Raw genomic sequence first — 115,343 nt, 5'->3', positions numbered from 1 at the left:
GCAAATAAATGGAGACCTAAAAGAATTAAAAGATCAAAAATTATGCTACCTGTAAATGAAAATGATAGCCCGTCTTGGGAACTTATGGAACAACATTCTGTTTTCAGGATTGCTCAAGTTAGAGATAAATGGAAATCCCTTGACTTAAATCCTATTATTGACAATCGTGATTTAGGAGACTTGGATTGGAAGGAATTTTATCTTAATCAAGTCTTTGATACTATTAAACGAGGGAAAAGGTTAACAAAAGCAAGACAGAAAACAGGATTAATACCATACGTTTCCTCCAGTATGTTAAATAACGGAGTCGATAATTTCATTTCAAATAAAAATGGAGTTCGGAAGTTTAAAAATGCTTTAACTCTCGCAAATAGCGGTAGCGTTGGGAGTTCCTTTTTCCAACCCACTATATTCATTGCATCTGATCATGTTACAGTTCTTAAAAACACACAATTTAATAAGTATCATTATCTCTTTTTATCAGTATGCATTGAAAAGCAATCTGGCAAGTATTCGTTTAATCGTGAGATTAACGATGCCCGAATTAAACGTGAAAAAATCATGCTTCCGGTAAATAGTAAAAATGATCCAGATTATGAGTTTATGGAGCAATATATGAAGCGAGTCGAAAACAAGATAATTGAAATAACAGCAGGAAAAGAAGCAGAACTGTAATGGTTCGCTTCTTTTTTGCGAATGGCAGCACCTACATCTATAGGGTGAAAGTTCAGAATGTGCCGTAGAGCTGGGAAGCATTAGCTGACAAATAGCGCGTTTGACTATAGGGTAGCCTACTGGCTAGGAGTGTTAGGAGGGATGGATTATAGGGGGAGTGTAAGATGACGTTCACCTTGTTACAAGAGAAATAATAGTAAGAGATAGAAAAGGTGATAAATCAAGAATAGTTTATATAACAAGAAAGTTAAGATTGATTTACAATCCTGGTTTAAAGAAAGAAGAGATAGGTAGTAAATTTATTTCCAACTAATCAAAAAAGACGTCTTGATGAATCGTTGTAAATACAGCATTTCAGAAATATTCAAAGGTAGGTAAAAAGATTTCAACTCACGTTTTGCGTCATTTGTTTAGTACGAATGCTATTAATAAGGCGATGAGTATACATGAAGTAGCAAATCAGGTTGAGCATTCCAACCAAGACTGAAATGTTAGATAAATTGGACCAACTATAGCAAATTGACGACAGTTATGTCTAAAATTAATGATGAAAAGGAAGGTAAATCAAACCGATGACTTTGGGAGGGTGGAATATGAGGAAGGAACTGGAAGTTAATGATTATATAAAATTTTTGAGAAGAGCTATAGGTAAAGTCAAAAACGAATATTACGGGAATAAAGAGTCGATTCAATCGATGATTAATGGGGCTGAACTGTATCCTACAAAAGAGCAACTAGAGGAAACAATAATCCCACATCTCAGTAAACACCATGAGCGGGTCTTCTGCTACGAGCTTTACCATCAGTTACGAAAAGTCTTAGAAAAAGGGCTGGGAGATTTAGATAAGAAAGTGATTTTGCAAGCCGAGCTTCAAAAGAAACAAATAAGTGATGAAGTAGAGGATTTAATGGGTATTTCTAAATTAGAAGGAAGGTATATTCCTGACTTTCTCATTCACGAACCAAACACTGTTTTTCATCAAAACTTAATTATAGAAGTCAAAGCGAATCCTAATTTAAATGAAAAGAGCATGTAAGATGACATTAAGAAAATAGATCAATTCGTTAGCAGATATGAATATAAAAAAGGGGTCTTCTTAGCTATAAACATTTCTAAAGAAAAATATAAAAAGCTTTTATCTAAGAATAGACTGCTTATACGATTAGAAAATGAAATAGATAATCAAGAAAAAATCTTGGTTATGTTCAAAGAATCTTATGAAGCTGAATTATTACATAGAAACTTAGGGAAAATAATACAAAACAAAGGAGTAGATTAATAAAATAAAATCGTTGGAATAGTTTTTTAATTAATTGGCACAATTCCGGAAAAGAAACGATAGAAAATAATCATTTAAAAAAATGTATAATACTTCACAAGGAATGGACCTGTTTTGATCAAACTTTATACTAAATCTACAAAAATGCAGACATATTTAAAAGACCTTGATCAATTAATATACAAATTTAATAATTGATTTGCTCTCTATAATTATTAAACTTATACAATAAATTGTTTTAATATCCTCTATAAGTATATCGGTGCCGATATTCTATGTAATAATGCTAGCAAATGGTCACTAAAAATATGGTAGGTTACTATTTACACTTTAGCTATCAATAAAGAAGCTAAGTATTTATAATCCGTATTATAAATACTTAAATCATTTAATGACCACTAACCATCCTTATATTTTTTTATAGTTATGAACTTAAATTATTGATCTTAAAAGAATATCCAAAATTGGAGATATCCATTAAATTGTTATTACGATTTTTATATTATTTTAACATAGAATTGGATATAATTAACTGATTTCTAAAATGAATTAATTTTTTTCTGCAATTTCCTGTCTTACTTGATTCCATCGGTAATGGTAACGATCTTATATTTTTGTAGCATAAAGGTAGCAATATTCGAAAGGTATAATAAATCCATTGCTCAGGTTATTCTGCGATGGTTGACACAAAGAGGGGGCATTGCGTTTCTGAAGTTGTTCATAAGGAAAGAATGATTGAAAACTTCGATATCTTTGGTTTTGAATTAGAAGAGGATATTGAAAGAATCGCTAAGATAATATAAGATTGTTTATTTTGGGAAAGCCGTATTATGGTTCGATATTCCTCCCTCCTTGAAAAACTCGATAAAGTTCTGAGCAGCCCTAGATAAGCTATGATTTTTTAGCCATATCAAACCAATTGGGGTAGAAAACTTGGTATCGGAGATTCTGTGGGCATGTATAGGATATTCTTTATGCTGTTTAAGTACTGTTTCTGGAACAATAGATGCGCTAAAGTTGGCCGAAACTAAATCTAATAAAAGCGTAATATCGGAACACTCACCGATGATGTGAGGATGTAATTGAAACCGGGAAAAAGCTTCTAAAATTAAATAATGAACACCTAATCCCTCTGTACTTGGTAATAGGAGTGGGTAGTTTTGAATTTCATCAAGTGAAACATCATGGTTGATTGATTTCTGCTTTTTGGATGTAATAAAATAAAACGGTTCTGTATAGAGATGAAGGACTGAAAAATCATCTAATTCAAGTGGTAATCGTATAAATGCCAATTCTACGGCTCTATCTCTCACGAGTCGGCAGAGAATCGATGATTCATTTTGTTGAATTTTATAGGTAACTTTAGGGTATTTTTCTTGAAATTGTTGGATGATTTTAGAAAGGTTAGTGACAGAAAAGGTGTTAACACCGATCATCAGTGTTCCGCTTACGCCAGCCCCTACTTCTTTTACCTCTACTTTGGTTTCTTCCATTAATTGCGTCATCTGCAAGGCATATTTATATAACGTTTTTCCCGCCTCAGTTACTTCAAAGTATTTCCCACTTCTTTCTACTAACTTGGAGCCAAGTTCCTCTTCCATTGATTTCAGCTGTTGACTTAATGGCGGTTGGGAAATATGAAGACGTTTGGCAGCGGCAGAAATTTTCCTTTCTTCAACAATTGCTATAAAGTATCGTAGCTGTTTTATATCCATCGAAAAAACCCTCCTTTCTAAGTATATGAAAAACCTAAGTGAAATTTACTTTTTTAATATTTTCCATATATAAACCCTCATGATAACATATTTATAAAGATGAGAAAAGAAGCTATGAAGGTGTGGCGATTGTTTTTAATTTCTGCTGTTTGTTTTTTCGCTTACCGCATGTCAAACAACTCCTGAATCTTGGGAAAGAAGGAAGGAAACACAATGAATCAACAATTAATCGACTCAGCAGAACGTGGTGACACTAAAAAAGTTCTGAATTCCCTTAAAAATGGAGCAGATATCAATCAACGAATGGATACGGGAAGACAGCTGTAATGGCAGCGACCCATACTCATAAGACAGACACTGTGGATCGCAAATACTTTGAACTTGAAACATTCTATGATGAATACTGTAAGCCGATTAAAGGCCGCCGATTGCCTATGGTTCAACAACCAGATGAATAAAGTATTAAGGTGTACCAACGCTGGAATGAATTAAATGATTGACATAATAATACGTTGAAAAATCATAGTTTTAGGAGGAAATGGACATGGCAGATAAAACTTATTGGTTAACCAATGTTAGATTAGAAACGGGTTACCAATATGAAAATGGGTCAGTAGCCGGAACAAAAACAGAACAATTTCATGTGCGGATTGAAGATAGAACGATAAAGGAAATTGTCCCCGCCGATAAACTTTTAATAACGGATTTACCTAAGCAGGATGCAAATAATTATTTAATGCTCCCATCATTTAGGGATATGCACATTCATCTTGATAAAACATACTATAGTGGCCCTTGGAAAGCGCCAACGATTCCATCCAAAGGTATTATCACACGGTTGAAAGAAGAGGAAAAATTACTCCCACGCCAGCTGACTGTTGCCGAAGAAAGAGCAAAAAATTTACTTGATTTGTTGTTGCGTGCGGGTTCAACGCACATTCGTACACATTGCAATGTTGATCCTGTTATCGGATTAAAAAATCTGGAGGCAACTTTACAAGCGGTGGAAGCATATAAAGGAAAGGCTTCTGTCGAAATTGTCGCTTTTCCTCAGCATGGATTATTACGAAGTCAGTCTGTTTCACTTGTTAGGGAGGCACTGCAAAACGGCGCTTCCTTAGTGGGGGGGGTTGATCCTGCAACCATTGACGGGAATATTGAAAAATCATTACAAACGGTAATGGAATTAGCTGTAGAAGCTAATGCAAATATTGATCTTCATATACATGATCCAGGACATCTTGGAATTTTTACGTTTAAACGATTAGCAGCTTTGACTGAGGAAGCAGGGTGGCAAGGAAGAGTGACCATTAGCCATGCATTAGCACTCGCTGACATCTCACTTGAGGAAGCAAATGAGGTTGCAGAGATGCTTGTTCATCAAGGTATTTCCATTACTTCATCGGTTCCCATTGGAAAGACGATCCCGATTCCTCTCTTACAGAAAAAAGGGGTTGAGGTATCCCTTGGTGATGATAGCATCACGGATCACTGGTCACCATTTGGAAAAGGCGACAGTTTGGAAAAAGTGGGGATATTAGCGGAACGTTTTAGGCTAAGTGATGAATTTTCACTTGGACAAACCTTACGTTATATTACAGGTGGTGTCACAACTTTAAATGCGGCTGGTCAATGGATTTGGCCACATGTAGGAGACGATGCAGATTTCGTTTTTGTTGATGCGAGCTGTTCGTCGGAAGCTGTAGCAAGGAGTGCAAGTAGAATGGCTGTTTTCTTTAAGGGAAATTTAGTTGTTGGAACATTGTAAATTAAACATAGAAAGGACTGATCATATGAGTACTGCCTTTTGGTTAACAAATACGACATTAGAAACCGGGTATCAAAATAATAATGGTGTTGTAATAGGTACAAATACTGAACGTTTTCATCTATTGATTGATGGCGGGAAGATTTCGAAAATCATACCTGCCTCTGAACCAATCACAGATGATCTGCCAAAAAAAGATGTAAAGGGGTTGCTGATGCTTCCGTCCATCATTGAAAAACATTGTCATTTGGATAAGACATTACTTGATGATCGCTGGCGTGCAGTAACGCCTGTTAATAGTATCTTTGAACGCTTTGAAATTGAGAAGAAAATCCTCCCTTCTTTGGAAACAACGACACAGGAACGTGCGGAAAAGTTACTTAATAATTATTTGACATACGGTGTGACACATGTACGAACTCATGTAGACATTTATCCGGAGGTTGGGTTAAAGAATTTGGAAGAGGTTAAAAAAGCTTTGCAAACATTTGAAGGTAAATTATCTTATGAAATTGTTGCATTTCCTCAACACGGTTTATTACGCTCGAATGCTAAGAATTTAGTCAGTGAAGCCCTCCGTCAAGGGGCAAACTATGTGGGAGGTGTTGATCCGGCTACTGTAGATGGCGACATCGAAGCCTCTTTGCAACAGATGGTGGAACTTGCTGTTGAAGGAAATGCGGGAATCGACTTACATTTACATGATTCAGATCATCTGGGAGTTTTCACGATGAAAAGATTGGCTCAGTTAACAAAAGAAGCCGGTCTGCAAGGTAAGGTGGCGATTAGCCACGCATTTGGACTCGGGGATATCTTACTTTCTCAAGCAGATGAAATCGCTGAATTATTGGCTGATGCAGGAATTACCATTATTACCAGTGTGCCGATTAATCGACAGTTTCCACCAGTTGGGCTATTACGCGAAAAAGGCACATCGGTTGCCGTTGGATGTGATAATATCTTTGATGTTTGGTCACCATTTGGAAATGGAGATGTTTTAGAACGTGCTAGTCGTTTAGCAGAAGTTTCTGGATGGGTAGATGAACGATCATTAGCGCAAACGCTATCTTTTATTACCGATGGCAAAACACCGCTTAATCATCAAGGTGAACAAGCTTGGCCAAATATTGGAGACGATGCAAGCATTATACTAGTTGACGCCACTTGTTCTGCGGAAGCAATCGCGAGGAGATCGAGACGAGTACTTACGATGTACAAAGGAGAAATTGTTTCAGGTTCGATTGAAAATAGTAGGCAAGGTCTTTAGAAGATATAGGAAATGATAAATGATTAAAATATGGAGCAAGAAAATAAATTAATATTTGCCCATTCGATTAAAGAAAGGGGCTTACAACTACAACGTACAATATTAAGGTAAAATGGGATCAGAATTTTTGAACATACTGCATATATTTCTTCACGCACTAATACAACCTAAAACCGTTGTTTGTTGGAGGTAAAACTATATACAACTAAGATACAAGCGGCGGGTTTGAAAATAACAAAATTCAAAACCGCCGTTTTCCTTTTTTAAGGACACGGCGGTATAAAGGAGGATACCGCTGTGTTTATTTATTTCCCCTCTAGCTAGATGTCACTCTTCATGTCAAGAAAAATTTTGAAGTGTTATGGGTTTATTATGGCTGTAATTTATCAGTACACAATAGTTAATCAAATATATCAAATTTCATGCCCAACTGGCTTATGTTTAGTTGGGATTTTTTCTACCTTGCAAAACTTCTTTACAAAAATCACTTCTATCTTTGGCATTTTATAAAAAATCTTGTTGAGGATTATGAAAGGGGAAATCATCGCCCACTTTTGCATTTGCCAAGGGAGAGGAAATGCATGATAGAACCAAGTCATACCGAGTGGCAGGTGCGTTGTGCATTTAATGCTTTTTGCAAGAGAGTGTTGAAAAAGGAAGTCATTAATAATTACAACTAGTATCACTGTCCTACTATACTACTTTTTTAACATGACTAATGTGAAATTGGTCAACTTTTCGATATTCCACGCAGTACAGTTCCGTAAGACGCACATGCTCTTTTGAACGGTTAAAGTGATTTTAGGAGGAACATGCAGATGAATGGGAGGATTAATTCTAATACTGAAACCAACGAGCAAGGTTTAGTGTCTCGTCTACTTGTTTGAAAAAAGGGGGCCTTTGTGTGGTTTAAATTCTAAATCCTCCACCTTTTGTATAGAAAAAGTAAACTTACTGCCAAAATTCGACAATTTCCTTCATTTTTTTCAAAAGACATCCGATATATAGGGTAGCAAAAAATAAAGGAGTTTGACTATGAACAGCAGTTTACAGGCAGTCGTTAATATTGCCCCTATAATTAAAGAGACCCTAGGTCCTACCGCCGCAATGGGAATCATAGATACAGAGAAATTTGTTTACTTTGAACCATCTACTGTAATTAAACTTGATGTAGCAGTTGGAACGCCCGCAATTCCTGATATTGAAGAATACGCTCGTGCTATAAAGGGAGAAAAAGTAAGTAGTGCTACGATGGATCCAGCAATTTTTGGGGTTCCTGTTGTGACGGATATCCTGCCAATCAAAGAGGATAATGGAGAGATCGTTGGATTACTATCCATGAGTCGGACATTAGAGCATCAAGTACATCTCGATAAAGAAATAGAGAAAATTAGTCAGGTAATCGACAGTCTTCAAGGAAAAGTCCAAAACGTTGCAGCACAAGCAGAAGAATTATCAGCTACAAGTAGTGATATTAGTGAACAGGCGACCAAAGCTAATGATAATTCAAAACATATAGGTGAAGTGGTTCAGCTGATTGAGCAAATTTCCAATCAGACAAACCTGCTTGGTTTAAATGCCGCGATTGAAGCGGCGCGGTCAGGAGAAGCAGGAAAAGGATTCGGAGTGGTAGCTGATGAAATTCGTAAGCTATCTGATAATACAAAAGGAGCTGTCAAAACGATTGGCAAATCTTTAAGTGAGATTCGTACTAGTATTGAGAATCTTACCTTAAGCATTAACGAGGTATCTGCATCATCAGAAGAACAGTCTAAAATTATGGTGGAGTTCATGGATGATATTCAAAATCTTGATAATAAGAGTAAAAAGATCGTGAGCTCAATGAAGAAGATTACAAAACAAAATTAAGGAGAGAAACACATGCATCCAACACTTAAAGCGATGGTAACTATTGCTCCTTTATTAAAGGAAATACTTGGAGAAAATACGATTATTGCAGTAACAGATAAAGAAAATTACGTTTATTTTTCTCCTTCTAAAAGCTATGACATAGGGGTTAAGGTCGGAGATTTTGCCATGAAAGAAGAAAATCAGGCGCTTATAAAGGCAATAGCAGGAGAAAAAACAAATGAACATATTCCAAAAGAATATGTTGGTGTCGCTATACAAAGCTCATCCTCTCCACTAACAGATGAACATGGTGAAATTGTCGGAGCATTAATGATTAGCACGACGCTTCAAGAAGAGGAAGAAGTAGGAAATGAGCTACTGGAGTTGCGCGGGATCATTAACAGTCTGCAAGGGAAAGTAGAACATGTAGCTGGACAGGCTGAAAAGTTGTCCGCAACAAGCACCGATATTAACGATCAAGCCTCTATTGCTACAGCTAATTCGGAGGAAATCAGTAAAGTTGTTCAATTAATTGAAGGTATTTCAGCGGAGACCAATCTGTTAGGTTTAAATGCATCTATTGAAGCTGCTCGCTCCGGAGAAGCAGGTCTTGGTTTCGGTGTAGTAGCAGATGAGATACGCAAGCTTTCAGATGGTACGAAAGAGGCAGTCGGTACAATAGGGAAATCTTTATCAGAAATCCAAGCCAGTATTAGTAACCTAAAACACAGTATTGAAGAGATATCCATTTCTACGGATGAGCAGTCCACTGTGATGACAGAGTTCACCGAAGATATTAGCAGACTTGATAAGCAAAGTGAAGAAATAACACAGTATGTGAAAGAAGTTATGCAATAGATGTTTTTCCAGGTTATCTAGAAATAAATAACTTAGTGAGAAAAAGTATAAGATTCCAGTTATCAAAAATGATAACTGGAATCTTTTTTAGTTTTTATGCCAGCAGTTTCCCTGAAATTTTAAGTTGCTCGACTGATATAGAGGTTTAATTGTTATTTGAATGTGCGCTATTAGAAAATTTGAATTGTAAAAAGATTAATACATTAAGTTCTTGACAGAGTAGATAAGTAAGTGATACTATTCAAAACGTAATCATTACGATTAAAAAGAGAATGGGAGAGGAAAAATGAAAAAATTACTTACTAGTTTATCAATCTTATTGTTTATTAGTATCTATTTAACAGCATGTCAAGGTACGGAAGATGAGGTAGTGGATGCAACTCAGGAAGAAGAACAAGAAGTACATACAGATGAGAAACATGATCATGAGGAAGATGAAGAAGAAAATTTGGAAGCGCCAGTAGGTATCGAAATCGAAGGAGTTGCTGACCACTACCATACGGGAGATACGATGGAGCTAACTGCAGTATTGGAAGAAGCTTCGGACTTGGATCACTGGCACTGGTATAGTAGAGAAAGCGAAGATGAGGAATGGGAAGTTATTTCAGGGCAAGAGACGGAAAAATTTACAGGTGAAGCAACAATAGATGGTTTAGAAATTAAAGCTGTTTTATTCAACGATGACCACGAACCTAGTGTTCAATCAGCGCCAATTGAAGTTGTCATTGATGATCATCATGGGCATGATGAAGAAAGTCAACAAATATATAAAGGTTACTTTGAAGATAGTCAAGTAGAAGATCGTGAATTGTCTGATTGGGAAGGAGATTGGCAATCAGTTTACCCATATCTTTTATCTGGAGATTTAGATGAAGTGTTTGCGCATAAAGCAGAAGATGGGGATATGACCCAAGAAGAATATAAAGAGTACTACACCATTGGATATGAAACCGATGTGGAGCGAATCATTATCGAGGATGGCCACGTTACATTTTTTGAAAATGGGGATGAATATTCCGGGGAGTACAAATCGGATGGTTACGAAATTCTCACCTATGAAGCAGGTAATAGAGGTGTTCGATTTATATTTGAATTAGTTGAGGGGTCAAATGAAATGCCACAGTACATTCAATTTAGTGACCATGATATATTCCCAGTCGATTCACACCATTTTCATTTATATTGGGGAGATGATCGTGAAGCACTTCTAGAGGAAGTTACAAATTGGCCAACGTATTATCCTTCTGACTTAGATAAGGATGGGATTGTTCGTGAAATGCTAGCACATTAATTATTTGATTGGTGTGATATTGTTCAGAAAGCCTCTAATTGAAGGTTTAGCAAACAACTGAAATTAAAGAAGAAGGTATTTTTTTTAACTTATAAATCGTAATGATTACGCATAAAGCGATATTAGGAGAATGAAATAATGAAGAGAAATTGGCTAGTCACCGTTTTATTGAGTTTAATATTGAGTGTCACTCTTTTGGGGTGTAATCAAACTGAAGATGTAAGCACTACGAATGGTGAGTTATCTGTTGTAACATCGTTTTATCCAATGTATGAATTTACTCAACAAGTAGCAGGGGACCGGGCAGAGGTATCACTAATGGTCTCTGGTGGAGAAGATGCCCACCATTATGAACCAAGTGCACAAGACGTAGCAGGTGTTAATAAAGCAGATGTTTTTGTATATAGCAGCGAAGAAATGGAACATTGGGTGGAAAGTTTATTAAACACAGTAGAAAATGATAACCTTGTGATCGCTCGTACAGCTGATGGTGTGGATTTAGTTGATACGGAAAGTTCAGGTCATGCTCACGCGGGTGAGCAAAATCAAGAAGCTAATGGAAATATAACCATTCAAGGTGTTGCGGACCATTATCATACTGGTGACATGATCAAATTAACAGCTGAACTTGATGAGGACGTAGAATATGATCACTGGCACTGGTATAGAAAGGAAAGTGCTGATGCGGAATGGGAGACTGTTCCGAACCAGGGGGGAGCTGAATTCGAATATGAGGCTTCGGGAGAAAGTTTTGAGCTGCGAGCAGTTCTTTTTGATGACTCTCATAATGAATATGCAGCATCAGAATCAATGGAAATTGTTATTGATGATCATAATGGTCATCATCACGGAGAGGACGAAGATGAACACGATCATAGCCATGGCCATGGAGAAGAAGACGCACATGATCACGATCAAGCTGATAGTGAAGAGTCCAGTCATGATAATGAACATGAAAGTGATAGATCAATAGACATTGTTGGACTAGCGGATCACTATCATACAGGAGATGTTGTGACACTTGAAGCAGAGCTTCCTGAAGATGTCGAATTTGATCATTGGCATTGGTATATACGTGAAAAAGAAGGACAGGAATGGGAAGCATTATCTGATCAAGGAACGAGTCATTTTGAGTATAAAACAACTGGGGAAAGCTTTGAAGTCCGAGCCACCCTTTTTGATGACGATCATAATACGTATGCAGAATCGGAGCCAGTGTCCATTGTTATTGATGATCATGAGTCCCATGATCCACATATTTGGTTAGACCCAGTATTGGCACAAGAGCAGGTTAATATTATTCGTGATGTATTAATTGAAGCAGATCCAGATGGAAAAGAAATTTATGAAGAAAATGCAGAAGCCTTTAATGAAGAGCTTAAAACGTTAGATATGGAATATCAGGATGTTCTTAAAGATGCAGAACATCGTGCCTTTGTAGTGCAACACCAAGCATTTGGATACCTTGCACAACGATATAATTTAGAGCAAATCGCGATTGGTGGATTATCGACAGAAGTAGAACCAAGTCCGTCGCGAATTGGTGAGATTGCAGACCTGGTAGAGGAACATAATGTCCCAGTAATTTATTATCAACAGGGAGCGAATTCAGCAATCGCAGAAACTGTCGCTACTGAAACAGGAACAAAGACTGCAGCTTTATATGACTTAGAAGTATTGTCTCAGGAATTACAAGATGAAGACTTAGGGTATGTGGAGGCAATGCGTCAGAACTTAAAAGCTTTACAGTTAAGTATTAAATAACGAAAAATTAATCTCATTGTAAGAGAAAGAAAATATGTAAAGAAGGGTCGCTTAATAGTGCATTATATTGAAGTGAAAAATCTTGCCTTTCAGTATGAAGAAGAACGAATTTTAGAGAATATTTCATTTGAAGTGGGTGCGTCAGATTTTGTGATGTTAACGGGAGAGAATGGCGCAGCAAAAACAACTCTACTGCGCAATATTCTAGGCTTACTTAAACCAACCAAAGGAAGTGTCCAGCTTTCCCCAATAAATCGTCTTGGGGAAAGACTAGTGATCGGATATGTCTCCCAGCAAGTTGCATCCTTTAACGCTGGATTCCCGAGCACAGTACTGGAACTCGTGCAATCCGGCCGTTATCAAAGAGGTAAATGGTTTAAAAAACTAGATAAAGATGACAGGGAGCATGTTCGACGCTCCCTTGAATCAGTAGGAATGTGGGAGATGCGTCATAAAAAAATAGGGGAGTTATCTGGTGGACAAAAGCAAAGGATTTCCCTTGCACGTGTGTTTGCAACAGACCCTGATTTATTCGTATTGGATGAACCTACAACAGGGATGGATACAAATTCCCGTGAAGAATTTTATAAATTATTAAAGCACAATAGTAGTGAGCATGGGAAGGGAATTTTAATGGTTACCCACGACCATGAAGAGATTCGACATTATGCTGACAAACATATTGAGCTAGTGAGGAAGGAGGACTCACCTTGGAGATGTTTTTCCATGGATTCATGCAAAGAGCTTTCCAAGCCTCTTTCCTAATATCATTAATTGCACCTATATTAGGGTTGTTTTTAATTTTACGTAGACAGTCTTTGATGGCAGATACCTTATCACATGTCTCCTTAGCAGGTGTGGCACTAGGCTTGTTAATTGGTGTCAATCCGACGTTTACCAATATTTTAGTGGTGTCGGTGATTGCCATAGTGTTAGAATATTTGCGTGTAGTGTATCGTACGTATTCGGAAATTTCTATAGCCATCCTAATGTCGGCCGGGATGGCCCTGGCATTAGTTCTAATGGGACTAAATGACGGCGGGGCAACGTTAAGTATGAATCAATTTTTATTTGGCTCCATTGTCACCATTAGTGAACAGCAAGTATGGATGTTATTAATCCTAACGATTATTATTGGTCTCTTATATTTAATTTTTCGAAAACCATTGTATATCTTAACATTTGATGAAGAAACAGCCTTTACAGCCGGTTTACCAATTAAAACGATGTCTGTTTTGTTTAATATATTAACAGGGATCACGATTGCGGTGACTATGCCTATCGTGGGAGCTTTACTGGTTTCAGCAATTATTGTTCTACCTGCAGCTATCTCGATGCGCTTAAGTAATCGTTTTAACGGTGTGATTTTAATTGGGATAGTGCTTGCTTTAATAGGAATGTTTAGTGGTCTAGTCGTTTCTTATAAAATAGGTACACCTCCAGGAGCTTCTATTACATTAATCTTACTTATCGTTTTTGTTATTACAATATTTATGAAGAAAATTCTCCACTACATAAAAAGAGAGAAGTTATTTAAAAGTACCGATATGAGCGTTGATTAATTAGCTTTCTGAAAGTAGGTCCTCCCATTTGAGTGGAAGATGAAAAAGAGGTCATCACATTAGTTGAGCTGACACTGTAAAGGTAGAGTGGCACGTAAAATAAGAGTGCGAAAGCGAACAATAGACTTTTAATTAAAGTTATTGTTCGCTTTTGGTTGACTTAGAGCAAATGACCTAGTATGATAAAAATTGAATTTAATAGACATGCGTATAATTTCGGGAATATGGCCCAAAGTTTCTACAGATCGCCGTAAATGATCTGACTACGCAGGAAAGCATTCGTTATCTTTTGCGAGGTGACTCGTATTTTTATACGTCTTTTCTGCTAGTAGAAACGCGCTTGATCATGGATCATGTGCGTTTTTCTATTTGTAAATATGAATAAGGGAAAGAGGAGGAAAAGGCGTGAAAAAGTATTTTCGCTTTGAAGAATTAGGAACAAATTACAGAACAGAATTTATGGCTGGGTTAACAACTTTCTTGGCTATGGCTTATATCTTATTTGTAAATCCATCGACCTTATCTTTAGAAGGGGTAGAGCAGTTACCAGATGGGGTAACAAGAATGGATCAAGGCGCTATTTTTGCAGCGACCGCTATTGCAGCTGCGGTAGGTACATTGTTTATGGGTCTGATAGCGAGATATCCGATCGCTTTAGCACCAGGGATGGGTCTCAACGCATTCTTTGCCTATACGGTAGTATTAGGGTACGGAATCCCATGGGAAACAGCTCTTTCAGGAGTGCTAGCTTCAGGAATTATATTTATTATATTAACTTTGACTGGAATAAGAGAAAAAATTATTAACGCTATCCCTGCTAATTTAAAATTGGCTGTCGGAGCAGGAATCGGTTTGTTCATTGCATTTGTTGGGTTCCAAAATGCCAACATCATTGTCGGGGATGATGCTACCTTGTTAGCCCTAGGTGATCTGACTTCTCCAACTGTAATGCTTGCTGTTTTTGGTATTATTATATCTGTTATTTTATTAGCACTAGGATTCAAAGGCGGTATTTTTTATGGGATGGTTATTACCGCAATTGCGGGAATGGTTGTCGGTTTAATTTCCCCACCTCAGGGATTAGGTGGCATCGTTGGGGAAGTACCAAGTCTTGCACCTACCTTTGGACAGGCTTTTGCCCACTTTGGTGACATTTTTACGATCGAAATGCTTGTCGTCATTTTAACATTTCTATTTGTTGATTTCTTTGATACAGCAGGAACGCTCGTTGCTGTAGCCACACAGGCTGGTTTGATGAAAGATAATAAACTTCCTCGTGCGGGCAAAGCATTGTTTGCGGATTCTGCAGCTACTGTAGTCGGAGCATCATTAGGTACTTCAACGACTACTTCCTATGTAGAATCTACTGCTGGAGTAGGTGCTGGTGGTCGCTCTGGATTTACCGCTATCGTAGCCGCTGGATTTTTCCTATTGGCATTGTTCTTTTCTCCTCTATTAAGTGTTGTAACGTCAGAGGTAACCGCACCTGCTTTAATTATTGTTGGTGTATTGATGGCAGCTGCATTAAAAGATATTGAGTGGGATCAATTTGAAATTGCTGTACCAGCATTCTTAACGGTTGTGACAATGCCATTAACGTACAGTATCGCAACAGGGATTGCAATTGGATTTATCTTCTATCCAATCACGATGCTGTTAAAAGGACGGTATAAAGAAATACACCCAATAATGTATTTCCTATTTATTATCTTTGTCCTGTACTTTATTTTCTTAAGCTAGTAATTGGAAAAAAAGTCCACATTCACTTAATTGAGTGATTGTGGACTTTTTTTGTACGATAGGAATATAGAATTTTAACCAGGAAACAAAGGAGACGTAGTTAAAATCTTGAAGTTTCACGTGTAAGAAAAACCCACATTCGCTAAAAGACTAGCGAACGCGGGTTTTCCAAAATTCCTTTATTGATCCCGTTGATGCACATATGCTTCTTTACCGAAAGGAAGTAGGTGGTAAAGTGTAATGAGTATTGTTCCGGTTGTTGCAAGGATACCCATTCCATAGTATAAAGTTTCGCCACCAAGGGAATCGATAATAGATCCTCCGACAAGAGAACCGATTATTCCTGAGACCCCAAAGAAAGTGGCAAAGAACACTAGGTGTCCAGTTGATTGTAGAAGTTTTGGAATCAATCTGGAAACATAGTTGAATGCTGCCAAGTAGAAAACACCAAAAGTTAAACCATGCATAAATTGTAGCCCGATAATATGGAGCGGGTTATCAACGGAAGCGTAAATAAACCATCTTATACTATAAATAGCGCCGGCAATAATGATAAAGAAGAGTGGATGGTATTTACGGAACCAGATCCCAGCAGTTGCAAAGACAAGTGCTTCAGTTAGAACTCCTGTAAACCACGCAAAACCGACTAGACCTTCACTACCTCCAAGCTGAGAAATATACAGGCCAATATAACTGTCATTTGCCCGGTGTGTAATTGTTAGGAACATGATAAGTAACAAGAAAATAAGGAATGACTTGTTTTTAAAGATTGCTCTAACATCTCTTAACTGAACCGGTTCGGAATCAACTTTTACATCCGTCAACCCAAAGGACACGATTAATGCAAGCACTCCAAAGCATAAAAACGGAATGATCATATATTCTATTCCTACTCTTGTAAGTACTTCGCCAATAATCAGAGAAGAGGTAGCAAAACCAACCGACCCCCACCAGCGAATGGCGCCAAAAGAAACGCCAAAATGCTCTGCACGTCGTTGGGCAAGGCTGTCTCCTAAAGCTCCAATTGGGGTAACAAAGAAATAGAATATAGCCCCCATAAGAATAATGGCGAGTAATGTGTTCATCTGGAAAAAGATAACACTAGTTACAATCAGCCCCACGATACAAATCTGAATAATTCGTTTGACTGTCTTGTATTTATCACTCATGTACCCCCAGAAAGGCTGAGCAAAGATGGATGCAAGTGGGCCTACTGCGAGAACCCAACCAATTTCTGTGCCATTTAGACCTTTATATTTTAAATATAAGGGCAGATAACTAAGAATAATAGTATTTGTGGCATGAAAGCTAAACAAAAGCATTTTTAATGGTGTAAGAGAATTACGATTAAACAACAAATCCGCTCCTAATCTAAGAAAAAATATACAAAGGCTATTATACTATTATTGAATGAAGAGCGATAGAGTCTTTAGGGAATAAGCTTGTCCCATGTTTGAACTCTGCACATAACTGTTACTAGATATTGCTAAGCTCGATTAATCCCAAGTTTTTTCAATGAACTCATCTCTACCGGATTTTGCACGGTCTTCCTTATATTCTTCCTCGTTCTTTTTATAAAAATCCTGGTGATATTCCTCTGCAGGGTAGAATGTTGAGGCAGGAAGGATCTCTGTAACGATAGGTTTTTTAAAACGACCACTCTGGGCAAGTTCTTCCTTGGATAGCGCTGCTTCTTTTTGCTGCTCTTCGTCACTATAAAAAATGGCTGCGCGGTAGGAATCTCCACGATCCTGGAACTGTCCACCATCATCGGTAGGATCAATCTGGCGCCAATATAACTCTAGTATTTCGCTGTAGGAAATCACATCAGGGTTGTAAGAGATTTCAACCGCTTCATAGTGACCAGTTTCGCCAGCTTTAACTTGTTCATAAGTTGGATTCTCCACATGACCACCCGTATAGCCTGAAATGACTTGCTGCACGCCATCCCACTGGTCGAAGGGCTTCACCATACACCAGAAACATCCACCTGCAAAAATAGCTTTCTTGTATTGAGACATTTTACATTCCTCCGGTTCGTCTATGTTATACTCGAATAAATTATTATTTCCTCGTAGAATAAAGATACTATACCATAGATGAAGCAGGTGACATAATGGAGGAACCTTATGTACATAAAATTTTTATTGGTGATAAGTACAGGTATGCGCCACATCCTGAGATAAAGACGTTTGTTCGGAAAACAGGGATTGACGGGAATAAAGTAACAGATAATCCAGACAAGGCTATTTTTTGCTACCCAATTCAGCATTACACCTATTGGAATGATTTATTAGATCCGCCATTCTCCGACTTTGGAGAACTGGGAGAAGACATGGTTGTACTGGAAATGGGGGAGCAATCTGTCTGCATTGGTGATACTTACGCCGTGGGCGACACGGTACTTCAAGTTTCCCAGCCTAAGTCGGACACGCGATTCCTTGATAAAGAAATGGCATTAAAGATGCTAAAGACTGGCAAAACAGGCTGGTATTTCCGAGTTTTAAAAGAAGGAAATATGCAAGCTGGTTCCGATTTAGTATTGCTTGAACGTCCTTTTCCGAACTGGACGATTGCTGCGTGTAATGAAGTGATGCATTTATACAAAGATGATCTTCGCTTAACAAATGACCTAGTCCAATGTGAACTACTAGCTGATAGTTGGAAAAAGGTCTTATTGAAGCGTTTGGGTGGAAGAGCAATTTTATAGAAGCGTCCTATCATACATTTGCTAGTTTTTTAGGTATGCTATTTTGGAAAGCCTCCTGGAATAAAGTTAAGGCAAGTTGATAAACCGCAAATACCAAGGAATCCACATTCTGAGGCGGTAGCAGTTAATATTCTCGCAGGTTCAGCATCTGATGACTGGGAATTGCATTCGTGGCGTTGGGTTAAAAATAGTGCGATAAATCTATGTACATTGAGGCATTCTTCAGAATTTCCACCCTATCTTCAGGCGGGCTAGACGGAGTACCTCATAATTGTGCTATTGAGCGCTTGCTTCAATGTGAATTTTTATCAAAAAAGGAAGTGTACATTTTTGTACATTTCCCTTTTTGAATTATTAATAGGAAGTATATTTCAGTTCTTAAGAAAGATTGATTATTACAAATTTCTAAGTATTACCTTTATGTTTTAATGGATAACGCCGACACTTCTTATTCATCCTCCAATAACCTGACATTTACTCTTCGCTTATTGCTTGTTTCTGAAATAAGTCTATGCAACCGGATATAAACAAGTCCATTACGGTAGGTCGCGGTAATTTTATCTGAACGTACTGGAAAAGGGAGTGAAATTTGCCGTTCGAAGGCACCTTGCAGAATTTCTTCCTTGATAACTTGACCGCCACCAAACTCAAGATCAATAACGCCTCTTAGCTCTAGCGTAGCCATGTCAGCATAAATATCAATCTTTTCCAAATCATGTAAACCAGGAATGTTCACAACACAGAAAAGTTCATGTTCTGTTTGATAAAGGTTAATTTGTGGAATGTTAGGTTTAATGATACCTTCAAATTCGTTCCAGAAGTTATCGCCAAAAAATTGATCCATATTCTTCTTCCAGTCTCCCATTTGTTTAAACGGATCCATTATTTCACCTCACCATACACCTTTTTCAGCATCATATGCCCATTAATTAGAAGGGGTGCAGATAAAAAAATGGTACTGAATCAACCTGGTTATTTCATATCATTTAGAATTCATGTATTCTAGGAGGGAGATATTGAAATAGATATACTTACGTTGTAAGAACTTAGATTTAGGAGGTTTTTATTTTGCTAAACAATGCACTTATGATGGTTGCTATTATTTTAGTAATCAATATTGTGTATGTCTCGTTATCCACGATCAGGATGATACTTACGCTTAAAGGAAGAAGATATATTGCTGCTTTTGTAAGCATGTTTGAAATTGTTATATATGTACTTGGTCTTGGGCTTGTACTTGATAACTTAGATGCAATCCAGAATCTAGTTGCCTATGCGATTGGTTTTGGAATCGGAGTTGTTGTTGGGTCGAAAATTGAGGAAAAGCTTGCCCTTGGATACATTACCGTGAACGTTATTTCTTCAAATCCGGATATTGAATTCACAAGGAAGTTGCGAGACAAAGGCTACGGGGTTACGAGCTGGTTTGCCTATGGTATGGATGGTGACCGTCTATCCATGCAAATCCTAACACCAAGAAAGTACGAGTTGAGCTTATACGAAACCATTAAAGAAATTGATCCAAAAGCATTTATCATAGCTTATGAACCAAAACAAATTCACGGCGGTTTCTGGGTGAAGCAGGTACGTAAAAGTCGTCTTGCAAACCCTAAAAAAGCAGCCGAAGCAGCGAAAAATGACGGGCCTATCGTACCACCAGTCCAGGCCAAACCAACCGCACCAAGAAATACACCAAACAACGAGTGAGCCTAATGTGGGCTCACTTTTTTAATCTTCAGCATTATGAGTGATAGGAGAGCCAAGCTGATTGATAAAAGAGCCAAACTAGTCTATAGAAACTCCACACACATAATACGAATCCCCAATACCTATACCTCTAAGTTCAACAGTCATGATGAACAAATGCCCATCTTCATGAATAGGCTGATTGCATGCATGGAAAAGTTGAAGGAGGATGAATATGACCTATTATCCGAACCAAGGTATTAATCCGGAGGAACTACCTACCCAATTTCCACCCCAGCATCAACCACAGCAGCCAGGAATCGAATCATTAATGACACCGCGACCGATTATTGAAAACCCGAATTACAGAGGATCTGGCAAATTAAAGGATAAAGTAGCGATCATTACAGGTGGGGATAGTGGAATTGGTGCTGCAACTGCTATCGCTTTTGCCAAGGAAGGAGCAGATATTGTCATTGCCTACTATTATAATTATGAAGATGGTGACGCATATCGTACAAAACAGCGGATCGAGGAGCTAGGCAGGAGCTGTATACTTATCGTCGGAGATTTGCGAGAAGAAGAACACTGCAAGCATGTCGTGGAGGAAACAATGCGTTGTTTTGGCAAAATTAACGTTCTTGTGAACAACCATGGCGTTCAGTTTCCTCAACCAGGATTGGAAGATATAACACAGGAACAAATTCAAGCAACATTTGAAACAAACATTTATGCCTTTTTCTATTTAACAAAAGCGGCTCTCCCTTATCTTAAGAGTGGCAGCACGATAATCAATACCACCTCCATCACTGCTTATGAAGGGCAAGTGCAACTAATCGACTACTCTGCAACAAAAGGGGCAATTGTTTCTTTTACTCGTTCGCTTTCCCAGAATATCGTAGATAAAAGTATTCGCGTTAATGCTGTTGCGCCTGGCCCAATTTGGACTCCGTTAATCCCAGCGAGCTTTTCTGCTGAATATATCGCAACTAAATTTGGAAAAGATGTACCAATGAAACGCGCTGGGCAGCCATTTGAACTCGCTCCTGCATATGTATATTTAGCTTCCGAAGATTCCTCCTATGTAACAGGTCAGGTTATTCACGTAAATGGAGGGTCACCAGTAAGTTCTTAATAACCAAGTAAAAACCGAACATTAATTAAAGTTAACATGTTAACGTTCGAAAACTATATTGACACATCGTGTAGGACTTTGTTATGCTAAATGCAACAAGTAAATACGGAACCTCATATATTTCTGAAGATATGGTTTGGAAGTCTCTACCCGGCGCCGTAAATGCTGGACTATGAGGGGAGATGAATCGTTACAAACGTAATGATCTGTTTTCATGTGTCAAAGGGGTAAGTCTATTCATCTTCTCTCAACTAGAGGGATACGAATGGACTTTTTTTATTTCATAATTAACTCAGAAAGAGGGTTTTAATATGGCAAGCGTTGGTGTAATTATGGGAAGTATTTCAGATTGGGAAACATTGAAGCATACTTGCGAAGTACTGGAAGAGCTACAAATTCCATACGAAAAGGATGTAATTTCTGCTCATCGTTCGCCAGATGATATGTTCCACTATGCGAAAAATGCTCGAAAAAAAGGACTCAAGGTCATCATCGCTGGAGCGGGCGGTGCTGCCCATCTACCGGGGATGGTTGCATCGCAGACGACACTCCCTGTAATTGGGGTGCCTGTTGAATCAAAAGCCTTGAACGGACTGGATTCCTTGCTCTCTATCGTACAAATGCCTGGCGGTGTCCCAACTGCGACTGTAGCTATCGGAAAAGCCGGCGCTACAAATGCTGGTATTCTGGCAGCACAAATAATCGGAACAGTTGATGACTATGTTGCTGCAAAACTCGAAACCTATCGGGAAAAGTTGCATGATAAGGTAGGAGAAATGAGGGATGAACTTGCAAAATATTAAGCAGATACTACCACCCCAGACCATTGGAATAATCGGTGGCGGTCAGTTGGGCAGAATGATGGCTATTGCTGCACGCTATATGGGATACCAAATTATCGTACTCGATCCTAAGCCAAACTGCCCGACAGCACAGGTTGCTGATGAACAGATCATAGCAGCCTATGATGATATGGATGCAGTGAAACAACTATCCGAAAAGTCTGATGTGATTACATATGAATTTGAAAATGTAGATTTAGAAGCGGCTGTTTATTTACAAGAGCAAGGAAAGCTTCCACAAGGCTCTCTGGCATTGGAAGTAACCCAAAACCGCGAAAAAGAAAAACAAATGATGAAAGAGGCAGGCTTGACCGTCCCTCCTTTCTCTATCGTGACAGATGGCACTTCCTGTAAAGCAGCTTTGGAAAATATCTCCCTTCCTGCCGTGATAAAAACATGCAGTGGTGGCTATGATGGAAAAGGACAGCTAAAAATTAACACAGCCGATGATATTGACCTAGCCATGGAGTTTGCCACAAAAAATGGGCATTGTATTATCGAACAATGGATAACATTTGATAAGGAAATTTCTGTTGTGTTTACTAGATCACAGTCTGGAGAAATGACGACATTCCCGATTGCTGAAAACGAACATCGTGACCATATTTTATATAAAACGACAGTCCCAGCAAGGGTTAATGAGACAGTCGAAAATAAGGCGTACGAAGCGGTAACCGCATTAGCAGAAAAAATGGAGATTGTTGGTACCTTTGCAGTCGAGATGTTTGTTAAGGAAAATGCCATTTATCTAAATGAGATGGCACCACGCCCGCATAACTCAGGGCATTATACAATTGAAGCATGCACGGTATCACAGTTCGGTCAGCATATTCGGGCAATATGTGGACTGCCACTTGCTCCAGTTAGCTTGCACCAACCGGCAGTAATGGTTAATATTCTTGGTGAGGAACTGGATCAGATCCAGCAGGCTATGGCACAAATCGGTGCTGGATTTGTTCATTTATATGGAAAAGATGAAGCAAAAACGAAGCGAAAAATGGGGCATGTCACCTTTATCGCAAAAACTATCACAGAAGTTGAAGAAATCGTACAACAATTTGAGGAGGCAAAACGATGATTGAACGTTACACCAGAGAAGAGATGGGTTCCATTTGGACAGAAGAAAATAAATTTAAGGCATGGCTTGAAGTAGAGATACTAGCATGTGAAGCATGGAGTGAACTAGGTATTATTCCATCTGAGGATGTACAAAAACTACGCCAAAATGCATCCTTTGATATTGAGCGTATATATGAAATTGAACAGGAAACAAGACATGACGTGGTTGCCTTTACGAGAGCAGTATCTGAGACACTTGGCGAGGAACGGAAATGGGTACATTATGGTCTAACCTCTACAGATGTAGTAGATACGGCACTCTCCTATTTAATTAAACAAGCGAATGATATTCTTCGCAAAGACTTAACAGCATTTGTAGAGATTTTGAAAAATAAAGCCTTAGAGCACAAGCATACGGTTATGATGGGGCGCACACATGGTGTACATGCAGAGCCGACAACATTTGGATTGAAGCTAGCACTATGGTATGAGGAGATGAAACGTAACTTAGAACGCTTCGAAGCGGCTGCCAAAGGAGTCGAGTTTGGAAAGCTATCTGGTGCGGTTGGGACATACGCTAACATTGATCCTTTTGTGGAAACATATGTATGTGAAAAACTTGGTCTTTCTCCAGCACCTGTTTCGACACAAACATTACAAAGGGACCGTCATGCAGCATACGTATCAGCACTAGCGCTCGTGGCAACATCCATTGAAAAATTCGCTACAGAAATACGCGGGTTACAAAAAACGGAAACTCGTGAAGTAGAGGAATTTTTTGCCAAAGGTCAAAAAGGTTCATCTGCTATGCCTCATAAACGAAATCCTATTGGATCAGAGAATATGACAGGGATGGCACGCGTTATCCGTGGCTATATGATGACAGCTTATGAAAATGTATCACTATGGCATGAACGTGATATCTCGCATTCCTCAGCAGAACGTGTAATTTTGCCAGATGCCACGATTGCACTTGATTATATGCTGAATCGTTTTTCCAGGATCGTAAAGAACTTAACCGTCTTCCCGGAGAACATGAAGCGGAATATAGATCGTACGTATGGTGTTATTTTCTCACAGCGTGTGTTGTTAACCCTGATCGATAAAGGTATGGCCAGAGAGGCTGCATATGACATTGTGCAACCAAAGGCGATGCAAGCATGGGAGACTGCGACACCTTTCAGACAGCTAGTTGAGCAAGATGAACAGATTACAAGTAAATTAAGCACAGAGGAATTAGACGATTGCTTTGATTATACCTATCACTTGAAAAATGTAGATCATATCTTTACCAAAATTGGCTTAACAAGAGGTGAATAGAATGAAGAGTTCCTTGCTGTATGAAGGGAAGGCAAAAAAGATTTATCAAGCCGAAGGAAAGAATGGGCAGCTTGTGCTGTCCTATAAAAATGACGCCACCGCATTTAACGGAGAAAAGAAAGCATCTTTTACTGGGAAGGGCAGATTAAATAATGAAATTTCTGCCCGGATCTTTCCTTTTCTACATGATCAGGGAATTGAAACACATTTTATTGAACGCTTAAATGAGACGGAACAGCTCGTGCAGCAAACAGAGATCATTCCACTAGAGGTAGTGGTGCGAAATCTTGCAACAGGTAGTATTACAAAAAGACTAGATATTAAGGAAAAAACTATTTTTGACCCACCGCTTCTGGAATTATTCTATAAAGACGATGACCTTGGTGATCCACTTATTAATGATGAACATGCTCTGATTCTAAGTGACATCACCCCATCTGAATTACAAGAAATTAAAGTTAAAGCACTCGAAATCAATCAACAGCTAACAAAACTTTTTACTGCAATGGATATCACCCTAGTAGATTTCAAGCTAGAGTTTGGTCGGCTTGCAAGTGGATGCATCATCCTTGCTGACGAGATTTCCCCGGACACATGCAGACTTTGGGATACTACAACAGAGGAGAAACTAGATAAAGATGTTTTTCGTCAAGGTACAGGAGATTTACTGGAAGTCTACGAAGAGATTTTAAAACGACTGGAGGCAAACCAATGAAAAACGTTATCGTGAATGTAACTTTAAAATCAGGTGTGTTAGATCCTCAAGGAAAAGCGATTCAAGAATCGCTAAACTCCCTAGGATACAAGGAAGTTCAGCAAGCGAGGGTAGGAAAATCTATTAATCTACAAGTGGAAGAAGGATCCAACCTAGAAGAACGTGTCAGAGAGATGTGTGACAAGTTATTGGCAAACCCAGTTATCGAAGAATACAGCTTCGTTGTGGAGGAGGCTGTTCGCTCGTGAAATTCGCGGTAGTTGTTTTTCCTGGTTCCAATTGTGATCGTGATATGTACCATGCAGTAAAGGAAGTATTAAAAGAAGACGCTGATTTAGTCTGGTATCAATCTGCTAATCTCGAAGACTACGATGCCATTCTTCTGCCTGGAGGATTCTCTTATGGAGATTATCTGCGTTCTGGTGCTGTAGCTGCCACTTCTGAGATTATGCAGCAAATTAAAGCGCAGGCAGCAAAAGGAAAGCCAGTACTCGGTGTGTGCAATGGATTCCAAATATTGTTGGAAGCAGGTCTTTTACCAGGTGCCATGCAGCGTAATAAAAATCTTTCCTTCATGTGCCATCAAGAGCCACTGGTTGTAGAAAATAACGAGACTTTATTTACTTCAATCTATGATCAAGGGGAAGTAGTCAACTTTCCAATTGCCCATGGTGAAGGAAATTATTTCTGTGATGAACAAACGCTAGAAACATTAAAGGCAAACAAACAAATCGTCTTTACATATAAAAACAATCCAAACGGTTCTGTAGCAGATATTGCTGGGATTAGGAATGAAGAAGGCAATGTTCTTGGCATGATGCCACATCCTGAGCGTGCTGTCGAAGCTTTATTGGGCAGTGCCGATGGCGTGAAGTTATTTCAATCCATAGTGAAAAATTGGAGGGAATCCTATGTTGCAAACGCATGATATACATCCAGAGCAAATCGAACGCGACAAGCTTTATCAAGAAATGGGTTTAAGTGACAAGGAATACGACCTCGTGAAAGATATCTTAAAACGTCGTCCTAATTTTACCGAAACAGGGATATTCTCTGTCATGTGGTCTGAGCATTGTAGTTATAAAACCTCCAAGCCATTGTTAAAGAAGTTTCCTGTTAAAGGGCCGCATGTGATACAAGGTCCTGGAGAAGGTGCTGGGATTATTGATATTGGTGACAATCAAGCTGTTGTTTTTAAAATTGAGAGCCATAATCACCCATCTGCAGTAGAGCCATACCAAGGAGCGGCAACAGGCGTCGGGGGTATCATTCGTGATGTGTTTTCTATGGGAGCGCGTCCTATTGCGCTTATGAACTCTTTACGTTTTGGAAACTTAACAACAGATCGTGTGAAATACTTGTTTACAGAGGTAGTTAATGGAATCGCCGGTTACGGAAACTGTGTAGGGGTTCCGACAGTTGGCGGAGAAGTCCAATTTGACGAAAGCTATGAAGGAAATCCATTAGTTAATGCGATGTGTGTAGGATTAATCAATCATGATGAGATCCAAAAAGGGATTGCAGCTGGGATTGGCAATACGGTGCTTTATGCTGGTGCACCTACAGGCCGTGATGGAATTCATGGTGCGACATTTGCTTCTGATGATCTTGGTGAGGATGCTGCCAAGGATCGACCAGCAGTACAGGTTGGCGATCCGTTTATGGAAAAACTGTTAATTGAGGCTTGTCTTGAAGTCATCCACTCTGATGCCCTTGTTGGCATGCAGGATATGGGAGCAGCAGGTCTAACTTCTTCTGCTAGTGAAATGGCAAGCAAGGCAGGAACAGGAATGGAAATGAATTTAGACAATGTGCCACAGCGTGAGCAGAACATGAATGCTTATGAGATGATGCTCTCTGAATCACAGGAAAGAATGCTAATGGTTGTCAAAAAAGGTCGGGAACAAGAGATTATTGATGTGTTTGAAAAATACGGTCTCCAGGCTGTTGCGGTAGGAGAGGTTGTTGAAGAGAAAGTTTTCCGCATTAAACAGCACGGTGAAGTAATGGCAGACATTCCAGTCGATGCTTTAGCTGACGAGGCGCCTGTTTATCATATGCCATCAGAGGTGGCGGATTATTATAAAGAATTTCAGAATAGTGGCACACCTGAAGTGGTAGTAGAAGACCATGCCGAAATGCTGAAAAAGCTGCTGCAACAACCGACCATTGCGAGTAAAGAATGGGTTTATGACCAATATGATTCCATGGTGCAGACGAATACGGTTGTTACACCTGGCTCAGATTCTGCAGTCGTTCGTATCAAAGGGACGAATAAGGCTCTGGCTATCACGACAGACTGTAACTCACGCTACATTTATCTGGATCCAGAAGTTGGCGGAAAAATTGCCGTAGCAGAAGCGGCACGTAATATTGTTTGCTCTGGTGCAAGGCCGCTTGGCTTAACAGATGGATTGAATTTTGGGAATCCAACGAATCCGCAAACCTTCTGGCAAATGGAGAAAAGTGTAGATGGCATGAGCGAAGCATGTACGGCTCTTAGTACACCTGTCATTAGTGGCAATGTCTCTTTATACAACCAATCACAAGGAAAGTCGATTTTCCCAACTCCTATTGTTGGTATGGTTGGATTGCATGAGTCGTTAGAACATATTACACCAAGCCATTTTCAAGCAGCTGGTGATGCGATTTATGTTATCGGTGAAACGGCTCCTGAATTTGGTGGCAGTGAATTACAAAATGTCGTGCACGATAAATATGAAGGTAAAGCGCCAGAGATTGACCTAGACGTTGAAGCAAAAAGGCAGCAACAAATCCTTCAAGCAATAAAAGCTGGTTTAGTAGAATCAGCACATGATGTGGCTGAAGGTGGACTTTCAGTTGCCTTGGCTGAGAGTGTATTTAATGGAGCGGGACTTGGATTGGACGCAACATTTTCTGGCGATGTAACGGCAATCCTTTTCAGTGAAACCCAATCACGTTTTATTATTTCGGTAAAAAAAGAGAATAGAGCACAATTCGAAAAAATAGTGGAAGATGCAAAACAAGTTGGCGTTGTGACAGCGGATGCGACTTTCCGTATCGAGATTAATGATGCGCAAGTTATTGAGGAAAAAGTAGAAGAGCTACACCAACTTTGGAAGGGAGCTATTCCATGCTTGCTGAAATCAAAGGCATAAACGAGGAATGTGGCGTATTCGGCATTTGGGGTCATGAAAAAGCAGCGGAGCTCACCTATTATGGATTGCATTCCATGCAGCATCGCGGTCAGGAAGGTGCAGGGATTGTATCTAGTGATGGAGTCGAGCTAAAGCCATATAAAGGGATGGGATTAGTCAATGACGTGTTCAAGCATGCTGATTTCTCAGAACTATCAGGAAAAGTAGCAGTTGGCCATGTACGCTATTCTACACAAGGCGGAAAAGTAATTGAAAACGTACAACCATTATTATTCCGCGCTCAAGCCGGTAGCATGGCACTTGCTCATAACGGAAACATTATGAACGCCCATAAACTTCGCGGAGAACTTGAGGAACAGGGAAGTATCTTTCAAACCTCTTCTGACACGGAAGTACTCGCACATTTAATTAAACGGAGTGGTAACGAAATTTCTGAGGAAACGATTGCCAATGCACTAAATAAAGTGGTCGGAGCTTATGCCTACCTTATTTTAAAGGAAGATAAAATGTTTGTAGCGTTAGATCCGAGTGGAATTCGCCCTCTATCAATTGGGAGATTGGGTGAGGCCTATGTAGTGGCATCTGAGACCTGTGCTTTTGATCAAATTGGTGCGACATTTGAGCGAGAAGTGTTACCAGGTGAACTTATTACCATCAGTGATAAAGGGATATCTTCCACAAGGTTTGCAATGCGAGAGCAACGAAAAATGTGTGCAATGGAGTATGTCTATCTTTCCAGACCAGATAGTGATGTGAATTTAGTAAATGTTCATGCTTCACGAAAAAGAATGGGCATAGAGCTAGCAAAAGAAGCACCATCGGATGCAGACATGGTCATTGGCGTACCGGACTCCAGTATCTCAGCAGCTATCGGCTATGCAGAGCAAAGTGGTCTGCCATATGAAATGGGAATTATTAAAAACCGCTATGTTGGCCGTACGTTTATCCAACCCTCCCAAGAACTACGAGAATTAGGTGTGAAAATGAAGCTTTCTCCTGTTCGTGGCATTGTGGAAGGCAAACGCATCGTGATGATCGATGATTCTATTGTAAGGGGCACGACAAGCAGGCGAATTGTGCAAATGCTCAAGAAAGCTGGTGCAAAAGAGGTACATGTACGCATTGCTTCACCTGCTATTCAGCATCCATGCTATTACGGAATTGATATGTCAACAAGGAAAGAATTGATCGCAGCCAATTACACAGTAGAGGGAATTTGTGAGCAGATTGGTGCTGACAGTGTGGCATATTTGTCTGAGGCAGGGCTCGAAAAGGCAATTGTGAAGGATAAAACCTTGAATCAAGGCATATGTACAGCCTGCATGACGGGGAAATATCCAGTAAAGGAAGACGGCCAAAAGGAAATTGCTTTTACTAGCTGTTAAATAGAATAAAGGAGTTGCCAAACCATGTCAGAAGTATATAAAAATGCCGGGGTAGATGTGGAAAAAGGATATGAGGCAGTAGAGAGAATGAAAAAGCATATTGCAAAAACAACCCGTCCAGAAGTACTGGGTGGTATCGGCTCATTCGCTGGTCTTTTTGAGCTGACATCGTTCCAGTATAAAGAGCCTGTCATGGTTTCTGGAACGGATGGAGTTGGCACAAAGCTTAAACTTGCTTTTGACCTTGAAAAACATAACTCTGTTGGAATAGACCTTGTTGCGATGTGTGTAAACGATATTGTCGCACAAGGCGCGCAACCACTTTTCTTTTTAGATTACATTGCCTGTGGTAAAAATGATCCAGAAATGATTGAGCAGATTGTGGCGGGGATTTCCCAAGGCTGTGTGGATGCGGGTGCTGCATTAATCGGTGGCGAAACGGCGGAAATGCCTGGCATGTATGAACCATCCGAATACGATCTTGCAGGGTTTGTCGTAGGGATTGCGGAAAAGGAAAAGCTGGTTACAGGTGAAGAGATTTCGGAAGGGGATGTCGTAATCGGACTTCCATCAAGTGGCATTCACTCAAATGGGTACTCGCTCGTTCGCCAAATCGTAGCTAATCTGGATTTAAATGAACACTATGGTTTGCAGAAACCACTTGGTGAAGTATTGTTAACACCGACAAAGATTTACGCCAAAGCTGTTACAAAAGTACTCGGAAAGTTTACTGTCAAAGGGATTTCCCATATAACAGGTGGCGGGTTTTATGAAAATCTACCACGCATGTTGCCAAACGGACTTGGTGTCCAGATTGACTCTCATAGCTGGGAAGTGCCCGAAATTTTCTCTTTTTTACAGGACCAAGGAAATATTCCAGAAGAAGAAATGTACGGTGTTTTCAATATGGGAATAGGAATGGCACTTGTTGTAAAACGTGAAGATGCGGAGCGGGTTATGGCAGAACTTCTTCAAAATGGCGAGGAAGCTTCGATAATCGGAACCGTCGTGCCAAATGAAGGAGTGCACTTTAGCTCATGAAGAAAACCAAAGCCGCTGTGTTCGCATCAGGAACCGGGAGCAACTTTCAGGCGATAATGGAAGCCGATAACCTACCAGTCGAAGTAGTCTTGCTCGTTTGTGATAAAGCTGGAGCAAAGGTAATGGAAAAGGCAGCACAATATGGGGTGCCAGTCCTCCTTTTTGACCCGAAGGCGTATGCTTCTAAATCTGCTTATGAGCAAAAATTAATCGAGGAGCTAGAGAAGGCTGGTGTCGAGTGGATTTTCCTAGCTGGCTATATGCGCATTGTGGGTCCAGATCTTCTTGGAGCCTTTGAAGGGAGAATAGTCAACATCCACCCATCATTGCTCCCAGCATTTCCAGGCAAAGATGCGATTGGGCAAGCTTATCAGGCAGGAGTCGACACAACAGGGGTAACAGTCCATTATATCGATGAAGGCATTGATACGGGCCCAATTATCGCCCAGGAATCCGTTGGAATTCACCCTGAAGATACCGAAGATATGCTCAAGGAACGCATCCAACAAGTAGAACATAATCTCTATCCTAACGTCATCCGCCAGCTTTTAAACCAAACTACATAACATAAAGAATTTGAAATGAGGGGAAAAAATGAAGAAGCAAGCTTTAATCAGTGTTTCCGATAAAACAAACATCACGACATTTGCTCAAGGGCTCATTGACCTTGATTACGACATTCTATCAACTGGGGGAACGTTAAAGGCACTAAAGGAAGCAGGCATTCCAGCCAAAGCTGTGGACGAAGTAACGGGATTTCCAGAAATTTTGGGTGGGCGTGTGAAAACATTACATCCCTTTATTCATGGAGGACTTCTAGCAAAACGCTCTGATGCGGATCATATGAAGCAGTTAGAAGAAAACAATATTGCACCAATCGATATGGTTGTTGTCAACCTTTATCCTTTCAAACAAACCTTGCAAAGAGAAGGCGTATCAGGTGACGAAATTATTGAGAACATTGATATTGGTGGTCCGACAATGCTTCGGGCAGCCGCGAAGAATTTTGCAGACGTTGCAGTGGTTGTAAATCCTTCTGACTATGAAAGTGTAATTGCTGGGCTACGTGCAGATTCCTTTGGGAAGACAGAACGTAAAAAACTGGCAGCTAAAGTTTTCCAGCACACAGCAAATTATGATGCCATGATCGCGGGTTATTTTACTGAAGAAACGGAAGAAGCCTTTCCAGAAACATACACCGTTACATACGAGAAGGTACAATCCCTTCGTTATGGAGAAAACCCGCACCAGCAGGCAGCATTTTACCAAAATCCACTTCACAAAGGGTGGAGCCTTGCTGCGGCAAAACAGTTACACGGCAAGGAACTTTCCTTTAACAATATTCAGGATGCTAATGCAGCACTTGAAATCCTGTCTGAATACAAAGAGCCAACTGCTGTTGCAGTAAAACATATGAATCCATGTGGGATTGGCGTTTCAAATAACCTGGCGTCGGCATTCGCAAGAGCATATGAAGCAGACCCGATTTCTATTTTTGGTGGGATTGTTGCAGTAAATAGTCAAGTGGATGTGGAAACTGCCAAGCAACTAAGTGAAATTTTCCTCGAGATTGTAATCGCACCAGGCTTTACGGACGAAGCAATGGAGATATTGACACAGAAGAAAAACATTCGATTGCTAGACCTTCCGATGCAAGGGGAGGATAACAGCTACCATAAGTTAACAACCGTTAAAGGTGGATTACTTATACAAGACAATGATGCTGGAGAGGTAGTGAAAGAGGAATTAACTTTCCCTACAAAACGTCAGCCGAATGAAAAAGAGCTTACAGATTTATTGTTTGCATGGAAAGCTGTAAAGCATGTGAAATCCAACGCGATCGTTTTAGCAAAAGACAACCAAACTGTTGGGGTCGGTGCAGGGCAAATGAACCGAATTGGGTCAGCGCAAATTGCAATAGAACAAGCTGGTGAAAAAACGAAAGGTGCTGTACTAGCATCTGACGCATTTTTCCCAATGCCAGACACGGTGGAAGCAGCCGCGGCAGCAGGCGTAACGGCAATTATTCAACCAGGTGGTTCAAAGCGTGACCAAGACTCAATTGATGTATGTGATAAGCATGGGATTGCGATGGTTTATACAGGAATGCGCCATTTCAAACATTAAGGAAGGGATGCGAAGGGATGAATATTCTCGTAATCGGCCGCGGTGGACGCGAGCACAGCATTGTAATGAAGCTTGCGGAAAGTGAGCGTGTTTCTAAAATCTTTGCCGCACCCGGCAATGCTGGAATGGAGCAGGCAGAATGTATCGGAATTGATGAAATGGACATCGAGGCGCTTGTTGCGTTCGCTAAAGAAGAGCAGATCGATCTAACGATAGTCGGACCGGAGAATCCACTGAATGAAGGGATTGCCGACCGTTTTATCGAGGCTGGCCTGCAGGTGTTTGCACCACAAAAAGTGGCAGCACTACTTGAGGGTAGTAAAAGCTATGCCAAAGAGTTTATGAAAAAATATGCTGTTCCAACAGCGGCTTATGCTACATTCACTTCAGCTGACGATGCGAAGCAGTATATTGAAGAACAAGGTGCCCCTATCGTGATTAAAGCAGACGGATTGGCAGCAGGGAAAGGTGTCATAGTTGCTGAAACGGAGGAACAAGCACTAAGGGCAGTGGACGAGATACTGGTGGATAAAGCCTTTGCTAATGCCGGAGCCAAGATCGTGATTGAAGAGTTTTTATCCGGAAAAGAATTTTCTTTAATGGCATTCGTTCACGAGCATAATGTTTATCCAATGGTACCTGCTCGTGACCATAAGCGCGCGTTTGATAATGACGAAGGACCAAACACAGGCGGTATGGGTGCATTTTCTCCAGTTCCTGATGTTACCGAAGATCATCTTGATTTTGCAATGAAAGAAATTCTGCAAAAAACAGCTGACGGCATGATGGAGGAAGGCCGACCTTTCACAGGCATTCTTTACGCTGGGCTGATGATGACAGAAGATGGTCCCAAGGTCATCGAATTTAATACACGCTTCGGTGACCCGGAAACACAGGTTGTTTTACCACTGCTAAAAAATGACCTAGACCAAGTGATCCTTGATGTAATAGATGGCAAGGATCCTGAACTGGATTGGGATGACAGTGCATGTGTTGGGGTAGTTCTGGCTTCACAAGGATATCCAGGTTCCTATGCCAAGGGAGTAGAGATTCCGGCATTAAGCGAAGCGGAGTCGTATACCGTACACGCCGGTACGAAACTGGTGGATGGCAACCTCGTATCGGACGGCGGTCGAGTGCTGCTTGTTGGGGCGAAGGAAGCTACATTCGAATCGGCTCGCGAGAAGGTGTATCAAACTCTATCCTCTGTGGAGAATGGCAATGACTATTTTTATAGAACGGATATAGGGAAATAGGAAAAAGCTTGAGGGCAATTATGCTTCCTCAAGCTTTTTTGGGTGCTTCTCATTTACATGGTTAATTTGTAGAAAAAATAACGTCCCCTAAATGTTTAGGTTCCTTATTCGTAACTCTCATTTCTGTTGCTAGTCCTGCTTCAATCGAAAGGAATGATTCTTCAAGTTCTAGTACAACAGCAGATAGAATTATCCTATTTCTATAAATAGATCCGTATCCAGTTACTTTTTTTATTAAATTATGCTCAATGGAAAAACTAGAACTACTTATAATATGTTTTTGATATGTATGTCGTTGATGTGGATTATCTATTAGTTCATATTCAAGTGGTGCGGGTGTTTCTTGATCCTCAAGTAGCAAATAGTTGTCACCTGCGTCGTCCTCAGTCCAGCCTATTTTCCAGTATTTTATGTCGGTGTTTTTCCGAATGGATAATATTGGTTCAGTTGCGTGAAGAATAATATCTTTATTATAAAGGTTTGTGTGTAGCAAGTTCGCAAAAATTCCTTCTAGTAAGTAACCTTTAGCGGACATAAATGTCTCCCATGCTTTTTCCAACTACACTCCCCCTTTTTTTTAAACTATCCAGTTTCAGTCAAATACATGGCCTTATTATCACTAACTTTTTAAACTAAGGTGCATTTTGTTTCATTATATCTTGCCAATGTGGAGGAAGCTCGTATGTTTCTAGGTGCTCAAATTTAATTAATTTAACATCATCAGGAACAATAGGGGCTATTTCAAATGTGAGCCTATCTTTTCCAACTGCTATGTGGGGTCCGACAACTGGTGTGAGCTCTAATGTAAGTAGGAAATGAAAGCTACGAAATCCCTCAACTCTTTCTACATTTACAATATCAACTTGGTACGGATAAACAGATGGCAATTCAATTAAATAGTTAGAGTAATAATTGTTTACTGCTTTTTCTATTTCTTCACCTAACAAAAGTATTAAAATATCTTGGATCTTAAGCTCCTTTGAATCTTTTGGAGGATCTAAATGATTTGGTTGGGCAGAAACAGGTGAATTATAAGAAAAGACAACTGTAAAAACGATTAGTAAAGGAATTACATGTTTCTTCATAATTTCTCCTCCACAATTAAGGTTATTGCATAGTTTTCTCTTGTGGAGGTTTATAATAAGAAGCAAATTATGACAATACTTATATAACTATCCTGTCTCAAAAGTTCGTTAAGTCTATAAGGATGTATTAATAAAGCGTTCCATTAGCTCAGTTTCTTCTTTTAATAATCGTGAAAGAAACAAGAGTTGAGGGAACGGTTGTAATATTAATTTTGTATCTATCTCTGGAGTTAAAATTGATATTCCATGTAGCTTTTGATACTCGTGTAAAGATAGTCTTTTTTGGCAGATAAGTTGTACGTTCTCTGGAGAAAGTAATAATAATCCTTTTGATTCAGAAGATGGAGTTGGCATTGATGATGTTTTAGAAAGGTACATTACTGTGTAAGCCGATTTTTCATTGCCTTTAATTAGAATAGGGGCAATAGGTTCGTTTACCGTAACTTTATTTGGTTCTTCGTTCCACTCGCTAAGGTAAAATGTCGTATTTGAATGAAAGGGAGTCATTTCAATTTGCGATTCTTCATAAACCTCACGTTTTGCTGTCTCCAACGCAGTTTCATTATCCTCTCTATGACCTCCCAATCTGACCACACCAAGTTTGCTACCTTTTTTGGTTGGTCCAACTTGAAATACAAATAAACCTTTATATAAAACATAAGCACCAGATGTTCGTATATCTTTAGGAATTAATATATTGTCGCACCTCCATATTCATATAATCAGTTTCTTTTATTTAGGTATACACCTTCAACTTATTGGTCAACTAATATCTTAAGAAACTGTTCTTACTATTCTTCTATTCTAATACCTCGCTTTATCTTTGATCGTAATACATAGTGTAAAATTAAAAGGATCACTGCCAGAATAAGAATAATAATACCTGTTTCTCTGTTCTGGATATAATAAATGCTCCCATTTAGCCAAAGCGTATCAATAGCAATAGTTAAAGAAATAATAAACAATATACGGATTACATATGATAAAGCTCGAACTTTTTTACTCAAAATCTGTATTCTCCTTTCTCAATAAAATCAAGTTATTATCGAGTAATTGATCCCATATAATTAGTGTTAAAATTCATTGGATAAGTTAACCATACTATTGAATAGATAATTTCGAGCTATTACTCTATCATCAAACCCAATCGTTTTATCTTCAAGGATTTGATATGTTTCGTGTCCTTTTCCTGCAATAATAACAACATCTTTAGAATTAGCCATATTGATAGCTCTTTTAATAGATTCTTCTCGATTAACCAACACTTCATAGTTAGAGAAATCCATTTTTTTTAATCCTTTTTCAATGTCGTCTATTATTTTTAGGGGATCCTCTGACCGCGGATTATCAGAAGTAATAACTACAAAATTACTATAATTACTAGCTATTTCTCCCATAATGGAACGTTTTGCTTTATCTCTATCTCCGCCACAACCAAAGACAGTAATTACATTACTTTCTGCAAACTCTTTAACCGTTTTAAGTACATTTTCCAAAGCATCTGGTGTATGTGCATAATCAACCAACACGAGAAAATCTTGTCCTTCATCAATTATCTCCATTCGACCATCAATGCTTTTAATTTGTGATAAACTTCTCTTTATACTCTCAAGAGGTATGCCCTCAACTAAAGCTGCTGCAATACCTGCTAACGCATTATAAACATTAAACCGTCCGATTAATTGGAGATCCAACTCAACGTAACCTTTAAAAGTATTTAATAAAAAATGAATACCTTGTGAAGTCATTCTAATACTTTTAGCTGTAACATCAGATTGATTGTTAATTCCATATGTAATAATTTCTGCGGATGTAACCTTTTTAAAGTACTCAAAATGAGAGTCATCTGCGTTTAAGATTGCATACTTCATGTCTTTGCCAGTAAACGAATTTCCAAGCTTTGAGAACAAAAGACCTTTAGCATCTTTATATTCATCAAAGGAATGATGATAATCCAGATGATCTTGTGTAAGGTTCGTAAAGACTGCCGTTCTAAAGTTACAGCCTGTAACACGTCCCATATCTAGCCCTTGGGATGATACTTCCATTACACAATAATCCGTATTGTAATCTCTCATTTTTCGGAGGTTGGCTTGTAAGATTGGTGGCTCTTGTGTGTTTATGTCAGTAGGGTACATTTGCTGGGCTATCTTTACCCCGTTGTTTCCCATCAACCCCGTATTAAACCCATAGTCGGAAAAAATATTTTCAATAATGAAGGAGGTAGTGGTTTTTCCGTTAGTTCCAGTAATCCCTATTAGTTTCATTTCATCTGAAGGATAATTATAAAAATGAGAAGCGATAACTGCCATTGCACGCCTTGCATCTTTAACAAATAATTTCGGTACATTAATGTCCACATCTCTTTCGACGACTAGTGCAACCGCGCCATTCTTAATTGCTTCCGCTGCAAAAAGGTGACGATCTTCTAGAAATCCTTCAATAGCAGGTACACAGACGAACAAATTACCCTGTTCTATTTTTCTAGAATCCATTTGTAATCCTGTAATATCAACATCCATGTTCCCTTGTGTTTCTTTAATCATAAATAGATTTGCTATTTCTCTTAATTTCAAATTAGGGCACCTCTCTAAGCATTATATTGCGATACATGATTTTTTAATTTGGGATCACCTTAAGTTTAAACTGGTATCTTCGTGTTTAAATCGTCCCATCACAACAGTATTATAGTAATTACCATCAGACAGAATTTTGTCCTTTTTTAAGATACCTTCCACTTCAAAACCATATTTTTTATACAGAATTATGGCTCTATCATTTGTTTCAAGCACATTTAAAGTCATCTTTTTAATATCATTCGAGTCAGCCCAACGAACAGACTCTTCTAAGAGATTTTTTCCTATACCGTAACCCCAGTAATCTCTTAATACACAGACACCGAATTCTACCTTATGAGAAGTTCTTTTTAATTTGTTGCCTTCACACCTAGAAAAGCCTACAATCTTCTCATTAACTTCTACAACTAAAAATAGGTTACTAGTAGTCTCTGTATCCTCTGCAATAATTTGTTTAAAGTTTGGCTCATCTATGTATGCCTCGCCTTTTTCTCTATCTAGATTCTCTGTTTCCCCATCAATCTGGAGTCGCAGTTCAGACAAGCTTTTAGCATCCTTTTCTTTGGCAGACCTTACAGTATAATGTAAATTATTAACATGATACTTTTTTGGATTAAGCTTCATAGTAAATCCCTCCAATCTTTAAGTTTAAACCTCGTACTAGTTACTTTGCATAAAATTAATCAGTATGTTTGTTTAAATATATGAACCGAATCACCATCATCTTTTATGCTATATGTACTTGGAAGACCCTTTAATAAAGTTACTGCCTGTAAGTCACCTCTTGAAGCGTAAAGGTTAATTATCCACACAAATAAGGTAAACCAGACTCCTGCTCCTGAAATCATAAAAAATAGCAACGAACAAATAACTCCTAAAACAATCATAGGTGCTAGGGTTATTATTATGTATGCATATTTATTAAAAACCGCTTCACTTTTAGCAAATATAAAAAGTCCGCTAAAGCCGTATTGTGGGCTTACTCCACTGTAATATCTCATCAAAATTCCATGTGTCAATTCGTGTAAAACGATATACACAAATGCTGTAAGAGGGAATGCAAGTATTAACAAGGGATTTTGTTTTATTAGATCAAATAATTCATGAAGTGGCACCGAATATTGTACAATCAGGGTACTAATTACAATAAGGCCAATTGTAACTATATTTATTATCTTAGGAATTTTAATTTCTTCCCAATTCAGAGACTTTGATTTTTCGTAATTTGAATACATTTATCCTTCTCTCCTAAATGTTTATAAGTAAATTTAATAGATACACGCCTATAAAAAGCGTTTAAGTTCAGTTGTCCTCTCCCAAAAAGTAACCAACAATAGGGTCAGCATTAGATTTTTCAGTTATTAATAGAACTAACCGATATATTGGAGGATTAACTGATAAATTGCTATGCAGAATCCTAAGATACTTGCTTTCAATTTAGAAGGGTGGTTTCTTTTGTTCAGAAACAAGTATAGGATAACGGCTATAAAACCTAAGGGAATCCATAATTCAAATTTACCTTCTAGTGTAGTATAAACCCGAGTAATGTAAGTGCTAAATAGAAAGTAAAAAAACACTCTAGAACGTTTGGTTTCTAATTGTTTACTCCACCTTACTAATAAGAAAATGACGATAATAGCAATAACCGTAATGTGGAAAGGAGGTAAAACAATAGCAGAATTTCCAAAATCAAATACCATTTTGAATAGCCACCTTAAAGTTTCTAAGCACATACCCATTTATCAAAATACTAAGATGTTAGATGAAGAGCATATTATTAGATATTTTTAACTATATTTTACCATATCGCTCAACAACTATTTGATTTTTCTCAATATAATTATAAGATTACGAGGGTGGTAGAAACTATTGTTATTGTGCTAGTGAACATCACCCAAAAGTGAAACCACATCACCGCAAAGTGAAACCAGAGCCCCGCAAAGTGAAACCACAGCACCACAAAGTGAAACCACAGCACCACAAAGTGAAACCACAGCACCACAAAGTGAAACCACAGCACCATATACTGAAACCACAGACCCCAAAACCAAAACCACAGCACCAATGGAAGCACGCCCCCTCCCGAAACCGACGAACACTCCCAAGCCTATTCACAAAATGGACATACCTTTTTAATAGTAACTTTACAGTGTTAAAGTATTATATATGGTAAAATAAAGAAAAAGAAGTATTGGAGCGTTGTCAATGTTAGAGAATGGTTATTATTGGAGAAACCGTGAACTGAGAAAGCATGTCAGCGTCATTGATGGATTGGATAAGCCTGACCTGCTAATAACAAATGCTATTTATTTAAATGCGTATACGAAAGAGTGGATTTCGGCAAACATTTGGATTGTTGATGATCGCATTGTCTATGTAGGGGAAAAGCTTCCTGCTAATACAGAGGATGTAGAAATAATGGATTGTGCAGGTAAGTATCTTGTACCCGGGTATATCGAGCCGCATGCCCACCCGTTTCAATTATATAATCCTGAACAGCTGGCGAATCATGCTGCACAAACGGGAACTACAACACTAGTAAATGATAACATTTTATGGCTATTATTATTGAAGAAAAAGAAAGCGTTTTCTTTATTGAATGAGTTTCAAAAACATCCTGTCTCCATGTATTGGTGGGCTCGCTTTGATGCGCAGACAGAATTGAAGGATGACACACAGCTTTTTAACACACAGGAAATCCTTTCGTGGATAAAGCATCCCGCTGTCGTTCAGGGGGGAGAGCTGACATCATGGCCTGATTTATTAGCAGGGGATGACCGGCTTCTGCACTGGATCCAAGAAACGAAACGTCAAGGGAAGCCAGTAGAAGGACATTTACCTGGAGCCTCTGAAAAGACTTTAACTAAAATGAAACTATTAGGTGTTAATGCAGACCATGAATCTATGACTGGCGAGGATGTTATGAATAGGTTGCGCCTTGGCTACCAAGTAGGGCTACGCTATTCTTCGATTCGTCCAGATTTACCGACACTTCTTGATGAATTGAAGGCTCAAAATCTACAAAGCTATGATAATCTTACAATGACAACAGACGGTGCTACACCAGGTTTTTATGAGCGAGGCTTAATAAATGTATGTATTGAGATTGCGATAGAAAAAGGTGTCCCGATTGAGGAAGCCTATATGATGGCAAGTTATAACGCTGCAAAGCATCTTCGTCTTGAGGAGCAGCTTGGAAGCATTGCACCAGGACGCATTGCCAATATTAATATCCTTACAGAAAAGGATGACCCATATCCAGAAAGCATTTTGGCAAAAGGACAGTGGATTGTAAAACATCATGAAGCCCAAGAGATTCCCAGGAAAGTGAACTGGGAGGAATATGGTATTGGCCCCTTACATTATGACTGGGAGTTGACGGAAAAGGCATTACAGTTTTCTGTACCAATTGGGCTTGATATGGTAAATGATGTGATTATAAAACCATATGCAATTGATACGGACATTGCAACAGAAAAACTGCCCGACAATAAGAAGGATGCTTTCCTCTTACTGTTAGACCGAAAAGGGAAATGGCGTGTCAACACGACAATACGAGGCTTCACAGACCGTCTTGGCGGCATGGCAAGCTCGTATTCTACGACAGGTGATTTTATATATATAGGAAAAAATAAAGCTGATATTATTCTTGCGGGCAAAAGATTGAAGGAATTAGGCGGAGGAATTGTCATTGTCCATGAGGGAGAAGTTTTACTGGAGATCCCACTCACACTCTCTGGCACCATGTATGATGGAAACATGCGTGATTTAATTGAAAAGGAAAAGCTGCTTAAGCAAATTTTAAAGGAGTATGGTTATCCTTTTGAAGATCCGGTTTACTCCATATTTTTCTTATCTTCAACACACTTGCCTTACATCCGAATCACACAGCAAGGGATTGTGGACGTGAAGAAAAAAGAAGTACTATTCCCAGCCACCATGTGTTAGCGTATAATAGAGTAAAATCTAAGTTAACAAAGGTGTAGTGAGAAATGAAGAAAATTGTATGGATGCTTGTCTGTGCATTCATCTTACTCGTTGGTTGCTCCGATAAAGAAAAACAGGAAGCGGAAAACAATGAAAAGAAAGATGTAGATGTGCAGGAGAAGTCAAATGAACCAGAAGTTTCAAATGAAATTATAGCCCCATTGACAGGGATGGCAATAGATGAACCTACTGACAACCGCATTGTCGCTGTAATGGTTAATAATCATTCCAAGGCGAGGCCGCAAACCGGATTGTCTAAAGCTGATATCGTGTTTGAAATGTTAGCTGAAGGAAAAATCACACGTTTTCTTGCTATGTTTCAAAGTGAATTGCCGGATGTCGTTGGGCCTGTAAGAAGTGCACGGGAGTATTACTTCAATTTGGCCAATGATTATAACGCGCTTTATGTCTATCATGGGGCAGCAAATTTTGTTAATGATATGATTATAAACAGAGGAATTGAACATTTAAATGGATCCCTATATGATAATGATGGAAACTTATTCAAGCGAGAATCATTTCGTAAGTCGCCGCATAATTCCTATTTACAGCTTGGGGCTGTAAAGGATGTTGCTGCATCAAAAGGGTATGAGACAACAGCTGAAATAGAGCCGCTTCCATTTATAGCAGATGATGAAGCAGAAATTTCCGGTGACCCAGCTCAGCATGTAGAAATTGTTTATGCACAGCAACCAATGGAAATTGTTGAATATGATTATAATGCTAGTGAGGAAGTGTTCACGCGGTACAATGACCGTGAACCAACAGTAGAGTTAAACACAGAGGAACCGATACAGGCAGCGAATGTGTTGATTGTAGAAACACCTCATGAAGTAATTGATGATGCAGGGCGGCGGGCCATCGACATGGAATCAGGCGGAAATGCCTACCTTTTGCAAAAAGGAAAAGTACAAGAGTTGCAGTGGGAAAATAGAGAGGGAAGAATACTCCCGGTAAAAGATGGAGAAGTAGTCGGTTTCATGCCGGGAAAAACTTGGATCAATGTTATCCCTACAAATCCTGGGTTAACCGGGTCCGTCAATATAACTAATTAGAAGCAGGAGGGCTTGTTAGTGCAAATAGATAAACTACGAGGAGAACAGCTCGATCAATTGTTCGATGCTATCCTTACATTAAAGGACCGTGAAGAGTGCTATCGCTTTTTTGATGATATCGCCACGATGTCAGAGATTCATGCGATATCTCAGCGACTACAGGTGGCAAAAATGCTAACTGAAGGCCGTACCTACACGGTAATTGAACAGGAAACCAATGCTTCGACTGCAACTATTTCCCGTGTGCGTAGATGCATCAACTATGGTAGTGATGGATATAAGATGGTCTTAGACCGAATGGATGAAGATAAGAAATAAACAAGAGATGCTAGGGTCATAACCCGGCATCTCTTTGTTTATACTAAAGAATAATGAGATGAGGAGATACAGAGAAGGTTACATATCGCTAAACATGGGAGGACATCATGAAAATGAACCACACTAATTGGAAAGCGATAGGGCTTCGTTTAGCTTTCGTCTTAAGCGTTATGTTGGTGGGATGTTCCCAAGCTTCGGAAAATAGCGTGGAGCAAGAAAACCAACCTAAGGGTGTTGGAGATGAAGACGAAGATAAAAGCAATACGCAAGGTCATGCTATAGACGAAGGCGGAAATGACACCGTAAAATCTTCAGATGATGACATGGAAGATGCAGTACAAGAAAAAATCTCTTCTATGACGATCGAAGAAAAAGTTGGCCAAATGCTTATGTTCGGGTTTGAAGGTACACAAATGAACGATAAAACGAGCGGTTTCATCCAAGAAAACCATATAGGCGGAGTCATATTGTTCGAAAGGAACATTACCGATTCAAAACAATTATTTAATTTAAACAGGGAACTTAAAGAATTGAACACCAACTCTCAGAATATCCCCCTTTTTATATCTGTAGATGAAGAAGGTGGATCTGTAACAAGAATGCCTCCCCAAATAGTAAACCTACCGGACAGTAAAGCGATTGGTGATCAAAATAATTTGGAGCTTGCATTCCAAGTGGGAGAAGCGATTGGAGAAAGGGTAAACGCATTTGGGTTTAATGTCGCGATGGCACCTGTTATGGACATTAATAGCAATCTAAATAACCCGGTTATCGGAGATAGATCTTTTGGAGATAACAAGCACATTGTTTCAGAAATGGGCGTTCAAGAAATGGAAGGTATCGAATCAAAAGGCGTAATTCCAGTCATCAAACATTTTCCAGGTCATGGGGACACAGATGTGGACTCCCACTTGGGCTTACCTGTATTACATCATGATATGAAGCGACTCCGACGAATTGAATTCTTACCATTTCAAAACGCCATCGACCAGCAAGCTGACATGACAATGGTTGCACATATACTCTTATCTGAGATAGATAGTAAAGATCCCTCTTCCTTGTCAAAAAACGTCATTACTTCCATGTTAAGAGAAGAATTGGGTTTTAATGGAGTAGTTATAACCGATGATATGACGATGGGGGCTATTTTAGAGAATTATGATATAGGAAAAGCAACCGTAAAAGCTGTTCAAGCAGGAAATGATATTGTTTTAGTTTGCCATGGAGATGAAAATAAACTGAAAGCAGTCAACAGCTTAACCGAAGCTGTGAAAAATGGAACTATAAAGGAAGAAAGAATTGATGAGAGTGTAATGAGAATTCTAAGCTTGAAAGATAAATATAACCTTTCACATTCTACTCTAAATAAATTAGATGTCGATAAAATTAATCAGTCTTCAGAGGAAATCCTTCAAAAACTTCAGGGCAATTAATAGAAATGTGGGGGATTACTAAACTTGAATTTTCTCACAGTCTATGGCAAAGTAAAGAAGTAATGTTGTTAATTGAATAGTACGTTTCGATGTAGGGGGACCAGTGTTGCTGGTTGAGATCATATCCGTAAGATATAGACCCTTGGAACCTGATCTGGCTCAAACCAGCGTAGGGAACATATAGAAGTGAATGTGACGATATATGCGCCTGGGTGAGCCCTGAGCGCATTTTTTGTGCATAAAAACAATATGTTCCTCCAAACAACAGCATTATGTGTCTTAACAAAAAAGGAGGAAGAAAGAATGAAAAAGCTTTTACTTATTATGGTTGTCTTGTTCACCTTGATCATTGCAGGTTGTAATCAAGAGGCAACAGGAAATGATCAAGATGAAAGTAGTTTAAAGAAAGTGACAATGGTGCTCGATTGGACACCGAATACGAATCACACAGGATTATATGTTGCCCAAGCAGAAGGGTATTTTGAAGAAGAAGGTTTGGATGTAGAGATCACATTGCCAGGTGAATCAGGGGCAGACCAGGTGGTGGCCTCTGGAAAGGCGGAATTTGGGATAGGGGCACAGGAAGCTTTGACCGAAGCACGTATCCAGGACATCCCGATTGTTTCCCTTGCTGCAATCATTCAGCATAATACATCGGGCTTTGCTTCACCCGCGGATAAAGAAATTACGTCGCCTGCAGATTACTCCGGAAAAACATATGGTGGCTGGGGTGCACCTGTAGAGAAGGCAGTTATTGATTCATTGATGAAGCAGGAAGATGCCAGCGCCGATGATGTCAATATTATAAACATGGGAAATACCGACTTTTTCACGGCTGTCGAAAGAGATGTTGATTTTGCCTGGATCTACTATGGATGGACTGGGGTGGAAGCTGAGCTACGCGATATTGATTTGAATATGCAATATCTAACGGACTATAGTGAAAAGCTAGATTACTACACGCCAGTTATCACAACAAATGAAAGTCTGATAGATTCCGAGCCAGAAACGATCCAAGCATTTATGAAGGCAGTGACGAAAGGGTACGAGTATGCAATCGATAACCCTGATAAAGCAGCAGATATTTTAATAGAGGCTGTGCCTGACCTAGACCCAGAATTGGTCAAAGCAAGTCAGGAATGGATCTCCCCGAAATATCAAGATGATGCTTCCCAGTGGGGATTACAGGATGAGAATGTTTGGCAGAAATACGGAGATTGGATGTATGAGAATGGACTATTGGAAAAAGAACTAGATGCCAGCAGTGCATATACAAATGAATTTTTACCAGAGAAATAGAATTGGAGTGTGAGGAATAATGGCAAATGCGTTAGTAAGTATACAAATTATCCCAAAAACTAAAAACGGCGAAGATAGTATTCCATATGTCGATGCGGCTATTGATGTAATTGAACAGTCAGGAGTTAAGTATCAGGTGAATCCACTAGAAACTACAATGGAAGGGGAACTGACAGCGTTATTTTCCATCATCGAAAAAATGAATGAAAAAATGGCTACTCTTGGATGTCCGAGCATAATTTCTCAAGTGAAGGTTTATTACAAGCCGGATGGAGCATCAATGGACGTGTTAACGGAAAAATACCGTTAAGAATGGAGGTGGAGGGTACTGCTCCTGGTAGTACCCTTATGATTATGAAAAAAATTGTGAAGCAAGGATGGCGTCCAGTGTTGGTCGTTGTCCTTTTACTAATTTTGTGGGAATCTAGCAGTCGTTTGTTTGCCATTCCAGCTTGGTTACTGCCATCACCATTGACCATTATGGAAGAAGGGTTAAGCAGCTGGTCTAATTATGCACATCATCTCGTCTCAACAACAAAGCTATCGATACTAGGATTTGTAATCGGCACAAGTATAGGATTGCTTATAGCTATCTTATTACATTTGATGCCTCGTGTACGGCAGGCGTTTTATCCATTGCTCATTCTTTCCCAAAACATCCCGATCATTGTGCTGGCTCCATTGTTGATTATATGGTTTGGGTTTGGTGTCCTCCCAAAATTATTTATCATTACCCTTGTTTGTTTCTTCCCGGTTGCGGTGGCGGCATTGGATGGATTCCGCCAAACAAATGCAGAGATGAAGCATTATATGTACATGGCAGGCGCATCAAAATGGCAAGTTTTCTCAAAGCTTGAATTTCCACATGCATTGCCAGCTGTATTTTCTGGTTTAAAAATATCTGCTACTTACAGTGTGATGGGAGCAGTCATTTCCGAATGGTTAGGTGCCAACCAGGGCATCGGAGTATATATGACATTGGCACAGTCCTCTTTTAGGACAGACCGTGTATTTGTAGCGATATTTTTCATCATGCTGTTATGTTTGCTATTTTTTAGTCTTATTATTGTACTGGAAAAGTTTTGTATTAAAGGACGGGCAGAACAGGAGGCGAAGTCATGAGTGAACTTAAAGTAAGTGAGGTATCCAAATCATTTGGAGAGAAAAAAGTACTTCAATCTGTTTCTTTTTCCGTAAAAGAAGGAGAATTTGTTTCCTTGCTCGGACCTTCTGGTAGTGGGAAAAGTACGCTGTTTCATTTAATAGGTGGCTTATTTACACCGGATGAAGGCGACCTTTGTTTAGGTGGGGAAAACATAAACGGAAAGCGTGGCAGAATCAGTTATACACCACAAAATCCTTCCTTGTTTCCATGGCGTACGGTACTTGATAATGTGGTTCTCGGTGAAGAGTTGCATGCGAAGCCAAATAAAGAAAGGGCACGCACCATGCTGGAGAGGGCAGGTCTTGCAGAATATGTGAATGCCTATCCCCATCAGTTGTCAGGTGGTATGCGACAGCGTGCTGCTTTTGTTAGATCCTTGCTCAGCCCCCAGCCTTTCATTTGTCTGGACGAACCATTCTCTGCCTTAGATGAGTTTACGAGACTCGACATGCAAAAATGGCTGCTATCAATTTGGGAAGAAAACCGTAAATCTGTTTTATTCGTAACCCATAATATAGAGGAAGCCATTTTCTTATCTGATCGAGTATTAGTGCTATCGAGCAACCCTGCTACGGTAAAGCAGGAGTTTACAATTCCTTTCGAGCGCCCCCGTCGAGAAGAACTCGTGCTGACGGAAGAATTTTTGAAATGGAAAAAACAAATTTACCATGAACTGCGTGGTGAAGAATAATGCGAGCTGTTATCGATGCCCATATTCATTTAGATATGTATACACAGGAACAGCAAACACGGATACTGCAGGGTTTAGATGATGCGAATGTGGAGGCGCTGGTTTGTGTGTCGAACCATTTGCGTTCTGCCGGGAAGCTACTTGAGCTGAGTAAGAAGGATGGGCGGGTGAAGCCGGCTATAGGTTACCATCCCGAGCAAGTACTACCGACTGAGGAAGAACAGTCAGCACTATGTGAATTGCTCGATCAAGAGTCCAGCCATTTTGTGGCAATCGGCGAGGTTGGTCTTCCGTATTACATGCGAAAAGAGAATCCGGATATAAGCTTGAATGCATATATCGAGTTACTTGAGAAATTTATTAGAAAAGCAGCCCAGCTAGATAAACCGATTGTACTGCACGCTGTGTATGAGGATGCACCTATTGTTTGTGACCTACTGGAAAAGCACAATGTGAAAAAGGCCCATTTCCATTGGTTTAAAGGGGATAAACAAACAGTAGAACGAATGATTAGAAATGGCTATTATATCTCCATAACGCCTGACTGCTTGTATGAAACAGAAATCCAGCAATTAATTCAGAACTACCCACTGGAGCAGATGATGATCGAGACAGATGGACCCTGGCCGTTTGAGGGGGAGTTTCATGGTCAGCTGACTTGTCCCAACATGCTGCATCGCATCGCTGAAAAGATCGCTTTCTTGAAAAAGTTCGATTTAGGAAAAGTTTATCGCCAGTTATATAATAATACAAAGGAATTTTATAACCTCACAGATTAGAGTGAAGCGTGAGGGCCACGCGTGGCGTTTTCATAAAGTCGCGTGCGGCCCTCGCAATGTCGCGTGGCGCTCTGGCGAAGTCGCATGCGGCCCTCACAAAGTCGCGTGTCACTCTCGTGAAGTCGCGTGAGACTCTCACGAAGTCGCGTGAGGCTCTCCCGAAGTCGCGTGTCCCCTTCGCAAAGAGGCGCACCAATCCAGCAAAGAGACGCAGCCCCAACCAAAAGAGACGCACCAATCCAGCAAAGAGACGCAGCCCCCACCAAAAGAGACGCACCGCTCCAGCAAAGAGACGCAACCCCAACCAAAAGAGACGCAGCCCCACCAAAAGAGACGCACCAAACCACCAAACTGACGCACCCCGCCAAAAATAGACGCGCCACCCATCCACAGCCCATCCCACCCCCACCAACAACTTCACAAAAAATTTCTCCCTTATCCCTAAATTCCACCTGGTTTTTTTGGTATAATAAAGTAATGTATTAAGTTAATGGAGGATTAACAATTTGTATACTACAATAAATGAATGGAAGCATATATTTAAACTCGACCCAGCCAAGGAAATTTCAGATGAACATTTAGAGATGATTTGCGAATCAGGAACAGACGCTATTATTGTCGGTGGAACAGATGACATTACATTAGACGGGGTGCTTGATCTCCTTGCTCGTGTCCGCAGATTTACTGTCCCGTGTATCTTAGAAATATCCTCAATGGACGCGATTACCCCAGGATTTGATTATTACTATATCCCAATGGTTTTAAATTCAAAAGAAAAGAAATGGATGATGGATATTCAGCATCAAGCCATTAAGGAATTTGTGGACATGATGGAATATAGTGAGGTTTTGTTTGAAGGATATTGTATTTTAAATGAAGAAGCAAAGGCTTTTACCCATACAAACAGTTACTTGCCGGATGAAGAAGATGTCATTGCATATGCATATATGGCGGAAAAAGTCTTCCACTTACCGGTTTTTTATATGGAATACAGTGGGAAGTACGGTGACCCCGAGCTTGTTAAAAAAGTGAAACACCAGCTTGATGAAACAAAGCTTTTCTATGGTGGAGGAATTGAGACAGTTCAACAGGCAAGAGATATGAAAGAACATGCTGATGTAGTTATTGTTGGCAATATTATATATACAGATATTAAAAAAGCACTAAAAACAGTAAAAGCTATTAAAGATAATTGAGTTAGGCGGTGGAAGTATGAGTCAGACAATGGATGACTTATTAAAAGGATTGAATAAAGAACAGCAAGTGGCAGTGAAGCATACGGAAGGCCCCTTGTTAATCATGGCAGGTGCAGGTAGTGGGAAAACCCGTGTGCTTACACATCGCATTGCATTCCTACTTGGCGAAAAAGAGGTAGCAGCCCGAAATGTACTTGCTATTACCTTTACGAACAAAGCTGCAAGAGAGATGAAGGATCGTGTCCGCAAGCTGGTTGGCCCGGAAAGTGAGTACATGTGGGTCTCTACATTCCACTCGATGTGTGTTCGCATCCTCCGCAAAGACATTGATCGGATTGGCTATAACCGTAATTTTAGTATTTTGGACAGTGGGGACCAGCTCTCTGTAATCAAACAGATTCTGAAAAACCTTAACATTGATCCAAAGAAATTTGATCCTCGGGCTATGCTTGGTCAAATTAGTGCAGCAAAAAATGAGCTTATAACTGCTGAAGAATACAATAAAAATGTTGGAAACTTCTTTGATAGACAGGTCGGACAAATTTATGAAGCATATGAAAAAATGCTTAAAAAGAATCAATCACTTGATTTTGATGATCTGATCATGCAGACGATTCACTTATTTAAACGGGTTCCAGAAGTGCTGGAATATTACCAACGAAGGTTTCAGTATATTCACGTCGATGAGTATCAGGATACAAACCATGCCCAATATTTCCTCGTCAAACAGCTTGCAAGTCGATTCCAGAATCTATGTGTAGTTGGGGATTCCGATCAGTCGATTTATCGCTGGCGTGGTGCAGACATTTCAAATATTCTATCCTTTGAAAAAGATTACCCTACATCACGGACGGTTTTCTTGGAGCAAAATTACCGATCAACCAAATCGATCTTATCTGCGGCCAACAAAGTAATAGAAAACAACTCTGGGCGTAAACCAAAGAATCTGTGGACGGAAAATCCAGACGGAAAAAATATTCATTACTTCCAAGGGGCAACAGAGCAGGAAGAGGCTTTATTTATTACAGATAAAATTCAAGAATTAACCCGCCGTGAAGGTTTCTCGCCGGGGGATGTGGCGATTTTATCTCGAACCAATGCGCAGTCCCGGGCAGTTGAGGATACGTTAATGAAATCCAATATCTCCTACCAAATGGTTGGGGGAACAAAGTTCTACGAGCGAAAAGAAATCAAAGATATGGTAGCCTATTTGCGCCTTATTACAAATCCTGATGATGACTTAAGCTTTGAGCGCGTTGTAAATGTTCCGAAGCGAGGCATTGGGAAAACGTCAATTGACCGCTTGCGAGAGCATGCAGCAGCACATGATATTTCCTTTAATGAAGCTGTAAAGGAAGTAGATTTCACAGGTGTATCTAAAAAAGCTGCCAATGCATTAGCACAATTTGGCCAGCTTATCCAATCCCTTTCCCAGCAGCAGGAGTTTTTAACCGCAACAGATATGGTTGAAGCGGTCTTAGAACGGACAGGCTATGAAGAAATGCTGAAAAACGAGCGTACCATTGAGTCGCAAAGCCGTCTGGAAAACTTAGAAGAGTTTATGACAGTAACAAAAGACTTTGAAGCAACCGCAGAAGATAAAACATTGGTCGCCTTTCTTACAGATCTTGCATTAATTGCAGATATTGATCGCGTTGATGAAGAAGATCCTGATAATGAGGAAAAGATAACCTTAATGACCTTGCATGCGGCCAAAGGGTTAGAGTTCCCTGTCGTCTTCTTGATTGGAATGGAGGAAAATGTTTTCCCGCATAGTCGTTCTATGTTTGATAATGACGAGATGGAAGAAGAGCGCAGACTCGCTTATGTAGGTATAACTAGGGCTGAACAGCAGCTTTATTTGACCCATGCAAAAATGCGTACATTGTATGGACGTACTAACATGAATCCAATTAGCCGTTTTATCGGTGAAATACCGGAAGAATTAATTGAAGGCATCGAACAGGCGAAGACTTCTATGTTTGGTAGCCCACTTGGACAACCGAAAGATAAACCAGCACCTTTAAAACGTAAAGCAGAGCGCATGCAGAAAACCACTGGTGCCGAAAGTGAAACGTGGGGTCCTGGTGACAAAGCAAATCACAAAAAATGGGGGACTGGAACAGTCGTGAAAGTGCAGGGTGAAGGGGAAGCAATGGAACTTGATATTGCCTTTCCAGCACCAACTGGAATTAAGCGAGTTCTGGCTAAATTTGCCCCAATTACGAAGCAATAGGAGGTGCTTGAATGGATCAACAGCAAGCACAGAAAGAAATCGAAGCATTAAGAGAAGTATTAAACCAATATGGTTACGAGTATTATGTGTTAGATAAACCAACTGTTCCTGATGCAGAATATGATCAAAAGCTGCAGGAACTAAGAAAGTTGGAAGAACAATTTCCAGAGTTAGTTACCCCTGATTCGCCTACCCAGCGGATCGGCGGGGAACCATTGGAGGCTTTTCAAAAGGTCGAGCATAAAGTGCCAATGCTAAGCCTGGGAAATGCTTTTAATGAACAGGATCTACGTGACTTTGCCAGGCGAGCGGCACAAGGGACAGATCAGCCTGTCACCTTTGTTTGTGAACTAAAAATAGATGGGCTTGCTATTTCGCTTACGTATGAGAATGGGAAGTTTACGCTTGGTTCAACTCGTGGAGATGGTACAGTGGGCGAGGATATTACAAGTAATCTTAGAACCATCCGAAGCATTCCGTTAACGATAAAGGAAAAAGAAAATTTAGAAGTACGCGGTGAAGCCTTCATGCCGCATAGATCGTTTCTAGCATTAAACGAAGCACGGGAAAAAAGAGAGGAAGAGCCATTCGCTAATCCACGCAATGCAGCAGCGGGGTCACTTAGACAATTAGATCCGAAAATTGCTGCTGAGCGTAATCTTGATATCTTTCTATATGGTGTAGGGGAATGGAACAACAGTAATCTGACCAGCCATAGTGACAGGCTCGAAGCTTTGAGCAAGCTTGGCTTTAAAACAAATCCGGAATGGAAAAAATGTGCGACCATTGAAGAAGTGTTGGAGTATGTAGAATATTGGACGAACGAGCGTCCTAATCTAAGCTATGAGATAGACGGGATTGTTGTAAAAGTAGATAATCTTGACCAACAAGAAGAGCTTGGCTATACAGCAAAGAGTCCACGCTGGGCTATTGCCTATAAATTTCCGGCAGAAGAAGTCGTAACAAAACTGACGGACATAGAATTGAGTGTAGGACGAACTGGTGTGGTAACACCAACCGCTATTCTTGAAGCAGTAAAAGTAGCTGGTACTACAGTGAAAAGAGCTTCTTTGCATAATGAAGACCTCATTCGTGAACAGGATATTCGTGTAGGGGATACGGTGGTCATTAAAAAAGCTGGAGATATTATTCCAAAGGTAGTGCGAGCAATACCAGAAAAACGCACAGGTGAAGAAGAGGAATTTCATATGCCGGAAGAATGCCCAGCATGTGGCAGTGAACTTGTAAGTCTGGAAGAGGAAGTAGCATTGCGTTGTATTAACCCAAACTGTCCTGCGCAGTTAAAAGAAGGGCTCATTCATTTTGTCTCACGTAATGCCATGAACATAGATGGACTTGGCGAAAAAGTAATCATACAGCTCTTCCAGGAAAATTTAATACAAAACATCGCAGACTTATACAGGTTAAAGCGTGAAGAGCTGTTGGAGCTTGAGCGTATGGGTGAGAAGTCTGTCGAAAACTTACTTCGAGCGATTGAAGTATCAAAGGATAGCTCGCTTGAAAAGCTATTATTCGGACTTGGAATACGTTTTGTCGGTTCCAAAGCAGCAAAAACGCTTGCTACAGAATTTGAAACGATGGAGAAAATACAACAAGCAAGCTACGAAGACTTCGTAGCTATAGATGAAATTGGCGAGAAGATGGCTGATTCAATCGTCCAATATTTTCAGGAAGAGAAGGTAATAAACCTACTCGATGAGCTTCGCGAGCTTGGTATTAACATGGAATATAAAGGGCCAAAGCGTCCTGAAACAGATGTAGATACTATATTCGCTGGAAAAACAATTGTTCTTACTGGAAAGATGGAGCATTTCACACGGACGGAAGCGAAGGAATTAATTGAAGCGCAAGGTGGATCTGTAACAGGAAGTGTTAGTAAAAAAACAGATATACTAATCGCAGGAGAAGATGCTGGGTCCAAGTATGATAAAGCGCAAAAGCTGGGTGTCACCATATGGGATGAACAACAGTTAAAGGCTGCTTTTGAGGAATAGGGGAGTGTAAGGGAATGAAAAAATGGAGCATATGTCTGTTAGGCACACTCCTACTTATAACGGGCTGTACGCCCGATAGAAACGAAGAAGTCGTGCAAGATGAAACAAAGACAGAACAGGAAACTTCTATTGTGCCGAGCTACCAGCTTTCAGAGGATAATTATAAAATGGTTCTTCCATATGAGCCCAGCAAGGCAAGGGGTGTTATTGTAAACCAAGTAGCAAACCGTATGGACATTGATGAAATGGAAGACGGACTGCGAAGGCATTCTAAAGAGGTATATGATCCAAGCAAGTACTTCTTCCAAGAGGGTCAGTATATAGATGAAAGTACGGCTTTTGAATGGTTGAGCCGTAACTCTGAAGAAAATGAAGCTGGTTTAAATCCTGCTATTGAAGAGGAGTACAATCAAAAGGAAGAAGAGGCAAACCCAAAATATCTTTCACATATTTTAGAACAAAATTTTCTGTCAAAGAATGAAGATAACACGGTAAAACTAGAAGGAATTTCAATTGGGATTGCGATGAAGTCTGTCTACCGTTATCAGACCACACAAGGTGGTTCTTACCACTACTTGGATATTTCTCAAAGTGACATGATGAAGCAGGCCACATCCATTGCAGGCGAGGTAGTAAATCGTCTGCGAAAGATGGAAGGGCTGGAAAATGTGCCGATTATGCTGGCGGTATATAGGGAACAGGACCGAAGTGCTCCTATACCAGGAAGTTATGTCGCTAAGACCAATGTAGCTGGTGGGTCAACGTCCCTAGGAGATTGGGAAAATATAAATGAGCAACATGTCTTATTCCCTTCAGACGAAGGTAAGAAAGAATTCTTTGAAGACCATGAATTAGTAACAAGTTTTGGTACCGAGATTGCTAAATACTTTCCAAATTATGTAGGGATTATAGGGGAAGGCTTCTATATAAATGATGAGTTAAGGAAGCTGACAATCGAAATTCCTATTGAATTCTATGGAAAAGCCGAGGTAACTGGGTTCAGCCAATATGCTTACAGTCTTGTACAAGATATGTTTGACAATTACTATGACCTCGAACTAATGATTACATCAAGTGATAAAGTAGAAAGTACCGTGTACCGGGAGGCTGGTGCAGACAATCCTACCGTTCATATTTTCCACTAGGAAAAAGATTCATTGAAGTCTGACAATAAATCGGGTAAAATAAGGGGTGGACATGCGTCACTCCTTATTTTTTGTGTTTTTGATACACCCTTACGGCCTTCTGGCTTTAAGGACGCTTTGCGCTTTTTCTTTGAAAACGCAATCAATAGGGTGGATAGGATAATTTTTTAGGAGGTTTTTAATATGGTAGTACCTTACAAACATGAACCTTTTACAGATTTTACCGTAGAAGAAAACAGACAGCAGATGCTTGAGGCTTTAAAAAAGGTAGAAGCTGAACTGGGTAAAGAGTATCCCCTAATAATTGGCGGAGAACGTATCACAACAGATGATAAGATTGTATCTGTCAATCCAGCTAACAAAGAAGAAGTAATTGGATATGTATCCAAAGCTGATAAAGAGCTTGCTGAAAAGGCAATGCAAACTGCTGATAAAACATTTGAAACCTGGAGAAAATCTGATCCTAAGTTCCGTGCAGATATTCTTTTCCGTGCAGCGGCTATTATTCGCCGTCGTAAGCATGAATTTACTGCACATCTAGTAAAAGAAGGCGGAAAACCGTGGAAGGAAGCTGATGCTGATACAGCTGAAGCAATCGATTTCCTAGAATACTATGGTCGTCAAATGCTAGAGTTGAAAGATGGCGTAAAAATTAATAGCCGTCCAATTGAATTTAACCAATATAACTATATTCCACTAGGCGTTGGAGTCGTTATTTCACCGTGGAACTTCCTATTTGCTATTATGGCAGGAACTACAGTTGCTGCAATGGTGACAGGGAATACAGTTCTATTAAAACCGGCAAGTGCGACACCAGTTATTGCTTATAAATTAATGGAAGTTTTAGAAGAGGCTGGCTTACCGGCAGGGGTTATTAACTTTATTCCTGGACCAGGTAGCGAAGTTGGAGATTATCTTGTTGATCACCCACGCACTCGTTTTGTCAGCTTCACAGGCTCTCGTGATGTTGGTACACGTATTTTTGAACGTGCAGCCAAAGTACAAGATGGCCAAAAATGGCTAAAACGTACCATTATCGAAATGGGTGGAAAAGATACGATAGTAGTAGATAAAGAAGCAGATCTTGAGCTTGCTGCACAGTCCATCGTCCAATCAGCATTTGGCTTCTCTGGTCAAAAATGTTCTGCTTGTTCACGAGCTGTTATTCATCAGGATGTTTACGATGAGGTAAAAGATCGTGTTGCTTCTTTGACTAAAGAGCTTACTGCTGGTGATCCGTATGATAACTCACACTTTATGGGACCAGTTATTGATCAAGGTGCATATGATAAGATACTAGATTACATTGAAATTGGTAAAAACGAAGGTGAACTTCTTGTCGGCGGAACTGGGGATGATAGCAAGGGATGGTTTGTTAATCCAACTGTATTCGCTGATCTTAAACCAGATGCTCGCATTATGCAGGAAGAAATCTTTGGCCCTGTTGTTGGCTTAACAAAAGCAAAAGATTTTGATGAAGCAATCGAAATCGCCAACAATACGGATTATGGCCTAACAGGTGCTGTCATCACAAATAACCGTGAGCATCAAGAACAAGCCCGTCAAGATTTCCATGTAGGAAACCTTTATTTCAATCGTGGTTGTACTGCAGCAATTGTAGGATATCAGCCATTTGGCGGCTTTAACATGTCTGGTACAGATTCTAAAGCCGGTGGGCCAGATTACCTAATTCACCACATGCAAGGTAAAACCACATCCGAAATGTTTTAACAATAAGAAAATAGTCACATGAACTCGATTAGCCCCTTTCTAGTGAAAAATCACTCGGAAAGGGGTTAATTTTCCTCTCTCAGGAAAATAGGAAAGTTTTTAGGGCAATAATCGCTATAAAAGCCCGTATATTTTCCCAATATGAATTATCTGAAATTATGTTATAATAAGACTACAGAAGTCATTAACTATTAGTAGAGGATAGGGTGGGTGAATTGATAGAAATAGGATCCTTTATCAAGCTACAACGTACTAAACAAGAAATGACACAGGGAGATTTGGCTAAAGGTATCGTTTCATTGTCCTATTTATCAAAAATTGAGAATCTGAAAACAGAGGCAAGTCCAGAAATCATTCAAATGCTTTGCACACGTTTGGGGATTCAAATCGATAATTCACTCGATGCAACGATCCAAGAAAAGTGCAAAAAATGGTACAGCATGCTTTTTGAAGTGAATGATAAGAAGGAGATCATCGCTACATACAACGAGATACAGAATTTAATGGATACCAACCTTACTGAAAGCCTACTTTTATTCGAAATTCACAAGATTAGGTATTATTTAATTTTAGGGGATATTGACGAAGCCTTGAATAAGATTAATGATTTAAATGACATTTCAGGAACATTTGACAACCTGCATTTGTTTTATTGGAATAAGTTTAGAGGGAATTATCATTCTGTTATTGGTGATTTTAGTAATGCGATGCATTTTTACAACCTATCAGAAGAAAAGCTGAATAAGGTGGAGTTAGAAGAACAAGAAACAGCTGATCTTCAATATACGATCGGAGTAACACATAGTAAATTAAGAAATACATTAGAGGCAATTGACTATTCAAATAAGGCTCTAGAAGTATATATGAAACAATATAATTTTATTCGTTGTGCGCAATGTCATATCATTCTGGGTATTTCTTACAGAAGAATAAGAATGTACAAAAAAGCTATTAAAAATTTCAATCTAGCTTTACATTTAGGTGAACTTAATAATAATAACGAGATAAAGTTATTGACACATCAAAATCTTGGATATCTTTATTCAACAAAGGATGATTCAAAAGAAGCAATCAGACATTTTCAAGAAGTGATAAATGATGAAAATGCACAATTAATTGATACCTTAAACTCTGTAGGATCTCTTATGAGAGAATATTATAATATTAAAGATTTTGGGAATACTAGAAAGTTTATAGATCAAGGAATAGACTTAATTAGAAGATATAGTGTGAAAAGCCCGTACAGGGAACTTTATTACTACGTTATCAATACGTATGATTATTTACTTAAAGAAGAGCATGATAAATTTGAAAACTTGGTTACAAAAGAATTTATCCCTTATTTACAGAAAAACAAGGACTACGCAAATCTTAGTGTCTATTCAGAGTTGTTAGCAAAACACTTTGAAAAAGTTTCTAAGTACAAAAACGCTTCGAAATATTACCGAGTGGCTAACTTTGCCTATAAGCAAATTACTAATATATGACCCATAAAGGAGGGATTTATATGAAAAAAATTATTTCTGGACTTGCTATAGGAGCAGTACTTTTATCTGGTTATTTTTTCACCCAACAAGAAGATTTAGCTTTTGTTGGTGAAAGAGAGCCAAGCGTACTTTCAATTCAAAAAACCAACCTATTTTAATTAGTCTTAGTAATTCTTTATAAGAGTTATCAGTAATTTTTTAATACCCTATTACAAATATGATAGATTTGCCTAGGATAGTGTGGAAACTTTCCTAGGCGTTTTTTTATTCGTTTCCCTATACAAAGAAATAAAAAATATTTGTTACACAAATTTGCTGTATAATAAAGAATTTAGACGGGATAGTGTAAATATGTACCTATACTTGTATTAATTTCATGAGAACTTAATATATGAGGTATAAACATGATATATGTAATTATACGAAGTTTGATTGCTCTAAAAATGAAGCCATGCAAAGGATCATGGGTATTTGAGCGCTTGAAAAGTAACTTGATATATGAAACCATAGTCATTGTGTTTTGTTTCAACGAGGAACAAATGGTAGTACGGAAACGAAAGGGGAGCAATACATGGAATATGCAATAACAGGGGCAACATGGTTTTGGCTGTTTGTGCCAATGCCGATTGTACTCTTGGCATCCGTTATCACAATGTTTACAGAGAGGGGAAAGTAAAACGTGGGTCTAACAACACTAATAACTTTTATCGTATATCTACTAGGAATGCTTGTAATTGGACTAATCATGTACCGCATGACAAATAATTTATCAGATTATGTACTCGGAGGTCGCAATCTTGGACCAGGGGTTGCTGCATTAAGTGCAGGTGCTTCAGATATGAGTGGCTGGTTATTACTTGGTTTGCCAGGAGCAATTTATGCATCAGGAATGTCAGAGGCATGGATGGCAATCGGGCTTGCGGTTGGAGCCTATTTAAATTGGCAATTTGTCGCAAAACGTCTACGTGTTTATACAGAGGTAGCAAACAATTCAATCACAATCCCAGACTTTTTGGAAAACCGCTTTAAAGATAAATCTCACATACTCCGTGTTATTTCCGCACTTGTTATACTGTTATTTTTCACATTCTATACATCTTCAGGTATGGTGGCAGGAGCCAAGCTTTTTGAGGCGTCTTTTGGCCTCAGCTATGATGCCGCATTATGGATAGGGACGATCGTCGTCGTATCTTATACATTGCTTGGAGGTTTTCTTGCTGTAGCATGGACTGATTTCTTCCAAGGAATCCTTATGTTTTTAGCACTTATTGTGGTGCCAATTGTTGCACTAAATCAAATGGGTGGTTGGTCAGATGCAGTACAAGCTGTGGGCGAAATTGATCCAAGTCATCTAAATATGGTTCAAGGCGTCGGCATTATGGCGATTATTTCATCCCTTGCATGGGGCTTAGGATATTTTGGTCAGCCACATATCATCGTACGCTTTATGGCACTCCGTTCACCAAAAGATGTATCAAAGGCGAAGCTTATCGGGACTACTTGGATGATCCTTGGCTTATATGGTGCTATTTTTACCGGTTTTGTCGGTCTTGCTTTTATAAGTACACAGGATGTCACTGTATTAAGTAACTTTGGAATACAGGTGACTACCGAAAATGGATTACAGGTGCTGGCAGATCCAGAAAAAATCTTTATTGCTTTTTCTCAGATTCTGTTCCACCCAGTTGTTGCTGGTGTTCTCTTAGCAGCGATCCTTTCAGCTATTATGAGTACCATTGATTCACAGCTGCTTGTATCATCATCCGCAGTGGCAGAAGACTTTTACAAAGCATTTTTCCGTAAGAAAGCAAGTGGAAAAGAGCTTGTATGGATTGGAAGGGGAGCGACAATCATCATTGCGCTAATAGCTGCACTAATTGCAATGAACCCTGAAAGCTCTGTACTAGATCTTGTAAGTTATGCTTGGGCTGGTTTCGGTGCAGCATTTGGTCCAATCATACTCCTTTCCTTATTATGGAAGGGAATTACTCGGAACGGTGCACTAGCTGGTATATTAGTAGGTGCCATCACAGTAATAGTCTGGGGAGATGTTCTCTCAGGTGGAATATTCGATTTATACGAAATTGTACCAGGGTTTATCATCAATCTTTTAGTAACCATCTTGGTTAGTTTGTTTAGCTCCAACAAGCCAGAGGTTGCAAGTGAATTTGATATAGCAAAAGCAAAAATGAAGGAATAAGTTTAAAAGGGTCGTCTCTTTTCTATAATAAAGAGGCGGCCCTTTATAAATTAGGTGATCTACTACAATAGCTAAGATTTTAACGGTGCTCTGCGCTTTTGTAACATATTTGATTATGGGTGGCTGGTTCTGCTATTATCAATAGTGTTATACTTAGAATTAAGACAGGTATGTACTTACAGGTTTTACACGAAGATGTAAATAATGAAAAACATAATAAATAGAAAGAGGGAGGGCTAGTTCATGGCAGATATCACTAAGGAACAAGTAAAACATGTTGCGCATTTGGCAAGGCTTGCCGTAACAGACGAAGAAGTGGACAAGTTTACCGAACAGTTAAGCTCTATTATCACGTATGCTGAACAGCTAAATGAACTGGATACAGACGGGGTAGAACCAACGACTCACGTACTAGACTTGAAAAACGTGTTGCGTAAGGACGAGCCAAAGGAATGGATCACACAGGAAGAAGCATTGAAGAACGCTCCTGATAAAAAAGATGGCCATTACCGTGTACCATCAATCTTGGAGTAGGGAGGGAAATACATGTCATTATTTGATTACACAATAAAAGAGTTAGAAGAAAAGCTACATAATAAGGAAATAACCATTGAAGAGCTTGTTGATACTTCGTATAAAAGAATTAATGAGGTAGATAGCGAAGTACATGCTTTTTTAACATTAAATGAAGAAGCAGCCCGCAAGCAGGCGAAAGAACTAGATGCCGCAGAGGATAAATCTGCAGCTCTATTCGGTATGCCAAGCGGAATTAAGGATAATATCGTTACAAAAGCATTACGCACTACTTGTGCAAGTCAATTCCTCGACAATTTTGACGACCCTTTATACAACGCAACTGTTGTTGAAAAGCTAAATAAAGAAAATACCATTACAATTGGAAAACTAAATATGGATGAATTTGCGATGGGCTCATCCAATGAGAATTCCAGCTATGATCCTACACGAAATCCTTGGAACACGGATTATGTACCAGGTGGTTCTAGCGGTGGTTCAGCTGCAGCGGTAGCAGCAGGGGAAGTATTATTTTCACTTGGTTCTGATACTGGTGGCTCTATTCGACAGCCTGCAGCTTTCTGTGGTGTGGTTGGATTAAAACCAACTTATGGTCGTGTATCTCGTTTTGGATTGGTTGCCTTTGCTTCTTCTCTCGACCAAATTGGACCAATCACTCGATCAGTAGAAGACAGTGCACGTGTGCTGGAAGTCATTGCTGGCCATGATCCAATGGATTCTACTAGTGCGAACGTTGAAGTACCAGCATATACAGAGTCACTTACGAATGATGTAAAAGGCTTGAAAATTGCAGTTCCAGAAGAATATCTAAGTGAAGGGGTAACCCCTGAAGTACGTGAGTCTGTTATGGAAGCACTTAAAGTATATGAAGACTTAGGCGCTACATGGGAAAAGGTTTCCTTGCCACATTCGAAGTATGCTGTAGCTACCTATTATCTGATTTCTTCCTCTGAGGCTTCTGCTAACCTTGCTCGCTTTGACGGAGTTCGTTATGGTGTACGTTCTGAGAATGCAGACAATATGATCGATATGTTCAAAAAATCCCGTAGTGAAGGATTTGGTGATGAAGTAAAACGCCGGATTATGCTTGGTACGTTTGCACTTAGCTCCGGTTACTATGATGCTTATTATAAAAAAGCGCAAAAAGTGCGTACATTAATTAAAAATGACTTTGATAAAATCTTTGAAGATTATGACGTTGTAATTGGCCCGACTGCACCGACACCGGCATTTAAAGTCGGCGAAAAAGTGGACGATCCTTTAACAATGTATGCGAATGATATTTTAACCATCCCAGTAAACCTTGCTGGTGTACCGGGTATCTCCGTGCCATGTGGTTTCTCTGAAAAGGGATTACCAATTGGCCTACAAATCATCGGGAAGCATTTTGATGAAAGTACCGTTTTCCGTGCTGCCCATGCATTTGAAAAAGTAACAGATCATCATACGAAACGACCTCAACTGGGAGGTGCCAAATAATGAACTTTGAAACAATCATTGGCTTAGAGGTACACGTTGAATTAAAAACAGATTCAAAAATTTTCAGCCCAAGTACAAATGAATTTGGAACAAATCCAAATACGAACGTAAACCCAACTGATCTAGGTTATCCAGGGGTGCTACCTGTACTCAATGAACAGGCTGTAAACTTTGCAATGAAGGCTGCGATGGCATTAAATTGTGAGATTGCTACAGATACGAAATTTGATCGAAAAAACTATTTCTATCCGGATAATCCAAAGGCATATCAGATCTCTCAATTTGATAAGCCAATTGGTGAAAATGGCTGGATCGAAATTGAAGTAAACGGCAAGAAAAAACGTATCGGGATTACCCGTCTGCATATAGAAGAAGATGCAGGAAAACTAACGCACGGAGACGATGGCTACTCCTATGTGGACTTTAACCGTCAAGGAACACCGCTTGTAGAGATCGTATCAGAACCTGACATGCGTTCACCTGAAGAGGCATATGCCTATCTTGAAAAGCTAAAAAGCATTATCCAGTACACTGGTGTATCTGATGTGAAGATGGAGGAAGGCTCACTGCGTTGTGATGCCAATATTTCATTGCGTCCAATCGGGCAGGAACAATTCGGTACAAAAGCTGAATTGAAAAACTTAAACTCCTTCAGCTATGTACAAAAAGGGCTGGAGTTTGAAGAAAAACGCCAAGAGAAGGAACTACTTACAGGTGGAGAAATTTTGCAGGAAACTCGTCGTTATGACGAAAAAACAAAAGAAACTATTCTTATGCGTGTAAAAGAAGGTTCTGATGACTATCGTTACTTCCCAGAACCAGACTTAGTGCCACTTTACATCGATGAAGCCTGGAAGGAACGCATTCGTAGTGAGATCCCTGAGCTTCCGGATGCGAGAAAAGCGCGTTATATCGAGCAGCTAGGGCTGTCAGAATATGATGCAGCTGTCTTAACAAGTTCCAAGCAAATGGCTGATTTCTTTGAGAAAGCTGTTAATAATGGAGCAGATATGAAGCAAGTATCCAACTGGTTGATGGGAGAAGTATCTGCTTATATGAACAAGCATTATAAGGAATTAGACGAATTGGCCATTACACCGACGTCTTTAGCTAAAATGATTAACTTAATTGAAGATGGCACTATTTCATCTAAAATTGCGAAGAAAGTATTCGCTGAGTTAGTTGAAAATGGTGGCGACCCAGAACAAGTTGTAAAAGATAAAGGACTTGTGCAAATCTCTGACGAGGGACAGTTACGTGAGATCATCTCTAACGTTCTTGCAGATAACGAACAATCCATTATTGATTATAAAAATGGTAAAGACAAAGCTGTGAAGTTCTTAGTTGGTCAAGTGATGAAAGCTACAAAAGGGCAGGCAAACCCACCAATGGTAAATAAAATTTTGCAAGAAGAACTAGACAAAAAATAGATCCTAACTACTACTGGACTGCCATCAAGCGATTTCCTTTTCTTGATGGTAGTCCGAATTTTTATCAAGACCCCTTTTCAAATCGTGAGAAAAGGTCTATGATATTGGTTGGACTAGAAAATAAAAAATAGTGACCATTATATATAGCAATGGCCCTGCACACATGTAGCAATGGGGGGAAAACAAATGAAGAAAGCAAGAATCATTTACAATCCAACTTCCGGAAGAGAGGCATTCAAAAAGGAATTGCCTTACGTCCTAGAAAAGCTGGAGACTGCCGGTTATGAAACTTCTGCACATGCAACCACCTGTGAAGGTGATGCAATTGAGGCAGCAAAAGCAGCTGTAGAGAGAGGATATGAACTAGTTGTAGCCGCAGGTGGAGATGGAACCATTAACGAAGTGATTAATGGCATAGCAGAACAAGATCACCGGCCAAAGTTGGGAATCATACCAGTCGGAACAACTAATGACTTTGCTAGAGCACTAAATATCCCTCGTGATATTAAAAAAGCAGCTGATATTATCGTAAACGGCAGAACCAAGTTTTTGGATATTGGGAAAGTAAATGATTACTTCTTTATGAACATTGCCGGTGGCGGGAAGCTAACAGAATTAACCTATGAAGTACCGAGTAAACTGAAAACCATGCTTGGCCAGCTTGCATATTATATGAAAGGGATAGAAATGCTGCCATCCCTTAAACCAACGAGAGTTAAAATTGAGTATGATGGAAATATATTTGATGAGGATATTATGCTATTCCTCGTTGCCAACACAAACTCTATCGGTGGATTTGAAAAGCTAGCACCTGTAGCTAGCATGGATGATGGTTATTTTGACCTTCTTATATTAAAAAAAGCAAACCTAGCAGAATTTATCCGGATCGCAACACTTGCACTTCGTGGGGCCCATTTGGAAGATAAGCATGTCATTTATACAAAAGCAAAGCATATTAAAGTAAGCCCAGAAGAAAAAATGCAGCTTAACATTGATGGAGAGTTTGGGGGATTACTTCCAGGAGAGTTCATCAACTTGCAGCAGCATATTGAATTCTATGTGCCAGATGATTTTACAACTGAGTGATTATTAGAAAGAAGATTACGCTATAAGTAGTCTTCTTTTTAAAAGTTAAAAAAGATAAGCGTCCTATAATTTTTCTAACACAAACAGCCACGTCTAGCTTCCAGCGCCCAGAGACTAGCGCGACTTCCCTCACCTCCGTACGATAAGTCTACATCACCTCCCAAGGTAAAAGAAGGTCGACTAAAACCGGCCTTGCCGGCCAACGTCGACATACCCCTTATGCAGGGGCATGTTTCCTTTATCTCCTACGGCTCAGTCCAGTCCGTACGTGGGCCCGGAGGATCCGGGTCATGCCGACGTTGCCCCAGGACGGGGCGAACTTAGTCGGCCTTCATTAAAACGGTCGCTTGCGCTTTTGGATTGAAAATGTGATTCCAGTAGAAGATATGATAAGATAGATCCACATACTATGAACGTAAAGGAAGATAGAAATGGCAAAACAGGCAGTACCTGTAAAGAAAAATGAAACAATAACCTTAACTTTCGAAGATCTTACCCATGAAGGCAATGGAGTAGGCAAGGTGGACGGCTATCCCTTGTTTGTTCCCCATGGCCTTCCTGGAGAAGAAGCAACAGTGAAAGTAATAAAGGTAAACAAGAACTTCGGCTTCGGTAAACTATTAGATGTCAAAAATCCCAGCGATCAGCGAGTAGAGCCACCTTGTAATGTGTATTATCAATGCGGAGGCTGTCAGCTCCAACATATGAGCTATGACCTGCAGCTACAAATGAAGCAAAACCAGGTGAAAAGTGTTATGCGTAAAATAGCTCATCTTGACCATGTGCCAGTTCATCCTACACTAGGAATGGAAGACCCTTGGCGCTATCGTAACAAGGTGCAAATGCCAGTTGGCGAGCATGATGGCGAATTAATTACTGGATTTTATCGCAAGCGTAGCCATGACATTATTTCAGAGATGGAAACCTGTGTTATTCAGGACGAGCTAAATGACCGTTCTGTACATGCAGTACGAAGAATAGCAAATCGTCTAGGCATTAAAGCATATGATGAAAAGGCTGACCGTGGTGTCCTGCGCCATATTATGGTTCGAACTGGAAGAGAAACTAATGAAACGATGATCGTGCTCATCACTCGAACCGACAAACTTCCACACCAAGAGGAATTAATTCGTGAGTTAACGGAAACGTTCCCCCATGTTAAATCCATCGTTCATAACGTGAACAATAAACGTACCAATGTGATCCTTGGAAGAAAGACAAAGGTTATTTGGGGAGAGGAATATATTTACGATACGATCGGCGACATCAAATTTGCTATTTCAGCTAAATCCTTTTATCAAGTAAATCCTCCACAGACAAAGGTGCTTTATGACAAAGCGTTAGAATATGCACAGATTGGCGCAGACGACACAGTGGTGGATGCCTATTGTGGAATTGGAACGATCTCCTTATTCCTCGCACAGCAAGCCAAGAAAGTGTACGGTGTTGAAGTAGTGCCAGAAGCGATCAGTGATGCCAAAATGAACGCGGAGCTAAATGGCATTACAAATGCAGAATTCGTTGTAGGAGAAGCAGAAAAGGTCATGCCTTGGTGGAAAGCACAAGGACTACGTCCAGACGTTATCGTCGTCGACCCACCGCGCAAAGGCTGTGAAGTAGACTTCCTGCAGGCCATGATTGGAATGGAACCAAAACGGATTGTATATGTTTCTTGTAATCCATCTACGTTAGCGAGGGACTTGAGAATCTTGGAAGATGGCGGTTATGAAACAAAAGAAGTTCAACCTGTTGATATGTTCCCGCAAACTAATCATGTGGAGTGTGTTACTGTTCTAGAGAAGAAAGTTGTCTAACTAAAATAAACACCTGACATTCAAAATAAACATTTGCTATTTCGACCCTGATTTCGTAAAAATAAACATTTGCGATTTCGGGGTCTTTTCATGTCTAATCCCTTGCCCTGCCTATCCTTTCTCGATTTTATTCTTTCTTCCATTCTCGCAAGACTTTATTCCAAATACGGAAAAAATGGTGAAAAAACAGGTGAAAAAGAGGCCAAAAACGTCCAAAATGGGGGTTCCGTAGCACAACTTTATTTTAACTGGAACGGTGGAATGCGGGTTGGAGGTGAGTAAAAAAATTGATGTTTATTTTAATTTCACAAAAAGTGTCTTACTAAAATAAACATCTGACAATGATAATAAACATTTGCTTTTCTGACTCTGATATCGTAAAACTGAAAATTTGCGATTCGGGGTCTTTCCCCATGAACGAAGTTCTATCATTCTGAAGTCTAATAAAGGACCAGAAAATTGTGGAGCGTTACTTGGCGACCAAAGAATCGCTACGGCGATTTTAGATCGCCTTCTCCACCGTTCTTAAGTGCTGCATTTTGAAGGTACTAGTCATAGAATTAAATACCGTGAAACTCTGTTTTAAACAGAAAGTGTTCAAAACTACTTGACGTTACAATGTGCATAAGAACTTTTTTGATAATACCTTTATAAGATGACTCCATTTCCATAATAGATAATAAAAGAGACAGAATATCACTGTCTCTTCTATGACTTACTTATTTCTAATATTTTTTCTTTACTGCTTTTGCGAATCCCCTTTAGTGTTAATTCTGACCCATTTTCCAATTCTATTATAGTTGTTGGAGTCATACGCAATCCTCTGTCAATAAACTCTTTTCTGTAATGGCTAGTAGAGATATTACGATTCTCATAAATTATATTGTTTTCGTCTAACCACTTTTTAAAGCTCTTGCAGGGTGGACAATTCTGTTGTGTATAGACTATTAGTTTCAAATTATCAACTCCTTTTATGAATTAAGCAATCGAACATATTCTGTATTACTAGTGATATACAGACCACTTTTTAATTGATACATTTGGGAACCATCACTGTTAAAGCAGAGTTAATAGTGAACACTTCCCCTTGCTTAACCGTTATATATCTAGCTTCCCAATCCGGTTGATCGTATACCCATAATTCAAATGCTATTACCTCTAGTAATCTACCTTTTACTTCTGGAGAACCACCAAGTTCATCAATGAATTCATTCCAATTAGATAGTAAATTGCATGGGCAGTTTTTGTTTGTCCAATAGTTGTGCGTTGTGACATTTTCTGTAGTAAAATTTAATTCTTCCATTAACATGAATATTAGTTCTATGGCATTGGCTCTTGTCGCATTAAAGTCTCCATAGGAATTAACACATAACTCTATACTTAAAGAAGAATGGTTCCCTTCTCTTCCTGAATGCCGACCAACTTCATCGATCGGTAGATGTTGATAGGCTTCAGTATCATCCACAGTAAAGTGCCAAGAAAGCTCTCTTTCTTGTGCATCGGATCCTTTTACGTAAATGGAATGCATTTCAGCATTCGCCCCAACATCCGTATTGTCAGTCTCATGAACAGTAATAGAAGTTGGAGTCAACGAAGCTCCTGGACGGTTACTGTTTGATTCTGGGATAAAGTCCTCAATTATTCTAATTTTTATCTCCTTTTTTGATTTTGATTGCTAACCGCTAAGTTCATAATGGCCATGGTTAAACTATCAATGCGTCTTTCAAAACGAAACAGCAAATAAATTCCAATTGTGACCGGGAATCCATAGTTAAATAAGAGTTCTGCCCATCGAGGCAGTTCTTCCATATAACCAACCTCCTTTTTATATAAAGAAAAAGTAAAATCATAAAAACAACTTTTTTTACAATTAAATTCATAGTAAAATTTGATTTAAGAACATACGTTCTGTGGTTTATTTTTCCTTTAGTATATTTCTTTTAATAATATGGGGTGAAAAAATAGAAAGGGGTTATTTAATGTGGGAGTCAGAAAGAACATTTACAAGTTACCTTGAAAACAACAAACAATTCTTCAGAAATCCCATTATAAAATCATTTTTAGAACAGGATCAAAATAAAGCATTAGTCAAAAAAGCAATAGAAGAACAAGACGCAGCTTCCTCCAAAATACTAGATTATAACTTTGAAGAATTTTACATGAAAGTCAGGTTAATAGATTATACGGATAAACTATCGAGACATTATGTGAAAACGTATGATCAACAAAAAAGAAAAAAACACCACGAGCTAACATTGGATAAACCTTTTACAGATGAGAATAATCTGTCAGTAAAAGATTCAATTCCAAGTCCTCATTTATCTATGGAAGATTTGACTTCATATAATATTGAAGATTTTCTTCCATCTGAACACCTAAAAAATATCTACCAATCTTTTAGTAATAAGAAAAAAAGAATTTTACATCTATTTGTTTTTCATGATTTAACCAATATCGAGATAGCTAGTCGGTTAAATTGTTCTCCTCAAAACGTTTCTAAATTGAAGAAAAAATCTTTAACCGAGTTAAGGGAAGGATGGGAATTTGATTGAATGTAGATAAATCAAAAATCACTATGGAAGTACTAGAGTCTATGAGAGGCCGAATTGAACATGGTTTACGACAAACAGAATATCAAAACAGAGATGATCTGAGGCAAGATATATTCCTCAGAGTTATAAATGTTGCTGATAAAATGGAGCCAATTTCATTTTGGGATTTTAAAGAAAAACAAGAAAAAAATGAAAAACATCAAAAAAGTGGTTGATTATTGGTTTGTTGTTTTTCTTTAAATAGTAGAACAAATAAAAGGAGGAATTTTTAATGAGTATTGATAACAGAGTAATAACAGAGGATTCACCACGGAGATTTGTAACAACATTGCAAAGACAGTTAGTACGTGAGAATCCAAGTGCTTTGCCACTTCATGGCATTGATGGAGAATATGGTCCAGAAACAGAAGATTGGGTTCGCCGATTTCAAGAACGTAAAGGTTTAACAGTTGATGGAATTGCAGGACCAGAAACACTCGGAAGATTAAGGAATGATATTATTTACCGTCCTGGCGATTCAGGTAATGGCGTAGAATTGCTTCAAGAAGATTTAATGTACTTTACAGTTGATTTATCCCCTTATGGTGCAGATGGAGATTATGGTGGAATCACAGAACAAGGAGTGAAAGACTTTCAATTCTTTAATTCATTAGTTGTGGATGGAGTTGCAGGACCTGATACTTTCTATAAAATTGATGAGTTATATGAAACAATTCTTATTCAACAAGGAGATGAAGGGGCACATGTACGTCGTATTCAAACGCAACTTAATGAGCAAGAGGAAGTTAACCTTTCCATTAGTGTTGATGGAATTTATGGATTAGAAACGGTAGGTGCGATTGAAGAATTTCAAGAAGCTGTGGAGATACATGTCGATGGAATTGTTGGTCCTATCACCATGAATGCACTTGATGTGGAAGCTTATCATCCTTATGGTGATGAACAGCTTGAAGAAATTGCAAACCAATATGGTTTTTATTCGATGGAATTAAGTGATGATGATATAAAGCGTTATGTAGAAATCCTTGTAGAAGATAGTGATTTTCAAGAAAATTCACCAGAAGGTGCTCTAGCAGATGTAGACAACAGTGAAGCTTCAGTTATTTTGACTAACTCAAATAATACACAAGGAGTAGTCGAAGTAAGAGGAACATTTGTAGATATTAACGGTTATATGTTCACAGGATTTATTGATCTAGAATCTGAAAATATAATTACTTTTTCAGTGGCAGAGTCTCTTGGAGGGACGTATACTGATCAAGTATTGCTTCAAACATACAACGCAGACGGTGAACTAATTAATTCTGAAACTACATGGCTAGACATGGTTTATGATAATTTAGAAAGAAGAATCGCCTTATCTAAGGCAATTGATGAAAATCATTCGCAAGCAACTGCCACCGCTGTTCGTAACCTAGATATTGATGTACCAGATTGGTTTATTGAACAACTGTGTTCTCTGGCAGGTACATGGGGATGTAAGTATGCATGTGTAAAAATTTCTGGGGGAGCAGCATTTTTTGTTCCAATTGGGTGTACTCAATTATGTGGTTATATTATAGATGAGGCATTATGTGCTAATTTACCAGATCTTTTTTAAAGTGAAAAACCTTCCCGAAAATTAGATTTATTTTGAAACAACATTTAAAAACAAAAACTATCTCTATTCGATATAAACAGATAGAGGTAGTTTTGTTTATGTTTATTCCAGTAAATAAAGGGAATAAGATATTTAAATATCAAGAATGGAGGAGAGATTAAAAATGTTCGGTAATTTCTGGAGAGACTTTTATCAACTGAAGCCACGTAGTGAAAGAACGTCCTTATTTAAATTTTTAGACGCTGTAGTTGGCGTAATAGCTATAGCAATAATTGTTTACGCATTAATAGTTGACCAGCCAGCTGCTATATCAATAGTGTCTTTTTTATTTTTAATTCCATTCTTCTTTTTCGTATCATTTATAGAAGCACTTATCGATAAACGCAAACGGAACGCATTAATAACGGGATTATCTGCTTTTGTCACCTTAATAATTGCGATATTTGTAATGTTAGCTGTAAACACTTAAAGAATAGTTATATTATTAGGCGGGACTTTTTAAAGTTCACTGTCTAATTTTTATTAATAAACTCTAGAGTACACGGTCTTATTATTTACCCCCATATTAAACTTTTAGGATAGTGAAGATCGATACAAATGGGCAAGATTTTTACATAAAATATTAAGAAAGAAAGCTCATTCTTTTTCCATATATTAGATTTCTAGGGGGTAAACGTCAAATATTCTCCACATATGCAACTTAGCTTCCTGATGAGATAATCTTTACAGATTAATTTTCGAAGGAGGCTTTTTATGTCCGATAAGCTGTTAGAATGGCAGTCAAGGATGGACCAATGGCGCGAAAGTGATCTTAGCAAAGCTGCTTGGTGCCGACAAGAAAATATTATATTACTGGAAACGTAGATTTGATCAACAATCAAATAGTTCTTCAACCACAGATTGGCTTGAAATTAGTCCATCGTCTCATAACGATGCGAATGCATCCCTCGATATTAAAATAGATAAGCTATTAGTGGAAGTAAAACCACACGTTAATCGTCAACTCTTGTCTGAGGTATTACATTTACTGAAGTATTCATGATACATCCACACTACGAAAAGGTCTATTTAGCCTGTGGTCCAACGGACCTCAGGAAGTCAATTGATGGCCTAGCAATTATGGTAAAAGAAGCATTTGAACTATTCTCCCCTGCACTCTTTGTATTATGTAACCTAAATAGAGATAAGCTGAAAATTCTACAGTGGGACAATAATGGCTTTTAGCTATATTATAAACGACTAGAAACATGGGAATTTTCTTGGCCTGGCGGATCACCAAAGCATACAAAAGCCAACTCTCCACGTCAACTATGTTGGTTGCCGGATGGATTCTGTAATAGACGAAGATGAGACCGATTGTGTAGTGCAAAAAAGAAATGCAGAATTATGTACGTTTTGGTTGCACATGTCTATACTTCTATTTTGAACTACACAAAGTTAGCGTTTTTTTATTATTTTCTGCCACCATATCATATGTCATTAGCACAATAACACTTACTATGGATAGTGTAATAGGGCTGTAAGTTATCGTGCCTTCTAGAAGATAAAATAAAAAATAGTATAGCGAACACGGAGGATATTGCTCCAAGTTTAATAAGATTTATATTTCTAATTGTAATCACTCCCTTAATACCAAATTTTTCTATACTTTTCCCTTATGGTGATTAAATTAAAACATAGAAGTAGTAAAAGATAATGAATTAGAACTTTCTTTTACTACTAATTTATTTTGCTTAAAATGCAGGTTTATTCAATCTAAAGCTATTTACGGATGGACATAAGAAATAAGATAAAGTACCTCCAATTAAGATCCCTCCAAGAGCTGCTGTTATACCTAATGGACCCCCACTAAGTCCAAGTATATATGCAAGCCCTCCAGATACTGCAGATCAAAGTAAACCGTAGAGTGCAGGAAAAGTATACTTGTTGGGGAGTCTCTTAAAGTTTGGAATATATCATATACTAAATTAAAGAGGTTGCTCTGCATAAATCTATTAATAGGGTAGCCTTTTTATTTAATCTTAGAATGAATACGAAACTTTTATAAAAAGAAAACGTATATTTATGATAGGATGCAAAATTAAACAAGAGGGATGTTTTTTATGTTATGGATCTTTACGCAAAATAAACAAAGCTTAATAAACGTACACGAAGTTATGGTAAGTGGAAAAAAAGTAGTAGGAGTGATTTATGGATCTACTCTAAGCGATCATAAAGTTTTAGGGAAGTACCACTCTGAAGAAAGAGCATCAGAAATTCTACATACTATCTTTTCAGAAATTGAAGAATGGAGTGGCTCTGTGATTGTGAAATTCGCGATGCCCGAAGTATAGTTGCTAAATTGTTCAGCAAAAAAACAACTCAAGTAAAAAACGGTTCTAAAAATATATAGTGTTGATTGTTTATGGAAGGTTTTAAAATGCAATGTAGCTATTTTTTCCATAGTAAGGGAGAGCCTTTTGGAGTTCTCCCTTATTATATTGAATGGAGATAAGCCTGCTTAAATTCATTCAATTGCTTCTTAAATAGAGCAGTGCCCCTTCTTCAGAACGATAACCGTAATGCCATCTAAAACAATCTGAAACCAGACCTTTCGTTAAGTGGAGGTATACTTTGTGGATAACGGAATACATTATTTGGGTCATACTTCGTTTTTACTTTCCGGAGTCTATCAAAGTTTGTTCCATAATAAGCTCTTCCAAAGTCTCTTATATTATAATCCGGAACGTTGACATAAGATCCTTTGGAGTATGGCTTCAACATCTGGCGGGTTCTCTCTACTAAAGCAACGTTTCTCTGCTCGTCGGAAGGATCTGTCCAAGTGGCACTCCATTCAAAATAGAATTTTGGATCGCGCCAATAGAATGCTGTTGCTTTCGGAGAAATTCTACTTACTTTTCCTCCCCAGTTTAGGAAGAAGAAATTGGAATCAGATCCGGTTGCATTTTCTAAAAAATAGCGCATAGCTTTGATTGCCGCATCAGGAAATGGCTGAAAACCAAAGGTAGATGAAAATTTGTTCGCCTCATCTGTTGGTATTTGATCAGGTGGAAGGCGATTTTCCACGACAGCAGGCCAAGGTAAAGTTTGTATATTAACCTCTGATGGCGTACCAGTGGTTAACAAGGGTTGTAACAAATCAATTAACTCTGTTTTCGATCCAAGGAACAGTCCAGTTGCTTGGAGTACCCCACTTGATTTCGTGAAAACCTCTAAACTGGTGCCTAATCTATCATCAACAGAAGGAGACCACCTTTGCCAGGCCTTCACAACCTCTTCAATTTGCTCCCAAGGCCAATTAATGTCGAACACAGTTGCTTTTCTAGGAGCACGATGCACTCTGAACTTGTATTCTGTAGCTATGCCGAAATTTCCTCCGCCTCCACCACGTGAAGCCCACAAGAGGTCAGAATTATGATTTTCATCAGCTATTATTGTTCTACCTTCAGCATCCACCATTTTTACCCCAATGAGATTATCACTAGCAAGACCGATTGTGCGTTGAAGGGGACCAATTCCTCCCCCTAGTGTAAGACCAGCAATTCCGACAGTAGGGCTATCTCCAAATGGAGACATAAAGCCTCTGTCCGCCAAGGTACTGACAAGCGGTCCTACATCGATCCCAGTTTCAATAAATGCTATTTCCTTCTTACTATTTAGTCGAACTCGAGTCATGTCGCTGACATCGATGATGATGCCGTCTTTTACAACAGACATATTTCTTTCTAATGCATGACGCCCGCCCCGAGCCCGAATAGGAACATCGTTTTCTCGGGCCCATTTTATTGCATGGACCACATCATCATGTTTTTGTGCGAATACTATAACAAGTGGGTACGTGTTAGTGTATGGATTCCAATTTAGGCGCGCTTCTTCATAACCGGGGTCGCCTCTGAAGATAACTCGACCAGTCAACTTTGTTTTCGATGCGATAATTAACACCTCCATAATAAACTGTAGTACTAAAAAAATGATCAAAATATTGTATGTGAAAGTTATGAAAACGTATGGGTAGAGGCATAGATAGGTTTCTGAAAAGAAGTGTCCCGTCATTAAGCTACCCCCATCCAATAACTAACAAGAGGATCGCCAATAATCTGACGATCCTCTTCTGTACTTAATAGTTTCGAATATTAGTCATAAGAAATACCACAGGAGCAGCGGTTTTTTCCAAATAACAAATGATAGGATGCGGGTAATTCCTGATTTACACGTTGAACGTCACGTGCGAATTCCCTACTATCCTCTGGTACTCGGGGAAGTGCGTTTGCTTTCTCTTGAGAATCAATATTTGCTCCAGGTGGGATGAACCTATTAGGAGGAACCCGAACACCATTTGTTACGACTGCGTTATAAGATATAAAGGAACCTTTCCCAACGATCGCATCATACACAATAGCATTAAAACCCACAAATACTTTGTCTGCAATAAAACATGGTCCATGGACAAGTGCTCCATGAGCAATAGTGACTTGTTTTCCTATAAATATAGAGAATTCTTTTCTTCCAACTGAAATCATTCTGTTTAATAAACCATGTAGAATGACTCCGTCCTGGATATTTGTATCAGAACCTATATAAAAAGGGGTTCCTTCATCTGCGCGTATACTTACATTAGGAGCTACATAAACATTGTCTTTAATGATGACACCACCTATAACACTGGAAAATTGACTTATAAATACTGTTTTGTCAATTTTAGGATAGCGTTGAACAGGATTGAATGACGTTATAGGGCTGGGACTAATAAACGGTTTAAAAGAGTTAGAATGGTGACGAGATGAGGAGTTTTTTCCTTCTTTCTTTGACAAGTAATCACCTCCTGACTATCTATTGGCATATAATTATTCTATTCAAGTAGATTGCATTTTGAATGAGCTATCAATCATCAAAAATATAGATAGGCAGTGATTTCTAATTAAACAAAATGATAAGGTTTGATTTTCGCTATCCAGTCGCAGTTAAATAGTTTTAACTATTAAAAAGACGATCAAATTAATGATCGCCTTCAATAACTACTATAATGGTTTAAAAATTGAGGTTTTATTGAGGATTTAGAGTAGCTTTGACTGTAAAACTCCTTCTTCGGTGTGATAATGTAACTCGCTAATATTTTCTGATTCAAATACATCAAGCATCTTTTCAAAGTCATTAGCCAAATTATAATTGAATAAATCCTTCCTTTGAATCCAAAAAACATTACCTTCTTGAGAGGATTGTAGTTCACCTTCGAACTCTTTTGTTTTATAAAGCAACACAATATAACGGTCGTCTTCCATCGTCTGAAATTGTTTGATTCCACACAATACAGGAGATTTTATTGTCAAACCTGTTTCTTCATAAACTTCACGAATAACTGAATAGGAGAATGACTCTTCGTTATTCACGTGACCTCCAGGAAATGTAACGCCTGCCCAATTAGGGTTCAAGCGGTCTTGTACAAGGATTCTTCCATTATCATCATAAATCATACACATATTTGTAAAAATTGCTTTTTCACTTTTACTCATTATGGCTCTCCTTCGTAAAATGAATATGTATTAGTAGGAGTACTTCACTCTTTTTAAAGATTCCTTTAACTTTAATCTTCAATATCTTCTTCTACAAATCCATACACATACTCATCGATTTCTGGCTCTGTGTCTATACTAACCAAAAATTTCATTATATTTAATGGGAAGGAATATCCCGGAGATATCCCCTCATATACATGCGTCACCGCACAAAAGGAAGTCCTAAGTCCTAATTCTTTTTTCAATTCATTAATGATATCCACTTTATCTTTAAAAGTATCAACTACTTTATTTAAAGCCATCTCGAAATCTAATGTTTCTATTTTCCCTGTACTATATTTCCATTGGGTAAGGTCAGACCGTCTTATTGAATTCATCCACTCTCCGACTTTTCTGGTCTTGGTTGGAGAGATTCCCAACCTATTTGTTACAGTTTGTAAGGAAAAGTCCCAATCTGGTTCATAATCAATAGATTCTAAATAAATATCTTTCTTGAAATCCAAATAAACTTCGACTAATGTATTTTCACTCATGGAGATATATTCCTCCTTTTCTTGTAAGAATTTATAATAATCATACTATATATCTAACTTAAATAATATGCGGTAAAAAGAATAAACATTCCAACCAGATTGATAAAAGGTACCGAAACATGGTATAAATATAGAAGGAGCAGGGACATTTTCTGCTTTTTTTATTTTGTGAGATTAAAGTTTGACTTGTTATTCCGTAATGAGAGGATTTGAATATATGAAAGAGAATTTCTGGCGTGATTTACCACGGCCGTTTTTTATATTAGCACCAATGGAAGATGTGACAGATGTAGTTTTTCGTCATGTAATAAGTGAAGCTGGAAGACCTGATGTGTTTTTTACAGAGTTCACAAACTCTGAAAGCTATTGCCATCCAGAAGGGAAACAAAGTGTACGTGGACGTTTGACCTTTACAGAGGATGAACAGCCGATTGTTGCGCACATATGGGGAGATAAGCCTGAATATTTTCGCCAAATGAGTATTGGAATGGCAGAACTAGGGTTTAAAGGCCTGGATATCAATATGGGCTGTCCTGTAGCGAATGTTGCTGGGAACGGGAAGGGAAGTGGCCTTATACGTCGTCCAGAAGTAGCAGCAGAACTGATCCAAGCTGCCAAAGCAGGAGGATTACCTGTAAGTGTGAAGACACGACTTGGATACACGAATGTAGATGAATGGCATGATTGGTTAAGACATCTCCTAGAACAAGACATTGTGAATCTATCCATTCACCTGCGGACAAGAAAGGAAATGAGTAAGGTAGACGCTCATTGGGAGTTAATTCCGGAAATTAAAAAACTTCGTGATGAGGTAGCACCAGATACACTATTGACTATTAATGGAGATATCCTAGATCGTCAAACTGGTATGGAACTTGTTGAGAAATATGGCGTGGATGGAGTTATGATTGGACGAGGTGTTTTCACAAATCCATTCGCCTTTGAACAAGAGCCAAAAGAGCATAGTAGTGAAGAGTACCTTGATCTATTAAGAATGCAGCTAGATCTTCATGATAAATATGCCAAAATAGAACCACGCCCGATGAAGCCACTCCGTCGCTTCTTTAAAATTTATGTTCGTGGATTTAGAGGTGCAAGTGAATTAAGAAATCAACTGATGAGCACAGAATCAACAGATGAAGTGCGTGCATTGCTTGATAGCTTCAAAGAGCAGAGTGCTGAAGAGGCTGTGGAGCAGGGAAGCGTTAATTGATGCGTCGCTGATTATATAACAATTAGCTTATAGGCTGAAATTGAGTTCGGTATTGAACCGAGCTCATTCCAGCTATATTTGTTCTATAAGTTTGTTATGTAGTAAAATAAAAAGAACGAATATAGGGCTTACGATTTTTAATCTGAGATATAATTAGATACAGATTAACCGAATTTTCCTTAGAGGAAGTGGGTGAATTGACTTGGTTAAGAAGTTACTCAGCTTAGCATTTGTAATTACGGTTGTCTATTTATTTATAGAAAGATTCATACTTGGAATTTATTATGTGTTTTTGCAATCTCATACGTACATTTCATTTATAACTCCCCTTCTTCATTGGACGAAGTACCTGGCAGTGATGAGTATTTTGCTTGTTCTATTTAAAAAGTATGTGACACTTACAACTATAAGTAAGAAAGTTATTCCTATCTTACTTACTTTATCTATAGTCCTGCTCGTTATTTCTTCTTTATGGTTTTCTGCCGTAAATGAAGAAGAGATTGTAAAACATCGTGTCTTTTTGCACAGTACAGCAAAATGGGAAGAAGTAGAATATGTCTCAACAAAGATTCGCCATGAGGAAAAAGTAACAATCAAAACTGATAACCCTTTTGTCCCCTCAAAGGTCATCCCAACATATAATATTCACTTGAACGATGGTTCTATAATGAATGTATGGAATGATTTATCTTCCATGTTCGAATTACATCAGTATGTTCTGGAAAAAAACATTGAAGTTAAACACTTGACGGAGCTGGGACCTATAGAATTTGATCAAAACTTTTCCTATTATTTTAAAGGAAATCTTAATAAAGCGCATGAGGTTTTTGGGATTAAATAATAGAAAGGTGGATAAATATATTCCTGAGTCAAAGGAAATTGAAATTCTACTATACCTGTAATTACATATACATAATGTTAAACTTCCTTTAACAAAAATAAACTTAGATAAAAACAATAGAGTATTAAATATATAAACTTCAAAAGATGCTTTGGTATTTTTTTCAGCGATGGACACAATTATGCGGGAGAAATACGGCTTAAATAAGAAGGCTTCCAAAAAAGTATTTGCTAGTAAAATAAACCAGTTATCCCATTTAGTCGGATAACTAGTTTACTTTTAGAGCAGAATTCACATTACTTTATTACATTTGGCCAACTCCGAGCATCTGCTTCCACCATACCCAGTAACTTTTTTCTCCTATCCTTGAGCTGGGCTAACCCACTTTCAAACTCCTCATCAGTGACTGTAGGTAAATCTACAGAACGAAGCGTATTTAAATCTGGAGATGGTGGAACATTGTCTGAAGGGTTGATAAACGCTGCATTAAGTGTACCCAAATAGCTCTGAACACTTGAGCGTGCTTCTTTAATCCATACTTTATTGGGCTGATACTGCTTAGGCACCCCGAAAGTATATAAGGTTAAGGCTTCGTCGAAGATGGCCACAGCCACGGAAGAAGCTTGATCGTCATTTTCGCTGTGAAAGTAGTGAAGGATTGGATATGCTTTATGTTGTTGTGTCAGTGTAGATAGCTGTGATGCATGATCCTTTAAAAATAAATCAATATCACGAAAGTCCGTCCCATTCCAGCCTTGTTTGATGATGGTCTCCCCATTTTTAGCTAGTCCAGTTATATTATCTGCAAAGGAGCGTTTCTGCGTTACGGCTCCAACAACAGACAGGACATAAGATACTCCAAAAGTAACAAATAGCATTCCACTTCCAGTTGCAATCGATGTAGCAAACTGCCAAAAACCTTCTTTAGGAACGAAATCTCCTATTCCCAATGTAAACAGTGTAAACACAGTAAAGTAAATTCTGTCAGTCCAGGATATTGGTCCCCTATTCTCTGTATCTATAAAGGCAGTTCCATCCGCTGCAAAAAATAATGTCCAGCCACACCAAATTAACAATACCCACATTAAAAGAGTTGATAAAAGAATCAGAGGTCCGGAAAGGCTTAACAGCTTAGAATTATTTCTACTTATCAGGCGAAGCGCCCTCCAGCAAATCTGTGTAAATGTTTTGGACAAGGGGCCTGATGCACCATCGACCCATAATGCTGTCCAAAATATGTCAACGAAGGTCACAATGAGAATAATTGCACCTATGATAAGGTAAATTGTATTCAATGATCGATCTCTCCTGTCAAAAGAAAAAGTAACAGCGTCCACCATTTCTAGTACTGATACTTCACTAGATTTAATTTTCCTGTGCTGTCTGTAAAAACAGTCATTCAGACGGAATAAGTTGAACAATGAATTGTTTCCCCTCTATGCTAAAAGTAAACATGGGCAATATTTGATTTGATGTCAAAAAACGATAACAGATTCTGCGTTTTTATAAACGGATTTTAGATGTAAAAACAACTTAACGTAATTTTTACAAAATTAAGCATTGACTAAATAGAGTAAATACACTAAGTTTTTATTAGAGTATTTACTCTATTTTGGAGGGAGTTATGTTGAAGACAAAGGAAAAAGTTTTAGAGACTGCTACTTTAATGTTTAATCAAGAAGGGACTAGTTCGGTATCTACGAATCACATTGCAAGCCGACTAGGTATCAGTACTGGTAATTTATATTATCATTTTAAAAATAAAGAGGAGATTATTCGTTCTATTTTTGAAAAGATGGTTCAAGAATGGGACATCGTTTGGCAGGTTCCTTCTTCAGATTGGCAACCTAACTTGGTTGACCTAAAAGCAATCATTAGACAAACCTTCCAGTTACAGTTGAAATACCAATTTTTCTATAGAGAACTTATTGTGTTAATGAAAATTGATCCCCTTTTAAAAGACAGACATCAAAAAATACAAGCACAACGTATGACAGAACAAAAAAGATTTTTTCAGCACTTTATAAATGGCGATGTGTTGCGTTTACCACATGACGAAGCAATAATAGACACCTTATTAACAATTAGTTGGATGATAAATAACTACTGGCTTGCTTTTCTTGAAACAAATAATGAAGACATCTCCGCAGATAAAATAGAACAAGGGATTCAACTGATTATGACGGTTTTGGAACCATATATAAATCGAGACGGAGGGATTACATGAGTGCAAAAGAGAAGAAAGCGTTGGACAACATAACTAGAAGAACATTTATTAAAAAGTTAGGAGGTGGAATTCTAGTTGTTTCATTCGCCGGTTTAACGTGGAGAATGTTTGATCAAGGTGTTTTTAGTACAGGAGAAGGGCCAGCTTATGAACCCTGGGATACTGACAAAGAAATCTTAGAATCAAAACCACTTGCTTTAGTAAGTGATGCAATTTTAGCTTCAAACCCACATAATACACAACCATGGCTATTTAAAGTGACGGATTCTTCTATAGAATTGTATGCGGACGAGAGTAGGAATCTAGGTGCTTTCGATCCATTGAGGAGAGAAATGTTTATAGGTCTAGGATGTGCCATAGAGAACCTAATGTTATCTGCATATGCACATGGTTATGAACCTAAATTAAGGTATAAACCGAATAGCCTTGAGCCCGCTTGTATTGCACGTATTGACCTTACTCAAAGTGAAAAAGATACTTCCCCTTTATATAAAGCCATTCCTCAAAGACATACACATCGAGGAGAATATAATACTGACCGCTTGGTACCCAAAACCACCCTAAGAGATATAGAAAACTTAATAAAAGATGAAAAGAAGGTTAACGTATCCTGGTTTTCCTCTTCTAAAGAAAAGCAAAACATTGGAGATTTAATTGTAGAAGCAACAGAAGCTATTATAGCAGATGAAGAAATGAGCGCAGAAAGCAATAAATGGTTCAAAGAGAATTGGAAGGACATACAAGAGGAACGCGATGGTATTACATTAGATGCACAAGGTAGTTCTTTTTTCATAAGATCAATGGGTAAAATATTGCCTCCCATGTCACATGAAAGTAATAATCAATTCTGGCTTTCCTCGACAGAAAAAGTGCATACTGCTACCGCCGCAACATACGGAGTGATTTCAGTAAGAGATGCTAACGATAATGTACAACGTGCAAGAGCAGGTAGAGCATGGCAGAGAATTCACCTACACGGTACAAATATAGGGCTAGGAATGCAACCACTTAACCAGTTAAATGAGATGGCAGACCGTGAAAAGAAGCTCCGCATAAAAGAACATTTTGGAAATGCAATGAAAGAAATTACTGGCGATTCTGCTTGGAAAGGAATATTTATATTTAGGTGTGGTTATCCGTTAAAAGAGACCCATCCAAGCCCAAGAAGATCAGTTGATGATGTGATTTTATAGAAAGGATACCAAAGAGATCTCGCCATATTAATTAATACTAAAACGTAGATTTAAGATTGATTATTGGGAAACGAACGAGCATTTCAATATATATTGGAATGCTTTTAGGCTTCACAGTGAGATGAACTATCCTTTAATAATAGAGAAACCTATAAAGCATACAAATAATTTAGACTTATCGAAACAAATCTAATGTATACTATAAATATCCTGTTAACAAACATTTTATTTAGGAGATTTATGATGAAATTAGACTGTTTAATTGTTGATGATGAGATTGCTTTAGCGGAAACAACTTGTGAATATTTAAATATGTTTGAGGTCAAATCGGCATACGTAACGAGTGCAGAAGCGTGTGAACGTTTTATGGAGGAGAATGAACCATCATTAATACTTCTTGATATAAATTTAGGGGATTCTTCCGGGTTTGAATTATGTAAAAAGCTGCGGCAAACTACGGATATTCCTATTTTATTTATAAGTGCTCGTTCCAGTGATGATGATGTACTAATCGCCTTAAATATAGGGGGCGATGATTATATACGAAAGCCTTATACACTAAGCATCCTACTAGCAAAAGTAAAAGCTGTCCTTAAAAGATTTGGCGGGGATTCTAGCAAACAACAGGAAGTTTCAAGATTTGAACAGCTACAAATTGATCCAAATCTGCATCAGGTACGTGTAAATGGAGTTACGATTCAACTTAAAACAATGGAATATAAACTTCTGTCTTATTTGGCGAAAAATAAAAATCGAATTATCACGAAAGATGAATTGTTTCAGAATGTCTGGGAAGATACTTTTGTAGGAGACGGGACCCTAAATGTACATATTCGGCATTTACGCGAGAAAATTGAAAAGAATCCTAAGGAACCACAATTTATAAAAACGGTATGGGGAACAGGATATGTCTTAGAGGATAGCAAGCAATGAGGGTGAGATTTCTAATTGCAATTTTACTTATAGTTTTTAGTATAGGTATGGCTCTTTCTGTAATGGTTATTAAGAATAAAACTATTTCCGAAGTGGATCTTGTAGCTATAAATCACGTAGCCAAAATAACAGAAAAGAATTGGGGACAAGTAACGGAGGAAATTTATCATAACATTGATGTAAAACAACCTTTTACTATTGTAGACAACTTGGGAAATGTAGTTTATAAAACCTCGGGCAATCATTTTATTGATCTATATGATTCTATAAAAAACAGAGATTCTATTGTGGATCTGAAGCAGAATAACGAGATTATAGGAAAGATAGTTATCCAAAATAACGAACGATCTTTAGCGGCGGAAATGAAAAGTGAACTGGTCACATACACCATTTTAACGTTTGGTATATTAATGGTTATCAGTATTCTTTATATTGTTTACCTAAACAGAACAGTTTTAAAACCATTTCAGCAGCTACAATACTTTGCAGCGAATGTGGCTAGAGGCAATCTTGATATACCTTTAAATAGGACAAAGAACAATTATTTTGGTGCCTTTACAGATAGTTTTGATATATTGCGTGAAGAGCTCTACACTGCGCGCCAGAGAGAATATGAATCCAACCGTAGTAAAAAGGAATTGGTGGCCACACTAAGTCATGATATTAAGACACCTGTTGCTTCCATCAAAGCGATTAGTGAGTTAATGCTTATGCAAGCAAAGGATGATAAGACGAGCAAGCAAATAGATACGATCTATTCAAAGGCTGAGCAAATTGACCTGCTCGTTACCGACATGTTTCACGCCACTTTAGAAGAACTTCAACAATTAAAATTAAAGGTAACAGAAGAGCCGAGCAAAGTACTTATTGATATGATTGAGAACGTCAATTACGATCAGCAAATTGTCTATGAACCAATCTCCGCCTGTATGATCTTGATAGACCCGCTGCGTATGCAACAGGTATTAGATAATATTGTAAGTAATTCATACAAATATGCGGGTACAAATATCATAATTAAATCTCAAGTTTACCAGGGATATCTAGAACTTCACATAAAAGATTTTGGCCCAGGAGTTAGTGAAGAAGAGGTGCCTCTCCTGTTTAATAAATATTATCGTGGTAGCAATGTGGAGGGCAAAAATGGATCAGGACTAGGTCTATACATATCGAAGTACTTTATGGAAAATATGTTAGGTCAAATTAGTGGGTACAGTCATGATAATGGTTTTACCGTTATTTTGAAAATGAAGCTTGCATAATAATTAAGAATCAATTAAGGATTACACAAAGATTTAATAACAATTCACCTTGTATGATAAGACTGTAACCTTTTTACAGTCTTTTTTCTATAGATCGGAAATAACACACATTACTCAAGAGAGAGGTCATTAATTATGACGAAAACAATTATTAAAACGGAGAAGTTATGTAAAACCTTCTCTAGTGGTGGAATCCAACAGCATGTGTTAAAAAACCTAGATATGCGCTTAGTGGAAGGTGATTATACGATCATAATGGGTAGTTCAGGGTCAGGAAAATCCACTTTACTTTATGCATTAAGCGGTATGGATAAACCGACCTTAGGTGAGATCCATTTTGCTGATAAGAACTTAATGGAATTGAGTAACGATCAACTAGCAATATTTAGAAGGGAGAATTGTGGCTTTGTATTCCAACAAATTTATTTGTTAGACAATATGAGTGTGCTCGATAATGTCCTGACAAGTGGTCTCTTAGTAAATAAAAATAAGAGAGAACTCATTAAAAAGGCGAAAGATCTATTACAACAAGTAGGGATTGATGAACACGCTTGGTCGAAATTTCCCTCTCAGCTTTCTGGTGGTGAGGCTCAACGAGTTGGAATTGTTAGAGCAACCATTAACAGACCGAAAGTATTATTCGCAGATGAACCAACTGGTGCCTTAAACTCCAAATCTAGTGATAATGTTTTAGATGTATTCACAAATGTAAACAGAAGTGGACAGAGTATTGTCTTGGTTACACATGATCTAAAAACAGCTCTACGAGGAAATCGAGTGATATATTTGAAAGATGGGGCGATTTGTGGCGATCTACAGCTAGGTAAGTATAGTGAAAATGAAAGTGTTGAGCGCCATGAAAAACTTAAACACTTCCTAGCTGAAATGGGGTGGTAAGGTGAAAGTTATGAAACTAGCTATGGCAAACATTAGAAAGAGTAAATCGGCTACAGCTTCCCTCTTTGTATTTATAATGGTTGCATCCCTACTACTTAATATAGGACTAATGGTCATTACACAGTTAAATCCTTTTTTTAATAATAAAATCGATGAATTAAAAGATCCACATGTCACCTTTGTAATGGATGAGGCAGGTTATCAACCGGAATATGGGGATTTCCTGGCAAATTATCCAGGAGTAACAGAGACGGAAAAAGAAGATATTCTCTATATGGACACTGCTAAATTTCAATTTGGGAATGGTGAGTTAACAAATAGCGCTGTCATTTTAAATGCAGAGGCAAGCCGCAATATTGGACCTTTAGAGTTGGTTGAGCAGTTAGGAACATCAAGTACTGATGATATTTATGTTCCTTACAGTTTCATTGCAAATGGAGGGTATGAACTAGGCGATCTATTTACTATCACCTATCAAAACAAAGACTATAAATATCGTATTTCTGGGTTCTTTGAAACAACCGTAATGGGTACAAACAACATAGATGCTATGAAATTTATGTTGCCAGAGAATGCTTATCAAAAATTAACAGACGAATTAGACACTCGATCAGAAGCATTATTGTTATCTGCTCTGATTGAAGATAAAACACAAGCTTCAAAGATTAATAGTGAATTTGTACAAAAAGTTCAGCAATCTCAAGAAGGTAATCCCACTTCTTATATTTTTGGATTAGATGTTGAATTAGTGAGATATGTGAATACGTTAACCATTAATATTATTGCGATGATATTAGTAGCTTTTGCAGCCATCATTGTGCTTGTATCCCTGATTGTGATTAAATTCCGTGTTTCCAATAGCATAGAAGATGGGATGGTAAATATAGGAGTACTCAAAGCAATTGGCTATACAAGTTGGCAAATACTTTCATCGATTATTCTTCAATTTGTCTTTATTGCTCTTAGTGCGGGTATGGCAGGAATTATATTATCCTATTTACTCAAGCCTTTTATCGGAGGGGTTATTTCAACTCTCTCTGGTCTAATATGGGCCCAAAGCTTTGATATTCTAATAAATATGGTCAGCACCATTCTTGTCGTCTTTTGTGTTGTTATTGTAACACTACTATCTGCTTATCGTGTTCGAAAAATTCTACCTGTTTCTGCGCTACGTGAAGGGATTCAAACACATAGTTTTAAAAAGAATTACTTTCCTTTGGAAAAGGCAAAAGGTGGACTTCATTTCCTACTTGCTATTAAGTCAATGATTTCGAATGCAAAACAAAACATCATGATTCTCCTCATCGTTATTGCTCTGACGTTTGCTACGATTTTTTCAGCTGTACTTTATTACAACATTGCTTCAGATAAAACGGCATTTGTTAACATATTTGGAGCAGAACCAGCAAATGTGATGGTCATTGTTAAGCCAGATGCTGATACTAGGGAGCTTTTGAGCGACATTGAAAACATCGATAGTGTTAGGAAAGTAAATATATTCGATTTAATCGAAACCAAAATTGATGGTCAAACGGTATACACATCCATAACAGATCATTTTGATGAATTAGAAAATAACATTGTTTATGAAGGGCGACAGCCGGAACATGAAAATGAAATATCTATCTCTTGGGTTATTTCTAATGAAATCAATAAAGGTATTGGCGAAACGGTTGAAGTTGAGTATGGGAGTGAAAAAAGTAACTATTTGGTAACTGGAATCAGTCAATCGATAGGAAATTTAGGCCAGGTAGCAGCTATCACAATGGAAGGCGTTCAGCAATTAAATTCAGACTATAGAGGTACGTCCCTATATGTATACCTTGATGAAATATCAAACAAAGACTTTATCAAAAATGTTCAGGAGCAGTCCAGTGCTCAAATACTAGAAACGTTAGATATTGATGAGAATATAGAAAGTCAAACAGGTAAGTATACAACAGCTGTGTTTGCAATAATGATGTTGATTTTAATCATTACTGTTTTAGTCGTTGTAATGATTTTATATTTAGTAATCAAAACAATGATTATTAAGCGTAAGAAGGAGTATGGGGTAATGAAAGCAATAGGGTTTTCTACAATTCAACTAATGCATCAGATAGCTATCAGTTTTCTCCCTGTGATTATTGCGGCTGTTACAGTTGGTGGTGTCCTTGGCTACTTTTTTACTAACCCTATGCTTTCCCTATTATTATCAAGTGCAGGGGTTAAACGTTTAGACTTTTTCATCCATGTACCAATGATCTTAATGATTTGTTTAGGTGTTTTATTCCTAGCCTATATTGTCTCCATGATGGTAGCTCTAAAAATTAGGAAGATCTCTGCCTATGAACTAATAACGGAGTGATAAAATTAATTTGTTTGTCTAAAGCAATAAATAACAAATTGGAGAAGGAAATACCCAACTAAATGCAGACTCGGTTTTCGTTAACATTATATAAATGAAATATTAAAAACCATATACAGTGACTATGTAACAACTAGAAGATATCTTGTTAAATACGGTTTTATGGATCGTAGTAGGGATTGTACGGATTATTGGATAAAAAGTTAAATAGATTGTAATGGAAAGTATTAGGAAGACTGGATATTTGACTAACGGCTACTATTTTGAAGTTCAAACTATAATTTCCATATAAAGTCACATTGGAATTCCAAATGTGGCTTTTCTTGTCGATCCAAGTCTATAAAGTCAAAAAGTCGGTTCGGTCGGCAGAATTAACAAGTGTTTTCGCATAGTAACAGACAATTTAGTGATATAACGTTTTTACCACTTGCTTAACGCCCTAATTTCTCCTCCTCCATTTATTTCTAAATTGGGATGGTGAACACCCACATGTTTTTTTAAAATGTCTGTAGAAAGTTGAAAAATTCTTGTATCCTTGTGTTTTGCAATAGAAAAGTACATAATAATGCAATAAAAAATACATAAGCTTGCCAGCCGGTACTTTCAATTAATTTTGTCTTGATAATGCGTGGCTTACACGGTAGCTGTCTCCTGTAAAGGTAAGTACATGAGCGTGATGTATAACGCGATCAACTAAAGCAGCTGTAAGCCTCGAGTCCACGAATATCCGATTCCACTGACTAAATTCCAAATTTGAAGTGATGATGATGCTTTTTTGCTCATACCAATCGGTGATCAGTTGAAATAGAAGCTCCGCTCCTTCTTTGCTGAATGGAATGTACCCCATTTCATCTAAGATGATAAGATCTACTTTTTTAAAACGATTCCTAAACTGGTGAAGCTTTCCTTCTCTCCACATTCTTTCTAACGTATCAACTAGATCGGATACCCGATAGAACCGCACCTCATATCCTTTCTTGCACGCCTCACGGCCTAACCCTGTCGCTAAATGAGTCTTTCCTGTACCTGGGGAACCGGAAAGAACGACATTCTCTTTCTTAGATATAAAGTGAAGTTCTTTCAATTCAGTACGGTCGACCTGAGGGGGAAATCTTATCTGATCTCCCCATTGAAAGTCTGCAAGACTTTTGTGATTGGAGAATTTTGCTTTTTTTATAAGACGTTCAGCTTTTGCTTCCTCTCTCAATTCAAATTCTCTTTGGAATAATGTTTCCAAGTATTGCGTTTGATTTTCAAACGGGATTTTTTCATAAATATCGGCTACATAGGCTAGGCGTAGACTTTTACACATCTCTTTTATATTCATACTCGTTGCTCCCCATCCTCTTGCGCAACTGGTTGTAGTAGGTCGTATTTAGACCAATCAACGTCATACGGGTGAGAAGTAGAATCAAAGGTTCTTTCTGGTTGTTGTTGTAGAAGATCATAAAACTTGTCATTAACCTCTTCCATATCATACTGAATTAATAAGTTGATTAACCAATGTAGACGCTCTTTCCTTAATGTAAGAGGCTCTATGCTTAGATAAGCTGCTATTCGGCCAGGCAAATATGGATTATATCTTGAGTAAGGAACCGATCTTGGTTTAGAAGCCCAGGCTCTCATAATGGAAAGCCAAGGTATATTTCGGTTTTTGTTCATATATGGCCGATAGTCTGAATGGAGAATCTCTCCGTAAGGAGATACCACTTTATATCTATCCCAATAGAGTATCAAATGAAGATAACTGAAATTATATCCTTTTGGAATATGTTCTTTCATACTGTCTATAGTGATTTCTCCATACTTGTTAGCTGTTACTTTCGTTTCTTTGAAAATCGGATAATCTTCCTCCGGAAGAGCTAAGGCATGATTCAATTCTTCATCAAGTAGTTCTTGAATACGAACTTCCTTTGCGTAATGAATGCGTTGCCGATCCTGTGCCAGTTTTTCACTTAAAATAGTAGTTAGATCTTCATAGCTTTCTATGACTGGAGAAGGAGTTACAAAGTTATATCTTACATACCCTACTTTATTTTCAACGTGTCCTTTCTCATTGCCCTTACGTACATTACATGCTTGGATTTCAAAACGGTAGAAATTAGCGAATTGAAGAAACTCATCTGTAAAAATGGCTTCGCCATCCTTATTCCTTGCTTTTATTACGGCGGCTTTCAAGTTATCAATTCTAAGCTTTCGTGGTACGCCACCCAGTAGTTCAAAGCTTTTCTTTAACCCATATAAAAAGCATTCTTGGTTTTCCCCTGGAAGAGGGATGGTAAAAGCTGCATTACTATAAGGCAGGCTCATTATTAAACAGTGGACATCGATGAATTTTCCATCTTTCACAGCTTCTGTTATTCCAAAATCCACTTGAGCTTCAGCCGGAGGGTGATTTAGTCTTTCACTATTCTTATCTTTAACGTCATCTGAATTTCCTTTTCCCTCTTTCCATTCAGCTATGAAGTAGGAAACGGTCCTATAGGAACCAGTAAACCCATGCGTTTGAAGTTCTTGAAAAATGGTCTTGTTTCTCCTTCTCAGTTTTGGCTTTAGTTTTTGATCTTCAATAAGCCAGTCCGTGACAATCTCTCCCCAATGTTCTTCATACATCATTCCTTTTCTCATTACTTGTTTCTCTTGGGGAACCTGGTCTTCGTCCGCATATTTCTTGGCGGTACGCCAATTCACTTGAGCCCTTTGGGCAATTTTATTTATAGATATGTCTTCATGATTTCTTAAAGTTTTGATATGATTAATCTTAGTCATTGCTAGCAATCCTCTCGACCTCCACTGTTTTGATTCGACACCAACTACAGTAGAGTTATTTTGGATGGCTGGCAAGGCTTTTTTTTATCTAAAAAAGAAGTGCAGAGTTATGTACGTTTTGGTTGCACATCTCTGTACTTCTATTTTGCACTACACAATCCTACTTGAAAGCAAATTTCAGTGCTATTATGAACTGTATTCAATAATAGTTGCTGTGTTCTATGAATTCTAATGCTTTCTAGGTATTTATGGGGGGTAACGCCTAATTTTTCTTTGAAGATCCTGCTTAAATAATACGGGCTCACCCCAATTTTAAAGGCAAGGGAGTTTAATGTTATTGTTTCTCGATAGTGTTGTTTTAAATAATTAATTGATTCTTCCACTATATCTTGCTGAGGATCAAATGTCACAATAGATAGTTCAGATTGGCATCTTTTACATGGTCTAGATCCTTGTTGTATAGCATCCGCAGCATTTTCAAAAAAACATATATTATTATATTTTGGGGTTTTAGATTTACAAGATGGTCTACAAAAAATACCAGTTGTCTTTACTGCATAAAAAAATTTACCATCATATCTTTTATCACATTTAACTACTGCATCCCACATTAACTCGAAAGAGAATTGAGTATTTGACTTCATGAAATAGTCTCCTTCCAACCAATAAAGAATATCTAAGCTAACGGACAGTATTGAATACCCTAACATGTTAAATTTTTTAATATTTCCTAATTTGATTGCTTTTTATTGGAAGATATAACCCATTTTTGAAATGTCATATAGCTAACGTATAAAGCAACAATGATTATCGGGACATAAATGTACAATTGAAAAAACGGTAATACAATAATACAAAAGATTAGTGATACTAAAGAGGTCCACCAAGGTAAGGATTTATTCTTAAAAAGTTTAATACCTGCAGCCATAGAAAAAATATACACAAACACTCCTAACGAGGTTGGTATAAATAAAATATCATTAAATGTCATTGAAAAAAATTCTGTAATAATAACTCCAATACTTGCGAAGACAATTACAAAAACGACCATACGTCTTGGGATTTGTTTAGTTGGGTGTATATGTGATAATTGTTTTGGAAAAGCACCGTCTCTGCTCAGTGAGTATCCGAGTTGCGTCAGACTTGCTACAAACGCATTCGAAGTTCCGACACATATAAAAAATGCCAATATGGCGGTCACAATTTGTGCACCCATTCCTAGTGTTTCTCCCATTATAGCACCAATAGGTGATAGATCACTCTCTTTACTACCATAAGTCCCAGTTCCGATCGTTACAAAACTTAAAGCTAAAAATAATATCCCTATGATTATTACGCTAATAATGGTACTATTTACAATGTTTTTTTGGGGGTTTTTAAAGTGGTTTGCAAGATTACAAATAGCCTCCCATCCAAAGAAAGCCCAAAATATCGCTGTTATTGCTATTCCTATTGAATGCCATCCATTAATTGCAAATGGGGTAAAATTCTCTAAATCAATACTCGGTATTGAAACAATAACAGTGAGTGTAAGTAATAGTAGTAAACAACCACTCAAGATTAGAGCGACTCTACCGCTTACCTTCACTCCATTATAATTGGCTATACCTGCGATAACTAAAATTGTGAAGGCAAGTAAACTTCTTCTTAAATCAGAAATTCCAAAAGCCTGACTAACGTAAAACGCCCCAGTTAAAGACACAACTGATTGTCCAACTGCAGCAGTGACAAAGTAAAACCAACCTACAATATTTCCAGAATGAAAACCAAAGGAATTTCGGACAAAAGTAGCTGCACCCCCGGCATCCGGATATTCTCGGGCCAGACAAGCAAAAGTGTAGGCAAGTGGAAGATTAGCTACAATCACAATTATCCAAGATAATATGGATGCAGGACCCGCAATAGAAGCAGTAACCGATGATATAAAAAGAACACCAGAACCCAGTATCGCGGCAATATATAATGCTATACCTTCATATAAACCAATTGTACGATTTTCCATAATACACCCCCCCTTTAGTAAAACTTTATCACTTGGAGGGAGTTGATAACTTCCCATTTCTTGCGTTCTAATTTTATTTATCTAGAAAGGTTATCGATTTTATTTTGTGATTTTCAACGACATAGATAATATTTTTACGAACGGATGCTATTGTGGAACATTATATTACTCAAAAGAGCTCATTACCAGGCTCGTTTTTAAGTGTTTAGACTTGTGTATCGCACAGTTATTCCTTGTTAATTGACGCTTGCACTTCAGAATGGAACACGTTAATATTTGAGAGTTCTTCTTTTTAGTTGGAAGTGTTTTTGGACTTTATCTATACAACTAAAAGCACAAACAAAAAGAGGAATTATTATATAAATATAGAATTTAAAAGTTAACCCTAATTTCACGAGGAGTAAGGAAAATGAAGAACTTTTTATTAATGTCACACTGTATATTTCCGACATCAAATATAATAGAAACGGCTGATTTTTATGAACAATGGATGGGGTTTAAGGCTGTAATGTATCTAAATGCAAAAGAACCTCATATTTGTGTATATCGCGATACAACAGAGATCATCTTAACTAAAACAAATGGACAAAATGTTATCCCTAATAGAGAGTTATATGTGTTATGGGTATGACGTTTATTTTATAACGAATAATCAAAGAGGTTGCAAGAAGAGTTTCTTAATTCTAATGTTAAAATTGTTCGCACCTTAAATGAAACCGATTACAGTAATAAAGAATTCGTAATAGAAGATATTGATCGAAGATGGATAGCATTTGGCATAAAAGTAGGATGAAAATCATTTTTTAGGTGAAGTAAGGGGGAATGTTACAATCAAGGAATTCAGTTGGATTGGAAGCAGCGTCAGTTTTATAGACAAAATAAATATTCACGATATTAACCAGATAGTATTAGGGCGTTTCGGCGGAAATTCAACTGCTGGACAGAATAATAATGAAGATGGTTGTTTGTTATGGGCTGATGAACAAAAAGATTGGGAGTTTGTTATCATCCTAGACGCTCATAATTCTGCTGAAAGTGCTGAACTGGTAATAAAGCAGTTCAATAAAAAGAAAACGGAAATACAAAATTTATTATTACTTTCATGTGTACAAACTTTAAATAGACTTGAAGAAACAATAATTGAGGTGTTTCAAGAAGAAGAATTTATCTCTGAATGTCGAAAAGTTAAAGGTGAAACATCTTGTCTAATTGTACTAAGAAAAGACAAGTATTTGTGGTGGTTTTCAATAGGTGATTGTATTTCTTGCCTTTTCCATCCAGAACTTGCGAGGCTGGGTCAATATCAAATTAATCAAAGACAATTTTATGAATGGGTGGGTCAAGTCAATACTTTCGAACAAAAGATTCCTTGTTACAGTAGTGGAGTACGGGAATTAAGAAAAGGAGTAAACAATATATTTCTAACAACTGATGGGCTAGTTGAATGTCCTGGTGAACCCTTCACTAACCCTAAGGAGATCTATAAAGTAATGAAAGGTCATCAGATTCAAGATGGTATAAATATATTATTACAAACTATCAAGGTTAATAATGTAAGGGATAGTACCACAATCATTTCTTGGGATGTGAATATAACGGAAGATGGCACGAAGCCAAGTGATGAATAAAGAATAAATATTAAGAGGATTAAATGCTTGTAAAAAATAGTTGCGAAGGAGGATTCCAAATTGGAATATTACAAGTATCTTAGGCAATATGTTGGGAGTAAACCAATTATTTTACCAGGATCTGTTGTTATTATGTTAAATGAACAAGATGAAGTATTGTTGCAAAAAAGGCATGATGGGGGTTGGGGATTACCAGGTGGTTTAATGGACTTAGGAGAAAGTTTTGAACAAGTAGCTAAAAGAGAGGTTTTTGAAGAAACAGGATTAGTAGTCAAAGACTTAAAATTACTTAATGTATTTTCTGGTTCTGAACATTATCTTAAGGTATCTAATGGCGACGAATTATATTCGGTAACAGCTGTTTATTATACTAAAAATGTAATGGGAGAAATGAAAATTGATTATAGCGAGTCGGAAAAAATGCAGTATTTCCCAACAAGTGATTTGCCAAATGACTTAACAGATGAGTACAGAGGGTTTATAGAAAAATACATAGAATGTGAGAAATGTACTTAAAGTAAAGGAACGATTTGTATGATTGGCCTCTTTTTCAATAAATAGAAAAGTGTTGGAGGGCTATAATGAAATTTAATCTTAAAGAAGCAATTGAGGTTTTGGAAAGAACGCCAAAGACATTAGAAAGTTTTTTAATTGGCTTATCGGATGAATGGGTGTATTGCAATGAAGGGGAAGGAACGTGGAATACGATACAGGTAGTTGATCACTTAATTGAATGTGAGAAGAGTAGCTGGATCCCAAGATTAAAAACAATTATAGAGGATGGAGATAATAAAGCTTTCCCACCATTTGATCGAGATGCTCACCTAACCGATCCGTCGCAGAGCTCTATCAGTCAAAAGCTGAAGGAGTTTAAACGTCTGCGAGGAAGAAATATTGAGTTTGTTTGGGCAGAAATTACCAAGGGTTCACAGTTTGAGTTAACAGGAGAACATCCCGCATTTGGGAAAGTGAAATTGAGAGAATTACTCTCCACATGGGTGGTTCATGATTTAACACATGTATCCCAGATAGTAAGAGTGATGTCAGAAAGGTATAGAGAAGATGTCGGGCCTTGGGTAGAATATTTAAGTGTGCTCAAAGACTGAAGGTTTTTCGTCCTTCTAAAGCAAATGGGAATATAAAAAATATGAAGCTTACAATTTTTGCAGGGGTTCTTTTTATATTTGTACTGACAGGGTGCATTGGCGAGGACTATGATGTCGGTGTTCCAGTAGCTCATTTACAAGTTGGTTTACAAAATCATCCGACACAATTAACAGAAGCAAATGTTAGTTGGAGCTCATCGAATGGAGTTATAGATGAAACAATAGATAATATTGAAGAATTTGGATTAGCGCAAGAAGAAATTAGAGTTTCTCCAAATCAAAAAGCCTCCTTGGAATTTAAAGAGAATGAAGAAAATGGTGGAGATATTTGGACGAATCCAACGATAACAGCTTCCTTGTGGAAAAATGGGAAGCAAACGAACATTGATTTAAAAGATAAAAGAGAATTCCACTTCCCAACAAGTGAAGGGAATTATGTAATAGAGGTAAACTTTATTGATTCAGCTAACAAGGCTCAATACATAGGAAATATTGTTATTGATAAAACAAGCCAGCAGACTGAAGTAATTGATGGAAAGCTTCCAAAGTTTACATATATGGAAATGCCTTCGATTAAAAAGAAATCAGATGGTGTCGTATTTGATAATAGTTACTCCGAAGTATGTTGGAATAATTGTAGTGAAGATAACACATATAGCTACCCTGAGATCCATCCTGGAGATGTGGAATTAGGCGAGAAGTTATTAATTGAATGGAATGAGTTGACGCCCCCTCCTACTATAATAAATTTACATCAAGTTGATACCGAAAATTATAAAGTAATAGAAAAGATTCATTTAGATATGAACAATGCTTCTTTAGAAATTGAAGTGGATGAAGAGAACAATAATGCACAGTATGCTGTAGAGTTTTTGTGGACAGAAGGAAACGAGATTATCGGAAAAAGTATGTTGAACTTTAGGTTGGAATAATTGCTTACTATTATCTATTAAATATTTAGATGGAGGAGAAAATTGCTTGCGGATATAATTGAAAATTGGAAGATTTATTGTGATGAGAGTAATTTTGTAGGGATTGGATCAACAAGAAAAGTCCATAGAATCGCGGATTATGTTGTCAAAATACATGTACATCCTATTGGCTACAAACAATCAAAAAGAGAGTTAGAGGTTTATAATGTCATGATGCAGAAAGGATTAGCTAATTTCCTTGCACAGACCTACTATGTAGATGAAAGTATTTCAGTCCAAAAATACTACCAACCAATAGAAATGATAGAGAATCAGTCATTTGAAATTGATATGAAGAAAAACCTAAGTATTATTCCCAAAAGATATGAGGAAGTCCTGGATCTATTAGATAAGGATTTTGACTGTTTTGATTTAAAGGATAGCAGCAATTATGGATTGGACGAAAAAGGCAAGATTATTTTGATAGATTATGGGATGAGCAAAGATTTATATAAAAATCAATGGGTCCCTTTGGCAGAAGCAGGTATTCTACCACAAATTGAATACGATCTTTGTATTAATTGTGGAGTAAAGAAAGAACTACGGATGTACGGAGATAACGATGACGAAAAACGTTGTTATGAATGTGGAAAGGGATAATCTCATTAAACTTAAGGTTAATCGTAATATTTAACCAAATCAAGACTGGGTTCGAGTAGGATCCGGTTTTTTATTTTTACTATAATATTTTCAAAAGCATCTAAGGGTGAAGAATTAAAAAGATTATTTTGAATATATGGTAAAATGGTGTTGGAAGGATGAAGGGAGTGGGAGCAATTAACAATCTTGAAAAATATAAAACATTTAAGGTAGAAGATATAATAGGATACTCGCCTCAAATAGGACATCTGGTATCTATGATGAATTATGCTAGGTATACAACGTTAGAAGCGGTTGTAGGATTAACTGTTGAGCAGTTGGATTTTTTGCCACATCAGAATGGCAATTCAATTGGTGCTTTATTACTGCATATGGCTGCAGTTGAATTTGGATTTCAAGTTGAGTTCTTTGAAAATAGAAAGCCAAATGAGCGAGAGACAGAAGAATGGGGAGCTGCTTATGAACTTGGTGAATTAGGCAGAGAGCAGATTAAAGGTAACCCATTAGAATTCTATCTCGACAAGCTGGATGTTGTACGCACTAGGACACTAAAAGAGCTTCAAACAAGAAGTGATGCCTGGTTATATGAAGAGGCGAACTGGGACAGTGTTTCTTCTAACAATTATTTTGTATGGTTTCATACCTTTGAGGATGAGATCAATCATAGGGGTCAGATACGGATAATAAGAAATATGCTTCCATATAACTTATAATGGTAGAATTTTTTAGCAAAAGGGGGACGAATTTTTGATTCGACTATTTGTAACAAGACATGGAGAAACGGTCTGGAATACACAAAAGAAGCTACAAGGTTGGAAAGACTCTGATCTAACTGAAAAAGGGATAAATAATGCTTTATCATTAGGTAACAGGTTAAAAGACGTAGCATTTGATGCGATTTATGCGAGTCCTAGTAAACGAACATTACATACTGCGGATTTAATCAAGGGCAATAAGGCACTATCTATTGTAGAAAATGAAAGACTTCGAGAAATAAGTCTTGGTTAGTGGGAAGGCCAAACGCATGACTACCTCAATGAGAGATTCCCTGAAGAATATCAGGCATTTTGGAATACACCACATTTATACACTACCACTACAGGGGAAAGCTTCTATGAACTTCAGGAAAGAGTATTAGATTTTTTGAAGGAAATCTCTTCCAAGCATGAAGAGGGGAACATTTTGGTGGTTACGCATTCAGTCTTCATTAAGTCGCTTTTGGCATATTGTAAAGGGTTATCTATTAAGGATCTTTGGAATCCACCATTCATCCATGATACGAGTTTAACAGTGATTGAGATTACGGATGGAAAAATAGACATCAAACTTGAAGGAGATATATCACATCGAAGTGAAAAGATAGGTACATAGAATTCCGTAAATACATACATCAAATAGGCATTCCGATGAATAAGATCTTAAAAAACGAAAGTTATATGAAGGTATAAAAGGGTTTTATCTTGTGTAAGGGGGAGAGCCTTTAAATGGAGACTCTTATAACTGGGTATGGTTTAGATGGTAATGGTTTTATTATAAGTGATGTGAGTTCAGACAAGATTGATAACGTTTATATGCCATCCATCCAAGAATCAGTTGAGCGCCTTAAAACAATGTTTCCTCAACAGTTACACAGTGTCTATGTTTACGGCAGTGTAGCCAGGGGGGAAGCAATTCTAAAAGAGTCAGATTTGGATCTTATTGCTATGTTTGTTAAAAAGTTAAACTCTGATGAGTTGGTTGAGTTAAAGAAACTTACAGAAGTTCTTTCTCAGAAGTATCAAGATCTGGTTCGTGATGTGGGCATCGCTATTGCTGATTATGACTATACGATGGATCCTTCAAGTTACTTTGAAAATGCCTTTCTTAAGGAAATAAGTGTTTGCGTTTATGGGGAGGATGTAGGAGATCATTTTGGACCATATAAGCTTACAGCCGAAATACCCATCTCCTTCAATGGGGATATTGGTGATTCCTTAAAACGGGCGTTAAATAAATTAGAAGTACCATCGAACCAAGACTTTAACATAACTTCACAAGGATTCGCACGAAAACTAATCCGGACATATTATTCGATGGTAATGGTTCGTTCTCAAATCTGGACTACTAGACTTCCACAACAAGCTCAAGTTTTCCTCCAATACTTCCCAGATAAGGAGCCTATTATTCAGACACTATTAGACTGGTTAAATGAACCTCCAACTAGTCGTGACTATGTATATGCGTTGTTCAAGAAAGAGGGAGAGTGGGCCCGTGATAATTTTGCAAAGGAAGTAACGAAATCTTCTTAGGCAAAAGAGTAGTTATTGCTCATCACCTCTAATTTAATTTTAAAAGGTAGGCTATCTATTTGGTCTGCCTTTTCTGTAATTGTAAAACCATGGAGGATACTCTTGTGGTAATATTAAGTTAAAAACACTGGAGGACCAGGACATAATGGATAAATTTGCCGAATTTATTCGCATCACAAAAAAATTAAATGAAATGGAAATTATTCCACTGTTAATGGGCTCTGTTGGATTAGAAGTTGTAACAAGTGCAGACTGGGACGCCCAGGACTTAGATATCCATGTACCAGGAGATGAAAGAGGATGGGAGGTTCCGCCTGAACTATCTATACATAATTGGACAAGAATTGCTGAGATTATGAGTTCAATAGACTACACCTTAGTTGACTTACATGAGCATGAATTCTCAAATGGGCAGCTGTCAGTGGAATTTGGTATTATGGACACATTACCAGAGTTTGCAGGGGTGCCTTTAGAGGATTTAAAGATGCATCAGAAGGATGGTGCGAATTATTTTCTACTAAATCCAAGACAATACTTAGCTGTTTATGGGGCTTCATCTCTGGATAGTTACCGTGCAGATCAGAATAATAATAAAGACCTTAAGAAAATAGAATTTCTAAAGAACATGGTAGAGAACAGTTAAACATTTTAAGGAGGCAGCAAATATGGCAAAAGAGTTAACGCAAGAACAGCGTGAAACATTATTAAATACATTGAAAGCACGCTTTGAAAAAAACATGCACCGTCATGAGAATTTAGAATGGGATAAGGTACAAACAAAGCTTGATGCGAATCCTGAAAAACTTTGGTCGTTGAATGAAATGGAAGAAACAGAAGGTGAGCCAGATGTTGTGGGTTATGATGAAGAAAAGAATGAATATACCTTTTATGATTGTGCAAAGGAAAGTCCTAAGGGTCGCAGAAGCGTGTGCTATGATCGGAAAGCATTAGAAGCAAGGAAAAAGCATAAGCCAGCCAATAGCGCAATAGATATGGCAACTGATATGGGCATTGAGATGTTAACGGAAGAACAGTATAGAGCATTACAGGAACTTGAAGAATTTGATAAGAAAACGTCGACTTGGGTGGCGACTCCTTCTGATATTAGAGAACTTGGCGGAGCTCTTTTTTGTGATCGACGTTTTGGACATGTCTTTCTATACCATAATGGAGCGGATTCCTATTACGGATCCAGAGGTTTTCGTGGTTTATTAAGAGTCTAAAATACAAAATCTATAGGAGGGCCTCTATACCAGATTTAAGGACCCTGTAGTTTTCATAACAAGGATTAGTTGTTGATGGTGCCATGTCGCTGGGAAGTTGAGGAGATGATTAACGTAATAGTTCAATGTGGGCGGAAACTTATAAAAACTAAGTTTCCTTCTCTTTTTCTTCCTTAGAGAATTACAAAACTAAAGTATAAAAACATTATCAATCTGAGGTGATATTTTGGTAAGTATATTGGAAAACGTATTTCAATTATCGGCTATAATACTACTCTTATGCTCATTTTATTATTATAGACATTTTAAAAAGGTAAAGAGAGAAAGAAAATTAACTGCATCGGAACTGTTCACTTATATTATAACGCGAATTGCAATGGTTCTCTGTGCAGGCAGCTATCTTCTCTTGTTCTTGGATAAAAATTTTGGTTAAAGATGTAGGATAAATAGAAAAACAAAGGACGTATCTTTCAATAGGATCTTTTGAAGGGGGCAATACTATTGTATGAGAATATTTTTATATCACTCGTTATCAATAGAGTTTTAAAAGTCTCTCGACTCTTTGAAAAGCCGTCCCTTTTTAGTTTCTTATATTTACACTCAAATTAAGCACCTATCCTTTATTTAATCGGACCAACTGAAAGAATGTTGTCTAACCTGAAAAATCGCACCTGTTTGCGATAGTAGCAGTAAGCTAGCATCTTTTCATCATCTATACATACCACACGAATGATACGCTACGTTACATTGTTATTCTCGTCCCTATAAATCATGATTTTCTTTTCCTTCCATCGTACTTATTAAAAACCCAATCATAATTATCTCCCCAAAAACTACCTATTTACGAATTTTTGTTCTGATTATAATATAAACCTATCACATAAACAAGAACAAGTGTACTGTTATTTACATGAAAGGATGATTTGGGATGGAGAATGTTACAATAACCTATGTCACGCTAGAGACGTACGGCTATAAGTCGGTAAACGGATTGGAAGACGTATGACAGGTCATGCGGCTGGTAAAACGATTAGGAAGTTGTTTAAATAAAAAGAAGTCATGTAAAATTAAAGGGAGTGAAGAAAATTGAAACAAACTGGTGTAAAAATAGATGGTGTTATTTATTCACTTGATGGAAATCTTGGGCATAACGAGCTTTTAGACGATTTTTTTAAGTCTATTGAAGGTATAGGCTGGCATTTTGGCGGAGGTAGTTACCAAGTTGATGAAGAAAGCCGTCAAATAGAAGACATAGATCAAAAATAAAAATCAATTAATCTATTCAGTTATCGTAAGAGGAGGTTATACAATTGGGGGATGAAATCAATCAAAATAAAATCCTGACTGTCTTAACAATTTTTTCTACCTTTTTAATGGGATTTATTGATGCTTATACTTTTATTACTCAAGATGGTTTATTTGCCAGCGCTCAAACGGGAAATATGGTAGTTTTAGGTGCAAAACTGCTTGAAGGTGATTTTATGGAAGCTCTTGTCCACTTTTCCTCTTTTGCTGGCTTTGCTGTTGGAGCATTTATAGCACAGGGGATTATAGAGCACTTTAAAGAGTACGGTTGGAAGAAATATCGTATATATCTTTTTCTTCAGATGGTTTTTCTGCTTGTCATAGCTATCGTTCAGCAAAATATCAGTCCTTCTGTAATTGGATTTCTACTGGGATTATTGGCAGGATATGAGCTGACAGTATTTCGTAAAATCAAATCGACCAATATTAATAATGGGATAATGACAGGCAATACAAAGAATCTCATGAATAATCTTTATTTAGCTATTTTTAATAAAAATAAAGAGGCTTTACATACTTTTCTAACATTATTGCTGGGGTTATGTGTATTTATGCTTGGGGTAGTTTCTGGCACTGTAGTTCAGCTTTTTGGAGTATATTTGAATTTATGGTTGGCATTTTTTATTACTGGACTATTTTATATCTGGCTGCTTTTAAAAAAATTTAAATGGCGGAAAAGAATCGATAGCTAAACATATCAATGAAACAGAAGAATGGCAAGCAATGAAGAACGAAATGGCAAATATGATGCGTGTATTAGTTGATTTTTAAGCCCCCACAGTGTGAGGGCTTAAATTTTTATTTTGTATAATATCTTACATATTGAGAATTAGCTGTAATATATAAACCACTCTTAATTTGGTACATATGGCCTCCGCCTACCGGGAACTTGTCCCTACTGACGGTAAACACTTCTCCTCTATTTATAATGACAGCCCGATCATTCCAATTAGCGGTATTATACTTCCAAAGGAAGTCTGTTACAATCTCCACATATTCTTGTCCGGAACCTTCACTATCTTTCTTTTTCAAACCAAAGTGTGAAGCAATTGCATCAGCCAACGCTTTTCCTGTATGATCCATTACTGTGTTGTTTCGCATTTTATCAATATCAATGGTAGAATCCATAAAGTCACCTTCAATTAAAATTGCTGGCATGCGTGATCCTCTTAGCATATGAAAATTAGCCGACTTAATCCCACGATCACGTAGTCCCATAGCTGTAACAATACTAGGATGGATTTTTCTTGCTAGTGCGTTTCCAGATGAAGAACCAGGATAATGGTACGTGTCTGTACCCGTCCACGATCCACATTGCCCTGTATTTGCATTGTGGTGGTAAGATACTAAAATATCCGCATTGTTTGCCTTGTTAGTTCTAGTAGAAAGTGGAACGTCTGTATTTCCAGTAGGATCATCTAACCTTACTACATTCGCATTCTCGTAACCTCCAAGGTAACGAATAGCAGCCGAAAATACATTGTTGTTAAAAGTCCATTCTCTTTCTCCAGCTGGTGTTCTTTTCCCTGGTGTATTGATTCCATGTCCTGCTCCAATAGCAATAATTGCCTTAGTAAATCTCCTCGATATAATATATTCACATTTTAAAAAGGTAAAGAGAGAAAGAAAATTAACTTCAACTTAACTTTCCACCTATATTATTATTCGAATTGCAATGTTTCTGTGTGCAGGTAGTTATCTACTTCTATTTTTGGATAAGAGCTTTGGGTGAAAATTGTATCGATAAATAGAAAAATGACGTAATTTTCAACAGGATGTTTAATGGGGGCAGTACTTTATGTCAGCAATTTATATATCAATCGTTATCTATTGAGTCTTAATATTCCCTTACCTCTTAGAAAAGCCGTCCCTTTTTAGTTTCTTATACTAATCAATTAAACCTTTCTTAAAAGCATAATTTGTTAATTGAACACGATTATCTAAATGCAGTTTACTTAGTATGTTTTTCAGGTGGCTTTTAACAGTATGCTCCGATATAAACAGCGTCTTTGAGATCTCTTTGTTTGATAACCCTTTTGCTACTAACTGTAATACTTCCATCTCTCGTGTAGACAAAGGGATATTTTCTTTGGTCGTTTTATTTTGTGGAAATTCTTTCAGGACTTGCATGGCAATTTCTTTGGACATAGGTACTTCATCTAAGGCAAAAGCCCTTAAATGTTCTAGCCATGTATCGGATTGAATGTTTTTAAGTAAATATCCTTGAGCCCCTTTCTTTAATGCATCAAACAGATCCGTAATATCATCGGAAACCGTAATGATAACAATTTTTACGTATGGGTATAGAAATTTAATTTTTTTCGTTGCTTCAAGACCATCCATTACAGGCATGTTAATGTCCATGAGAATGATATCCGGCATTAGTTCTTCTGTAAGTTGGACCGCTTCCTCGCCATTCTTTGCTTCTCCTACGATAAGAAAGTCGTTATATTCTTCTAAAATTTCGCGAATTCCTTCTCTTGCATGTGAGTGGTCGTCGGCAATAAGTATTCGAAAAGGCTGCATTTACATTTGCTCCTTCTTTAATGTCATAATCGTTTCACTGTCTATTCTCTTCAGAGTAAATTCCCAATTCATATCTTGAGCTCTATTTTTAAGGATGTCTAGTCCATAACCTTTATTAGACTCTAGGCTTTGATCCGTGAATCCAATTCCTTGATCGATAACTTGGCAAACCCAGCCACGGTCTGTTTCTCTCGCATGAATCCATATCTGATTTGTTTTCGCATGCTTTATAACATTCATGACCGCTTCTTTTATACAGGCAAATAATTCTACTTTTTCTTTAGGGGATAACGTATCCTCATGAATGGACCAATCTAAGTTAACATCCATCATGTGATGCTCTTTAATTTCTGAAATAAATTGATTGACCGTTTCTCTCCAACTCAAGGCTTCTTTAGTTGGTATGTATCTTAGATTTGTAATAGCTTGTCGGGTATCTTCATGAACGTGCTGCAATGTTTGTTCAATCTTTTGCAGGTCTGGGTCATACTCCAACTGATTCTTTTTAATAAATTTCTTCGTTTTAACGGACAGTAAAAACAGTGACTGAGCAATTCCATCATGGAGCTCTCTTGCTAGTTTTTCTCTTTCCTCGAGTGCCGCTTTTTCCGTTTTTTCCACTCTAAGCTCTTCTTGTATTCTTTCTAATATGGAAAATAAATGACGCAGAAATACAAGTGTAACAACAAAGACTAATATAGGGGAAAGGTAATTTCCCATATCCATGGAGATATATGGTAAGAGAAACTCATGCCGAATGTACTCCCATAAGGCAATCGTGATGGTTGGCGTAATTAAAATAAGCCACTTAATCTGTTTATACTTCATCTTCCCGCGCCTCTTTCTGGATTAAAATATGTCTATATTTTATCAATAATACGTCCCTTATCGCTGTTTTGGATTAATAATCACTCTTTCGGGGTATTATGTGATTGCTCCATTCTATTTATAATGTTTTTGAGTAGCCTTAAAAAGAGCTTCAAAAAAAGTATAGCATCATAGCTTAAGGGAGGAAATTTTTTTGAAACGTATATTTTTTTCAGTTGCACTGTTTTTATTTGTAACGTCTATCACAAATAGCGCGTTTGCTCATTCACACATAGAAGGGTCAAATCCAGAAGATGGAGAAGTGGTCACGGAATCATTACAAGAAATTGTACTCACATTCGATGGTAGCATTGAAGAAGGCAGTACGGTAGAAGTAACAACAGCCAAGGGGGAATCCATTGAAGTAGAAGATATTGTAATAGAAGAAAATACATTAACAGCTACTATTGCTAATTCCCTTTCCAATGGTGAGTATCAAGTAGACTGGGATATCATTAGTGCAGACGGACACCCGCTAGATGGAGATTTTTCATTTACGATGAACGCTCCAGAGGAAGAAACTGCTGAAGAACAAACCGAAGAACCAGCAGAAGCTGAAGAGGAAGAAACAACAAATGCAAATGAAGATGACGATATAGTAGAATCGCCTGAACAATCGACACAAGATCAGGAAACCGAAACAGAGGAAGGTTCCTCGTCTATGGTAATCCTTATTGTTGTTCTTCTTGTGATTATCTTGGCAGGCGGTGTTATGTACTTTATTAAAAAAAGGAAGTAAGGAATGGAAACGGTCGTTATAATTAGCAAGGTACTTTTATACTTATCATTATCGATTTTAGTAGGAAGTTTTATTCTTTGTTTGGTGCCAAATAAGTACCGCCCGGATTTAAGGGTTTCAAGGAAATATCTACTAATTAGTGCCATAACGGTTCCGATTTTTTCATTTGCCCCTGTCCTAGATATTATTTTATATATTGCACCACGCTTAGGGGGAATCGAGTCTTTCAAACTAGTATTAACAACGTATACCGTTGGGAACGCTTGGATTGCCACCCTTTTAGTTTCTGTTGTGCTAATACTATTCATCTATATGATCTGGCCACCTTATAAAAAGCTCTATTCGTGTTTAGGATTGATCCTGACATTTGGGTTGATCCTAAGCCTTGCTTGGTCAAGTCATAGTGGTACGATAGATCCGATACTAGGGATTATAAGTGATTTCACTCATTTAGCTGCTGTGAGTATTTGGGTTGGCATAGTGCTTGTTGTTGGCTGGGGAGCACGTAACTATAAAAATTGGGTTCAATTTTTAAATTGGTTCTCAATCGTTGCATTTGGCTGTTTGGCCATGACATCTATTAGTGGTTTGTTAATGATGGATTTAATAGTGGATAATTATGTTGATTCCTGGGTGGTTTCGTATGGACAGGGAATCTTATTGAAACACTTGTTTCTCCTACCACTTGTTTTTTATGCGTTGATTAATGGTTTACTGATGAAGTTTTTAATATCAAAGAATTATAATTTTAATCCTATCCCGTGGATACGTTTAGAAGGGTTTATATTATTTGGGATTTTTGCCATAACAGCCTTTTACTCGATCCAACCACCACCACATGGCAATTATTTATCCAATGAAGCAGTGTCACCTTTGTTTCGTCTATTTCATGATGAGCCAATTGATCCTGCGACTACTATTGATTTTGCTGGAGGGCCAAATACCGTATATTTCCTTTTTTTATCCTTCTTGTTCATAGGATTAATGATATTGTCCTTTTTCAAAAAAGCACCAATCATTGTTTCCCTTCTTTTTAGTAGTTTATTTGTTTTGTGTATCTACTTCACATTAATGATATCAGTAGTAGTCAGCTAGTGTAGAGTGCTCATTGCAAAGAAGATAATAAGTTGCAAAAGCTGGCTAGGGAAGACCATATATTCATGAAAAAATATGGACAAAGTAAATTTTAAAAAAATGGGTTGGATCCAGACTAGGATTCAACCCATTTTTAACGTAGAATAGTTCTGAGAAGTGTATCCGAACGAATTGGAGGGAACTCTTTGGAAACTTTAGAAGAATATGTAGGGCAAATTGATAACCCACAACACCGAGGAAGAATGGAAGAGGTTTTGGCCTGGGTAAAGGAAAAATTCCCAAATTTAGAGTCAAGAATTGCTTGGAATCAGCCTATGTTTACGGATCACGGCACGTATATTATTGGGTTCAGTATTTCTAAAAAGCACTTGGCTGTTGCACCAGAGGCGGTAGGGATCAACCATTTTTCTGAAGACATTGTAGAAGCAGGTTATGATTATACGAAACAACTCGTACGTATTCCATGGGAAAAGCCGATCGATTTCTCTTTACTAGAAAGAATAATAAAGTTTAATATTGCGGATAAAGTGGATTGTAGGACCTTTTGGCGAAAGTAGAGATAGCAATGGCACATATAAAGAAGCTTCACGTCAATAATGTAAGGAGAAGGTTAGGATGACGAACAAGGAAAAAACAGGAATAATAATGGGGATCACTTCCATGCTGACCATGCTTATTAGTATAACTCTATTTCTTTTTAGAGGGCCAAATGCTAGTATGCACATAGATGCAGTGATCTTTATTACATTAGCATTGATCGGTATTCTATTAGCTATCTTTTCATGGTTAAAGTCTCGACTACTTGCTTTTTTAATCCTTGGATTGCTGGGAAACGGTGTTGTGATGGCTTTTGGAATTCTATTACTCATAGCGGTAGGGATAAGTGGTGGATAATGTAGGAGAGGTGAGGACATCCCTCATTCTAATTATTATTTATATCGTTTAAAACAGAAGACTACCTATTGCTCGCGTGAAATGTTGGTTTAGTAGGTTGGTATGTGACGTGTTTTGGAGAAATACTGAAACGATTGCTGCTTCTATCCGTATAAATAACAAGACAAATATTGCACAGAGGGGTTAAAATGAAGAAATATATTCTATCAAATCCGTCCAGAGTCCCCCCACTTCAGGCTTGCTAAGTGGCGGGGTGAATGGACTTTTTTAATTTTCTGGCGAAAGCAAAGACTTTTTAATTTGTTTTTGGTAATATTATCTTACAAACATACATTCGTATTGGGAAGTGGGAGCTATGGCTACAACAGAAAAACAGTACAAAACACATCAAATTTTAATTAAAAAAGGTCATCGCATGTTCAATTATTGTGAACAAGCCACTTCTAATGCAAAGAATATGTATAACATGGCTAATTTTTATATTCGTCAGGCTTACACAGCGTTGAAAAGCGATAAAGAACTTCAACCTCTTCAACACGAAGTGCTGGAAAATATCCAAGAACACTTACCTAAAATGAATGATGTGCAGCTAGCTGCTTATCTTCGAAAAGCAGAAAAAGAGAAAGCGAAACCAAAAGAAAAACGAAAAGAGTTGAAATGTAATCTTTTCGAAGGTCCAACTCAAGAAAAACCTTTTGTTGATTACAATTTTTTGGATGCTTTGTTCAAATCCATGGTTCAAAATGATTACCGTTCTTTGCCAACACAATCGGCTCAAGCAGTCATGAAGAACGTTTTTCAGAACTGGAAGTCGTTTTTTAGTAGTTTGAAAGACTATAAAAAGAACCCTTCTAAATACAAAGGCCGACCAAGAATTCCAAACTACTCCCGGGCCAAGCAAAAAGAAGTGGTTTTTAGCAATCAAGATTGCGTTGTGAAAGACCAACGTTTCTTAAAGTTTCCTAAAACCAAGGATCGTTTGAATATTGGCAAGTTAGGACTTACCGAAGGTAAGTTAAAACAGGTCCGAGTTATCCCTCGACACGGCCATTACGTTGTGGAAGTGATAAAGGAAGCACAGCCTAAGAACGAACCTAAAGCAGACAACAATAAGTACATGGCCATCGATTTGGGAATTGATAATTTAGCAACCATTATTACAAACACAGGTCATCGACCTGTTTTGTTAAAGGGCAAAAATATCAAATCCATTAATCAATTGTACAATAAAAAAAGAGCTCATTTATATGGCGTCCTGCGCCAAGGTAAGGGAGCGAAAGAGGGCTCTTTCTCTTCAAATGCCCTCACAGGGCTGTACCAGAAACGACAACGAAAAATAAAGGATTTGTTCCACAAGGCGAGCCGTAATATCGTTAACCTTGCACTCCGAGAGGATGTATCAACCATTGTCATTGGACTGAACAAGCAATGGAAACAGGAAACAAATATGTCCAAAAGGAACAATCAATCCTTCACCAGCATTCCGCACGGAATGTTATTAAATATGGTCGAATATAAGGCTGCAGAACACGGTATTAAAGTTGAAATACGCGAAGAGTCCTACACCTCAAAAGCGAGTTTCTTGGATAACGATGTTATCCCAACATATGGAAAGAAAACAAAGGACAAACCTGTGTTTTCGGGGAAACGCATCAGGCGAGGTTTGTATCGTTCTTCGAACGGAACACTACTAAACGCAGATGTAAACGGAGCCTGCAATATTTTAAGAAAAGCATTTCCAAATGCACTTGCAAATGGAATAGAGGGGTTGGATGGTAGTCAGCCCATCAATGTGTCAACTCCACTTTCGTTAATCGTTCGCTAAGTTCGACACGAAAGAAACCCCCACTTCAAATTTTCGTTAGGAAATTAAGTGGCGGGAGTATTCATTTTCTACTAGCTTTATAATTCTTTATATATTATTTCAGCTATTGACTGGTTTATTTCTAACATTTGCATATACTCCAAATTTAGAAGAAGCCTGGAAAATAAGTGCTATTTTGCCTCAAGAAACGGTTATCAAAAGAGAACAAGAAACCTTTTTGCTTTCATTAATACCTGCTTTTTTTGCTGCAACAATTGCATACTTTATCCCTAGAATGTTCAGACCGATCAAAAATAGTTAGTGATAAAACCAGCTAAAAGGCATTCCATTTGCAATTAAAAAAACAGTATATGTACAAGTAATATTTGATAAAAGGGATGTGTAATCAGGGTAAAGATTATTATTGCTGGGATCCCTTTTAACAAGTGATATTCAGTCATGCACGTCTGCATGGTATGCTTACTGAAAAATTGGTTAAATACGTATGTTTTTTAACAGATCCACTAGCTAAATTCCTTTTAAAATAAAAATATCCAAAAAAACTTGCTATTCACGAATCTATCTGTTATTCTAAAGAAGAATTATTTTTGTTCGGTCTCGATCTGAGAGGAAAGTATCGCAAGACACGCTTCACCTTTTATCTAAATTGAGCATTAATAGTAATAAATTGTGGGTATACCACGCAGGAGGAAACAAACATGCAACAAGGTACAGTAAAATGGTTTAACGCAGATAAAGGCTTCGGTTTCATCGAAGTTGAAGGTGGAGACGATGTATTCGTACATTTCTCAGCTATTCAAGGAGAAGGTTTCAAAACACTAGACGAAGGTCAAGCTGTTTCATTTGAAATCGAAGAAGGTCAACGCGGACCTCAAGCAACTAACGTTACTAAAAACTAATATTGCTTTTTAAAAGGACTCTTTAATTAGAGTCCTTTTTTTCTGTTTATCGGCTTATTGACGTTCATCCCCTAGATGAACTGAATTTTAGTAGACTTTGGCGCCTAGGATTCAACAGTCCTCTCTCCCCAAACCACTTGTAGCAATCGTATTAATAATTTCTGCAATTTGCTGCGGTGTCTTGTCCATATCGCTGGAAAGCCAGTGTTTGATGACATGAATACTTCCGCTAATGATAAATGTACTGATATAGGTAGAATCAGCAGAATCCCCTTCATAATCATCCATCCAATTATCGATTAAGAATCCCCTTGCAACCTCCATAACCCGCTCCTCAAATGACGTGTCTTTATTTTCAATGAGAAGGGTGTAGCATATATCATGCTTAGACACGATATATTCCAACAATTTTTCTGTGGTCTGTAAAGACTTCTCTTTTTGAGAAAAATTATGCTCGCTTAAATACATATCCATATCAGCTATAATCTCTTCTTCAATTTTATTTAGCAGATCGTAGTGGTCCTTGTAATGTGTATAAAAGGTAGAGCGATTAATATCAGCGTGATTACATATCTCTTTCACAGTGATTGCTGAGAGAGGCTTAGACTTCAATAATGCGATCAAGCTGTCCCTTAAGACCATTCTCGTATACTTTTTTCGTCTGTCCAATTTCTCGGTCATAAAAATTCACACTTTCTTCACATTTTTATCCAACACTTAGAGGCCTAACGTTGGATATTGTACGTAAATTAACATACTGGTTGTTGTTAATCCAACACGGTGTATATTATAATATATAAGATTTCATTTAAGGATGCAAGAGAGGGTGGACGTCAATCGGCTGGACAACACAGATTATTAAACGAAAAAAGTCAATTGTTATTACATTTATTATAGTAGCTTTACTGAGCGTTTTAGCTCAATTTACAGTATCCGTTAACTATAATATGGTGGATTATCTGCCAAAGGATACGCCGTCAACAACAGCAATGGATATCATGGAAGAGGAGTTTGATGGGGCTGTTGCAAACACACGGGTCATGATGCGTGATGTTAGCATACAAGAAGCTCTAGCTTTTAAAGAAGAATTGGAAGCAGTCGAGGGTGTTTCAGAAGTAACATGGCTGGATGATACCCTTGATGTAAAAACCCCAATCGAAATGGCGGACTCTGATACTGTAGAATCCTATTATAAAGACGGAAATGCCTTGTTCTCATTTCATATTGAAGAGGGCAAGGAAGTTGAAACAACAGATGCCATTTATGAATTAATTGGTGAGGATAACGCGATGTCTGGGGAAGCATTGGACACCGCAACATCGCAGAAAATGACAGGTAAAGAATCGATGTATGCAGCTGCATTGCTCATACCGATTATTATTTTAATTTTGGTTCTATCAACCAATTCTTGGGCAGAACCAGTTCTTTTCCTAACAGCTATAGGAATTTCTGTACTAATTAATCTAGGTACAAATATCTTTCTTGGAGAGATATCTTTTATAACGCAATCGGTGGCGCCGATTTTGCAGCTAGCCGTATCGCTTGATTATGCTATTTTCTTATTGCATAGTTTTGCAGATTATCGCAAGCGAACAGATTCACCTGCTGAAGCGATGCAGATGGCTATGAAGCGATCTTTTCCAGCAATTGTGGCCAGTGCTTCTACTACCTTTTTTGGTTTTATTGCCCTGACATTTATGGATTTCGAAATTGGAGCAGATTTAGGTGTAAACCTGGTGAAGGGTATTGCACTTAGCTTTATTAGTGTCATGGTATTCTTACCAGCATTAACTTTGATGTGCTATCACTGGATTGATAAAACGAAGCACAAACAGCTTTTGCCTAGCATTCGTAATGTTGGGAAAACCTTAATTAAGTTTCGTATACCAGCACTAATTATTTTACTGCTATTAATTGTACCTGCCTACTTAGGACAAAGTGAAACAGACTTTATGTACGGGATGGGCGAACAGCCTGATTCAACTAGGTCTGGCAGTGATACAGCAGCAATTGAGCAGGTGTATGATAAACATACGCCAATGGTACTGTTAGTTCCAAAAGGGGATATTGCTAAAGAAGAAGAACTAGTTCAAGAAATTAAAGGATTTTCAGAGGTGAAGAGCACGGTTTCCTATGTAGATGCAATTAGTCCGGCAATACCAGCTGAGTATCTAGATGAATCCGTAACAGAACAGTTCTTTTCAGATAACTATAGTCGAATTATTATAAATTCTGCTATCGACAATGAAGGAGAGAATACCTTTGCCTTCATTGAACAATTAAAAGATAAAACCGCTCAATATTATAATGAGGATTATCACTTATTAGGGGAAAGTGTCACCCTATATGACATGAAGAATGTAGTGGAGGATGATAATACGGTCGTAAATGTCTTAACGGTTGTAGCGATCGCTATTGTATTGCTTATCACTTTCCGTTCTATTACGTTTCCGGTCATTCTACTTGTTACCATTCAGTCTGCCGTTTGGATTAACCTATCCATCCCTTACTTTACGGATGTCTCGTTGGTATATGTAGGGTATTTAATCATTAGTACGGTCCAACTAGCAGCAACGGTTGACTATGCTATTTTATTAACGGAGGCATACAAAGAAAACCGGAAAGAAATGCTTGCCTTGCCAGCTGTAAAGAAAACCATTGATGAAAAGATATTCTCTATTGGGGTATCTGCATCCATTTTATCAAGTGTAGGCTTTATATTGTGGATGACATCCTCCAATCAAATTGTCGGCTCTATTGGATTACTGCTGGGCCGTGGTGCATTGCTTGCATTTATTATGGTAGTCCTAGTACTACCTGCTATGTTAATTGTACTTGACCGTGTACTTGAAAAAACAACATGGAAACCAAACTTTTATAAGGGGGAATGATCCATTGCGTAATAAAAAAATTGTACCGATCGTTTTTAGCTCCATGCTCGTGTTTTCCTCCTTCTCAAGCACTGTGTTTGCTGATGAAACGCAGGAAAATTCATCCGGCGATTATACGTCAAAAGATGAAGTGATTTATGGAAACATGGGTGCCAATGGCCAATTGCAAGACATGTATGTTGTGAACACCTTCCGCGTGACTAATCCTGGTGAGATTGTCGACTATGGAGAATATACATCTGTACGGAATCTAAGTAGCTTGACCGACATTGTAAATGATGGAAATACAGTTCAATTCCAAGCGGAAGATGGAGAGTTTTATTACCAGGGGAATATGGAAAATCAAACGTTACCTTGGGACATTTCTATTACGTACTTGTTAGATGGAGAAAAAGTGGCACCGCAAAATATTGCGGGAAAGAGTGGATCGCTTGAAATACAGATCTCTACGTCTGCAAATGAAGAGATAGACGCTGAGTTCTTTGAAAATTACCTGCTACAAATTGGGGTTACATTAGATCCAGCGATTTTTGATGATATCCAGGCCCCTGAAGGAACAAAGGCTAATGCAGGTCAAAATAAGCAAATTACATTTTCGGTTATGCCTGACAAGGAAGAAACGTACATTATTTCTTCGGAGGTTAAAAATTTCGAGATAGATCCTATCGAAATAAATGCTGCCCCTTATTCAATGGCGATTGAAAGCCCAGATCTTGGTGGAATGACCGAGGAAATGCAGGAGCTCTCTGATGCGATAAGTGAAATTCATTCAGGTGTTGGTGACTTAGAGAACGGTGTGTCAGAGCTAAACCAAGGTGCACAGGAGCTTGGTAATGGATCGACTGAATACCGTAATGGAATGGAAGAACTAAATGGATCATCTGGAGAATTGGTTAATGGTTCAGCAGAAATAAAGAATGCATTACAAACCATTAACCAAACTGTTCAACAAAGCACAGGCGAATTAGATTTAAGTGCCATGAAACAATTTCCTAACCATTTACGTGATATAGCAGGTGGAATAGAGCAATCTGCACAAGCATTAGATGAATTAAATCAAGGCTACAGTGAAGCGAATCAGCAACTAAAAAAAGCAATAGAGGCAATACCTTCCTATGAAATTAGCGAAGGACAGTTAGAGGAATTAGAAAATAGTAATGCAAATAAAGAAGTTGTGGGGCAACTAGTTGAGACGTATCAGGCTGCAAATGCAGCAAAACAGACGTATAACGCGGTAAAAGAAGCATTCGATGGTGTTTCAGGAGCGTTGGAACAAACATCTGGGGCTACAAAAGGGATGGCTTCCAATTTAAAGACTATGGCCTCAGAGATTGAGAATGCCATGGCATCAACTGGAGGGTTAGAATCCATTGCCCAAATGCAGGAGGGATTTTCTACTCTTTCTAACCAGTATGAGTCATTCCATAACGGACTTGTAAGCTACACAGATGGCGTCGGTCAGTTGACCTCAACATACCAAGAACTTGATTCCGGTATACAGGAGTTAGGTAACGGAACTTCAGCAACACTTAACGGTGTGAGTGACCTGCATGATGGAACAAATGAATTGCAGGATGCTACTAGTGATTTGCCTGGCCAAATTGAAAAGGAAACAGTCGAAATGATGGAGGAGTATGCAAACACTGATTATGAACCTAGCTCCTTTGTTTCTGATA

At 38.1% G+C, this 115,343-nt stretch carries 113 protein-coding genes, 3 pseudogenes and 3 riboswitches (1 of these 119 only partly in view); of the genes and pseudogenes, 88 read left to right on the top strand and 28 right to left on the bottom strand.

Annotated features, from left to right (window positions below; translation table 11 throughout):
* Positions 1 to 42 precede the first annotated feature (42 nt).
* The 3 genes from BN985_RS17865 (at position 43) to BN985_RS17860 (ending at position 1,712) form a co-directional block, all read left to right on the top strand.
* Complete coding sequence (locus tag BN985_RS17865; protein ID WP_052360745.1) at positions 43 to 675, top strand: restriction endonuclease subunit S; 633 nt, start codon at positions 43 to 45, stop codon at positions 673 to 675.
* A 334-nt stretch (positions 676 to 1,009) separates the two neighbouring features.
* A complete protein-coding gene (locus BN985_RS19625) occupies positions 1,010 to 1,162 on the top strand; it encodes a tyrosine-type recombinase/integrase (protein ID WP_156960165.1) in 153 nt (50 codons plus the stop codon).
* A 106-nt stretch (positions 1,163 to 1,268) separates the two neighbouring features.
* Positions 1,269 to 1,712: a hypothetical protein gene (locus BN985_RS17860; protein ID WP_042225261.1), complete on the top strand. Its 444-nt coding sequence runs from the start codon at positions 1,269 to 1,271 to the stop codon at positions 1,710 to 1,712.
* A gap of 1,052 nt (positions 1,713 to 2,764) precedes the next feature.
* Here BN985_RS17860 and BN985_RS17855 read toward each other — a convergent pair.
* On the bottom strand, positions 2,765 to 3,670 hold the full coding sequence (locus BN985_RS17855) for a LysR family transcriptional regulator (RefSeq protein WP_042225259.1): 906 nt from the start codon (positions 3,668 to 3,670) through the stop codon (positions 2,765 to 2,767).
* Between the two features lie 326 nt (positions 3,671 to 3,996).
* Here BN985_RS17855 and BN985_RS19530 point away from each other — a divergent pair, with 326 nt between their 5' ends.
* The 10 genes and pseudogenes from BN985_RS19530 to BN985_RS17800 all read left to right on the top strand — a co-directional run bounded on the left by BN985_RS19530 (position 3,997) and on the right by BN985_RS17800 (position 15,771).
* On the top strand, positions 3,997 to 4,128 hold the full coding sequence (locus BN985_RS19530) for a hypothetical protein (RefSeq protein ID WP_269635373.1): 132 nt from the start codon (positions 3,997 to 3,999) through the stop codon (positions 4,126 to 4,128).
* 86 nt (positions 4,129 to 4,214) lie between these two features.
* Positions 4,215 to 5,438: an amidohydrolase family protein gene (locus BN985_RS17845; RefSeq protein ID WP_408634710.1), complete on the top strand. Its 1,224-nt coding sequence runs from the start codon at positions 4,215 to 4,217 to the stop codon at positions 5,436 to 5,438.
* A 25-nt stretch (positions 5,439 to 5,463) separates the two neighbouring features.
* Positions 5,464 to 6,705, top strand: a complete 1,242-nt coding sequence (locus BN985_RS17840) for an amidohydrolase (protein WP_042225342.1) — start codon at positions 5,464 to 5,466, stop codon at positions 6,703 to 6,705.
* 1,536 nt (positions 6,706 to 8,241) lie between these two features.
* Positions 8,242 to 8,574, top strand: a pseudogene (locus BN985_RS19620) (methyl-accepting chemotaxis protein); the annotation flags it as partial.
* Positions 8,575 to 8,586: 12 nt separating this feature from the next.
* Complete coding sequence (locus tag BN985_RS17825; RefSeq protein WP_052360744.1) at positions 8,587 to 9,414, top strand: methyl-accepting chemotaxis protein; 828 nt, start codon at positions 8,587 to 8,589, stop codon at positions 9,412 to 9,414.
* 286 nt (positions 9,415 to 9,700) lie between these two features.
* Positions 9,701 to 10,705: a metal-binding protein ZinT gene (locus tag BN985_RS17820; RefSeq protein ID WP_042225253.1), complete on the top strand. Its 1,005-nt coding sequence runs from the start codon at positions 9,701 to 9,703 to the stop codon at positions 10,703 to 10,705.
* A 138-nt stretch (positions 10,706 to 10,843) separates the two neighbouring features.
* Positions 10,844 to 12,469, top strand: coding sequence for a metal ABC transporter solute-binding protein, Zn/Mn family (locus BN985_RS17815; protein WP_042225251.1), 1,626 nt, complete (start codon positions 10,844 to 10,846; stop codon positions 12,467 to 12,469).
* 57 nt (positions 12,470 to 12,526) lie between these two features.
* Complete coding sequence (locus BN985_RS17810) at positions 12,527 to 13,234, top strand: metal ABC transporter ATP-binding protein (RefSeq protein WP_042225250.1); 708 nt, start codon at positions 12,527 to 12,529, stop codon at positions 13,232 to 13,234.
* Complete coding sequence (locus BN985_RS17805; protein ID WP_042225249.1) at positions 13,180 to 14,031, top strand: metal ABC transporter permease; 852 nt, start codon at positions 13,180 to 13,182, stop codon at positions 14,029 to 14,031. Before BN985_RS17810 ends, BN985_RS17805 begins: the two co-directional genes overlap by 55 nt.
* A gap of 186 nt (positions 14,032 to 14,217) precedes the next feature.
* Positions 14,218 to 14,317: riboswitch (purine riboswitch) on the top strand.
* 119 nt (positions 14,318 to 14,436) lie between these two features.
* The gene (locus BN985_RS17800; RefSeq protein WP_042225247.1) at positions 14,437 to 15,771 is read left to right on the top strand and encodes an NCS2 family permease; all 1,335 of its coding nucleotides are present in this window, start codon (positions 14,437 to 14,439) and stop codon (positions 15,769 to 15,771) included.
* A 179-nt stretch (positions 15,772 to 15,950) separates the two neighbouring features.
* Here the strand turns inward: BN985_RS17800 and BN985_RS17795 are convergent, their stop codons facing one another.
* Together BN985_RS17795 and msrA are read right to left on the bottom strand one after the other, a co-directional pair.
* Positions 15,951 to 17,126, bottom strand: a complete 1,176-nt coding sequence (locus BN985_RS17795) for an MFS transporter (protein WP_198030034.1) — start codon at positions 17,124 to 17,126, stop codon at positions 15,951 to 15,953.
* Between the two features lie 141 nt (positions 17,127 to 17,267).
* Positions 17,268 to 17,792, bottom strand: a complete 525-nt coding sequence (msrA, locus tag BN985_RS17790) for a peptide-methionine (S)-S-oxide reductase MsrA (RefSeq protein ID WP_042225245.1) — start codon at positions 17,790 to 17,792, stop codon at positions 17,268 to 17,270.
* A gap of 95 nt (positions 17,793 to 17,887) precedes the next feature.
* Here msrA and BN985_RS17785 point away from each other — a divergent pair, with 95 nt between their 5' ends.
* Positions 17,888 to 18,481: an MOSC domain-containing protein gene (locus BN985_RS17785; protein WP_052360743.1), complete on the top strand. Its 594-nt coding sequence runs from the start codon at positions 17,888 to 17,890 to the stop codon at positions 18,479 to 18,481.
* A 448-nt stretch (positions 18,482 to 18,929) separates the two neighbouring features.
* On the opposite strand, the gene BN985_RS17780 is transcribed toward BN985_RS17785, so the two are convergent.
* On the bottom strand, positions 18,930 to 19,364 hold the full coding sequence (locus BN985_RS17780; RefSeq protein ID WP_042225244.1) for an Hsp20/alpha crystallin family protein: 435 nt from the start codon (positions 19,362 to 19,364) through the stop codon (positions 18,930 to 18,932).
* A 185-nt stretch (positions 19,365 to 19,549) separates the two neighbouring features.
* On the opposite strand from BN985_RS17780, the gene BN985_RS17775 reads away from it, so the two are divergent.
* The 14 genes from BN985_RS17775 to purD all read left to right on the top strand — a co-directional run bounded on the left by BN985_RS17775 (position 19,550) and on the right by purD (position 34,187).
* Positions 19,550 to 20,188, top strand: coding sequence for a DUF2179 domain-containing protein (locus BN985_RS17775; protein WP_084157625.1), 639 nt, complete (start codon positions 19,550 to 19,552; stop codon positions 20,186 to 20,188).
* A gap of 214 nt (positions 20,189 to 20,402) precedes the next feature.
* Positions 20,403 to 21,302 carry an SDR family oxidoreductase gene (locus tag BN985_RS17770; RefSeq protein WP_232225615.1) on the top strand — a complete coding sequence of 300 codons (900 nt, stop codon included), beginning with the start codon at positions 20,403 to 20,405 and terminating at the stop codon, positions 21,300 to 21,302.
* Between the two features lie 93 nt (positions 21,303 to 21,395).
* A riboswitch (purine riboswitch) is annotated at positions 21,396 to 21,495 on the top strand.
* Positions 21,496 to 21,613: 118 nt separating this feature from the next.
* Positions 21,614 to 22,105 (top strand): 5-(carboxyamino)imidazole ribonucleotide mutase, encoded by a 492-nt coding sequence (gene purE, locus BN985_RS17765; RefSeq protein WP_042225241.1) that lies wholly within the window; start codon positions 21,614 to 21,616, stop codon positions 22,103 to 22,105.
* Positions 22,092 to 23,222, top strand: coding sequence for a 5-(carboxyamino)imidazole ribonucleotide synthase (gene purK / locus BN985_RS17760; protein WP_408634712.1), 1,131 nt, complete (start codon positions 22,092 to 22,094; stop codon positions 23,220 to 23,222). The genes purE and purK overlap by 14 nt, the downstream gene beginning before the upstream one ends.
* Positions 23,219 to 24,523 (top strand): adenylosuccinate lyase, encoded by a 1,305-nt coding sequence (gene purB / locus BN985_RS17755; protein ID WP_042225238.1) that lies wholly within the window; start codon positions 23,219 to 23,221, stop codon positions 24,521 to 24,523. Before purK ends, purB begins: the two co-directional genes overlap by 4 nt.
* A 1-nt stretch (position 24,524) precedes the next feature.
* Complete coding sequence (gene purC / locus BN985_RS17750; protein ID WP_042225236.1) at positions 24,525 to 25,238, top strand: phosphoribosylaminoimidazolesuccinocarboxamide synthase; 714 nt, start codon at positions 24,525 to 24,527, stop codon at positions 25,236 to 25,238.
* Positions 25,235 to 25,486 (top strand): phosphoribosylformylglycinamidine synthase subunit PurS, encoded by a 252-nt coding sequence (purS, locus tag BN985_RS17745; protein WP_042225234.1) that lies wholly within the window; start codon positions 25,235 to 25,237, stop codon positions 25,484 to 25,486. Before purC ends, purS begins: the two co-directional genes overlap by 4 nt.
* Positions 25,483 to 26,166, top strand: coding sequence for a phosphoribosylformylglycinamidine synthase subunit PurQ (purQ, locus tag BN985_RS17740; RefSeq protein WP_042225232.1), 684 nt, complete (start codon positions 25,483 to 25,485; stop codon positions 26,164 to 26,166). The genes purS and purQ overlap by 4 nt, the downstream gene beginning before the upstream one ends.
* Positions 26,150 to 28,378: a phosphoribosylformylglycinamidine synthase subunit PurL gene (gene purL / locus BN985_RS17735; RefSeq protein ID WP_042225231.1), complete on the top strand. Its 2,229-nt coding sequence runs from the start codon at positions 26,150 to 26,152 to the stop codon at positions 28,376 to 28,378. Before purQ ends, purL begins: the two co-directional genes overlap by 17 nt.
* Positions 28,354 to 29,763, top strand: a complete 1,410-nt coding sequence (gene purF / locus BN985_RS17730) for an amidophosphoribosyltransferase (protein WP_042225230.1) — start codon at positions 28,354 to 28,356, stop codon at positions 29,761 to 29,763. Before purL ends, purF begins: the two co-directional genes overlap by 25 nt.
* A gap of 24 nt (positions 29,764 to 29,787) precedes the next feature.
* Positions 29,788 to 30,804 carry a phosphoribosylformylglycinamidine cyclo-ligase gene (gene purM, locus BN985_RS17725; protein WP_042225229.1) on the top strand — a complete coding sequence of 339 codons (1,017 nt, stop codon included), beginning with the start codon at positions 29,788 to 29,790 and terminating at the stop codon, positions 30,802 to 30,804.
* On the top strand, positions 30,801 to 31,370 hold the full coding sequence (gene purN, locus BN985_RS17720) for a phosphoribosylglycinamide formyltransferase (protein WP_042225227.1): 570 nt from the start codon (positions 30,801 to 30,803) through the stop codon (positions 31,368 to 31,370). The genes purM and purN overlap by 4 nt, the downstream gene beginning before the upstream one ends.
* 28 nt (positions 31,371 to 31,398) lie before the next feature.
* Positions 31,399 to 32,931, top strand: coding sequence for a bifunctional phosphoribosylaminoimidazolecarboxamide formyltransferase/IMP cyclohydrolase (gene purH, locus BN985_RS17715; RefSeq protein ID WP_042225226.1), 1,533 nt, complete (start codon positions 31,399 to 31,401; stop codon positions 32,929 to 32,931).
* A 17-nt stretch (positions 32,932 to 32,948) separates the two neighbouring features.
* Entirely contained in the window at positions 32,949 to 34,187 is a 1,239-nt protein-coding gene (gene purD / locus BN985_RS17710; protein ID WP_042225225.1) for a phosphoribosylamine--glycine ligase, read from the top strand.
* A gap of 61 nt (positions 34,188 to 34,248) precedes the next feature.
* Here the strand turns inward: purD and BN985_RS17705 are convergent, their stop codons facing one another.
* From BN985_RS17705 to BN985_RS17670, 8 genes are all read right to left on the bottom strand, one after another.
* Positions 34,249 to 34,746, bottom strand: a complete 498-nt coding sequence (locus BN985_RS17705; RefSeq protein ID WP_232225614.1) for a hypothetical protein — start codon at positions 34,744 to 34,746, stop codon at positions 34,249 to 34,251.
* Between the two features lie 73 nt (positions 34,747 to 34,819).
* Complete coding sequence (locus BN985_RS17700) at positions 34,820 to 35,272, bottom strand: DUF3888 domain-containing protein (RefSeq protein ID WP_042225224.1); 453 nt, start codon at positions 35,270 to 35,272, stop codon at positions 34,820 to 34,822.
* A gap of 114 nt (positions 35,273 to 35,386) precedes the next feature.
* On the bottom strand, positions 35,387 to 35,968 hold the full coding sequence (locus BN985_RS17695; protein WP_042225222.1) for an NUDIX domain-containing protein: 582 nt from the start codon (positions 35,966 to 35,968) through the stop codon (positions 35,387 to 35,389).
* Between the two features lie 95 nt (positions 35,969 to 36,063).
* Complete coding sequence (locus BN985_RS17690; protein ID WP_042225221.1) at positions 36,064 to 36,279, bottom strand: hypothetical protein; 216 nt, start codon at positions 36,277 to 36,279, stop codon at positions 36,064 to 36,066.
* A 66-nt stretch (positions 36,280 to 36,345) separates the two neighbouring features.
* The gene (locus tag BN985_RS17685; RefSeq protein ID WP_042225220.1) at positions 36,346 to 37,848 is read right to left on the bottom strand and encodes a UDP-N-acetylmuramoyl-L-alanyl-D-glutamate--2,6-diaminopimelate ligase; all 1,503 of its coding nucleotides are present in this window, start codon (positions 37,846 to 37,848) and stop codon (positions 36,346 to 36,348) included.
* A gap of 54 nt (positions 37,849 to 37,902) precedes the next feature.
* Complete coding sequence (locus BN985_RS17680; RefSeq protein WP_042225218.1) at positions 37,903 to 38,472, bottom strand: GNAT family N-acetyltransferase; 570 nt, start codon at positions 38,470 to 38,472, stop codon at positions 37,903 to 37,905.
* Positions 38,473 to 38,531: 59 nt separating this feature from the next.
* Positions 38,532 to 39,083, bottom strand: coding sequence for a DUF3267 domain-containing protein (locus BN985_RS17675; protein WP_042225217.1), 552 nt, complete (start codon positions 39,081 to 39,083; stop codon positions 38,532 to 38,534).
* A gap of 135 nt (positions 39,084 to 39,218) precedes the next feature.
* Positions 39,219 to 39,548, bottom strand: coding sequence for a hypothetical protein (locus BN985_RS17670; RefSeq protein ID WP_042225215.1), 330 nt, complete (start codon positions 39,546 to 39,548; stop codon positions 39,219 to 39,221).
* Between the two features lie 505 nt (positions 39,549 to 40,053).
* Here BN985_RS17670 and BN985_RS17660 point away from each other — a divergent pair.
* The 23 genes and pseudogenes from BN985_RS17660 to BN985_RS17540 form a co-directional block, all read left to right on the top strand.
* Positions 40,054 to 41,796, top strand: a complete 1,743-nt coding sequence (locus tag BN985_RS17660) for an adenine deaminase C-terminal domain-containing protein (RefSeq protein ID WP_042225212.1) — start codon at positions 40,054 to 40,056, stop codon at positions 41,794 to 41,796.
* 44 nt (positions 41,797 to 41,840) lie between these two features.
* A complete protein-coding gene (locus BN985_RS17655; RefSeq protein WP_042225211.1) occupies positions 41,841 to 42,890 on the top strand; it encodes a DUF3048 domain-containing protein in 1,050 nt (349 codons plus the stop codon).
* An 18-nt stretch (positions 42,891 to 42,908) separates the two neighbouring features.
* The gene (locus tag BN985_RS17650) at positions 42,909 to 43,208 is read left to right on the top strand and encodes a YerC/YecD family TrpR-related protein (protein WP_042225210.1); all 300 of its coding nucleotides are present in this window, start codon (positions 42,909 to 42,911) and stop codon (positions 43,206 to 43,208) included.
* Between the two features lie 107 nt (positions 43,209 to 43,315).
* Entirely contained in the window at positions 43,316 to 44,641 is a 1,326-nt protein-coding gene (gene nagZ / locus BN985_RS17645) for a beta-N-acetylhexosaminidase (RefSeq protein ID WP_052360742.1), read from the top strand.
* A gap of 83 nt (positions 44,642 to 44,724) precedes the next feature.
* Positions 44,725 to 44,834, top strand: a riboswitch (TPP riboswitch).
* Between the two features lie 110 nt (positions 44,835 to 44,944).
* Positions 44,945 to 45,940: an ABC transporter substrate-binding protein gene (locus BN985_RS17640; protein WP_042225209.1), complete on the top strand. Its 996-nt coding sequence runs from the start codon at positions 44,945 to 44,947 to the stop codon at positions 45,938 to 45,940.
* A 19-nt stretch (positions 45,941 to 45,959) separates the two neighbouring features.
* Positions 45,960 to 46,250, top strand: a complete 291-nt coding sequence (locus tag BN985_RS17635; RefSeq protein ID WP_042225207.1) for a thiamine-binding protein — start codon at positions 45,960 to 45,962, stop codon at positions 46,248 to 46,250.
* 44 nt (positions 46,251 to 46,294) lie between these two features.
* Entirely contained in the window at positions 46,295 to 47,062 is a 768-nt protein-coding gene (locus BN985_RS17630; RefSeq protein WP_042225333.1) for an ABC transporter permease, read from the top strand.
* The gene (locus tag BN985_RS17625) at positions 47,059 to 47,796 is read left to right on the top strand and encodes an ABC transporter ATP-binding protein (RefSeq protein WP_042225206.1); all 738 of its coding nucleotides are present in this window, start codon (positions 47,059 to 47,061) and stop codon (positions 47,794 to 47,796) included. Before BN985_RS17630 ends, BN985_RS17625 begins: the two co-directional genes overlap by 4 nt.
* Positions 47,796 to 48,575 carry a TatD family hydrolase gene (locus BN985_RS17620; protein WP_042225205.1) on the top strand — a complete coding sequence of 260 codons (780 nt, stop codon included), beginning with the start codon at positions 47,796 to 47,798 and terminating at the stop codon, positions 48,573 to 48,575. Before BN985_RS17625 ends, BN985_RS17620 begins: the two co-directional genes overlap by 1 nt.
* A 506-nt stretch (positions 48,576 to 49,081) precedes the next feature.
* Entirely contained in the window at positions 49,082 to 49,771 is a 690-nt protein-coding gene (gene pcrB / locus BN985_RS17610; protein ID WP_042225203.1) for a heptaprenylglyceryl phosphate synthase, read from the top strand.
* A 16-nt stretch (positions 49,772 to 49,787) separates the two neighbouring features.
* Positions 49,788 to 52,007: a DNA helicase PcrA gene (gene pcrA, locus BN985_RS17605; protein WP_042225202.1), complete on the top strand. Its 2,220-nt coding sequence runs from the start codon at positions 49,788 to 49,790 to the stop codon at positions 52,005 to 52,007.
* A gap of 11 nt (positions 52,008 to 52,018) precedes the next feature.
* Entirely contained in the window at positions 52,019 to 54,022 is a 2,004-nt protein-coding gene (ligA, locus tag BN985_RS17600) for an NAD-dependent DNA ligase LigA (RefSeq protein WP_042225199.1), read from the top strand.
* Positions 54,023 to 54,036: 14 nt separating this feature from the next.
* A complete protein-coding gene (locus BN985_RS17595) occupies positions 54,037 to 55,167 on the top strand; it encodes a CamS family sex pheromone protein (protein WP_042225197.1) in 1,131 nt (376 codons plus the stop codon).
* Between the two features lie 183 nt (positions 55,168 to 55,350).
* Positions 55,351 to 56,898 (top strand): L-glutamate gamma-semialdehyde dehydrogenase, encoded by a 1,548-nt coding sequence (gene pruA / locus BN985_RS17590; protein ID WP_042225195.1) that lies wholly within the window; start codon positions 55,351 to 55,353, stop codon positions 56,896 to 56,898.
* A gap of 215 nt (positions 56,899 to 57,113) precedes the next feature.
* Positions 57,114 to 58,385, top strand: coding sequence for a helix-turn-helix domain-containing protein (locus BN985_RS17585; protein WP_042225332.1), 1,272 nt, complete (start codon positions 57,114 to 57,116; stop codon positions 58,383 to 58,385).
* Positions 58,386 to 58,405: 20 nt separating this feature from the next.
* Positions 58,406 to 58,543 (top strand): hypothetical protein, encoded by a 138-nt coding sequence (locus BN985_RS19145; RefSeq protein WP_156960162.1) that lies wholly within the window; start codon positions 58,406 to 58,408, stop codon positions 58,541 to 58,543.
* A gap of 521 nt (positions 58,544 to 59,064) precedes the next feature.
* Positions 59,065 to 60,585, top strand: a complete 1,521-nt coding sequence (gene putP, locus BN985_RS17575; RefSeq protein ID WP_042225193.1) for a sodium/proline symporter PutP — start codon at positions 59,065 to 59,067, stop codon at positions 60,583 to 60,585.
* A 243-nt stretch (positions 60,586 to 60,828) separates the two neighbouring features.
* Complete coding sequence (gene gatC / locus BN985_RS17570; protein WP_042225192.1) at positions 60,829 to 61,119, top strand: Asp-tRNA(Asn)/Glu-tRNA(Gln) amidotransferase subunit GatC; 291 nt, start codon at positions 60,829 to 60,831, stop codon at positions 61,117 to 61,119.
* A 12-nt stretch (positions 61,120 to 61,131) separates the two neighbouring features.
* On the top strand, positions 61,132 to 62,598 hold the full coding sequence (gene gatA, locus BN985_RS17565; RefSeq protein ID WP_042225191.1) for an Asp-tRNA(Asn)/Glu-tRNA(Gln) amidotransferase subunit GatA: 1,467 nt from the start codon (positions 61,132 to 61,134) through the stop codon (positions 62,596 to 62,598).
* Positions 62,598 to 64,028 carry an Asp-tRNA(Asn)/Glu-tRNA(Gln) amidotransferase subunit GatB gene (gatB, locus tag BN985_RS17560; RefSeq protein WP_042225189.1) on the top strand — a complete coding sequence of 477 codons (1,431 nt, stop codon included), beginning with the start codon at positions 62,598 to 62,600 and terminating at the stop codon, positions 64,026 to 64,028. Before gatA ends, gatB begins: the two co-directional genes overlap by 1 nt.
* 186 nt (positions 64,029 to 64,214) lie before the next feature.
* Complete coding sequence (locus BN985_RS17555) at positions 64,215 to 65,114, top strand: diacylglycerol kinase (protein WP_042225188.1); 900 nt, start codon at positions 64,215 to 64,217, stop codon at positions 65,112 to 65,114.
* A gap of 431 nt (positions 65,115 to 65,545) precedes the next feature.
* Positions 65,546 to 66,928, top strand: a complete 1,383-nt coding sequence (rlmD, locus tag BN985_RS17550; RefSeq protein ID WP_042225186.1) for a 23S rRNA (uracil(1939)-C(5))-methyltransferase RlmD — start codon at positions 65,546 to 65,548, stop codon at positions 66,926 to 66,928.
* Positions 66,929 to 67,316: 388 nt separating this feature from the next.
* Positions 67,317 to 67,514 (top strand): annotated as a pseudogene (locus BN985_RS17540) (ATP-binding protein); the annotation flags it as partial.
* A gap of 122 nt (positions 67,515 to 67,636) precedes the next feature.
* On the opposite strand, the gene BN985_RS17535 reads toward BN985_RS17540, so the two are convergent.
* The 3 genes from BN985_RS17535 to BN985_RS17525 form a co-directional block, all read right to left on the bottom strand.
* On the bottom strand, positions 67,637 to 67,885 hold the full coding sequence (locus tag BN985_RS17535) for a glutaredoxin family protein (RefSeq protein WP_042225183.1): 249 nt from the start codon (positions 67,883 to 67,885) through the stop codon (positions 67,637 to 67,639).
* Positions 67,886 to 67,955: 70 nt separating this feature from the next.
* Positions 67,956 to 68,519 (bottom strand): peptidoglycan recognition protein family protein, encoded by a 564-nt coding sequence (locus BN985_RS17530; RefSeq protein WP_232225613.1) that lies wholly within the window; start codon positions 68,517 to 68,519, stop codon positions 67,956 to 67,958.
* A gap of 59 nt (positions 68,520 to 68,578) precedes the next feature.
* Complete coding sequence (locus tag BN985_RS17525) at positions 68,579 to 68,737, bottom strand: YvrJ family protein (protein ID WP_084157619.1); 159 nt, start codon at positions 68,735 to 68,737, stop codon at positions 68,579 to 68,581.
* Positions 68,738 to 68,907: 170 nt separating this feature from the next.
* Between BN985_RS17525 and BN985_RS17520 the strand changes: the two genes are divergently transcribed.
* From BN985_RS17520 to BN985_RS17495, 7 genes are all read left to right on the top strand, one after another.
* Positions 68,908 to 69,480, top strand: a complete 573-nt coding sequence (locus BN985_RS17520) for an RNA polymerase sigma factor (RefSeq protein WP_042225181.1) — start codon at positions 68,908 to 68,910, stop codon at positions 69,478 to 69,480.
* Positions 69,477 to 69,695, top strand: coding sequence for a hypothetical protein (locus BN985_RS17515; protein WP_232225612.1), 219 nt, complete (start codon positions 69,477 to 69,479; stop codon positions 69,693 to 69,695). The genes BN985_RS17520 and BN985_RS17515 overlap by 4 nt, the downstream gene beginning before the upstream one ends.
* Positions 69,696 to 69,751: 56 nt before the next feature.
* Positions 69,752 to 71,080 carry a peptidoglycan-binding domain-containing protein gene (locus BN985_RS17510; RefSeq protein ID WP_052360741.1) on the top strand — a complete coding sequence of 443 codons (1,329 nt, stop codon included), beginning with the start codon at positions 69,752 to 69,754 and terminating at the stop codon, positions 71,078 to 71,080.
* 163 nt (positions 71,081 to 71,243) lie between these two features.
* Entirely contained in the window at positions 71,244 to 71,549 is a 306-nt protein-coding gene (locus BN985_RS17505; RefSeq protein WP_042225180.1) for a hypothetical protein, read from the top strand.
* 284 nt (positions 71,550 to 71,833) lie between these two features.
* On the top strand, positions 71,834 to 71,944 hold the full coding sequence (gene tnpA / locus BN985_RS19615; protein ID WP_408634708.1) for an IS66 family insertion sequence element accessory protein TnpA: 111 nt from the start codon (positions 71,834 to 71,836) through the stop codon (positions 71,942 to 71,944).
* Positions 71,945 to 72,118: 174 nt separating this feature from the next.
* Complete coding sequence (gene tnpB, locus BN985_RS19610) at positions 72,119 to 72,304, top strand: IS66 family insertion sequence element accessory protein TnpB (RefSeq protein WP_084157617.1); 186 nt, start codon at positions 72,119 to 72,121, stop codon at positions 72,302 to 72,304.
* Positions 72,305 to 73,182: 878 nt separating this feature from the next.
* Positions 73,183 to 73,413, top strand: coding sequence for a hypothetical protein (locus BN985_RS17495; protein WP_042225179.1), 231 nt, complete (start codon positions 73,183 to 73,185; stop codon positions 73,411 to 73,413).
* A gap of 235 nt (positions 73,414 to 73,648) precedes the next feature.
* Here BN985_RS17495 and BN985_RS17490 read toward each other — a convergent pair whose 3' ends face one another.
* The 4 genes from BN985_RS17490 to BN985_RS17475 all read right to left on the bottom strand — a co-directional run bounded on the left by BN985_RS17490 (position 73,649) and on the right by BN985_RS17475 (position 77,126).
* The gene (locus BN985_RS17490) at positions 73,649 to 75,028 is read right to left on the bottom strand and encodes an FAD-binding oxidoreductase (RefSeq protein ID WP_042225325.1); all 1,380 of its coding nucleotides are present in this window, start codon (positions 75,026 to 75,028) and stop codon (positions 73,649 to 73,651) included.
* A 185-nt stretch (positions 75,029 to 75,213) separates the two neighbouring features.
* Positions 75,214 to 75,891 carry an LbetaH domain-containing protein gene (locus tag BN985_RS17485; RefSeq protein ID WP_042225177.1) on the bottom strand — a complete coding sequence of 226 codons (678 nt, stop codon included), beginning with the start codon at positions 75,889 to 75,891 and terminating at the stop codon, positions 75,214 to 75,216.
* Between the two features lie 243 nt (positions 75,892 to 76,134).
* Positions 76,135 to 76,590 (bottom strand): 8-oxo-dGTP diphosphatase, encoded by a 456-nt coding sequence (locus tag BN985_RS17480; protein ID WP_042225176.1) that lies wholly within the window; start codon positions 76,588 to 76,590, stop codon positions 76,135 to 76,137.
* 71 nt (positions 76,591 to 76,661) lie between these two features.
* Positions 76,662 to 77,126, bottom strand: a complete 465-nt coding sequence (locus BN985_RS17475) for a DUF4279 domain-containing protein (protein WP_052360740.1) — start codon at positions 77,124 to 77,126, stop codon at positions 76,662 to 76,664.
* A gap of 217 nt (positions 77,127 to 77,343) precedes the next feature.
* Between BN985_RS17475 and BN985_RS17470 the strand changes: the two genes are divergently transcribed.
* Together BN985_RS17470 and BN985_RS17465 are read left to right on the top strand one after the other, a co-directional pair.
* Positions 77,344 to 78,339: a tRNA dihydrouridine synthase gene (locus tag BN985_RS17470; protein WP_042225173.1), complete on the top strand. Its 996-nt coding sequence runs from the start codon at positions 77,344 to 77,346 to the stop codon at positions 78,337 to 78,339.
* A gap of 202 nt (positions 78,340 to 78,541) precedes the next feature.
* Positions 78,542 to 79,180: a hypothetical protein gene (locus BN985_RS17465; protein WP_042225172.1), complete on the top strand. Its 639-nt coding sequence runs from the start codon at positions 78,542 to 78,544 to the stop codon at positions 79,178 to 79,180.
* A 296-nt stretch (positions 79,181 to 79,476) separates the two neighbouring features.
* Here the strand turns inward: BN985_RS17465 and BN985_RS17460 are convergent, their stop codons facing one another.
* Positions 79,477 to 80,475 (bottom strand): potassium channel family protein, encoded by a 999-nt coding sequence (locus BN985_RS17460; protein ID WP_042225169.1) that lies wholly within the window; start codon positions 80,473 to 80,475, stop codon positions 79,477 to 79,479.
* A 329-nt stretch (positions 80,476 to 80,804) separates the two neighbouring features.
* Here BN985_RS17460 and BN985_RS17455 point away from each other — a divergent pair, with 329 nt between their 5' ends.
* The 7 genes from BN985_RS17455 (at position 80,805) to BN985_RS19520 (ending at position 88,246) form a co-directional block, all read left to right on the top strand.
* Complete coding sequence (locus BN985_RS17455) at positions 80,805 to 81,407, top strand: TetR/AcrR family transcriptional regulator (protein ID WP_042225167.1); 603 nt, start codon at positions 80,805 to 80,807, stop codon at positions 81,405 to 81,407.
* Positions 81,404 to 82,600 carry an Acg family FMN-binding oxidoreductase gene (locus tag BN985_RS17450; protein WP_052360739.1) on the top strand — a complete coding sequence of 399 codons (1,197 nt, stop codon included), beginning with the start codon at positions 81,404 to 81,406 and terminating at the stop codon, positions 82,598 to 82,600. Before BN985_RS17455 ends, BN985_RS17450 begins: the two co-directional genes overlap by 4 nt.
* A gap of 243 nt (positions 82,601 to 82,843) precedes the next feature.
* Entirely contained in the window at positions 82,844 to 83,533 is a 690-nt protein-coding gene (locus BN985_RS17445; protein ID WP_042225165.1) for a response regulator transcription factor, read from the top strand.
* Entirely contained in the window at positions 83,530 to 84,795 is a 1,266-nt protein-coding gene (locus tag BN985_RS17440; protein WP_042225164.1) for a HAMP domain-containing sensor histidine kinase, read from the top strand. The genes BN985_RS17445 and BN985_RS17440 overlap by 4 nt, the downstream gene beginning before the upstream one ends.
* Positions 84,796 to 84,930: 135 nt before the next feature.
* Positions 84,931 to 85,692: an ABC transporter ATP-binding protein gene (locus BN985_RS17435; RefSeq protein ID WP_042225162.1), complete on the top strand. Its 762-nt coding sequence runs from the start codon at positions 84,931 to 84,933 to the stop codon at positions 85,690 to 85,692.
* A gap of 10 nt (positions 85,693 to 85,702) precedes the next feature.
* Entirely contained in the window at positions 85,703 to 88,039 is a 2,337-nt protein-coding gene (locus BN985_RS17430) for an ABC transporter permease (protein WP_232225618.1), read from the top strand.
* A gap of 90 nt (positions 88,040 to 88,129) precedes the next feature.
* Entirely contained in the window at positions 88,130 to 88,246 is a 117-nt protein-coding gene (locus BN985_RS19520) for a DUF2087 domain-containing protein (protein ID WP_084157632.1), read from the top strand.
* 400 nt (positions 88,247 to 88,646) lie between these two features.
* Here BN985_RS19520 and istB read toward each other — a convergent pair whose 3' ends face one another.
* From istB to BN985_RS17405, 4 genes are all read right to left on the bottom strand, one after another.
* Positions 88,647 to 89,366 (bottom strand): IS21-like element helper ATPase IstB, encoded by a 720-nt coding sequence (gene istB / locus BN985_RS17420; protein WP_042221761.1) that lies wholly within the window; start codon positions 89,364 to 89,366, stop codon positions 88,647 to 88,649.
* Positions 89,363 to 90,808: an IS21 family transposase gene (gene istA, locus BN985_RS17415; protein WP_232225537.1), complete on the bottom strand. Its 1,446-nt coding sequence runs from the start codon at positions 90,806 to 90,808 to the stop codon at positions 89,363 to 89,365. The genes istB and istA overlap by 4 nt, the downstream gene beginning before the upstream one ends.
* 140 nt (positions 90,809 to 90,948) lie before the next feature.
* Positions 90,949 to 91,452 carry a bifunctional transcriptional activator/DNA repair enzyme AdaA gene (locus tag BN985_RS17410; protein WP_052360738.1) on the bottom strand — a complete coding sequence of 168 codons (504 nt, stop codon included), beginning with the start codon at positions 91,450 to 91,452 and terminating at the stop codon, positions 90,949 to 90,951.
* 86 nt (positions 91,453 to 91,538) lie between these two features.
* Positions 91,539 to 92,810 carry an APC family permease gene (locus BN985_RS17405; RefSeq protein WP_042225160.1) on the bottom strand — a complete coding sequence of 424 codons (1,272 nt, stop codon included), beginning with the start codon at positions 92,808 to 92,810 and terminating at the stop codon, positions 91,539 to 91,541.
* Between the two features lie 409 nt (positions 92,811 to 93,219).
* Here BN985_RS17405 and BN985_RS19420 point away from each other — a divergent pair, with 409 nt between their 5' ends.
* The 13 genes and pseudogenes from BN985_RS19420 (at position 93,220) to BN985_RS17335 (ending at position 102,623) form a co-directional block, all read left to right on the top strand.
* Entirely contained in the window at positions 93,220 to 93,441 is a 222-nt protein-coding gene (locus tag BN985_RS19420; RefSeq protein ID WP_232225611.1) for a hypothetical protein, read from the top strand.
* A gap of 199 nt (positions 93,442 to 93,640) precedes the next feature.
* Entirely contained in the window at positions 93,641 to 94,438 is a 798-nt protein-coding gene (locus BN985_RS17395; protein ID WP_042225158.1) for a protein phosphatase 2C domain-containing protein, read from the top strand.
* A 60-nt stretch (positions 94,439 to 94,498) separates the two neighbouring features.
* Positions 94,499 to 94,954 (top strand): NUDIX hydrolase, encoded by a 456-nt coding sequence (locus BN985_RS17390; protein ID WP_042225156.1) that lies wholly within the window; start codon positions 94,499 to 94,501, stop codon positions 94,952 to 94,954.
* 65 nt (positions 94,955 to 95,019) lie between these two features.
* Positions 95,020 to 95,544 carry a DinB family protein gene (locus tag BN985_RS17385; RefSeq protein ID WP_042225154.1) on the top strand — a complete coding sequence of 175 codons (525 nt, stop codon included), beginning with the start codon at positions 95,020 to 95,022 and terminating at the stop codon, positions 95,542 to 95,544.
* A gap of 41 nt (positions 95,545 to 95,585) precedes the next feature.
* On the top strand, positions 95,586 to 96,476 hold the full coding sequence (locus BN985_RS19285) for a hypothetical protein (RefSeq protein ID WP_198030033.1): 891 nt from the start codon (positions 95,586 to 95,588) through the stop codon (positions 96,474 to 96,476).
* A gap of 42 nt (positions 96,477 to 96,518) precedes the next feature.
* Complete coding sequence (locus BN985_RS17375; RefSeq protein WP_042225153.1) at positions 96,519 to 97,115, top strand: hypothetical protein; 597 nt, start codon at positions 96,519 to 96,521, stop codon at positions 97,113 to 97,115.
* 257 nt (positions 97,116 to 97,372) lie between these two features.
* A complete protein-coding gene (locus BN985_RS17370) occupies positions 97,373 to 97,828 on the top strand; it encodes a DinB family protein (protein ID WP_232225617.1) in 456 nt (151 codons plus the stop codon).
* Between the two features lie 34 nt (positions 97,829 to 97,862).
* A pseudogene (locus tag BN985_RS19415) lies at positions 97,863 to 98,486 on the top strand (histidine phosphatase family protein).
* Between the two features lie 113 nt (positions 98,487 to 98,599).
* On the top strand, positions 98,600 to 99,403 hold the full coding sequence (locus tag BN985_RS17360) for a nucleotidyltransferase domain-containing protein (protein WP_042225151.1): 804 nt from the start codon (positions 98,600 to 98,602) through the stop codon (positions 99,401 to 99,403).
* 145 nt (positions 99,404 to 99,548) lie between these two features.
* On the top strand, positions 99,549 to 100,046 hold the full coding sequence (locus tag BN985_RS17355; RefSeq protein ID WP_198030032.1) for a phosphoribosylanthranilate isomerase: 498 nt from the start codon (positions 99,549 to 99,551) through the stop codon (positions 100,044 to 100,046).
* A gap of 22 nt (positions 100,047 to 100,068) precedes the next feature.
* Positions 100,069 to 100,626 carry a DUF4256 domain-containing protein gene (locus BN985_RS17350; protein ID WP_042225148.1) on the top strand — a complete coding sequence of 186 codons (558 nt, stop codon included), beginning with the start codon at positions 100,069 to 100,071 and terminating at the stop codon, positions 100,624 to 100,626.
* Positions 100,627 to 101,712: 1,086 nt separating this feature from the next.
* Positions 101,713 to 101,892: a hypothetical protein gene (locus tag BN985_RS17340; protein WP_042225146.1), complete on the top strand. Its 180-nt coding sequence runs from the start codon at positions 101,713 to 101,715 to the stop codon at positions 101,890 to 101,892.
* Between the two features lie 44 nt (positions 101,893 to 101,936).
* The gene (locus tag BN985_RS17335; protein WP_052360735.1) at positions 101,937 to 102,623 is read left to right on the top strand and encodes a YoaK family protein; all 687 of its coding nucleotides are present in this window, start codon (positions 101,937 to 101,939) and stop codon (positions 102,621 to 102,623) included.
* Between the two features lie 106 nt (positions 102,624 to 102,729).
* Here BN985_RS17335 and BN985_RS17330 read toward each other — a convergent pair whose 3' ends face one another.
* The 3 genes from BN985_RS17330 to BN985_RS17320 form a co-directional block, all read right to left on the bottom strand.
* Positions 102,730 to 103,470 carry an N-acetylmuramoyl-L-alanine amidase gene (locus tag BN985_RS17330; RefSeq protein ID WP_232225616.1) on the bottom strand — a complete coding sequence of 247 codons (741 nt, stop codon included), beginning with the start codon at positions 103,468 to 103,470 and terminating at the stop codon, positions 102,730 to 102,732.
* 348 nt (positions 103,471 to 103,818) lie between these two features.
* Positions 103,819 to 104,457, bottom strand: coding sequence for a response regulator (locus BN985_RS17325; protein WP_042225143.1), 639 nt, complete (start codon positions 104,455 to 104,457; stop codon positions 103,819 to 103,821).
* Positions 104,458 to 105,285, bottom strand: a complete 828-nt coding sequence (locus BN985_RS17320; protein WP_042225141.1) for a sensor histidine kinase — start codon at positions 105,283 to 105,285, stop codon at positions 104,458 to 104,460.
* 193 nt (positions 105,286 to 105,478) lie between these two features.
* Here BN985_RS17320 and BN985_RS17315 point away from each other — a divergent pair, with 193 nt between their 5' ends.
* The 6 genes from BN985_RS17315 to BN985_RS17285 all read left to right on the top strand — a co-directional run bounded on the left by BN985_RS17315 (position 105,479) and on the right by BN985_RS17285 (position 110,776).
* The gene (locus tag BN985_RS17315; RefSeq protein WP_042225140.1) at positions 105,479 to 106,063 is read left to right on the top strand and encodes a copper resistance CopC family protein; all 585 of its coding nucleotides are present in this window, start codon (positions 105,479 to 105,481) and stop codon (positions 106,061 to 106,063) included.
* Between the two features lie 3 nt (positions 106,064 to 106,066).
* Positions 106,067 to 107,158, top strand: a complete 1,092-nt coding sequence (locus tag BN985_RS17310) for a copper resistance D family protein (protein ID WP_042225137.1) — start codon at positions 106,067 to 106,069, stop codon at positions 107,156 to 107,158.
* Between the two features lie 185 nt (positions 107,159 to 107,343).
* Positions 107,344 to 107,715, top strand: a complete 372-nt coding sequence (locus BN985_RS17305; protein ID WP_042225134.1) for an iron chaperone — start codon at positions 107,344 to 107,346, stop codon at positions 107,713 to 107,715.
* Positions 107,716 to 107,773: 58 nt separating this feature from the next.
* Positions 107,774 to 108,052, top strand: coding sequence for a hypothetical protein (locus BN985_RS17300; RefSeq protein WP_042225133.1), 279 nt, complete (start codon positions 107,774 to 107,776; stop codon positions 108,050 to 108,052).
* 355 nt (positions 108,053 to 108,407) lie between these two features.
* Positions 108,408 to 109,877 (top strand): RNA-guided endonuclease InsQ/TnpB family protein, encoded by a 1,470-nt coding sequence (locus BN985_RS17295; RefSeq protein ID WP_042225132.1) that lies wholly within the window; start codon positions 108,408 to 108,410, stop codon positions 109,875 to 109,877.
* A 698-nt stretch (positions 109,878 to 110,575) separates the two neighbouring features.
* A complete protein-coding gene (locus tag BN985_RS17285; protein ID WP_042225130.1) occupies positions 110,576 to 110,776 on the top strand; it encodes a cold-shock protein in 201 nt (66 codons plus the stop codon).
* Positions 110,777 to 110,887: 111 nt separating this feature from the next.
* Here BN985_RS17285 and BN985_RS17280 read toward each other — a convergent pair whose 3' ends face one another.
* Positions 110,888 to 111,457 carry a TetR/AcrR family transcriptional regulator gene (locus BN985_RS17280; RefSeq protein ID WP_042225128.1) on the bottom strand — a complete coding sequence of 190 codons (570 nt, stop codon included), beginning with the start codon at positions 111,455 to 111,457 and terminating at the stop codon, positions 110,888 to 110,890.
* A gap of 266 nt (positions 111,458 to 111,723) precedes the next feature.
* Here BN985_RS17280 and BN985_RS17275 point away from each other — a divergent pair, with 266 nt between their 5' ends.
* Complete coding sequence (locus BN985_RS17275; protein WP_042225127.1) at positions 111,724 to 113,667, top strand: efflux RND transporter permease subunit; 1,944 nt, start codon at positions 111,724 to 111,726, stop codon at positions 113,665 to 113,667.
* Between the two features lie 4 nt (positions 113,668 to 113,671).
* A protein-coding gene (locus tag BN985_RS17270; protein WP_042225126.1) for a methyl-accepting chemotaxis protein crosses the window boundary here: on the top strand, positions 113,672 to 115,343 show its 5' portion. Its footprint extends 134 nt past the window's final position; the window shows 1,672 of its 1,806 coding nt (coding positions 1-1,672); its start codon is at positions 113,672 to 113,674; its stop codon lies off the right edge, out of view.

It is taken from the genome of Oceanobacillus manasiensis (assembly GCF_000724085.1).
GTDB lineage: Bacteria > Bacillota > Bacilli > Bacillales > Amphibacillaceae > Oceanobacillus_B > Oceanobacillus_B manasiensis.
This window is presented reverse-complemented; position numbering and strand designations above follow the sequence as displayed.

Excerpts from the sequence above, each read along its gene's own strand:
- purB (WP_042225238.1), top strand. The coding sequence starts at position 23,219 with ATGATTGAACGTTACACCAGAGAAGAGATGGGTTCCATTTGGACAGAA.
- purE (WP_042225241.1), top strand. The coding sequence starts at position 21,614 with ATGGCAAGCGTTGGTGTAATTATGGGAAGTATTTCAGATTGGGAAACA.
- BN985_RS17440 (WP_042225164.1), top strand. The coding sequence starts at position 83,530 with ATGAGGGTGAGATTTCTAATTGCAATTTTACTTATAGTTTTTAGTATA.
- BN985_RS17660 (WP_042225212.1), top strand. The coding sequence starts at position 40,054 with ATGTTAGAGAATGGTTATTATTGGAGAAACCGTGAACTGAGAAAGCAT.
- BN985_RS17295 (WP_042225132.1), top strand. The coding sequence starts at position 108,408 with ATGGCTACAACAGAAAAACAGTACAAAACACATCAAATTTTAATTAAA.
- BN985_RS17285 (WP_042225130.1), top strand. The coding sequence starts at position 110,576 with ATGCAACAAGGTACAGTAAAATGGTTTAACGCAGATAAAGGCTTCGGT.
- BN985_RS17680 (WP_042225218.1), bottom strand. The coding sequence starts at position 38,472 with ATGAAGCTTAATCCAAAAAAGTATCATGTTAATAATTTACATTATACT.
- istA (WP_232225537.1), bottom strand. The coding sequence starts at position 90,808 with ATGACTAAGATTAATCATATCAAAACTTTAAGAAATCATGAAGACATA.
- BN985_RS17640 (WP_042225209.1), top strand. The coding sequence starts at position 44,945 with ATGAAAAAGCTTTTACTTATTATGGTTGTCTTGTTCACCTTGATCATT.
- BN985_RS17655 (WP_042225211.1), top strand. The coding sequence starts at position 41,841 with ATGAAGAAAATTGTATGGATGCTTGTCTGTGCATTCATCTTACTCGTT.
- BN985_RS17785 (WP_052360743.1), top strand. The coding sequence starts at position 17,888 with ATGGAGGAACCTTATGTACATAAAATTTTTATTGGTGATAAGTACAGG.
- BN985_RS17625 (WP_042225206.1), top strand. The coding sequence starts at position 47,059 with ATGAGTGAACTTAAAGTAAGTGAGGTATCCAAATCATTTGGAGAGAAA.
- BN985_RS17865 (WP_052360745.1), top strand. The coding sequence starts at position 43 with ATGCTACCTGTAAATGAAAATGATAGCCCGTCTTGGGAACTTATGGAA.
- BN985_RS17300 (WP_042225133.1), top strand. The coding sequence starts at position 107,774 with ATGACGAACAAGGAAAAAACAGGAATAATAATGGGGATCACTTCCATG.
- BN985_RS17670 (WP_042225215.1), bottom strand. The coding sequence starts at position 39,548 with ATGGTATTTGATTTTGGAAATTCTGCTATTGTTTTACCTCCTTTCCAC.
- gatC (WP_042225192.1), top strand. The coding sequence starts at position 60,829 with ATGGCAGATATCACTAAGGAACAAGTAAAACATGTTGCGCATTTGGCA.
- BN985_RS17430 (WP_232225618.1), top strand. The coding sequence starts at position 85,703 with ATGAAACTAGCTATGGCAAACATTAGAAAGAGTAAATCGGCTACAGCT.
- BN985_RS17780 (WP_042225244.1), bottom strand. The coding sequence starts at position 19,364 with ATGGATCCGTTTAAACAAATGGGAGACTGGAAGAAGAATATGGATCAA.
- BN985_RS17280 (WP_042225128.1), bottom strand. The coding sequence starts at position 111,457 with ATGACCGAGAAATTGGACAGACGAAAAAAGTATACGAGAATGGTCTTA.
- gatB (WP_042225189.1), top strand. The coding sequence starts at position 62,598 with ATGAACTTTGAAACAATCATTGGCTTAGAGGTACACGTTGAATTAAAA.
- tnpA (WP_408634708.1), top strand. The coding sequence starts at position 71,834 with ATGTCCGATAAGCTGTTAGAATGGCAGTCAAGGATGGACCAATGGCGC.
- msrA (WP_042225245.1), bottom strand. The coding sequence starts at position 17,792 with ATGTCTCAATACAAGAAAGCTATTTTTGCAGGTGGATGTTTCTGGTGT.
- pruA (WP_042225195.1), top strand. The coding sequence starts at position 55,351 with ATGGTAGTACCTTACAAACATGAACCTTTTACAGATTTTACCGTAGAA.
- BN985_RS17435 (WP_042225162.1), top strand. The coding sequence starts at position 84,931 with ATGACGAAAACAATTATTAAAACGGAGAAGTTATGTAAAACCTTCTCT.
- BN985_RS17355 (WP_198030032.1), top strand. The coding sequence starts at position 99,549 with ATGGATAAATTTGCCGAATTTATTCGCATCACAAAAAAATTAAATGAA.
- BN985_RS17495 (WP_042225179.1), top strand. The coding sequence starts at position 73,183 with ATGTTATGGATCTTTACGCAAAATAAACAAAGCTTAATAAACGTACAC.
- BN985_RS17840 (WP_042225342.1), top strand. The coding sequence starts at position 5,464 with ATGAGTACTGCCTTTTGGTTAACAAATACGACATTAGAAACCGGGTAT.
- BN985_RS17820 (WP_042225253.1), top strand. The coding sequence starts at position 9,701 with ATGAAAAAATTACTTACTAGTTTATCAATCTTATTGTTTATTAGTATC.
- BN985_RS19530 (WP_269635373.1), top strand. The coding sequence starts at position 3,997 with ATGGCAGCGACCCATACTCATAAGACAGACACTGTGGATCGCAAATAC.
- BN985_RS17455 (WP_042225167.1), top strand. The coding sequence starts at position 80,805 with ATGTTGAAGACAAAGGAAAAAGTTTTAGAGACTGCTACTTTAATGTTT.
- BN985_RS17370 (WP_232225617.1), top strand. The coding sequence starts at position 97,373 with ATGATGAATTATGCTAGGTATACAACGTTAGAAGCGGTTGTAGGATTA.
- BN985_RS17635 (WP_042225207.1), top strand. The coding sequence starts at position 45,960 with ATGGCAAATGCGTTAGTAAGTATACAAATTATCCCAAAAACTAAAAAC.
- BN985_RS17475 (WP_052360740.1), bottom strand. The coding sequence starts at position 77,126 with ATGAGTGAAAATACATTAGTCGAAGTTTATTTGGATTTCAAGAAAGAT.
- tnpB (WP_084157617.1), top strand. The coding sequence starts at position 72,119 with ATGATACATCCACACTACGAAAAGGTCTATTTAGCCTGTGGTCCAACG.
- BN985_RS17275 (WP_042225127.1), top strand. The coding sequence starts at position 111,724 with ATGGTGGATTATCTGCCAAAGGATACGCCGTCAACAACAGCAATGGAT.
- BN985_RS17360 (WP_042225151.1), top strand. The coding sequence starts at position 98,600 with ATGGAGACTCTTATAACTGGGTATGGTTTAGATGGTAATGGTTTTATT.
- nagZ (WP_052360742.1), top strand. The coding sequence starts at position 43,316 with ATGAAAATGAACCACACTAATTGGAAAGCGATAGGGCTTCGTTTAGCT.
- purS (WP_042225234.1), top strand. The coding sequence starts at position 25,235 with ATGAAAAACGTTATCGTGAATGTAACTTTAAAATCAGGTGTGTTAGAT.
- BN985_RS17525 (WP_084157619.1), bottom strand. The coding sequence starts at position 68,737 with ATGGAAGAACTGCCTCGATGGGCAGAACTCTTATTTAACTATGGATTC.
- BN985_RS17320 (WP_042225141.1), bottom strand. The coding sequence starts at position 105,285 with ATGAAGTATAAACAGATTAAGTGGCTTATTTTAATTACGCCAACCATC.
- purH (WP_042225226.1), top strand. The coding sequence starts at position 31,399 with ATGAAGAAGCAAGCTTTAATCAGTGTTTCCGATAAAACAAACATCACG.
- BN985_RS17350 (WP_042225148.1), top strand. The coding sequence starts at position 100,069 with ATGGCAAAAGAGTTAACGCAAGAACAGCGTGAAACATTATTAAATACA.
- BN985_RS17470 (WP_042225173.1), top strand. The coding sequence starts at position 77,344 with ATGAAAGAGAATTTCTGGCGTGATTTACCACGGCCGTTTTTTATATTA.
- BN985_RS17410 (WP_052360738.1), bottom strand. The coding sequence starts at position 91,452 with ATGAAGTCAAATACTCAATTCTCTTTCGAGTTAATGTGGGATGCAGTA.
- BN985_RS17490 (WP_042225325.1), bottom strand. The coding sequence starts at position 75,028 with ATGGAGGTGTTAATTATCGCATCGAAAACAAAGTTGACTGGTCGAGTT.
- istB (WP_042221761.1), bottom strand. The coding sequence starts at position 89,366 with ATGAATATAAAAGAGATGTGTAAAAGTCTACGCCTAGCCTATGTAGCC.
- BN985_RS17325 (WP_042225143.1), bottom strand. The coding sequence starts at position 104,457 with ATGCAGCCTTTTCGAATACTTATTGCCGACGACCACTCACATGCAAGA.
- BN985_RS17505 (WP_042225180.1), top strand. The coding sequence starts at position 71,244 with ATGTTCGGTAATTTCTGGAGAGACTTTTATCAACTGAAGCCACGTAGT.
- ligA (WP_042225199.1), top strand. The coding sequence starts at position 52,019 with ATGGATCAACAGCAAGCACAGAAAGAAATCGAAGCATTAAGAGAAGTA.
- purC (WP_042225236.1), top strand. The coding sequence starts at position 24,525 with ATGAAGAGTTCCTTGCTGTATGAAGGGAAGGCAAAAAAGATTTATCAA.
- BN985_RS17520 (WP_042225181.1), top strand. The coding sequence starts at position 68,908 with ATGTGGGAGTCAGAAAGAACATTTACAAGTTACCTTGAAAACAACAAA.
- BN985_RS17480 (WP_042225176.1), bottom strand. The coding sequence starts at position 76,590 with ATGAGTAAAAGTGAAAAAGCAATTTTTACAAATATGTGTATGATTTAT.
- BN985_RS17310 (WP_042225137.1), top strand. The coding sequence starts at position 106,067 with ATGGAAACGGTCGTTATAATTAGCAAGGTACTTTTATACTTATCATTA.
- BN985_RS19420 (WP_232225611.1), top strand. The coding sequence starts at position 93,220 with ATGAAGAACTTTTTATTAATGTCACACTGTATATTTCCGACATCAAAT.
- BN985_RS17630 (WP_042225333.1), top strand. The coding sequence starts at position 46,295 with ATGAAAAAAATTGTGAAGCAAGGATGGCGTCCAGTGTTGGTCGTTGTC.
- BN985_RS17770 (WP_232225615.1), top strand. The coding sequence starts at position 20,403 with ATGACCTATTATCCGAACCAAGGTATTAATCCGGAGGAACTACCTACC.
- BN985_RS17445 (WP_042225165.1), top strand. The coding sequence starts at position 82,844 with ATGAAATTAGACTGTTTAATTGTTGATGATGAGATTGCTTTAGCGGAA.
- gatA (WP_042225191.1), top strand. The coding sequence starts at position 61,132 with ATGTCATTATTTGATTACACAATAAAAGAGTTAGAAGAAAAGCTACAT.
- BN985_RS17825 (WP_052360744.1), top strand. The coding sequence starts at position 8,587 with ATGCATCCAACACTTAAAGCGATGGTAACTATTGCTCCTTTATTAAAG.
- purL (WP_042225231.1), top strand. The coding sequence starts at position 26,150 with ATGTTGCAAACGCATGATATACATCCAGAGCAAATCGAACGCGACAAG.
- BN985_RS17595 (WP_042225197.1), top strand. The coding sequence starts at position 54,037 with ATGAAAAAATGGAGCATATGTCTGTTAGGCACACTCCTACTTATAACG.
- purD (WP_042225225.1), top strand. The coding sequence starts at position 32,949 with ATGAATATTCTCGTAATCGGCCGCGGTGGACGCGAGCACAGCATTGTA.
- BN985_RS17620 (WP_042225205.1), top strand. The coding sequence starts at position 47,796 with ATGCGAGCTGTTATCGATGCCCATATTCATTTAGATATGTATACACAG.
- purM (WP_042225229.1), top strand. The coding sequence starts at position 29,788 with ATGTCAGAAGTATATAAAAATGCCGGGGTAGATGTGGAAAAAGGATAT.
- pcrA (WP_042225202.1), top strand. The coding sequence starts at position 49,788 with ATGAGTCAGACAATGGATGACTTATTAAAAGGATTGAATAAAGAACAG.
- BN985_RS17675 (WP_042225217.1), bottom strand. The coding sequence starts at position 39,083 with ATGTATTCAAATTACGAAAAATCAAAGTCTCTGAATTGGGAAGAAATT.
- BN985_RS17555 (WP_042225188.1), top strand. The coding sequence starts at position 64,215 with ATGAAGAAAGCAAGAATCATTTACAATCCAACTTCCGGAAGAGAGGCA.
- BN985_RS17510 (WP_052360741.1), top strand. The coding sequence starts at position 69,752 with ATGAGTATTGATAACAGAGTAATAACAGAGGATTCACCACGGAGATTT.
- BN985_RS19285 (WP_198030033.1), top strand. The coding sequence starts at position 95,586 with ATGAAGCTTACAATTTTTGCAGGGGTTCTTTTTATATTTGTACTGACA.
- BN985_RS17845 (WP_408634710.1), top strand. The coding sequence starts at position 4,215 with ATGGCAGATAAAACTTATTGGTTAACCAATGTTAGATTAGAAACGGGT.
- BN985_RS17405 (WP_042225160.1), bottom strand. The coding sequence starts at position 92,810 with ATGGAAAATCGTACAATTGGTTTATATGAAGGTATAGCATTATATATT.
- BN985_RS17700 (WP_042225224.1), bottom strand. The coding sequence starts at position 35,272 with ATGAAGAAACATGTAATTCCTTTACTAATCGTTTTTACAGTTGTCTTT.
- BN985_RS17385 (WP_042225154.1), top strand. The coding sequence starts at position 95,020 with ATGAAATTTAATCTTAAAGAAGCAATTGAGGTTTTGGAAAGAACGCCA.
- BN985_RS17450 (WP_052360739.1), top strand. The coding sequence starts at position 81,404 with ATGAGTGCAAAAGAGAAGAAAGCGTTGGACAACATAACTAGAAGAACA.
- BN985_RS17815 (WP_042225251.1), top strand. The coding sequence starts at position 10,844 with ATGAAGAGAAATTGGCTAGTCACCGTTTTATTGAGTTTAATATTGAGT.
- purN (WP_042225227.1), top strand. The coding sequence starts at position 30,801 with ATGAAGAAAACCAAAGCCGCTGTGTTCGCATCAGGAACCGGGAGCAAC.
- rlmD (WP_042225186.1), top strand. The coding sequence starts at position 65,546 with ATGGCAAAACAGGCAGTACCTGTAAAGAAAAATGAAACAATAACCTTA.
- BN985_RS17855 (WP_042225259.1), bottom strand. The coding sequence starts at position 3,670 with ATGGATATAAAACAGCTACGATACTTTATAGCAATTGTTGAAGAAAGG.
- BN985_RS19145 (WP_156960162.1), top strand. The coding sequence starts at position 58,406 with ATGAAAAAAATTATTTCTGGACTTGCTATAGGAGCAGTACTTTTATCT.
- purF (WP_042225230.1), top strand. The coding sequence starts at position 28,354 with ATGCTTGCTGAAATCAAAGGCATAAACGAGGAATGTGGCGTATTCGGC.
- BN985_RS17860 (WP_042225261.1), top strand. The coding sequence starts at position 1,269 with ATGAGGAAGGAACTGGAAGTTAATGATTATATAAAATTTTTGAGAAGA.